Annotated in this window: 108 protein-coding genes and 4 pseudogenes; 81 read left to right on the top strand and 31 right to left on the bottom strand. The window is 69.3% G+C overall.

What is annotated here, in order from left to right; all coding sequences use genetic code 11:
* A partial coding sequence (locus tag AC1U89_RS18150) for an EF-Tu C-terminal domain-related protein (RefSeq protein WP_479901054.1) occupies nucleotides 1-142 on the top strand: 142 nt, incomplete at its 5' end.
* A 156-nt stretch (nucleotides 143-298) separates the two neighbouring features.
* Here AC1U89_RS18150 and AC1U89_RS18145 read toward each other — a convergent pair.
* Together AC1U89_RS18145 and AC1U89_RS18140 are read right to left on the bottom strand one after the other, a co-directional pair.
* Entirely contained in the window at nucleotides 299-3,181 is a 2,883-nt protein-coding gene (locus AC1U89_RS18145; protein ID WP_479901046.1) for a TonB-dependent receptor domain-containing protein, read from the bottom strand.
* Between the two features lie 324 nt (nucleotides 3,182-3,505).
* The gene (locus tag AC1U89_RS18140; RefSeq protein WP_479901045.1) at nucleotides 3,506-5,170 is read right to left on the bottom strand and encodes an FAD-dependent oxidoreductase; all 1,665 of its coding nucleotides are present in this window, start codon (nucleotides 5,168-5,170) and stop codon (nucleotides 3,506-3,508) included.
* 116 nt (nucleotides 5,171-5,286) lie between these two features.
* On the opposite strand from AC1U89_RS18140, the gene fdhD reads away from it, so the two are divergent.
* The 4 genes from fdhD (at nucleotide 5,287) to AC1U89_RS18120 (ending at nucleotide 10,504) form a co-directional block, all read left to right on the top strand.
* Complete coding sequence (gene fdhD / locus AC1U89_RS18135) at nucleotides 5,287-6,102, top strand: formate dehydrogenase accessory sulfurtransferase FdhD (RefSeq protein WP_479901044.1); 816 nt, start codon at nucleotides 5,287-5,289, stop codon at nucleotides 6,100-6,102.
* Entirely contained in the window at nucleotides 6,102-8,396 is a 2,295-nt protein-coding gene (locus AC1U89_RS18130; RefSeq protein ID WP_479901043.1) for an FdhF/YdeP family oxidoreductase, read from the top strand. Before fdhD ends, AC1U89_RS18130 begins: the two co-directional genes overlap by 1 nt.
* A gap of 103 nt (nucleotides 8,397-8,499) precedes the next feature.
* Nucleotides 8,500-9,351, top strand: coding sequence for a GIN domain-containing protein (locus tag AC1U89_RS18125; RefSeq protein WP_479901042.1), 852 nt, complete (start codon nucleotides 8,500-8,502; stop codon nucleotides 9,349-9,351).
* A 142-nt stretch (nucleotides 9,352-9,493) separates the two neighbouring features.
* Complete coding sequence (locus AC1U89_RS18120) at nucleotides 9,494-10,504, top strand: glycoside hydrolase family 43 (RefSeq protein WP_479901041.1); 1,011 nt, start codon at nucleotides 9,494-9,496, stop codon at nucleotides 10,502-10,504.
* A 108-nt stretch (nucleotides 10,505-10,612) separates the two neighbouring features.
* On the opposite strand, the gene AC1U89_RS18115 is transcribed toward AC1U89_RS18120, so the two are convergent.
* The gene (locus tag AC1U89_RS18115; protein ID WP_479901040.1) at nucleotides 10,613-11,377 is read right to left on the bottom strand and encodes a hypothetical protein; all 765 of its coding nucleotides are present in this window, start codon (nucleotides 11,375-11,377) and stop codon (nucleotides 10,613-10,615) included.
* A 667-nt stretch (nucleotides 11,378-12,044) separates the two neighbouring features.
* On the opposite strand from AC1U89_RS18115, the gene rpsJ reads away from it, so the two are divergent.
* The 29 genes and pseudogenes from rpsJ to AC1U89_RS17970 all read left to right on the top strand — a co-directional run.
* A complete protein-coding gene (gene rpsJ, locus AC1U89_RS18110; RefSeq protein WP_004616952.1) occupies nucleotides 12,045-12,353 on the top strand; it encodes a 30S ribosomal protein S10 in 309 nt (102 codons plus the stop codon).
* Between the two features lie 14 nt (nucleotides 12,354-12,367).
* Nucleotides 12,368-13,135: a 50S ribosomal protein L3 gene (gene rplC / locus AC1U89_RS18105; protein ID WP_479901039.1), complete on the top strand. Its 768-nt coding sequence runs from the start codon at nucleotides 12,368-12,370 to the stop codon at nucleotides 13,133-13,135.
* Complete coding sequence (rplD, locus tag AC1U89_RS18100; protein WP_479901038.1) at nucleotides 13,135-13,773, top strand: 50S ribosomal protein L4; 639 nt, start codon at nucleotides 13,135-13,137, stop codon at nucleotides 13,771-13,773. Before rplC ends, rplD begins: the two co-directional genes overlap by 1 nt.
* Nucleotides 13,773-14,069 (top strand): 50S ribosomal protein L23, encoded by a 297-nt coding sequence (locus tag AC1U89_RS18095; protein ID WP_029912290.1) that lies wholly within the window; start codon nucleotides 13,773-13,775, stop codon nucleotides 14,067-14,069. Before rplD ends, AC1U89_RS18095 begins: the two co-directional genes overlap by 1 nt.
* 3 nt (nucleotides 14,070-14,072) lie before the next feature.
* The gene (gene rplB, locus AC1U89_RS18090) at nucleotides 14,073-14,909 is read left to right on the top strand and encodes a 50S ribosomal protein L2 (RefSeq protein WP_029912291.1); all 837 of its coding nucleotides are present in this window, start codon (nucleotides 14,073-14,075) and stop codon (nucleotides 14,907-14,909) included.
* A gap of 3 nt (nucleotides 14,910-14,912) precedes the next feature.
* Nucleotides 14,913-15,191: a 30S ribosomal protein S19 gene (rpsS, locus tag AC1U89_RS18085; protein WP_479901037.1), complete on the top strand. Its 279-nt coding sequence runs from the start codon at nucleotides 14,913-14,915 to the stop codon at nucleotides 15,189-15,191.
* Between the two features lie 3 nt (nucleotides 15,192-15,194).
* Nucleotides 15,195-15,575 carry a 50S ribosomal protein L22 gene (rplV, locus tag AC1U89_RS18080; protein ID WP_012285670.1) on the top strand — a complete coding sequence of 127 codons (381 nt, stop codon included), beginning with the start codon at nucleotides 15,195-15,197 and terminating at the stop codon, nucleotides 15,573-15,575.
* Nucleotides 15,575-16,324: a 30S ribosomal protein S3 gene (gene rpsC, locus AC1U89_RS18075; RefSeq protein WP_028041108.1), complete on the top strand. Its 750-nt coding sequence runs from the start codon at nucleotides 15,575-15,577 to the stop codon at nucleotides 16,322-16,324. The genes rplV and rpsC overlap by 1 nt, the downstream gene beginning before the upstream one ends.
* 12 nt (nucleotides 16,325-16,336) lie before the next feature.
* Nucleotides 16,337-16,777, top strand: a complete 441-nt coding sequence (gene rplP, locus AC1U89_RS18070; protein WP_479901036.1) for a 50S ribosomal protein L16 — start codon at nucleotides 16,337-16,339, stop codon at nucleotides 16,775-16,777.
* Complete coding sequence (gene rpmC / locus AC1U89_RS18065) at nucleotides 16,774-16,968, top strand: 50S ribosomal protein L29 (RefSeq protein WP_029912302.1); 195 nt, start codon at nucleotides 16,774-16,776, stop codon at nucleotides 16,966-16,968. The genes rplP and rpmC overlap by 4 nt, the downstream gene beginning before the upstream one ends.
* A gap of 10 nt (nucleotides 16,969-16,978) precedes the next feature.
* Entirely contained in the window at nucleotides 16,979-17,218 is a 240-nt protein-coding gene (gene rpsQ, locus AC1U89_RS18060; protein WP_018112915.1) for a 30S ribosomal protein S17, read from the top strand.
* A gap of 17 nt (nucleotides 17,219-17,235) precedes the next feature.
* Entirely contained in the window at nucleotides 17,236-17,604 is a 369-nt protein-coding gene (gene rplN, locus AC1U89_RS18055) for a 50S ribosomal protein L14 (RefSeq protein WP_007662742.1), read from the top strand.
* Nucleotides 17,604-17,918, top strand: a complete 315-nt coding sequence (gene rplX / locus AC1U89_RS18050) for a 50S ribosomal protein L24 (RefSeq protein ID WP_029912315.1) — start codon at nucleotides 17,604-17,606, stop codon at nucleotides 17,916-17,918. Before rplN ends, rplX begins: the two co-directional genes overlap by 1 nt.
* On the top strand, nucleotides 17,911-18,468 hold the full coding sequence (gene rplE, locus AC1U89_RS18045) for a 50S ribosomal protein L5 (RefSeq protein ID WP_029912318.1): 558 nt from the start codon (nucleotides 17,911-17,913) through the stop codon (nucleotides 18,466-18,468). The genes rplX and rplE overlap by 8 nt, the downstream gene beginning before the upstream one ends.
* 21 nt (nucleotides 18,469-18,489) lie before the next feature.
* Nucleotides 18,490-18,795, top strand: a complete 306-nt coding sequence (gene rpsN, locus AC1U89_RS18040; protein WP_132096010.1) for a 30S ribosomal protein S14 — start codon at nucleotides 18,490-18,492, stop codon at nucleotides 18,793-18,795.
* A 10-nt stretch (nucleotides 18,796-18,805) separates the two neighbouring features.
* Nucleotides 18,806-19,204 (top strand): 30S ribosomal protein S8, encoded by a 399-nt coding sequence (gene rpsH, locus AC1U89_RS18035; protein ID WP_007662733.1) that lies wholly within the window; start codon nucleotides 18,806-18,808, stop codon nucleotides 19,202-19,204.
* Between the two features lie 18 nt (nucleotides 19,205-19,222).
* Nucleotides 19,223-19,756, top strand: coding sequence for a 50S ribosomal protein L6 (gene rplF / locus AC1U89_RS18030; protein WP_029912324.1), 534 nt, complete (start codon nucleotides 19,223-19,225; stop codon nucleotides 19,754-19,756).
* Between the two features lie 3 nt (nucleotides 19,757-19,759).
* Nucleotides 19,760-20,116, top strand: a complete 357-nt coding sequence (gene rplR / locus AC1U89_RS18025; RefSeq protein ID WP_479901035.1) for a 50S ribosomal protein L18 — start codon at nucleotides 19,760-19,762, stop codon at nucleotides 20,114-20,116.
* A gap of 10 nt (nucleotides 20,117-20,126) precedes the next feature.
* Complete coding sequence (gene rpsE / locus AC1U89_RS18020; protein WP_018113050.1) at nucleotides 20,127-20,732, top strand: 30S ribosomal protein S5; 606 nt, start codon at nucleotides 20,127-20,129, stop codon at nucleotides 20,730-20,732.
* A 3-nt stretch (nucleotides 20,733-20,735) separates the two neighbouring features.
* Nucleotides 20,736-20,921, top strand: coding sequence for a 50S ribosomal protein L30 (gene rpmD / locus AC1U89_RS18015; protein ID WP_029912327.1), 186 nt, complete (start codon nucleotides 20,736-20,738; stop codon nucleotides 20,919-20,921).
* Nucleotides 20,922-21,047: 126 nt separating this feature from the next.
* A complete protein-coding gene (gene rplO, locus AC1U89_RS18010; RefSeq protein ID WP_479901034.1) occupies nucleotides 21,048-21,533 on the top strand; it encodes a 50S ribosomal protein L15 in 486 nt (161 codons plus the stop codon).
* A gap of 273 nt (nucleotides 21,534-21,806) precedes the next feature.
* Nucleotides 21,807-23,165 (top strand): preprotein translocase subunit SecY, encoded by a 1,359-nt coding sequence (gene secY / locus AC1U89_RS18005; RefSeq protein WP_479901033.1) that lies wholly within the window; start codon nucleotides 21,807-21,809, stop codon nucleotides 23,163-23,165.
* Nucleotides 23,166-23,299: 134 nt separating this feature from the next.
* The gene (locus AC1U89_RS18000) at nucleotides 23,300-23,869 is read left to right on the top strand and encodes an adenylate kinase (RefSeq protein WP_479901032.1); all 570 of its coding nucleotides are present in this window, start codon (nucleotides 23,300-23,302) and stop codon (nucleotides 23,867-23,869) included.
* Nucleotides 23,870-24,043: 174 nt separating this feature from the next.
* Nucleotides 24,044-24,412, top strand: coding sequence for a 30S ribosomal protein S13 (rpsM, locus tag AC1U89_RS17995; protein ID WP_479901031.1), 369 nt, complete (start codon nucleotides 24,044-24,046; stop codon nucleotides 24,410-24,412).
* Between the two features lie 13 nt (nucleotides 24,413-24,425).
* Nucleotides 24,426-24,815: a 30S ribosomal protein S11 gene (gene rpsK, locus AC1U89_RS17990; RefSeq protein ID WP_010919150.1), complete on the top strand. Its 390-nt coding sequence runs from the start codon at nucleotides 24,426-24,428 to the stop codon at nucleotides 24,813-24,815.
* A gap of 75 nt (nucleotides 24,816-24,890) precedes the next feature.
* Complete coding sequence (locus tag AC1U89_RS17985; RefSeq protein ID WP_479901030.1) at nucleotides 24,891-25,907, top strand: DNA-directed RNA polymerase subunit alpha; 1,017 nt, start codon at nucleotides 24,891-24,893, stop codon at nucleotides 25,905-25,907.
* A 189-nt stretch (nucleotides 25,908-26,096) separates the two neighbouring features.
* Nucleotides 26,097-26,510 (top strand): 50S ribosomal protein L17, encoded by a 414-nt coding sequence (gene rplQ / locus AC1U89_RS17980; protein WP_026176397.1) that lies wholly within the window; start codon nucleotides 26,097-26,099, stop codon nucleotides 26,508-26,510.
* A gap of 160 nt (nucleotides 26,511-26,670) precedes the next feature.
* A pseudogene (locus AC1U89_RS17975) lies at nucleotides 26,671-27,432 on the top strand (HAMP domain-containing protein); the annotation flags it as partial.
* A 300-nt stretch (nucleotides 27,433-27,732) separates the two neighbouring features.
* Nucleotides 27,733-28,479: pseudogene (locus AC1U89_RS17970) on the top strand (methyl-accepting chemotaxis protein); the annotation flags it as partial.
* Between the two features lie 16 nt (nucleotides 28,480-28,495).
* On the opposite strand, the gene AC1U89_RS17965 reads toward AC1U89_RS17970, so the two are convergent.
* Together AC1U89_RS17965 and AC1U89_RS17960 are read right to left on the bottom strand one after the other, a co-directional pair.
* Entirely contained in the window at nucleotides 28,496-29,311 is an 816-nt protein-coding gene (locus AC1U89_RS17965; protein WP_479901029.1) for an ABC transporter permease, read from the bottom strand.
* Nucleotides 29,301-30,206 (bottom strand): ABC transporter ATP-binding protein, encoded by a 906-nt coding sequence (locus AC1U89_RS17960; RefSeq protein WP_479901028.1) that lies wholly within the window; start codon nucleotides 30,204-30,206, stop codon nucleotides 29,301-29,303. Before AC1U89_RS17960 ends, AC1U89_RS17965 begins: the two co-directional genes overlap by 11 nt.
* Nucleotides 30,207-30,379: 173 nt before the next feature.
* Here AC1U89_RS17960 and AC1U89_RS17955 point away from each other — a divergent pair, with 173 nt between their 5' ends.
* Complete coding sequence (locus AC1U89_RS17955) at nucleotides 30,380-31,630, top strand: alkaline phosphatase family protein (RefSeq protein ID WP_479901027.1); 1,251 nt, start codon at nucleotides 30,380-30,382, stop codon at nucleotides 31,628-31,630.
* Between the two features lie 4 nt (nucleotides 31,631-31,634).
* Here AC1U89_RS17955 and AC1U89_RS17950 read toward each other — a convergent pair whose 3' ends face one another.
* On the bottom strand, nucleotides 31,635-32,057 hold the full coding sequence (locus AC1U89_RS17950) for a hypothetical protein (protein WP_479901026.1): 423 nt from the start codon (nucleotides 32,055-32,057) through the stop codon (nucleotides 31,635-31,637).
* Nucleotides 32,058-32,176: 119 nt separating this feature from the next.
* Here AC1U89_RS17950 and AC1U89_RS17945 point away from each other — a divergent pair, with 119 nt between their 5' ends.
* From AC1U89_RS17945 to AC1U89_RS17920, 6 genes are all read left to right on the top strand, one after another.
* Nucleotides 32,177-32,629, top strand: coding sequence for a VOC family protein (locus AC1U89_RS17945; RefSeq protein ID WP_479901025.1), 453 nt, complete (start codon nucleotides 32,177-32,179; stop codon nucleotides 32,627-32,629).
* Nucleotides 32,626-32,985 (top strand): MmcQ/YjbR family DNA-binding protein, encoded by a 360-nt coding sequence (locus AC1U89_RS17940; protein ID WP_479901024.1) that lies wholly within the window; start codon nucleotides 32,626-32,628, stop codon nucleotides 32,983-32,985. Before AC1U89_RS17945 ends, AC1U89_RS17940 begins: the two co-directional genes overlap by 4 nt.
* Entirely contained in the window at nucleotides 32,982-33,311 is a 330-nt protein-coding gene (locus AC1U89_RS17935; RefSeq protein WP_479901023.1) for an ArsR/SmtB family transcription factor, read from the top strand. The genes AC1U89_RS17940 and AC1U89_RS17935 overlap by 4 nt, the downstream gene beginning before the upstream one ends.
* On the top strand, nucleotides 33,308-33,814 hold the full coding sequence (locus AC1U89_RS17930; RefSeq protein ID WP_479901022.1) for an SRPBCC domain-containing protein: 507 nt from the start codon (nucleotides 33,308-33,310) through the stop codon (nucleotides 33,812-33,814). The genes AC1U89_RS17935 and AC1U89_RS17930 overlap by 4 nt, the downstream gene beginning before the upstream one ends.
* A complete protein-coding gene (locus tag AC1U89_RS17925) occupies nucleotides 33,811-35,058 on the top strand; it encodes a TCR/Tet family MFS transporter (protein WP_479901021.1) in 1,248 nt (415 codons plus the stop codon). The genes AC1U89_RS17930 and AC1U89_RS17925 overlap by 4 nt, the downstream gene beginning before the upstream one ends.
* Nucleotides 35,059-35,162: 104 nt before the next feature.
* Nucleotides 35,163-36,584, top strand: coding sequence for a DegQ family serine endoprotease (locus AC1U89_RS17920; protein ID WP_479901020.1), 1,422 nt, complete (start codon nucleotides 35,163-35,165; stop codon nucleotides 36,582-36,584).
* A gap of 15 nt (nucleotides 36,585-36,599) precedes the next feature.
* Here AC1U89_RS17920 and AC1U89_RS17915 read toward each other — a convergent pair whose 3' ends face one another.
* The 3 genes from AC1U89_RS17915 to AC1U89_RS17905 all read right to left on the bottom strand — a co-directional run bounded on the left by AC1U89_RS17915 (nucleotide 36,600) and on the right by AC1U89_RS17905 (nucleotide 40,029).
* The gene (locus AC1U89_RS17915) at nucleotides 36,600-38,837 is read right to left on the bottom strand and encodes a hypothetical protein (RefSeq protein WP_479901019.1); all 2,238 of its coding nucleotides are present in this window, start codon (nucleotides 38,835-38,837) and stop codon (nucleotides 36,600-36,602) included.
* Nucleotides 38,834-39,463 carry a hypothetical protein gene (locus AC1U89_RS17910; RefSeq protein ID WP_479901018.1) on the bottom strand — a complete coding sequence of 210 codons (630 nt, stop codon included), beginning with the start codon at nucleotides 39,461-39,463 and terminating at the stop codon, nucleotides 38,834-38,836. The genes AC1U89_RS17915 and AC1U89_RS17910 overlap by 4 nt, the downstream gene beginning before the upstream one ends.
* Nucleotides 39,464-39,612: 149 nt before the next feature.
* The gene (locus tag AC1U89_RS17905; protein ID WP_479901017.1) at nucleotides 39,613-40,029 is read right to left on the bottom strand and encodes a VOC family protein; all 417 of its coding nucleotides are present in this window, start codon (nucleotides 40,027-40,029) and stop codon (nucleotides 39,613-39,615) included.
* Between the two features lie 34 nt (nucleotides 40,030-40,063).
* Between AC1U89_RS17905 and AC1U89_RS17900 the strand changes: the two genes are divergently transcribed.
* The 4 genes from AC1U89_RS17900 to AC1U89_RS17885 are packed head-to-tail and all read left to right on the top strand — an operon-like array spanning nucleotide 40,064 to nucleotide 43,501.
* Complete coding sequence (locus tag AC1U89_RS17900) at nucleotides 40,064-41,365, top strand: replication-associated recombination protein A (protein WP_479901016.1); 1,302 nt, start codon at nucleotides 40,064-40,066, stop codon at nucleotides 41,363-41,365.
* On the top strand, nucleotides 41,362-42,138 hold the full coding sequence (locus tag AC1U89_RS17895; RefSeq protein ID WP_479901015.1) for a hypothetical protein: 777 nt from the start codon (nucleotides 41,362-41,364) through the stop codon (nucleotides 42,136-42,138). The genes AC1U89_RS17900 and AC1U89_RS17895 overlap by 4 nt, the downstream gene beginning before the upstream one ends.
* Nucleotides 42,135-42,968 (top strand): RluA family pseudouridine synthase, encoded by an 834-nt coding sequence (locus tag AC1U89_RS17890; RefSeq protein ID WP_479901014.1) that lies wholly within the window; start codon nucleotides 42,135-42,137, stop codon nucleotides 42,966-42,968. Before AC1U89_RS17895 ends, AC1U89_RS17890 begins: the two co-directional genes overlap by 4 nt.
* Nucleotides 42,969-42,988: 20 nt before the next feature.
* On the top strand, nucleotides 42,989-43,501 hold the full coding sequence (locus tag AC1U89_RS17885) for a CC0125/CC1285 family lipoprotein (RefSeq protein WP_479901013.1): 513 nt from the start codon (nucleotides 42,989-42,991) through the stop codon (nucleotides 43,499-43,501).
* Here AC1U89_RS17885 and AC1U89_RS17880 read toward each other — a convergent pair.
* Nucleotides 43,498-44,739, bottom strand: a complete 1,242-nt coding sequence (locus tag AC1U89_RS17880; protein ID WP_479901012.1) for a hypothetical protein — start codon at nucleotides 44,737-44,739, stop codon at nucleotides 43,498-43,500. The two genes, AC1U89_RS17885 and AC1U89_RS17880, sit on opposite strands and share 4 nt — an antisense overlap.
* Nucleotides 44,740-45,125: 386 nt before the next feature.
* Here AC1U89_RS17880 and crcB point away from each other — a divergent pair.
* The 3 genes and pseudogenes from crcB to AC1U89_RS17865 all read left to right on the top strand — a co-directional run.
* Nucleotides 45,126-45,506, top strand: a pseudogene (gene crcB, locus AC1U89_RS17875) (fluoride efflux transporter CrcB); the annotation flags it as partial.
* 2 nt (nucleotides 45,507-45,508) lie between these two features.
* On the top strand, nucleotides 45,509-46,498 hold the full coding sequence (locus tag AC1U89_RS17870; protein ID WP_479901053.1) for an RluA family pseudouridine synthase: 990 nt from the start codon (nucleotides 45,509-45,511) through the stop codon (nucleotides 46,496-46,498).
* Between the two features lie 63 nt (nucleotides 46,499-46,561).
* Nucleotides 46,562-46,768: a hypothetical protein gene (locus AC1U89_RS17865; protein WP_479901011.1), complete on the top strand. Its 207-nt coding sequence runs from the start codon at nucleotides 46,562-46,564 to the stop codon at nucleotides 46,766-46,768.
* A 3-nt stretch (nucleotides 46,769-46,771) separates the two neighbouring features.
* On the opposite strand, the gene AC1U89_RS17860 is transcribed toward AC1U89_RS17865, so the two are convergent.
* Both AC1U89_RS17860 and AC1U89_RS17855 read right to left on the bottom strand, forming a co-directional pair.
* On the bottom strand, nucleotides 46,772-48,094 hold the full coding sequence (locus AC1U89_RS17860; protein WP_479901010.1) for a DUF1501 domain-containing protein: 1,323 nt from the start codon (nucleotides 48,092-48,094) through the stop codon (nucleotides 46,772-46,774).
* On the bottom strand, nucleotides 48,091-49,449 hold the full coding sequence (locus AC1U89_RS17855; RefSeq protein WP_479901052.1) for a DUF1800 domain-containing protein: 1,359 nt from the start codon (nucleotides 49,447-49,449) through the stop codon (nucleotides 48,091-48,093). The genes AC1U89_RS17860 and AC1U89_RS17855 overlap by 4 nt, the downstream gene beginning before the upstream one ends.
* A 132-nt stretch (nucleotides 49,450-49,581) precedes the next feature.
* On the opposite strand from AC1U89_RS17855, the gene AC1U89_RS17850 reads away from it, so the two are divergent.
* Both AC1U89_RS17850 and AC1U89_RS17845 read left to right on the top strand, forming a co-directional pair.
* Nucleotides 49,582-50,316 (top strand): ATP12 family chaperone protein, encoded by a 735-nt coding sequence (locus tag AC1U89_RS17850; protein ID WP_479901009.1) that lies wholly within the window; start codon nucleotides 49,582-49,584, stop codon nucleotides 50,314-50,316.
* 148 nt (nucleotides 50,317-50,464) lie between these two features.
* On the top strand, nucleotides 50,465-51,997 hold the full coding sequence (locus AC1U89_RS17845) for an acyl-CoA carboxylase subunit beta (RefSeq protein ID WP_479901008.1): 1,533 nt from the start codon (nucleotides 50,465-50,467) through the stop codon (nucleotides 51,995-51,997).
* 13 nt (nucleotides 51,998-52,010) lie between these two features.
* Here the strand turns inward: AC1U89_RS17845 and AC1U89_RS17840 are convergent, their stop codons facing one another.
* Nucleotides 52,011-52,877, bottom strand: a complete 867-nt coding sequence (locus AC1U89_RS17840; protein ID WP_479901007.1) for an RsiV family protein — start codon at nucleotides 52,875-52,877, stop codon at nucleotides 52,011-52,013.
* A 154-nt stretch (nucleotides 52,878-53,031) separates the two neighbouring features.
* Here AC1U89_RS17840 and AC1U89_RS17835 point away from each other — a divergent pair, with 154 nt between their 5' ends.
* From AC1U89_RS17835 to AC1U89_RS17810, 6 genes are all read left to right on the top strand, one after another.
* Nucleotides 53,032-53,535: a hypothetical protein gene (locus AC1U89_RS17835; RefSeq protein ID WP_479901006.1), complete on the top strand. Its 504-nt coding sequence runs from the start codon at nucleotides 53,032-53,034 to the stop codon at nucleotides 53,533-53,535.
* A gap of 120 nt (nucleotides 53,536-53,655) precedes the next feature.
* Nucleotides 53,656-54,549, top strand: coding sequence for a polyprenyl synthetase family protein (locus tag AC1U89_RS17830; RefSeq protein WP_479901005.1), 894 nt, complete (start codon nucleotides 53,656-53,658; stop codon nucleotides 54,547-54,549).
* Nucleotides 54,546-55,517, top strand: coding sequence for an ABC transporter ATP-binding protein (locus AC1U89_RS17825; RefSeq protein WP_479901004.1), 972 nt, complete (start codon nucleotides 54,546-54,548; stop codon nucleotides 55,515-55,517). Before AC1U89_RS17830 ends, AC1U89_RS17825 begins: the two co-directional genes overlap by 4 nt.
* Complete coding sequence (locus tag AC1U89_RS17820; protein WP_479901051.1) at nucleotides 55,517-56,716, top strand: ABC transporter permease; 1,200 nt, start codon at nucleotides 55,517-55,519, stop codon at nucleotides 56,714-56,716. Before AC1U89_RS17825 ends, AC1U89_RS17820 begins: the two co-directional genes overlap by 1 nt.
* 11 nt (nucleotides 56,717-56,727) lie before the next feature.
* Nucleotides 56,728-57,201, top strand: coding sequence for a sterol desaturase family protein (locus AC1U89_RS17815; RefSeq protein ID WP_479901003.1), 474 nt, complete (start codon nucleotides 56,728-56,730; stop codon nucleotides 57,199-57,201).
* 22 nt (nucleotides 57,202-57,223) lie between these two features.
* Nucleotides 57,224-57,679, top strand: a complete 456-nt coding sequence (locus AC1U89_RS17810) for a hypothetical protein (protein WP_479901002.1) — start codon at nucleotides 57,224-57,226, stop codon at nucleotides 57,677-57,679.
* A 163-nt stretch (nucleotides 57,680-57,842) separates the two neighbouring features.
* Here the strand turns inward: AC1U89_RS17810 and AC1U89_RS17805 are convergent, their stop codons facing one another.
* From AC1U89_RS17805 to crtY, 3 genes are read right to left on the bottom strand one after another with little or no spacing between them, the layout of a single operon-like run.
* A complete protein-coding gene (locus tag AC1U89_RS17805) occupies nucleotides 57,843-58,772 on the bottom strand; it encodes a phytoene/squalene synthase family protein (RefSeq protein WP_479901001.1) in 930 nt (309 codons plus the stop codon).
* A complete protein-coding gene (locus tag AC1U89_RS17800) occupies nucleotides 58,769-60,274 on the bottom strand; it encodes a phytoene desaturase (protein WP_479901000.1) in 1,506 nt (501 codons plus the stop codon). The genes AC1U89_RS17805 and AC1U89_RS17800 overlap by 4 nt, the downstream gene beginning before the upstream one ends.
* Nucleotides 60,271-61,458: a lycopene beta-cyclase CrtY gene (gene crtY, locus AC1U89_RS17795; RefSeq protein WP_479900999.1), complete on the bottom strand. Its 1,188-nt coding sequence runs from the start codon at nucleotides 61,456-61,458 to the stop codon at nucleotides 60,271-60,273. Before crtY ends, AC1U89_RS17800 begins: the two co-directional genes overlap by 4 nt.
* Nucleotides 61,459-61,567: 109 nt before the next feature.
* Here crtY and folD point away from each other — a divergent pair, with 109 nt between their 5' ends.
* The 3 genes from folD to AC1U89_RS17780 are packed head-to-tail and all read left to right on the top strand — an operon-like array spanning nucleotide 61,568 to nucleotide 64,232.
* Nucleotides 61,568-62,464, top strand: coding sequence for a bifunctional methylenetetrahydrofolate dehydrogenase/methenyltetrahydrofolate cyclohydrolase FolD (folD, locus tag AC1U89_RS17790; RefSeq protein ID WP_479900998.1), 897 nt, complete (start codon nucleotides 61,568-61,570; stop codon nucleotides 62,462-62,464).
* A complete protein-coding gene (locus tag AC1U89_RS17785; RefSeq protein ID WP_479901050.1) occupies nucleotides 62,461-62,820 on the top strand; it encodes a c-type cytochrome in 360 nt (119 codons plus the stop codon). Before folD ends, AC1U89_RS17785 begins: the two co-directional genes overlap by 4 nt.
* Before the next feature lie 17 nt (nucleotides 62,821-62,837).
* Nucleotides 62,838-64,232 carry a D-arabinono-1,4-lactone oxidase gene (locus tag AC1U89_RS17780; RefSeq protein WP_479900997.1) on the top strand — a complete coding sequence of 465 codons (1,395 nt, stop codon included), beginning with the start codon at nucleotides 62,838-62,840 and terminating at the stop codon, nucleotides 64,230-64,232.
* A gap of 4 nt (nucleotides 64,233-64,236) precedes the next feature.
* On the opposite strand, the gene AC1U89_RS17775 is transcribed toward AC1U89_RS17780, so the two are convergent.
* The 5 genes from AC1U89_RS17775 to AC1U89_RS17755 all read right to left on the bottom strand — a co-directional run bounded on the left by AC1U89_RS17775 (nucleotide 64,237) and on the right by AC1U89_RS17755 (nucleotide 67,976).
* Nucleotides 64,237-65,079 carry a class I SAM-dependent methyltransferase gene (locus AC1U89_RS17775; protein WP_479900996.1) on the bottom strand — a complete coding sequence of 281 codons (843 nt, stop codon included), beginning with the start codon at nucleotides 65,077-65,079 and terminating at the stop codon, nucleotides 64,237-64,239.
* 106 nt (nucleotides 65,080-65,185) lie between these two features.
* Entirely contained in the window at nucleotides 65,186-65,668 is a 483-nt protein-coding gene (locus AC1U89_RS17770) for an Hpt domain-containing protein (RefSeq protein ID WP_479900995.1), read from the bottom strand.
* Nucleotides 65,669-65,788: 120 nt separating this feature from the next.
* The gene (locus AC1U89_RS17765) at nucleotides 65,789-66,571 is read right to left on the bottom strand and encodes an NAD kinase (RefSeq protein ID WP_479900994.1); all 783 of its coding nucleotides are present in this window, start codon (nucleotides 66,569-66,571) and stop codon (nucleotides 65,789-65,791) included.
* A 50-nt stretch (nucleotides 66,572-66,621) separates the two neighbouring features.
* Complete coding sequence (locus tag AC1U89_RS17760; protein ID WP_479900993.1) at nucleotides 66,622-66,876, bottom strand: hypothetical protein; 255 nt, start codon at nucleotides 66,874-66,876, stop codon at nucleotides 66,622-66,624.
* Between the two features lie 14 nt (nucleotides 66,877-66,890).
* Nucleotides 66,891-67,976, bottom strand: a complete 1,086-nt coding sequence (locus AC1U89_RS17755) for a DUF2336 domain-containing protein (protein WP_479901049.1) — start codon at nucleotides 67,974-67,976, stop codon at nucleotides 66,891-66,893.
* Nucleotides 67,977-68,169: 193 nt separating this feature from the next.
* Here AC1U89_RS17755 and glpK point away from each other — a divergent pair, with 193 nt between their 5' ends.
* Both glpK and AC1U89_RS17745 read left to right on the top strand, forming a co-directional pair.
* Nucleotides 68,170-69,660 carry a glycerol kinase GlpK gene (gene glpK / locus AC1U89_RS17750; RefSeq protein ID WP_479900992.1) on the top strand — a complete coding sequence of 497 codons (1,491 nt, stop codon included), beginning with the start codon at nucleotides 68,170-68,172 and terminating at the stop codon, nucleotides 69,658-69,660.
* A 14-nt stretch (nucleotides 69,661-69,674) separates the two neighbouring features.
* A complete protein-coding gene (locus tag AC1U89_RS17745; protein WP_479900991.1) occupies nucleotides 69,675-70,625 on the top strand; it encodes an SMP-30/gluconolactonase/LRE family protein in 951 nt (316 codons plus the stop codon).
* Between the two features lie 90 nt (nucleotides 70,626-70,715).
* On the opposite strand, the gene AC1U89_RS17740 is transcribed toward AC1U89_RS17745, so the two are convergent.
* Complete coding sequence (locus tag AC1U89_RS17740) at nucleotides 70,716-71,393, bottom strand: uracil-DNA glycosylase (protein ID WP_479900990.1); 678 nt, start codon at nucleotides 71,391-71,393, stop codon at nucleotides 70,716-70,718.
* A gap of 2 nt (nucleotides 71,394-71,395) precedes the next feature.
* Nucleotides 71,396-72,004 carry a LabA-like NYN domain-containing protein gene (locus tag AC1U89_RS17735; protein ID WP_479900989.1) on the bottom strand — a complete coding sequence of 203 codons (609 nt, stop codon included), beginning with the start codon at nucleotides 72,002-72,004 and terminating at the stop codon, nucleotides 71,396-71,398.
* A 14-nt stretch (nucleotides 72,005-72,018) separates the two neighbouring features.
* Here AC1U89_RS17735 and folK point away from each other — a divergent pair, with 14 nt between their 5' ends.
* The 5 genes from folK to AC1U89_RS17710 all read left to right on the top strand — a co-directional run bounded on the left by folK (nucleotide 72,019) and on the right by AC1U89_RS17710 (nucleotide 78,201).
* The gene (folK, locus tag AC1U89_RS17730) at nucleotides 72,019-72,552 is read left to right on the top strand and encodes a 2-amino-4-hydroxy-6-hydroxymethyldihydropteridine diphosphokinase (protein ID WP_479900988.1); all 534 of its coding nucleotides are present in this window, start codon (nucleotides 72,019-72,021) and stop codon (nucleotides 72,550-72,552) included.
* 86 nt (nucleotides 72,553-72,638) lie between these two features.
* Complete coding sequence (locus tag AC1U89_RS17725) at nucleotides 72,639-74,687, top strand: M13 family metallopeptidase (RefSeq protein ID WP_479900987.1); 2,049 nt, start codon at nucleotides 72,639-72,641, stop codon at nucleotides 74,685-74,687.
* Between the two features lie 58 nt (nucleotides 74,688-74,745).
* The gene (locus AC1U89_RS17720; RefSeq protein ID WP_479900986.1) at nucleotides 74,746-75,345 is read left to right on the top strand and encodes a YdeI/OmpD-associated family protein; all 600 of its coding nucleotides are present in this window, start codon (nucleotides 74,746-74,748) and stop codon (nucleotides 75,343-75,345) included.
* Between the two features lie 154 nt (nucleotides 75,346-75,499).
* On the top strand, nucleotides 75,500-75,859 hold the full coding sequence (gene rpoZ, locus AC1U89_RS17715) for a DNA-directed RNA polymerase subunit omega (protein ID WP_007671240.1): 360 nt from the start codon (nucleotides 75,500-75,502) through the stop codon (nucleotides 75,857-75,859).
* Nucleotides 75,860-75,954: 95 nt separating this feature from the next.
* Nucleotides 75,955-78,201, top strand: coding sequence for a RelA/SpoT family protein (locus AC1U89_RS17710; RefSeq protein WP_479900985.1), 2,247 nt, complete (start codon nucleotides 75,955-75,957; stop codon nucleotides 78,199-78,201).
* Here AC1U89_RS17710 and AC1U89_RS17705 read toward each other — a convergent pair.
* From AC1U89_RS17705 to AC1U89_RS17680, 6 genes and pseudogenes are all read right to left on the bottom strand, one after another.
* Nucleotides 78,198-80,141 carry a hypothetical protein gene (locus AC1U89_RS17705; RefSeq protein ID WP_479900984.1) on the bottom strand — a complete coding sequence of 648 codons (1,944 nt, stop codon included), beginning with the start codon at nucleotides 80,139-80,141 and terminating at the stop codon, nucleotides 78,198-78,200. The genes AC1U89_RS17710 and AC1U89_RS17705 overlap by 4 nt on opposite strands.
* An 82-nt stretch (nucleotides 80,142-80,223) precedes the next feature.
* A complete protein-coding gene (locus AC1U89_RS17700; protein ID WP_479901048.1) occupies nucleotides 80,224-82,251 on the bottom strand; it encodes a PAS domain-containing protein in 2,028 nt (675 codons plus the stop codon).
* A pseudogene (locus AC1U89_RS17695) lies at nucleotides 82,252-82,710 on the bottom strand (GAF domain-containing protein); the annotation flags it as partial.
* A 106-nt stretch (nucleotides 82,711-82,816) separates the two neighbouring features.
* Nucleotides 82,817-85,267 (bottom strand): hybrid sensor histidine kinase/response regulator, encoded by a 2,451-nt coding sequence (locus tag AC1U89_RS17690; RefSeq protein WP_479900983.1) that lies wholly within the window; start codon nucleotides 85,265-85,267, stop codon nucleotides 82,817-82,819.
* A gap of 72 nt (nucleotides 85,268-85,339) precedes the next feature.
* Nucleotides 85,340-86,191, bottom strand: a complete 852-nt coding sequence (gene kdsA / locus AC1U89_RS17685; RefSeq protein ID WP_479900982.1) for a 3-deoxy-8-phosphooctulonate synthase — start codon at nucleotides 86,189-86,191, stop codon at nucleotides 85,340-85,342.
* 55 nt (nucleotides 86,192-86,246) lie between these two features.
* Entirely contained in the window at nucleotides 86,247-86,660 is a 414-nt protein-coding gene (locus AC1U89_RS17680; RefSeq protein WP_479900981.1) for an NUDIX domain-containing protein, read from the bottom strand.
* 75 nt (nucleotides 86,661-86,735) lie between these two features.
* Between AC1U89_RS17680 and AC1U89_RS17675 the strand changes: the two genes are divergently transcribed.
* From AC1U89_RS17675 to AC1U89_RS17630, 10 genes are all read left to right on the top strand, one after another.
* Nucleotides 86,736-86,984 carry a type II toxin-antitoxin system ParD family antitoxin gene (locus AC1U89_RS17675; RefSeq protein WP_479900980.1) on the top strand — a complete coding sequence of 83 codons (249 nt, stop codon included), beginning with the start codon at nucleotides 86,736-86,738 and terminating at the stop codon, nucleotides 86,982-86,984.
* Nucleotides 86,981-87,286, top strand: a complete 306-nt coding sequence (locus AC1U89_RS17670; RefSeq protein ID WP_479900979.1) for a type II toxin-antitoxin system RelE/ParE family toxin — start codon at nucleotides 86,981-86,983, stop codon at nucleotides 87,284-87,286. The genes AC1U89_RS17675 and AC1U89_RS17670 overlap by 4 nt, the downstream gene beginning before the upstream one ends.
* A 31-nt stretch (nucleotides 87,287-87,317) precedes the next feature.
* Nucleotides 87,318-87,902: an orotate phosphoribosyltransferase gene (gene pyrE / locus AC1U89_RS17665; RefSeq protein WP_029912509.1), complete on the top strand. Its 585-nt coding sequence runs from the start codon at nucleotides 87,318-87,320 to the stop codon at nucleotides 87,900-87,902.
* A gap of 5 nt (nucleotides 87,903-87,907) precedes the next feature.
* The gene (locus tag AC1U89_RS17660; protein WP_479900978.1) at nucleotides 87,908-88,663 is read left to right on the top strand and encodes a pyridoxine 5'-phosphate synthase; all 756 of its coding nucleotides are present in this window, start codon (nucleotides 87,908-87,910) and stop codon (nucleotides 88,661-88,663) included.
* The gene (gene acpS / locus AC1U89_RS17655; protein ID WP_479900977.1) at nucleotides 88,660-89,061 is read left to right on the top strand and encodes a holo-ACP synthase; all 402 of its coding nucleotides are present in this window, start codon (nucleotides 88,660-88,662) and stop codon (nucleotides 89,059-89,061) included. The genes AC1U89_RS17660 and acpS overlap by 4 nt, the downstream gene beginning before the upstream one ends.
* Before the next feature lie 66 nt (nucleotides 89,062-89,127).
* Complete coding sequence (locus AC1U89_RS17650) at nucleotides 89,128-89,280, top strand: hypothetical protein (RefSeq protein WP_479900976.1); 153 nt, start codon at nucleotides 89,128-89,130, stop codon at nucleotides 89,278-89,280.
* A 158-nt stretch (nucleotides 89,281-89,438) separates the two neighbouring features.
* On the top strand, nucleotides 89,439-90,287 hold the full coding sequence (gene lepB / locus AC1U89_RS17645; protein WP_479900975.1) for a signal peptidase I: 849 nt from the start codon (nucleotides 89,439-89,441) through the stop codon (nucleotides 90,285-90,287).
* A gap of 10 nt (nucleotides 90,288-90,297) precedes the next feature.
* A complete protein-coding gene (gene rnc / locus AC1U89_RS17640) occupies nucleotides 90,298-91,002 on the top strand; it encodes a ribonuclease III (protein WP_479900974.1) in 705 nt (234 codons plus the stop codon).
* 171 nt (nucleotides 91,003-91,173) lie between these two features.
* Nucleotides 91,174-92,127 carry a GTPase Era gene (gene era / locus AC1U89_RS17635; protein WP_479900973.1) on the top strand — a complete coding sequence of 318 codons (954 nt, stop codon included), beginning with the start codon at nucleotides 91,174-91,176 and terminating at the stop codon, nucleotides 92,125-92,127.
* Nucleotides 92,128-92,260: 133 nt separating this feature from the next.
* Nucleotides 92,261-93,136, top strand: coding sequence for an arylamine N-acetyltransferase family protein (locus AC1U89_RS17630; protein ID WP_479900972.1), 876 nt, complete (start codon nucleotides 92,261-92,263; stop codon nucleotides 93,134-93,136).
* Here AC1U89_RS17630 and AC1U89_RS17625 read toward each other — a convergent pair.
* Both AC1U89_RS17625 and AC1U89_RS17620 read right to left on the bottom strand, forming a co-directional pair.
* On the bottom strand, nucleotides 93,133-94,374 hold the full coding sequence (locus tag AC1U89_RS17625; RefSeq protein WP_479900971.1) for an MFS transporter: 1,242 nt from the start codon (nucleotides 94,372-94,374) through the stop codon (nucleotides 93,133-93,135). The genes AC1U89_RS17630 and AC1U89_RS17625 overlap by 4 nt on opposite strands.
* 211 nt (nucleotides 94,375-94,585) lie before the next feature.
* Nucleotides 94,586-95,578 (bottom strand): hypothetical protein, encoded by a 993-nt coding sequence (locus AC1U89_RS17620; RefSeq protein ID WP_479900970.1) that lies wholly within the window; start codon nucleotides 95,576-95,578, stop codon nucleotides 94,586-94,588.
* A gap of 161 nt (nucleotides 95,579-95,739) precedes the next feature.
* Here AC1U89_RS17620 and recO point away from each other — a divergent pair, with 161 nt between their 5' ends.
* The 5 genes from recO (at nucleotide 95,740) to AC1U89_RS17595 (ending at nucleotide 102,550) form a co-directional block, all read left to right on the top strand.
* Entirely contained in the window at nucleotides 95,740-96,471 is a 732-nt protein-coding gene (recO, locus tag AC1U89_RS17615; RefSeq protein ID WP_479901047.1) for a DNA repair protein RecO, read from the top strand.
* A gap of 191 nt (nucleotides 96,472-96,662) precedes the next feature.
* Complete coding sequence (locus AC1U89_RS17610) at nucleotides 96,663-98,252, top strand: alkaline phosphatase D family protein (protein ID WP_479900969.1); 1,590 nt, start codon at nucleotides 96,663-96,665, stop codon at nucleotides 98,250-98,252.
* 89 nt (nucleotides 98,253-98,341) lie between these two features.
* Nucleotides 98,342-100,621, top strand: coding sequence for a DNA topoisomerase IV subunit A (gene parC / locus AC1U89_RS17605; RefSeq protein ID WP_479900968.1), 2,280 nt, complete (start codon nucleotides 98,342-98,344; stop codon nucleotides 100,619-100,621).
* An 80-nt stretch (nucleotides 100,622-100,701) separates the two neighbouring features.
* Nucleotides 100,702-102,072: a serine hydrolase domain-containing protein gene (locus AC1U89_RS17600; protein ID WP_479900967.1), complete on the top strand. Its 1,371-nt coding sequence runs from the start codon at nucleotides 100,702-100,704 to the stop codon at nucleotides 102,070-102,072.
* Nucleotides 102,073-102,214: 142 nt separating this feature from the next.
* Nucleotides 102,215-102,550 (top strand): UrcA family protein, encoded by a 336-nt coding sequence (locus AC1U89_RS17595; protein ID WP_479900966.1) that lies wholly within the window; start codon nucleotides 102,215-102,217, stop codon nucleotides 102,548-102,550.
* Nucleotides 102,551-102,949: the final 399 nt, after the last annotated feature.

The following is a 102,949-nucleotide window of genomic DNA, read 5'->3' as shown; positions in this document are numbered from 1 at the left end:
GGAAATGATCATGCCGGGCGACAACGCCGAGCTGGACGTCGAGCTGATCACCCCGATCGCCATGGAAGAGAAGCTGCGCTTCGCCATCCGTGAAGGCGGCCGCACCGTCGGCGCCGGCGTCGTGGCCAAGATCGTCGAGTAATCCTCGAACGATCTAGCTTCGGCTAAGACAAGCGAAGGCCCCGGAGAGCGATCTCCGGGGCCTTTTGCTATTGGGGCTCCCATTTTGCCCCGCCTGATCACATGAAAAAGGGCCGGAGGTTTCCCTCCGGCCCTTCGTTCCGTCGGTGGCAGCCGCCTAGAACCGAGCCTTCACCCCCACATAGAACCGCCGCCCCAGAACGTCGTAGGTCGACGGGTCGGTGTTGGCCTGGACGTACGAGCTGAAGTACGGCGGGGCCTTGTCGGTGACGTTGGTCACCCCGCCGCGGATCTCGTAGGCGCTGTTCACCCGCCAGGTCCCGTTGAGGTCGAAATAGTCGATGTTCGGCGTGGCGCTGTCCTCGTCGGCATAGTCCTGCATGCCGTCGATGTGCCGCCAGGCCACGCCCAGGTCGACCGGGCCCAGGCTGTAGGTCAGCGAGGTGTTGAGCTTCCATTCAGGGTGGGCGACGGCCGTGTTGCTGACCTGGTCGTTGCCGATGGTGCCCTTCAGCTCGACGAAGTCCTCGCCCGGCAGGCTCTGGATCTGGAAGCTGTCGAGCCAGCTGCCGATCAGGTTGACGCGCAGCGAGCCGTACTTGTCGTCCAGCCCCACCGCGCCCAGGCCGAAGGCCMAGTCGACCTGGAAGTCGACGCCCCGGGTCTTGTACTCAGAGAGGTTCAGGTTGATCAGGCTCATCGACGACACCTCGCCGGTGGCGGCGCTGCGCGTGAACAGGCTGCAGTAGTAGTTGCTGGTGCTGGCCGTCGGGTTGGCCGTGGCCGAGTAGCAGTTCTGCAGGGCGTCCTCGGCCGAGATGGTGCCGATCGCGTCCTTGATGTCGATCGAGTAGTAGTCGGCCGACAGCGACAGGCGCCGGAACAGCGGGTTTTCGATCACCGGCGTCCAGACGAAGCCCACGCTGTAGGTGTCCGCGGTCTCCTCGTGCAGGTCGCTGTTGCCCCCGACCGTCGCGTCGACCTGGGTGTTGGCGTAGGTGTAGCTGTCGATGATCGCCGCCGGCACGCCCTGGGCCAGGCAGATGGCGCGGGCCGCGGCGGCGTTGGAGCCGGTGCGGACCGAGCTGTCGATCGCGCAGGGGTCCTCGGTGATCGTCTCGTAGCTCTGGTTCTGCGGCGAATAGAGCTCGCCCAGGCTCGGGGCCCGGACGGCGCGCTGGTAGCCGCCGCGCAGGCGGAAGCCCTCGACGATCTCCCAGTCGCCGTCGACCTTGTAGGCCGAGACGCCGCCGATCGTCTGGTAGTCGGAATAGCGGTAACCGAGGTCGAGGTTCAGGGCCTTGATGAAGGGCAGGTCCTTCAGGACCGGGACCAGCAGCTCGCCGTAGAGCTCCTTGACGTCGGTGGAGGCGTCGATGGCGTCGGCGGCGTTGAAGCCGACCACGTCGCCGGTCGAGAGCAGGCTGTCGGGCACGTACTTGAAGCTGTCGTACTTGTAGTCGGCCCCGAAGGCGCCGCGGACCTCGCCGGCCGGCAGGTCGAACAGCCCGCCCTGCAGGTTGGCCTCGACCACGCGCTGCTCGGCCGCCGTCCAGTTCTTGGTCGTGCGCGAGATGTAGCTGCGGCAGGCCGAGGACAGCTCGTTCAGGCCGAACGGGTCATAGCCGCCGCTGCAGATGCTGGCGCCGCCGTCGGCGGCGTTCAGCAGGGTCTGGACAGCCGAGTGGCTGATGTTGCCCGACTGGATTTCGTTCTGCTCGGAGCGGCCGAACGAGCCGTAGACGTCGTAGGTCCAGTCCTTGAAGCCGGTCTCGCCACGCACGCCGGTGGCCAGCTGGAAGACGTTGAAGGTGGTGTCCGACACCCGTGGGCCGACGTCGGTGAAGCGCTTGCGCAACAGGAAGTCGGCCGTGGGATCGGCGCGACTGGCCAGCAGGGTGGCCAGGTCGTCCGGGATGAACGGGTTAGTCACCGGCACGGTGAAGCCCGTGGTGCTGGCGGCCGGGGCGGGGGCCAGCACCGTGCGGGAGTCGTAGTGGGTGAAGTTGAACGAGCCGTAGGCCTCGGCGTGCGGATTGATCTCGTACTGGGCCTCGCCATAGGCCGAGTAGCGGGTCAGGGGCAGTTGCAGCAGGTTCAGGGCGCCGGTGTTGTAAGTGCCGTTCACCGGGATGGTGGCGTAGTCGATCGCCGTCGAGCCGCCGTAGTTGACGCCGTTGTAGAACAGCGTGCCATCGTCGTTGAAGCCGAGGTTGGCGCCGGCCTTCACCGTGCCGGCCGCGATCCCGTACTTGGCGAAGACGGCGTCCATGGCCGCCTGGGTCGGCAGGTTGGTGCCCGTGGCGTCATAGCGACCGTAGGGCGTGGTGGACGAGGCGCCGGAGACGGCGGCGAAGTCGCGGGCCGAGTTGAACACCTCGCCGCGCTGGGAATAGGCCAGCGCAACGGCGGCGTGGCCGCGGTCGTCGGCGAACTTGCCGCCGGCGGTGACGCTGACGGCGGTCTCCTTGCCGTCGCCGTGCTGGCTGATGCCGTATTGGGCGTCGACCTCCAGGCCGGTGAAGTTGTGGTCCAGCTTGAAGTTGACGACCCCGGCGACGGCGTCGGACCCGTAGGTGGCCGAGGCGCCGCCGCTGATGACCTCGATGTTCTGGATCAGGGCGGTGGGCAGGATGTTGATGTCGACGCTGCCGTCGGAATTGGAGGCGACCACGCGGTGGCCGTCCAGCAACACCAGGGTGCGGGCGGTCCCCAGGCCGCGCAGCTCGATATTGGCCTGGCCCCCGTTTGACGGGTTGTTCGAAGTCGACGACACCGACGGCACGAACTGCGGCATCTGGTTCAGCAGCGTGTCGACCGTGACCGAGCCGGTCTTCTGGATGGCGTCCTGGCCCACCGTGACGATCGGGCTGTTGGAGACGTAGTCGCGGCGGGCGATGCGCGAACCGGTGACGACGATCTCCTCGACGGCGCTGGCCGAGGTGTCCGTCGGGGCGGTCTGGGCGTGGGCCGCCAGGGGCGCGCCAGCGACCAGGCAGGCGAGCGCCGACGCGCCCGCGAGGTAGTGCGTTCTCGACATGAAGTATCCCCAAATGGGCCATCGTGAGAGCGACGATGGCCGGTACCGGCGAAAGGAAATTCGCTTGGGACCTTGGGTATGGGGCGGCTTTTTCTCGAATGTGTGCGGGCGTACGCCCTGGAGTCCCGATGTTTCAGACTCGCAGGGGCGATTGTGCCCCGTCTGTGGATTGTCGCCGAACCGTCATAGAGGCGCGCGGCGGCGCGAACCGGATCACGGGGGAAGACATAGGGGCGGGCAGGGCGCGGTTTGTTGCGGAACCGACGCGAAGACGGCCGTGGCCGGCCGGCCACAGTGCGTCATGGATCTGTCTTGGGGGCGGCGTCAGGCCGTGGTGACGGGCTCGGCCAGGTAGGCGTGGATCGCCGCCACCACCTGCGCGCCTTCGCCGACCGCCGCCGCCACGCGCTTGACCGAGCCCGCCCGCACGTCGCCGATCGCGAACACGCCGTGGCGGCTGGTCTGGAGCGATGGGTGGCCGGGGGCCAGGTCCTGGCCGGTGCGCACGAAGCCATGGTTGTCCAGCTCGACCCGGCACTCGGTCAGCCAGGCGGTGTTTGGCGCGGCGCCGATGAACAGGAACAGGTGGCTGATCTCGCAGCGGTCCTCCTCGCCGGTGTCGAGGTTGCGATGACGGATGGCGCGCAGCTGGCCGTCCTCGCCCTCGAGTTCGACGATCTCGTTGCGGGTGACGACCTCGATGTTGGGCAGGCTCTCGATGCGCTCGATCAGGTAGCGCGACATGCTGGCCGCCAGGCTCTTGCCCCGGATCACCAGCCAGACCTTCTTGACGTGGGCGGCCAGATAGACCGCCGCCTGGCCCGCCGAATTGCCGGCCCCGACCAGGGCCACTTCCTGGCCCGCGCACAGCTTGGCCTCCAGCGGCGAGGCCCAGTAGTGGACGCTGCTGCCCTCGAAGGCGTCCAGGTTGGAGACGTCCAGCCGCCGATAGCGCGCGCCGCTGGCGATCACGATGGTCTTGGCCTGGGTGGTCTCGCCGCTGACCAGCTTCAGGTGATAGCCGTCCAGGGCGCTGTCGCCGGTGGCGTCGGCGGTGCATTCCAGGCTGGCGACCTCGTCGGGGATGGCCAGGTTGGCGCCGAACTTCTGGGCCTGGTTGTAGGCGCGGGCCATCAGGGCCATGCCCGAGACGCCGGTGGGGAAGCCGAGATAGTTCTCGATCCGGGCCGAAGCGCCGGCCTGGCCGCCGAACGCCCGGGTGTCCAGCACCAGCACCGACAGGCCCTCGGAGGCGGCGTAGACGGCGGTGGCCAGGCCCGCGGGGCCGGCCCCGACCACGGCGACGTCATAGATGTGGTTGGGGTCCAGGTCGCCGACCATGCCCAGGCATCGGGCCAGCTCGGCGTTGGACGGATGGCGCAGGATCTGGCCGCCGGGGCAGAGCACGATCGGCAGCTCGGCTTCGTCGATCGAGAACCGCTGGATCAGCACCTTGGCGCAGTCGACCGTGTCGGGGTCCAGCTGCTGGTAGGGATGGCCGTTGCGCGACAGGAAGCCCGACAGCCGGATCACCTCGCCGTCGCCCGTCCGGCCGAGAATCACGGGCCCCGCGCCCGCCTCGAGCAGGCCGACACGGCGCAGGATCAGGGCTCGCATGATCCGCTCGCCCAGCTCGGCCTCGGCGATCAGCACTGCGCGCAGGCGGTCGGGCTTGATGCGCAGGACCTCGACGTCGGTGACGGCCTCCACGTCGACCAGCGAAGGGCGGTTCGACAGCTGGGCGATTTCGCCGATGAAGTGGCCGGGCTCGTGCTCGACGATCACGTGGCTGTCGTTGTGGGCGTCGCGCCGGCTGACCCGGGCGCGCCCTTCGAGGATCACCATGAGCCCGGGCGAGACCTCGCCGGCCTGGGCCAGCATGGCGCCGGCCTTGGCGTGGGCGATGTCGCCGAAGCGGCGGATGCGGTCGATCTCCTCCGGCTGCAGGCGGGGGAACATCTGATCGCGGCGGGTATCGATGACGGCCATGACCCTAGAGTGCGTCAGGATCGCCGTTCGGTCATCTACATCCGCATCGGATTTGAACGTTCGCGCCGTGAAGAGCGCCCTTGGACGCGGGGGCGGCCAGGCGGTAGAGTCCGTCCATGTCGAAAGCCGCCGCTCAACGCCGTTCCGCCACCCAGTGGCGGGTCGGGGCCGGGTCCGAGACCATCGCCCGTGACACCCCCCAGGAAGTCGCCGTGGGCCTGTCGTTCGACGGCCGGCCGCACACGGTGCTGATGGCCACCCCAGACGATGTCGAGGACCTGGTCCTGGGCTTCACCGTCACCGAGGCCGTGGCCAAGGCGGCGGACGTTCTGGCCATCGAGGTCACCCGGAACGACCTGGGCGTTCTGGCCGACATCAAGCTCCAGCCCGGCGCGATCCAGCGCAAGGCCCGGCCGCGCACGTTGGAGGGACGCTCCAGCTGTGGGCTGTGCGGGGTGCAGCGCCTGGCCGACGCCGTGCGGCCTCTGCCGCGCCTGGAGGGCGGGGCCAAGGTCTCGCACCAGGCCGTGCAGCGGGCCGTCGACGCCCTGGGCGACGCCCAGGCCCTGGGCCGCMTGACCCGGGCCACCCACGCGGCGGCGTTCGCGGACGGGAAGGGGGCGCTGGTCGTGGTCCGCGAGGACGTCGGCCGTCACAACGCCCTGGACAAGCTGGCTGGCGCGATGGCGCGCGAGGGGCGCGATGCTTCCGAAGGCTTCGTGCTGGTCACCAGTCGCTGCTCGTTCGAGATGGTCGAGAAGACCGTGCGGATGGGCTGTTCGATCCTGGTGGCCGTCTCGGCCCCGACCGACCTGGCGATCCGCCGGGCCGAGGAGTCCGGCCTGACCCTGGTCGCCCTGGCCCGCGCCGACGGCCACACGGTGTTCACCTATCCCGAGCGCCTGCTCGACACAGTCCCGGAGTATGCGTGATGGCCCACGACAAACCCAATGCGGGCGTCCGCGGCATCCATCGCTACGACAACGCCGCCGGCGGCTGGGGCGCGCTCAAGGCGGTGGCCGGGGCGCTGACCGACCAGGCCACGGTGATCGAGGGCGGCAAGACCCTGCTGCGCGCCAACCAGCCCGAGGGCTTCGACTGCCCAGGCTGCGCCTGGCCCGATCCCAAGCACACCTCCTCGTTCGAGTTCTGCGAGAACGGGGCCAAGGCCGTGGCCTGGGAGGCGACCTCCAAGCGCGCCACGCCCGAGGTGTTCGCGACCCACACCGTGACCGAGCTCCTGACCTGGAGCGACCACGCCCTGGAGGATCTAGGCCGGCTGACCCATCCGATGGCATATGACCGGGCGACGGATCGCTATCTGCCGATCAGCTGGGAGGACGCCTTCCAGCGCACAGCCGACGCCCTGAAGGCGCTGGACCATCCCAACCAGGCCGAGTTCTACGCTTCGGGGCGGGCCTCGAACGAGGCGGCGTTCCTGTTCCAGCTGCTGGGCCGGCGGGTGGGGACCAACAATTTCCCCGACTGCTCGAACATGTGCCACGAGCCGACCAGCGTGGGCCTGCCGGACTCGATCGGCATGGGCAAGGGCTCGGTGACCCTGGAGGATTTCGACCACGCCGACCTGATCCTCAGCTTCGGCCACAATCCCGGCACCAACCATCCGCGCATGATGACCACCCTGCGCGACGCCTCGAAGCGGGGCGCGACGATCCTGGCCTTCAATCCGCTGAAGGAGCGGGCGCTGGAGAAGTTCGCCTCGCCGCAGGACCCGGTCGAGATGGCGACCCTGACCTCGACCCCGATCGCCTCGTCCTACTACCAACTGACCGTCGGCGGCGACGCCCTGGCGGTGCAGGGGATCATGAAGGCGGTGCTGCAGCTGGACGCCGAGAGCCAGGGTACGGTTCTGGACCGCGCCTTCATCGCCGAGCACACCGAGGGCTTCGAGACGGTGAAGGCCGTCGTCGAGGGGCTCAGCTGGGACGAGATCGAGGCCGGTTCGGGCCTGACCCGCGCCCAGATCGAGGAGGCGGCCCGGGCCTACGCCGCCGCCAAGGCGACGATCCTCTGCTACGGCATGGGCCTGACCCAGCACCGGTCGTCGTCCAGCACCGTGCAGCAGCTGGTCAACCTGCTGCTGCTGAAGGGCAATATCGGCCGGCCGGGGGCGGGAATCTGTCCGCTGCGGGGACATTCCAACGTCCAGGGCGACCGGACGGTGGGGATCTGGGAGAAGCCGTCGGCGGCGTTCCTGGATTCGATGGACCGGGTGTTCGCCTTCAAGTCGCCGCGCGAGCACGGCCACACCGTGGTCGAGACCATCGCGGCCCTGGAGGCGGGCGAGACCAAGGTGTTCATCGGCCTGGGCGGCAACTTCGCCGTCGCCGCGCCCGACCCGACCCGGACCCACGCGGCGATCCAAAAGGCGGAGCTGACGGTCCATGTCGCCACCAAACTGAACCGCACCCACCTGCTGCACGGCGAGGAGAGCCTGCTGCTGCCCTGCCTGGGCCGCACCGAGATCGACCTGCAGGCCGGCGGCCGCCAGGCGGTGACGGTCGAGGACTCGATGTCGATGGTCCACGCCTCGCGTGGTCTAAACCCACCGGCCTCGGACCAGCTGAAGTCCGAGCCGGCGATMATCGCCGGCATCGGCGCGGCGCTGTTCGGGCCGGACGACATCGTCGACTGGCCGGGCCTGGCCGCCGACTACGACAAGATCCGCGACCTGATCGAGGCGGTCTTCCCCGAGGCCTTCGCTAATTATAATGACCGCGTCCGCCAGCCGGGCGGCTTCCGCCTGCCGGTGCCGCCGTCCGACCGGGTGTGGAAGACCCCCAGCGGCAAGGCCCAGTTCCTGGCCCATCGCCACGACGGCCAGGACGCCCGGCGGGGCGAGGCCGACGTGCTGCTGCTGACCACCCTGCGCAGCCACGACCAGTACAACACCACCATCTACGGCCAGAACGACCGCTATCGCGGGGTGTTCGGCCGCCGCGACGTGGTCTTCGCCCATCCCGACGACATCGCCGCGCGGGGGCTGAAGGCCGGCGACCGCATCGACCTGACGGCCGCCTTCGACGACACGGGCCGGCGGGCCGTGCGCGGCTTCACCCTGGTGGAGCGTGACATCCCGCGCGGCTGCCTGGCCGCCTACTATCCTGAGACCAACCTGCTGGTGGCGCTGGAGGACCACGATCGCCGCAGCGGCACGCCGGCCTACAAGTCGGTTCCGGTGCGGCTGGCCGCCAGCGCCAATTGAGGCCCAATCATGACAAGGGGGTCATGACCTCGAATTAAGTCGTCTCCCGACAGGGGCCCGGCTAGCCTTCCCTCAACAACACATTCGTTCGAGGGAACATTCGATGCGTGCTCTTCTGCTTCTGGCCACCGCCGCGACCGCCGCCAGCGCCTTCTGGGGCTTCGCCGGGGCCGCCGCCGCCGATCCGTCCGTGAAGATCAAGGACGCCGTGGCCCGGGTCGAGGTGATCCCGGAAGCCCGCAGCGACGTGAAGGTCGAATTCCTGACCACCAACCAGAGCCTGCCGCTGAAGATCCGTCAGAACGGCTCGGACGTGACGGTCGACGGCGGCCTGCGGATGAACCGCATCAACGGCTGCAACACGGTGATGGGCAAGCGCGTGATCCATGTGCGCGGCGTCGGCGACGTGAAGTGGGAGGACATCCCGCAGATCGTGGTCCGCGTGCCGATGAAGGCCGAGGTCGCCKCCGGCGGCGCGGTGTTCGGCAATGTCGGCCGCACCGAGCATCTGGAGCTGTCCAACGCCGGCTGCGGTGATTGGACGATCGCTAACGTGCGCGGCAAGCTCGACCTGAACCAGGCCGGTTCGGGCGACGCCCGGGTCGGCAGCGTCGGTTCGGCCGAGATCAACATCGCCGGTTCGGGCGACGTGAAGCTGCAGGACGTCGGCGGCGACCTGGAGATCAGCATCGCCGGCTCGGGCGGGGTGACGGCCGCCAGCGTCAACGGCAGCCTGGAAGCCAACATCGCCGGCGCCGGCGACGTGACCGTCAGCGGCGGCCGCGCGCGCTCGCTCGAGGTCAACATCATGGGTTCGGGCGACGTCGATTTCGGCGGCGAAGCCGGCAATGTCGAGGCCTCCATCGCCGGCTCGGGCGACGTGCGCGTCGCCAAGGCCACGGGACCGGTGAGCAAGCATGTGGCCGGCTCGGGCAACGTGATCATCGGCCAGTAGTCGGCGACACTTTATATATAGACGGCTGTCATCCCGGCCCCGCGCTCCGCGGTGGCTGGGATTTCATTATGCGGGACCATGTCCCACGTTGTGATTTCCCTCGAACCGGCTAGGCTGGCGCCGGTTCATCGAGGGAAACGGCATGAAGCTGCGGACCCTGATCCTGGCCCTGTCGTCGGTCTGGGCGCTGGCTTTGCCCGGCGTCTCCCACGCGGCCGCGCCCAAGCCGCTGTATCGCGATCCGATCACCGACGGGGCGGCCGACGTGTCGATCGTGTTCGACAAGGCCCATCGCCAGTGGGTGATGTTCTATACGAACCGCCGCGCCACCCTGAAGGACCCCGACCCCAAGGACGTCGCCTGGGTCCACGCCACGCCGATCGGCATGGCGACCTCAAGGGACGGCATGGCCTGGACGTACAAGGGCGTGGCCGCCATTCCGGCCCAATGCACCGGCCCGACCCTGTGGGCGCCCGAGCTCTATGCCGAGGGCGGCGTCTATCACATGTGGCTGACGGTGGTGCCGGGGGTCTTCCACCGCTGGGGCGACAAGGCGGCGACGGCGCGGATCGTCCACCTGACCAGCAAGGACCTGGCCACCTGGACCTGCGGCGACACGCTGCACCTGGGTTCCGACCGGGTGATCGACGCCAGCGTGGCCAAGATCGGCGACCATTATCGCCTCTGGTACAAGGACGAGCGCAGGGGTAGCCGGATCCTGGCGGTCGAGAGCGCCGACCTGGTCCATTGGGCGCCGACGGGCGACAAGCCGGCGGTCGACATGGCCGCCGAGGGCCCCAAGGTGTTCCGGTTCAAGGGCGCCTGGTGGATGATCGCCGACGCCTGGAAGGGCCTGATCGTCCTGCGGTCGGACGACGCCCGGACCTGGACCCTGCAGTCGACACGTCTMCTGGAGCAGCCGGGTCTCCAACCCACCGACACYGCCAAGGGCCAGCACCCGGACGTGGTGGTTAGCGGGGGCAGGGCGTTCCTCTACTACTTCGTCCACCAGTCCAACGAACCGCAGGCCAAGGCCGACCCCTATTACGGACAGCGGACGGTGGTGCAGGTGGCCGAGCTGAAGGAAGAGGGCGGGGCGCTGGCGGTCGACCGGGAGGCGCCGGTGGAGGGCGGGATGGTCGCGCCGAGGTGAGGGCGGTTCGGGGAACCGCGCTCTGGCGACATATATATAAAGTGAAACGCCCCGGAGCCTGAGCTCCGGGGCGTTCCTTCAGTCCGCTGATCGCGAACGGGTCCGTGTTTAGCGGACGCCGAAGCCGAACAGGGTGTCGGCATCGATCAGGTCGGCGCCCGAACGGTCGCGGGTCTTCAGGCTGCCGCCGAAGGTGTAGCGGAAGCCGACCTTCACTGCTTCAGCGTTCAGGTCCGCCAGGTCCTTGGACTCGGTGTGGGTGTACTTGCCGAAGGTCGACCAGCCGGTGTTGGCGAACTTGTATTCGCCGCCCAGGTTGACGTCCCAGATGTCGGCGCTCGAGAAGCCCTTCGGGTCCAGGTTCGAGTAGCCGGCGCCGGCGTCCAGACGGAAGTCGTCCGAGACGAAGTAGCGGGCTTCGCCACGGACGGCCCACAGGTCGGCGTCCAGGTCGTTCGACTGGCCGTAGGCGGCCAGGCCGGTCACGGTGACCTTGTCGAAGTATTTGGAGGCTTCGGCGCCGACGGCCCACAGGGTGTCGTTCGACGGACGCGACAGGGCGGCGAAGCCGCCGACGCGCACGGTGTCGCCGGCGACCAGGGTCGTGGCGTGGGCGGCGGTCGAGGCGACGGTCTCGTCGCTCAGGTCGTTGTCGCTGACCGAGACGTTGCCGTTCACGGTGACGGTCCAGGCGCCGGTCGGGATGGCGACGTTGCCGTCGACCTTGAACGAGGTGCCGTCGGCGTCGATGCCGGTGGCCTTGACGTCGGTGTAGTTCACGGCGGCGCCGACCGAACCGACGTTCTGGGCGAAGGCGGGAGCCGAGACGGCCAGCGCCAGGACGGCGGCGGCGGCAAAGAGTTGGGTCTTCATAGTGGGTAATCCCCTTACTGTGTGGCCTCGATCGGCGGGCGGTCGTTTGGGGAGGGCCGCCCGTCCGTCGAGGAGCGGCGGATTTATGGAGCTTCGCCCTGGGCGGCAAGGCCGGTGGAGGCGGTCGGCGGCGAATTGATGCAGTTTTATGACACTTGCGGAGGCGGGTTAACGTCCCCATCGCGTGCACCCGCACGTTCATGCTTCTCTGCGCCTAGATTTGAGCAGTTTCATGCGACAGGGTTCTTTATCGAAGGACGCCTTGGTCGTTTGAGCCTTCGGCCTAGCGTCGGGACCAGGATTTGGAAGAACCCCGATACGCTCAAGCTCCACTTCAAGAGCTTGGCCGGACCCGAGGATCGGGGAGGGGCGGCGCGTCCTGTCCGTCCCGCAAAACGGTCCCGAGAAGCGCTTGACGAAACCGATTCACACACGTAAAAGCCCCCCTCTGTTGGACCGGCTGTGAGCTTTCGAGCTCAGACGCGGTTCGCGAACGACTGCCGATCGCGCCTTTTGGGGCGCAGTTTTCAGTCACAGGCCCTCTCGGGAGACCGGGCGGGCCAATTTGTTTTGCGGACGCTGCGTTCGGATGTCTCGAAAGAGGGATCCGGGTTGGTCTTTGAAATGGTTCGAGACGCGGGCGCAGCCCACTAGGAAACCGAGCGATATGGATCGTCAGAACATCCGCATCCGGCTCAAGGCCTTCGATCACCGCGTGTTGGATCATTCCACGCGCGAGATCGTGAATACGGCCAAGCGCACGGGTGCGACGGTACGGGGCCCGATCCCCCTGCCCACGCTTATCGAGAAATTCACCGTCAACCGCTCGCCGCACGTCGACAAGAAGTCGCGCGAGCAGTTCGAGATCCGTACGCACAAGCGCGTCCTCGACATCGTTGATCCGACTCCGCAGACCGTGGACGCGCTGATGAAGCTCGACCTGTCGGCCGGCGTCGACGTCGAAATCAAGCTGTAAGGAGGGCCGAACAGATGACTCTCCCCGCTAATCGTACTGGCGTGATCGCCAAGAAGCTGGGCATGACCCGCTTCTTCGATGAAACCGGACAGCACGTCCCGGTCACCGTCCTGTCGCTGGACGGTTGCCAGGTCACGGGCCAGCGCACGGTCGAGAAGGACGGTTACACCGCCCTGCAGCTCGGCGCCGGCGCCAAGAAGCCCAAGAACACCTCCAAGGCCCTGCGCGGTCACTTCGCCAAGAACTCGGTCGAGCCCAAGCGGGTCGTCGCCGAATTCCGCGTCGATGAAGCCGCCCTGATCGAAGTTGGCGCCGAGTTCACGGCCGACCACTACGTCGCCGGCCAGAAGGTGGACATCCAAGGCCTCACCGTCGGTAAGGGTTTCGCCGGCGCCATGAAGCGCTGGAACTTCGGCGGTCTGCGCGCCACCCACGGCGTCTCGGTCTCGCACCGTTCGCACGGCTCGACCGGTAACCGCCAGGATCCGGGCCGTACGTTCCCGGGCAAGAAGATGGCCGGTCACCTGGGTCAGGAAACCGTCACCACCCTGAACGTCACCGTCTGGAAGGTCGATGTCGAACGCGGCCTGATCCTGGTCAAGGGCGCCGTCCCCGGCCACGAAGGTTCGTACGTCAAGGTTCGCGACGCCATCAAGAAGGCCGCTCCGGCCGACGTGAAGCGTCCGGGCGCCTTCCGCAAGGCTGGCGAGGCTCCGGCCGCCGCCGCTGAAACCCCCGCTGAGGAAGCCCCCGCGGCGACGACCGAAGAGGGCGAAGGCTAATGAAACTCGACGTCATCAAACTGGACGGCGGCAAGGCCGGCTCCGTTGATCTCGACGACGCCATCTTTGGCATCGCCGACATCMGCGGCGACATCCTGCAGCGCGTCGTGACCTGGCAGCTGGCCAAGCGCCGCTCGGGCAACCACAAGATTCAAGTCCGCAACGAGGTCTCTCGTACGGGCAAGAAGATGTACAAGCAAAAGGGCACCGGCTCGGCCCGTCACGGTTCGCGCCGTGCGGCTCAGTTCGTCGGCGGCGCCAAGGCCCACGGCCCTGTCGTCCGCAGCCACGCTTTCGACCTGCCGAAGAAGATCCGGGCCATGGCTCTGCGCCATGCCCTGTCGTCGAAGGCCAAGGCCGGCGCGCTGGTCGTGCTGGACAGCGCCGTTCTGACCGACCCGAAGACGGCCGCCCTGCGCGCTAACTTCGACAAGATCGGCCTGAAGAACGCCCTGGTCATCGCCGGTCCGGAAGTGGACGCGAACTTCAAGCTCGCCGCCCGCAACATTCCGAACGTGGACGTGCTGCCGAACGCCGGCCTGAACGTCTACGACGTGCTGCGTCGCCAAACGCTCGTCCTGACCAAGGACGCGATTGAGGCGATCTCGGCGCGTTTCGCTGAGAAGGAAGCCGCGTAATGGCCGCTACCGCCCGCCACTACGACACGATCCTGTCGCCGGTGATCACCGAGAAGGCCACCCTGCTCAGCGAGCAGAACAAGGTCGTCTTCCGCGTGGCCGCCGATGCGTCGAAGGACGAAATCGCCGCCGCAGTCGAAGAGCTGTTCAAGGTCAAGGTCACCAAGGTCAACACCCTGGTCACCAAGGGCAAGACCAAGCGCTTCCGTGGCATCGTCGGACGCCGTTCCGACGTCAAAAAAGCCATCGTGACCCTGGCCGACGGCCAGTCGATCGACATCACGACGGGGCTCTAAGACATGGCCTTGAAGCACTTTAACCCGACCAGCCCCGGCCAGCGCGGCCTGGTGCTGATCGACCGCAGCGAGCTCCACAAGGGCCGCCCGGAAAAGAAGCTGGTCGAAGGTCTGACCAAGTCGGGCGGTCGCGGCGGCAACGGCCGTATCGCGGTCCGTTTCCGCGGCGGCGGCGCCAAGCGCCTGTACCGTCTGGTCGACTTCAAGCGTCGTAAGCAAGGCACGGCCACGGTCGTCCGCCTCGAGTACGATCCGAACCGCACCGCCTTCATCGCCCTGATCAAGTATCAGGACGGCGAACTGGCCTACATCCTGGCMCCGCAACGCCTGAAGGCCGGCGACGAAGTCGTCACCGCCGACAAGGTCGACGTGAAGCCGGGCAACGCCTCGCCGCTGCGCACCCTGCCGATCGGCACGATCATCCACAACGTCGAGCTGAAGCCCGCCAAGGGCGGCCAGATCGCGCGTTCGGCTGGCGCCTACGCCCAGCTGGTGGGTCGTGACGCCGGCTACGCCCAGATCCGCCTGAACTCGGGCGAACTGCGCATGGTGCTGGACACCTGCATGGCCACCGTCGGCGCCGTGTCGAACCCGGACCACATGAACGAAAACCTCGGCAAGGCCGGGCGCGTTCGTCACATGGGCCGTCGTCCGCACGTCCGCGGCGTCGCCATGAACCCGGTCGACCACCCCCACGGTGGTGGTGAAGGCCGGACCTCGGGCGGTCGTCACCCGGTGACCCCGGCTGGTAAGCCGACCAAGGGCGCCAAGACCCGTGTCAACAAGGCCACGGACAAGTTCATCATCCGTTCGCGCCACAAAGCGAAGAAGGGCCGCTAAGCCATGACCCGCTCCGTCTGGAAAGGCCCGTTCGTCGACGGGTACCTCCTGAAGAAGGCCGACGTCGCTCTGTCGTCGGGCCGCAAGGACGTCATCAAGACCTGGTCGCGCCGTTCGACCATCATGCCGCAATTCGTCGGCCTGACCTTCGGCGTGCACAACGGCCAGAAGCACGTTCCCGTCTCCGTGTCGGAAGACATGGTCGGCATGAAGTTCGGTGAGTTCGCTCCCACCCGCAACTTCCCCGGCCACGCCGCCGACAAGAAGGCGAAGAGGAAGTAGGCCATGAGCCAAGCTAAACAACCTCGCCGCCTGCCGGCCAATGAAGCGATGTGCAAGGTTCGCACCCTGCGCACCAGCGCCCGCAAGCTGAACCTGGTCGCTCAGTCCATCCGTGGCCTGAACGTCCAGCGCGCTCTGAACGAGCTCGAATTCAGCCACAAGCGTATCGCTCAGGACGTCCGCAAGGCGCTGTATTCGGCGATCTCCAACGCCGAAAACAACCACAACCTCGACATCGACTCGCTGGTCGTCGCCGAGGCCTATGTGGGCAAGAACCTGGTGATGAAGCGCTTCTCGCCGCGTGCTCGCGGTCGGGCCACGCGCGTTGAAAAGCCGTTCTCCGAGATCACCATCGTGGTCCGCGAACTGGGTGAGGCCGCCTGATGGGTCAGAAAGTCAATCCGGTCGGGCTGCGGCTCGGCGTCAACCGTACCTGGGACAGCCGTTGGTTCGCCGACGGCGAGCAGTACGGCAAGCTCCTGCACCAAGACCTCGCGGTCCGTGCGATGCTCAAGAAGCGCCTGTATCAAGCCGGCGTCTCGCGCATCATCATCGAGCGTCCCCACAAGAAGTGCCGCGTCACGATCTATGCCGCCCGTCCGGGCGTCATCATCGGCAAGAAGGGCGCTGACATCGACAAGCTCCGCAAGGACCTGTCGGTGATGACGGAAGGCGAAGTTCACCTGAACATCGTCGAAATCCGTAAGCCCGAAACCGATGCGCAGCTGGTGGCCGAGTCCATCGCCCAGCAGCTCGAGCGTCGTATCGCCTTCCGTCGCGCCATGAAGCGGTCGATCCAATCGGCCGTCCGTCTCGGCGCCAAGGGCATCCGCATCAACGTGTCGGGCCGCCTCGGCGGCGCGGAAATCGCTCGTATGGAATGGTACCGCGAAGGTCGCGTGCCGCTCCACACGCTGCGCGCCGACATCGACTACGGCTTCGCGGAAGCCAAGACCACCTACGGCATCATCGGCGTGAAGACCTGGATCTTCAAAGGCGAAGTGCTGGAGCATGACCCGATGGCGCTCGACAAGCGTCTCGCCACTGAATCCGGCCCGGCCGGCGAAGGTGGTGGACGCGAGCGCGGCGATCGTCCCGACCGGGGCGACCGCGGCCGTCGCGATCGGGGCTAAGGATAGAGCGCTATGCTGTCACCGAAAAAAACCAAGTATCGCAAGCAGTTCAAGGGCCGCATCCACGGCACCTCGAAGGGCGGCACCCTGCTGAACTTCGGTTCGTACGGCCTGAAGGCCGTCKAGCCGGAGCGCATCACGGCTCGCCAGATCGAAGCTGCTCGTCGCGCCATCACCCGCCAGATGAAGCGTCAAGGCCGCGTCTGGATCCGTATCTTCCCGGACGTGCCGGTCACCGGCAAGCCGGCCGAAGTCCGGATGGGTAAGGGCAAGGGCGCCGTGGACCACTGGGCCGCTCGCGTGGCTCCGGGCCGCATCATGTTCGAAATCGACGGCGTGCCGGACGATATCGCGCGCGAAGCCCTGCGCCTCGGCGCGGCCAAGCTGCCGATCCGCACCCGCGTCGTCACCCGCATCGACGCCGGTGCGGCTCTGGAGGCCGAAGCGGCATGACCAAGATTGCTGACATCCGGGGCATGACTCCCGACCAGCTCGCCGAGCAGCTGCTCAACCTGAAGAAGGAGCAGTTCAACCTGCGCTTCCAGGCGGCGACCGGTCAGGTGGAAAAGACCCACCGCGTTGGCGAGATCCGCAAGGAAATCGCCCGCATCAAGACCGTGCTGCGCGCCAAGGCCGCGGCTTAAGGAGAACGATATGCCCAAGCGTATCCTCGAAGGGGTTGTCGTCTCCGATAAGGGCGACAAGACCGTAGTGGTTAAGGTTGAACGCACCATCGTTCACCCGCTGCTGAAGAAGATTGTGCGTCAGTCTAAGAAGTACCACGCGCACGATGAGAGCAATGCGTACAAGGCGGGCGAAGTTGCCCGTATCATCGAGTGCGCTCCGAAGTCCAAGCTGAAGACCTGGGAAGTCCTTCCCAAGGCTTCTGCTTAATCTGGAAGGTTTGAACCATGATCCAGATGCAAACTAACCTGGAAGTCGCCGATAACTCCGGCGCCCGCCGGGTCATGTGCATCAAGGTGCTGGGTGGCGCGGGTCGTCGCTACGCCAGCGTCGGTGACGTGATCGTCGTGTCCGTGAAGGAAGCCATTCCGCGCGGCCGCGTGAAGAAGGGCGACGTGCTCCGCGCCGTCGTCGTTCGCGTGAACCAAGGCATGAAGCGTAAGGACGGGTCGCTGATCCGTTTCGACAAGAACGCCGCGGTCATCGTCAACAAGCAGAGCGAGCCGGTCGGCACGCGGATCTTTGGCCCGGTTCCCCGCGAACTGCGCGCCAAGAACCACATGAAGATCATCTCCCTCGCCCCCGAGGTGCTGTAATGGCTGCCAAGATTAAGAAGGGCGACCGCGTCGTCGTCCTGGCCGGCAAGGACAAGGGCAAGCAAGGCGCTGTGACCCAGGTTCTCCCCAAGGAAAACCGTGTCCTGGTGCAAGGCGTGAACCTGGTTCAACGCCACACCAAGCCGACCCAAGCCGAACCGCAAGGCGGCATCAAGACCAAGGAAGCCGCGCTGCACGTCTCGAACGTCGCGCTGGTCGACTCCAAGGGCAAGCCCACCCGCGTCGGCTTCAAGATCGAAGGCGACAAGAAGGTGCGCGTGGCCAAGACCACGGGCGAGGTGATCAATGGCTGATCAAGCTTATGAACCCCGGCTGAAGACCGTTTATCGCGAGCGCATCCGCGCCGCGATGAAGGAGCAATTCAGCTACACGAACGAAATGCAGATCCCCAAGCTGGACAAGATCGTCCTGAACATGGGTATCGGCGAGGCCGTGGCCGACTCCAAGAAGGCCCAGACCGCGCTGAAGGATCTGATGGCTATCGCCGGCCAGAAGCCGGTCGCCACGAAGGCCCGCAAGTCCATCGCCGGCTTCAAGCTGCGCGAAGGCATGGTGGTCGGCGCCAAGGTGACCCTGCGCAAGGACCGGATGTACGAATTCCTGGACCGCCTGGTCACGATCGCGCTGCCGCGCGTGAAGGACTTCCGCGGCCTGAACGGCAAGAGCTTCGACGGCCGTGGCAACTACGCCATGGGCCTGAAGGAGCACCTGGTGTTCCCGGAAATCAACTATGACCAGATCGAACAGATCTGGGGCATGGACATCATCGTCTGCACCACTGCGAAGACCGATCAGGAAGCCAAGGCTCTCCTGAAGGAATTCCAGTTCCCGTTCACCAATTAAGAGCGGGCAGGGAAACACACCATGGCCAAGAAAAGCGCCGTTAACCGTAATCTCGCGGTCAAGGCCCTCGTCAAGCAATACGCCGACAAGCGCGCCGCGCTGAAGGCGATCGCCAACGACGAAAGCCTGCCGCTGGAAGAACGCTTCGAAGCCCGCCTGAAGCTCGCGAAGCTTCCGCGCAGCTCGTCGGCTGTTCGCATTCGCAATCGCTGCGAAGTGACCGGCCGCCCGCGCGCCTACTATCGCAAGCTGAAGATGAGCCGGGTTGCTCTCCGCGAACTGGGTTCGCAGGGGCAGATCCCCGGCCTCGTCAAGTCGAGCTGGTGAGGACGATCAGATGTCGATGAACGATCCCCTGAGCGATATGATCGCTCGCATCAAGAACGCCGCCACGCGCAAGCGCGCCAAGGTTGCGACGCCGGCTTCCAAGCTGCGCGCCCGCGTCCTGGACGTGCTGGCCGACGAAGGCTACATCCGCGGCTACTCGCTGGTCGAGAAGCCCGGTGCGTTCCCCGAATTCGAGATCGAGCTCAAGTATTTTGACGGTGAGCCCGTGATCGCCGAGATCAGCCGCGTGTCCAAGCCTGGCCGTCGCGTCTATTCGTCGATCAAGGACCTGAAGCCGATCAAGAACGGCCTGGGCATCTCGATCCTTTCGACGCCGAAGGGCGTCATGTCGGACTCTGCCGCGCGCGACGCTAACGTCGGCGGCGAAGTCCTCTGCCGCGTCTACTAGGCGCGGGAGGGAAAGAGCATGTCACGTATCGGTAAGAAGGCCGTCTCGATCCCCAAGGGCGTCACCACGACGCTCGAAGGCCAGACGGTGTCGGTGAAGGGGCCCAAGGGCCAACTCTCCTGGACGGTTCCCGAAGAGATCGAAGTCAAGCAGGAAGGCGAAGAGCTGACCCTGACTCCGCGTTCGGAAACCACGCGCGCCAAGGCGATGTGGGGCCTGTCCCGCACGCTGGTGGCCAACATGGTGCACGGCGTCAGCACGGGCTTCGAGGAAACCCTCGAGCTGGTGGGCGTCGGTTACCGGGCCGCGATGAAGGGCACCGCCCTGTCGCTGCAGCTCGGTTTCTCCCACGAAGTCGACGTCGCGGCTCCGGCCGGCGTCACCTTCGCGGTGCCCAAGCAGACCGAAATCAAGATCGCCGGCGCTGATAAGCAGGCGGTCGGCGAGATTGCCGCGAAAATCCGCCGCATTCGTCCGCCGGAGCCCTACAAGGGCAAGGGCGTGCGCTATGCTGGCGAGAAGGTTCGCCGCAAGGAAGGCAAGAAGAAGTAAGCCATGGCGCTCTCTCCTCGTGAATCCGCCGCTCGTCGCGCCCAGCGCACGCGCACCCGTCTCAAGTCGCTGGCCAACGGCCGTCCGCGTCTGTCGGTCTTCCGTTCGTCCAAGAACATCTACGCCCAGGTCATCGATGATGAGCGCGGCGTGACCCTGGCCTCGGCCTCCACCCTCGAGGGTGAAGGCAAGGCCACGGGGGCGAACAAGGACGCGGCCGCCCTGGTCGGCAAGCTCGTCGCCGAGCGCGCCATCGAAAAGGGCGTCAAGGACGTCGTCTTCGATCGTGGCGGCTACATCTTTCACGGCCGGGTGAAAGCCCTGGCCGACGCCGCGCGCGAAGCCGGCCTGAACTTCTAAGGGAAACATCATGGCTCGTGGTGACCAACAGCGCGGTGAAGGCGGCCAACGCCGGGACCGTCGCGACCGCAACGCCCCCGAGGAGCGGGTCGACAGCGACATCGTCGAAAAGCTCGTCCACATCAACCGCGTCGCCGCCACCGTTAAGGGCGGCCGTCGCTTCAGCTTCGCTGCTCTGATGGTCGTCGGCGACCAAAAGGGCCGCGTCGGCTACGGTCATGGCAAGGCGCGTGAAGTGCCGGAAGCCATCCGCAAGGCGACCGAAGAAGCCAAGAAGACCATGGTCCGCGTCCCGCTCCGCGAGTCGCGCACCCTGCACCACGACGGCTACGGCCGTTGGGGCGCCGGCAAGGTCATGATGCGCGCTGCCCCTCCCGGCACGGGCGTCATCGCTGGTGGTCCGATGCGCGCGGTTCTCGAAACCCTGGGCGTCCAGGACGTCGTGGCCAAGTCGACGGGTTCCTCGAACCCGTACAACATGGTGCGCGCCACGTTCGAGGCCCTGAAGGTTCAATCGTCGCCCCGCCAGATCGCCGCCAAGCGCGGCAAGAAGGTCGGCGACATTCTCGGCCGCCGCGCCGACGGAGCCTCGGCTCCGGACGCCATCGAGGGCTAAGACATGGCTACTGCAAAGACCGTCAAGGTTCGCCAAACCGGCAGCCCKATCCGTCGCGAAAAGGACCAGCGCGCCACGCTCGCCGGTCTGGGTCTCAACAAGCTGGGCCGCGTGTCCGAGCTGGAAGACACCCCTTCGGTTCGCGGCATGATCCGCAAGGTCCAGCACCTGCTGGAAATCGTCGAGTAGTTCTGCTACGAGACGTCGAAATCGCCACCCCGGTGAAAGCCGGGGTGGTTTTCGTTTTAAGTTTCTTTGTTTCCAAAAGCCGAGTCCGGCCATTGGCCGGGCGCAGATCTCCAAGGAGAGGCACATATGACCAAGCTTAACGAACTGGCTCCGGCTCCCGGCTCCACCAAGGGCCGCATGCGCATCGGCCGCGGCCCGGGCTCGGGCAAGGGCAAGACCGGTGGTCGCGGCGTGAAGGGCCAGAAGGCGCGCTCGGGCGTCGCCATCGCCGGCTTCGAAGGCGGCCAGATGCCGCTGCACATGCGCATGCCCAAGCGCGGCTTCAACAACCCGTTCCGCCTGCAGTTCGCTGAAGTGAACCTGTGGCGCCTGGAGCAGGCCGTGGCCGCCGGCAAGTTCAAGAAGGGCGCCGAGCTGGGCGCCGCTGAACTGGTCGCCGCCGGCGTGATCCGTCGCGAACTGGACGGCGTGAAGCTGCTGGGCAAGGGCGAGATCAAGACCGCCCTGAAGCTGACCGTCTACTCGGCCACGGAAGCCGCCATCAAGGCCGTCGAGGCCGCCGGTGGTTCGGTCACCGTGACCAAGAAGGCCAAGGCGCAAGCCGAAGCCTAAGACCATAATGTCATCCCGGAGGCGCTCTCGGAGCGCCGTCGCCGGGATCGCGGAGAGGCCAGGGGACACCCCGCCGGACCCGCCGTTTCCCACCGGGATGACAGAATAACGAGGCTCGCCGTGACATCGCGGCGGGCCTCACCTATGTACGGCTCCGTACTCGGGCTTTGTCCGGCCCCCGGCGATTCATCGCCGACCGGACCTGGCCCTGCATAATGCTAGGAGCGCGACTTGGCCGCGGAAGCGGCGCGCGCTCTCGACGTGGGGATTTGAATGGCCTCGGCCGCCGAACAACTCGCAGCCAACATGAACTTCGGGTCCTTCCAGAAGGCCACCGAACTTCACAAGCGCATCTGGTTCACGCTCATCGCCCTGATCGTCTACCGGCTCGGCACCTATGTGCCGATCCCGGGGATCAATCCGGAAGCCTTCGCCGCCGCGTTCTCGCAGCAGTCGAAGGGCATCCTGGGCATGTTCAACATGTTCTCGGGCGGCGCCGTGCAGCGCATGGCCGTCTTCTCGCTGAACGTGATGCCCTACATCAGCGCCTCGATCATCGTGCAGCTGATGGGCTCGGTGTATCCGCCGTGGGAAAAGCTGAAGAAGGAAGGCGGCGAAGCCGGCCGCAAGACCCTGAACCAGTACACCCGCTACCTGGCGGTCGTGCTGGCCGTGGTCCAATCGGCCTCGATCGCCTTCGGCCTGCAGAGCCAGGCCAACATGGTGGTGGGCGGCATCGCCCCGCTGTTCTTCGTCGCGTCCACGGTCGTGGCCCTGACGGGCGGCACCCTGTTCCTGATGTGGCTGGGCGAGCAGATCACCAGCCGCGGCGTCGGCAACGGCGTCTCGCTGATCATCTTCACCGGCATCGTCTCGGCTCTGCCGCTGGGCGTGGTGCGGATGTTCACCCAGGTCCAGACCGGCGCCATGTCGGGCTTCGCCCTGTTCGCCGTCGGCGTGCTGGCGATCGCCGTGATCTTCGCCATCGTCTTCGTCGAGCGCTCGCAGCGCCGCCTGCTGGTCCACTATCCCAAGCGCCAGCAAGGCAACCGGATGATCGGCGGCGACACCTCGTTCATCCCGCTGAAGCTGAACACCGCCGGCGTCATCCCGCCGATCTTCGCCTCCAGCCTGCTGCTGCTGCCGACGACCGCCATGGGCTTCCTGGCCACGGCCAACCTGCCCAGCTGGCTGCAATGGCTGCCGACCGTGGTCGGCGCCCTGCAGCACGGCCAGCCGCTGTTCATGGTGCTGTACGCGGCCCTGATCATCTTCTTCTCGTTCTTCTACACCTCGGTCGTGTTCAATCCCGACGAGACGGCGGAGAACCTGCGCAAGTACGGCGGCTTCATGCCGGGCATCCGTCCGGGCAAGCGGACGGCGGAGTACCTGGACTACGTCCTGACCCGCCTGACCGTGATCGGCGCGGCCTACATCACCGCGGTCTGCATCCTGCCGGAACTGCTGATGAACAGCATGGGTCCGACCAAGTTCACCCTGGGCGGCACCTCGATCCTGATCGTCGTGACCGTGACCATGGACACGGTCGCCCAGATCCAGTCCCACCTGCTGGCCCACCAGTACGAAGGGCTGATCAAGAAGTCGAAGCTGCGGGGCGGCAAGGGGCGCTAGGCGCTTCTGGACCCTACGGAAGGCCAAAACGCGGAAGCCGGTTTGTGACAAACCGGCTTCCGTTTTTATCGAACCCACTCTAGGTCTGGGCGGGACGTGGGCGGCAGACCCGCGAAAACGCAGGAAGCGCATTGATGAACTTGATCCTGTTCGGGCCGCCGGCGGCGGGCAAGGGCACCCAGGCCAAGCGCCTGGTCGAGCAGCGGGGCATGGTCCAGCTGTCGACCGGTGACATGCTGCGCGCCGCGATCGCCTCGGGCTCCGAGCTGGGCCAGAAGGTCAAGGGCGTGCTGGACCGCGGCGAGCTGGTCACCGACGAGATCGTCATCGCCCTGATCGAGGAGCGCCTGCCCGAGGCCGAAGCCGCAGGCGGGGCCATCTTCGACGGCTTCCCGCGCACCGTGCCCCAGGCGCAGGCGCTGGACGCCATGCTGGCCAAGCGGGGTCAGAAGATCGACTCGGTTCTCCGACTCAAGGTAGACGAGCCCGCGCTCATCGAGCGGATCAGCAAGCGATTCGCCGAGCAGGGCCGCCCCGACGACAACCCGGAAGTGTTCGTGACGCGCCTGGCGGCCTACAACGCCCAGACCGCGCCGCTGCTTCCGTACTACCGCGAGCAAGGCAAGCTCACGGAACTGGACGGCATGGCCTCGGTGGAAACCGTGGCCGCCTCCATCGACGCCGCGCTTTCGGTCGTGGCTTAAGACTTCGTTGGAATCCTCTCGATTGAGCGGATTCCGCCATTGACGGACGCGCAACTATCCCTATAACGGGGCGCTTCCGCGAAAGGGCGCGATCTGTGCGCGCCGGACTGGGTCGCAAGACCGGGCCGGGCGCGCCGTTCGCGTCTTTAGTGCGTGACTAGGAGAACATTAGACGTGGCCCGTATTGCAGGCGTCAACATCCCGACGAACAAGCGCGTTTTGATCGCGCTTCAGTACATTCATGGCATTGGCCAGAAGTCCGCTCGTGACATCATCACGAAGGTGGGCATCGACGACGCTCGCCGGGTCAACCAGCTGACCGACGCCGAAGTCCTCGCGATCCGCGAAGCGATCGACAAGGACTTCACCGTCGAGGGCGACCTGCGCCGCGAAAACTCGATGAACATCAAGCGTCTGATGGACCTGGCCTGCTATCGCGGCCTGCGTCACCGCAAGGGCCTGCCGGTCCGCGGTCAGCGCACCCACACCAACGCTCGTACCCGCAAGGGTCCGGCTAAGCCGATCGCCGGCAAGAAGAAGTAAGGCAGCCTGACCGATGGCCAAGGAACCGGCTCGCGTTAAACGTCGCGAACGCAAGAACATCACCTCGGGCGTGGCGCACGTGAACGCCTCGTTCAACAACACCATGATCACCATCACCGACGCTCAGGGGAACACCATCTCCTGGTCGAGCGCCGGCATGATGGGCTTCAAGGGCTCGCGCAAGTCGACCCCGTACGCCGCTCAGATGGCTGCGGAAGACGCGGGCAAGAAGGCCGCCGAGCACGGTGTGAAGACCCTCGAGGTCAACGTGTCGGGTCCGGGTTCGGGCCGTGAGTCGGCCCTGCGCGCCCTCCAGGCCGCCGGCATGACCATCACGACCATCCGCGACGTGACGCCGATCCCGCACAACGGTTGCCGTCCGCCCAAGCGTCGTCGCGTCTAGTACTTTTAAGACCCAATTCTCCTTCGCCGGCTGCGCAAAACGCGGCCGGCGAGTCGCGTTCAAGGGATCGACCACGTGATCGAAAGAAACTGGAACGAGCTGATCCGTCCTGAGAAGCCGCAAATCGAGACTGGCGCCGACGCGACCMGCAAGGCTCGCATCGTGGCTGAACCGCTCGAGCGCGGCTTTGGTGTGACGCTCGGCAACGCTCTCCGCCGCGTCCTGCTCTCCTCGCTGCAAGGCGCCGCCGTCACCGCCATCCAGATCGATGGCGTGGTGCACGAATTCTCTTCGCTCGAAGGCGTCCGCGAAGACGTCGTCGACATCGTTCTGAACATCAAGCAACTGGCCGTGCGCATGCACGCCGAAGGCCCCAAGCGCATGACCCTGCGCGCCACGGGCCCCGGCCCGGTGACCGCGGGTCAGATCGAAACCCCGGCCGACATCGAGATCCTGAACCCCGACCACGTGCTCTGCACGCTGGACGACGGCGCTTCGGTGCGCATGGAGTTCACGGTCAACACCGGCAAGGGCTACGTTCCGGCCGACCGCAACCGTCCGGAAGACGCGCCGATCGGCCTGATCGCCGTCGACGCCCTGTACTCGCCGGTCAAGCGCGTCGCCTATCGCGTCGAGCCGACCCGTCAGGGCCAGTCGCTGGACTATGACAAGCTGATCCTGGAAGTGGAAACCAACGGCGCTGTCACGCCGGTGGACGCGGTGGCCTACGCCGCCCGCATCCTGCAAGACCAACTGCAGATCTTCATCACCTTCGAAGAGCCCAAGGCCAAGACGGCCKACGAGGCCAAGCCGGAACTGCCGTTCAACCCGGCCCTGCTGAAGAAGGTGGACGAACTGGAACTGTCGGTCCGCTCGGCCAACTGTCTGAAGAACGACAACATCGTCTACATCGGCGACCTGATCCAGAAGACCGAAGCCGAAATGCTCCGCACGCCGAACTTCGGCCGCAAGTCCTTGAACGAAATCAAGGAAGTGCTGGCCGGCATGGGCCTGCACCTGGGCATGGACGTGCCGAACTGGCCGCCGGAAAACATCGAAGACCTGGCCAAGAAGTTCGAAGACCAGATCTAAGAGTCGTATATCGCGTATCGCGCTTAATCCGGGCCGCTCTTTCGAGAGCGGCCTGGGCCTTTTGAAGCCGCAACAGCGGTGGAGGGCCCCGGCGCTTCGTTCTGAACCCGGCCGGGACGCAGCTGGGATTGGTGACAATCAGCGCTTCTCCATCGCGCTACAGCGGGCCAAGGCCCAGGAGAGACCACAATGCGTCACGGTAAAGCTCACCGTAAACTGGGCCGTACGTCCGCTCACCGCACCGCCATGTTCGCCAACATGTCGGCCTCGCTGATCAAGCATGAGCAGATCGTCACCACCCTGCCGAAGGCCAAGGAACTGCGTCCGTTCGTCGAAAAGCTGGTCACCCTGGCCAAGCGCGGCGACCTGCACGCCCGTCGTCAGGCCATCTCGACCGTCCGCGACGTCGAGCAAGTCGGCAAGCTGTTCGCCACCATCGGTCCCCGCTACAAGGACCGCCAGGGCGGCTACATCCGCGTCCTGAAGGCCGGCTTCCGCTACGGCGACAACGCCCCGCTGGCCGTCATCGAGTTCGTCGACCGCGACGTCTCGGCCAAGGGCAAGGACTCCGGCCCGGTGTTCACCGCGGACTCGGAAGACTAAGATTTTAAGCCTCGGCTGACGGAAGAGGCCCCGGAGCGATCCGGGGCCTTTTTTGCGTCCAGGGGGCGTGCGACAGGTTGCATCAGCCCCTGTCGTGGCTCCGGTAGAGTTTTGTTCACCTCGTCGCCCCATCCTTCGCCGCTAAGTACTCGGGGGAGGGATGGAGATGAAGATCTCCGGTGTCATGCGCGGCTTCGGCGGCGCGCTCGCGGTCGGGGTGATCCTGGCCGGCGGGCTGGCATTGTTCGCGATCGAGGGCCTGCGGGTCGGCGGTCCGCTGTTCCGCCAGATCGTCGACAACAAGGACATCGTCGCCGACATCCTGCCGCCGCCACTCTACGTGGTCGAGGCCGACCTGGTGGCGACCAAGCTGGTGGCCCATCCCGAGACCGTGGACGCCGCCGCCGACAAGCTGGCGGCGCTGCGCAAGGACTACGACACCCGCAACGCCTACTGGAAGACCGCGCCGATCGACCCGGCCATGCGCGCGATGCTGGTCGACGAGTCGTCCGCGCCGGCCATGGTGTTCTGGCGCGAGATCGACCAGGAGATCCTGCCCGCCGTCCGCTCGGGCGACATGGACCGCGCCCGCCAGGGTTTGGCCCGGGCCGACGTGGCCTACGAGGCCCACCGCGCCGTGATCGACAAGGTGGTGGTCATGGCCAACCACGACGCCGCCGCGGTCGAGGCGCGGGCCGTCGAGCAGACGCGCCTGACCTTCATCCTGCTGGCGGGGGCCGGGGCCCTGATGCTGCTGGTCGTCGGCGGCGGGATCGCCCTGATGAGCCGACGGATCGTCAAGCCGATCCAGGCCATGACCGGCTTCATGGGCCGGCTGGCGGCCGGCGACTACGACCGGGCCGTGCCCTTCGCCGGGCGTGGCGACGAGATCGGCGAGATGGCCAATTCCGTGGCTGTGTTCCGCGAGGCGATCGTCGCGCGCCAGGCGGCCGAGGACCGCATCGCCGCCGAGCGTGACGAGACCGAGTCCGCCAAGGCCCGCCACGACGCCGAGCGGCGCAGCGAGGAGGCCGGCCGTCTGCAGGTGGTCGAGGCCCTGGTCGCGGCCGTGGCCCGGCTGAAGGCCGGCGATCTGACGGCGCGGCTGGAGACGGCCTTCCCCGGGGCCTACGAAGGCCTGCGGGGCGACTTCAACCGGGCGATCGCCGGGCTGGCGGCGGCCATGAGCGAGGTGGTCGAGGGCGCGGGCGGCCTGCGGGTCGGGGCCGGCGAGATCAGCGGCGCGATCGAGGACCTGTCGGCCCGCACCGAACGGCAGGCCGCCAGCCTGGCCGAGACGGCCTCGGCCCTGGGCGAGGTCAGCGCCAGCGTCAAGCGCACCGCCGAGGGCGCGAACGAGGCCAACGCCGCGGTGATCGACAGCCGGGCGGTCGCCGACCGCTCCAGCCAGGTGGTCGGCCGCGCGGCCGAGGCCATGAGCCAGATCGAGAGCTCCTCGGCCAAGGTCTCACAGATCCTGGGCGTGATCGACGAGATCGCCTTCCAGACCAACCTGCTGGCTCTGAACGCGGGCGTGGAAGCCGCCCGGGCCGGCGACGCCGGTCGCGGCTTCGCGGTCGTGGCGCAGGAAGTGCGGGCCCTGGCCCAGCGCTCGGCCGAGGCCGCCAAGGAGATCAAGGGGCTGATCGCGGAGTCGTCGGACCATGTCCGTTCGGGCGTGACCCTGGTCGGCGAGGCCGGGGCGGCTCTTGGCGACATCGTCGAGCGGGTGGGGGTGATCGGCGGGCTGATGGAGGAGATCGCCCAGTCCAGCCGCGAGCAGGCCGCGGGCCTGGCCGAGGTCGACCTAGCGGTCGGCCAGATGGACCAGGTCATCCAGCAGAACGCCGCCATGGCCGAGCAGGCCACGGCCGCCAGCCGAGGCCTGGCCGACGACGCGGTGCGCCTGGAGGCCCAGGTCGAGCACTTCCAGGTCGGGGCCGACCAGAGGACCTGGGCGGCCGCCTAGGTCCCGCTGGAGGCGGCTACTCCTTGGTCAGGTCCTGTCGCCGGAATAGCGCCACCGCGCCGCCGGCCAGCACCACCAGCCAGGCCAGCAGGAACACCAGGGCCAGCCCGGCCTGCCCCGCGTCGGTCCGGGCTTCCGGCGGCGAGATGACGAAGGTCTTGAGCACCCGTCCGGCGAAGGCGGGGATCAGCAGGCTCTTCCAGGTCGCGGCCTGCATGGTGGCGGCCAGGGTCGACTGCACGAAGACGACCACCAGGCCGGCGATCACCGCGCCCATGGTCGAACGGGTCACGACGCCGATCAGGGCCCCCAGGGCGCCGACCAGCAGCACCTCCAGCCAGGTCACCAGCACCACGCCGGCGTACTGGCTGACGAAGGCCGGGCCGGCCGGCGGTCCGACCAGGCGGGCGTGGTTGGCCACCGCGCCGAACAGACCCGCCAGCACGGCGGTGATCGCGGTCAGCAGCAGGCTCCAGGCCGCGACCTCGGCGAAGACGATCAGCTTGGCCGCCAGCAGGTTGATCCGGCTGTTGCGCGGCGTGATCAGCCGCCAGGTCTCCCAGCGATAGTCGCCGGCGAAGATCGCCGCCKCGCCGATCAGCAGGAACAGGGCGGTGAACGGGCCCGAGGCCCCGGCCACCGCGCCCATGGCCCGGTTGGCCAGGTCGGCCGTCTCGCCGGGGATGGTACGGTGCAGGACCGCCCGGGCGAACATGTCCATCGCGATGCTGAACAGCATGGTGATCAAGGGCGCGAAGGCGAAGCCCCAGAACAGCGAGACGCGGTCGCGGGACAGGCGGAAGCGCTCGGCGGCGATGGCGTCAGCGAGCATCGACCAGATCCTTCGGTTCGAGAGCGCCCAGATAGGCGCTTTCCAGGTCGGCCTCGCGCCAGCGGGCCTCGGTGATCTCGACCCCGGCCTCGACCAGGGCGCGGATCAGGGCGGGGGTTTCGGCGCGCAGCACGTCGGCCAGCACGGCGTTCGGGCCGTCCGCCTGCCCCTTGTCGCCCAGCACGGCCAGGGCCTTGTCGACCGGCGAGACGGTCAGGCGCAGGCGCGGCTTGCCGCCGGTCAGGGCTTCGACGTCGCCCTCGGCGGCCAGCTTGCCCTTGGACAGGATCGCCACGCGGTCGCAGACCCGCCGGACCTCGTCCAGCTGGTGACTGGCCAGGATGATGGTCACGCCTTCCTTGTCGGCCAGGTCGCGGATCAGGGCGCGGATCTCCTGGATGCCGGCCGGGTCCATGCCGCTGGTCGGTTCGTCCAGGATCACCAGCTCGGGGCGGGTGAAAAAGGCGGCGGCCAGGCCCAGGCGCTGCTTCATGCCCACCGAGAAGGTGCCCGCCTTGCGGTCGGCCGCGCCGCCCAGGCCCACCCGTTCCAGCCAGTAGTCGATGTCGGCCGATCCGCCGGCGCCGCTCTCCAGCGCCAGCATCCGCAGCACTTCGCGGGCGGTCAGATAGGGCGGATAGCGCGGGGTCTCGATCATCGCCCCCGCCCGACGCAGGGACGAGGACTGGCCGGCCGGGGCGCCGAACAGCCGGGCCGTGCCGCTGGTGGGACGCACCAGGCCCAGGGCGATACGGAACAGGGTGCTCTTGCCCGCGCCGTTGGGACCCAGCACGCCGAACACGCCGCCGGCGGGAATGCTCAGCGACAGCCCGTCCAGGGCGCGCACCGCGCCGTAGGTCTTGACCAGGCCGTCGGCCTCCAGGGCGAAGCTCATGTCGAGCGATTTCCGGTGGCGATCATGCGGGGCGACTCCCTGAAAGGCCAAGTGACCTAGGCGTGGCGACTATGGCCGGGCGGCCGAGTCCCGCCAAGTTAAGTCGCGGTCATGCGTGGCGGGGCGTCATATGACTGGGCTATAGCCAGGACTCCTTAAGTTCGAGGTGCGTGATGGTCGTCGTCTTCCGCTGGATGGTTTTGGTTCTGGCCCTCGCCCTGGGAGCCGGCGTGGGCGCCGGCGCCGAGGCGGCGGCCAAGGCGGCTCCGAGGCCGGCCCTGACCATCCTGATCTCGCTGGACGGCTTCCGGCCCGACTATCTGGATCGGGGCAACACGCCGGCCCTGAACGCCCTGGCCGCCKACGGCGCGCGCGGCGCCATGCGCCCCTCGTTCCCGTCCCTGACCTATCCGAACCACTACACCCTGGTCACCGGCAAGCGGCCCGACCACCACGGCATGGTCAACAACACGCTGGAGGCCGAGGAGGTCCCGGGCGTCAGCTTCAGCATGTCCAACCACGAGGCCGTGGGCGACGCCCGCTGGTGGGACCAGGCCAAGCCGATCTGGGTCAGCGCGGAAGAGCAGGGCGTCCACGCGGGGGTCTTGTTCTGGCCGGGCTCCGAGGCGGCGATCGACGGCGTGCGGCCCACCTACTGGAAGGTCTATGACGAGAAGCTGGCCTATGACGACCGGGTCGACACCGTGCTGGCGTGGATCGACGCCAAGGCCCCGCCGCTGGGCCTGGCCACCCTCTATTTCGACGCCACCGACACCGATGGGCACCACTACGGCCCGGACTCGCCGGAGGTGAACGCCGCCGCCCGCCGGGTCGACGCCGCGATCGCCCGGCTGGTCGCGGGGCTGAAGGCGAGGAGGCTCTACGAGACCACCAACATCGTCGTCGTCGCCGACCACGGCATGGCGCCCCAGCCGCTGAGCGGTCTGGTCGACGTGGCGACCCTGGTCGATCCGGCCAAGGTCAAGTTCGTCAGCACCGGCTCGATCGTCGGCGTGCGCGCCTTGCCCGGCTTCGCGGCCGAGGTGAAGGCGGCGATGCTGAAGCCGCATGATCACCTGACCTGCTGGGAGAAGGACAAGATCCCGGCCCGATACGCCTACGGCACCAATCCCCGTGTGCCGCCGATCGTCTGCCTGGCCGAACGCGGCTGGTACTTCGCCACCGCCAGCACGATCGCCAAGCGCTGGAAGGAGCATCCGCGCGACGGCGGGGCCCACGGCTACGACCCCTATGACCCCGTCATGCGGGCGGTGTTCGTCGCCCACGGCCCGGCGTTCCGGTCGGGCGTGACGCTGCCGGTGTTCGACAATGTCGACGTCTATCCGCTGCTGGCCCGGCTGATCGGCGTCAAGGGCGACAAGGGTGACGGGTCGTTGGGGCCGGTGAAGGCGGCGCTGCGCTAGGGCCTCACCAGTCGGGGCCGAGGTAAGGGGTTTTGAGCAGAGGCGCGGTGATCGCCGCGTCCAGAGCGGCGCAGTCGGGCCTCTCGAAAACGACGTGCCTCGCCAAGGGGCCGGCATAGGCGTCGTAGGCGAAGTCGGCGTTGTAGGTCAGCAGGTCGACGTGATAGCCGCGCCCGCCGTGCTCGTAGGCCACGACGTAGCGGTCMTTGTAGTGCACGGCGGCGATGAAGCGCGTGCGCGGCCCGGAGCCGACGTCACTGGCGCTGAAGGGGCCACCGGCGGGCGACAGCTCTGGAGCATGGGTCTTCAGGTCGATGCGAAGAGCTATGGGAAGTTGGTCGAACGGGACCGCCTCGACCTCATCCAGATGAACGCACGCCCCAGCTTGGGCGGGCTCGGGAGCGGGCGTCATGGGCAGCAGGAACATCGGATTCTCCGTCGGCCTTCAACCTTCGGCTGAACGGCGGCGGATTTGTGACGACGGCGCTTGCCTAGATAGTTTCGATATGCGTTAAATATTGCTGATATCGGAAACGGAGCTTCGCCATGCAACGCGCCGCCCTGACCTCGGCCCTCTGCTATCGCGACCCCAAGGCCGCGCTGAAATTCCTGGAAGCGGCCTTCGGCTTCGAGCTGACCATGCTGATCGAGGACAACGAAGGGAACCTGGCTCATTCCGAGATGGGCTTCGGCGACAGCCTGATCATGATCGGCAACGAGTGGACCGACCGCCACAAGAGCCCGGCCTCGATCGAGGGCTTCAACACCCAAAGCGTCCACATCCATCTGGAAGGCGACATCGACGCCCATTGCGCGCGGGCGCGGGCGGCCGGGGCCGAGATTCTGATGGAACCGGAAGACCAGTTCTACGGCGACCGCACCTATCGCTGCCGCGATCCGGAGGGGCACTTCTGGACCGTGGGCGCGCCGATCCGCGCCGTCGGCGTCGAAGAGGCCGAGGCGGCCTCGGGCCTGAAGGTCGTGAAGGGCTGGGCGTGACTCCCGACGATTTCCGCCGCCTGGCCCTGGCGCTGCCGGACGCCGTCGAGAGCTCGCACATGGGCACGGTCGACTTCCGGGTGGGGCGGATCTTCGCCACCCTGGGCTATCCCAACGCCAATTTCGGCATGGTGCAGCTGACCCGCGAGCATCAGGACGTCATGGTGGGCGTCGAGCCCAAGGTGTTCCGGCCGGTGCCGGGGAACTGGGGACTGAAGGGCGCGACCCTGGTCGTGCTGGCAGAGGCCGACGAACCCACCTTGCGCGGGGCGCTGGAGGCGGCCTGGCGACTGAAGGCCAACAAGCGCCAGCTGGCCCTGCTGGACGCGGCGCGGGCCCCCGCGGGCTCGTCGTGAGCGCCTCGCTCGACGCCACCCTGGCGGCCCTGGCCGACCCGCACCGTCGGGCGACCGTCGACCTGCTGCGCCAGGGACCGCGTCGGGCGGGCGAGCTTGCCCAGGCCGCCGGCCTGTCGCCCCCGGCCATGAGCCGCCACCTGCGCGCCCTGCGCCAGGCGGGCCTGGTCGAGGAGACCCATCCGCCGTTCGACGCCCGGGTCCGGGTCTACGCCCTGCGTTCCGCGCCGATGGCCGAGCTGAAGGCCTGGGCCGAGGCGGCCGAAGGGCTGTGGAGCGACCAGCTGCTGGCTCTGAAGGCGCATATCGAGGGGGAGACGGCGTGAGCTCCAAGGTCCTCGTCGCCTTGCGCATCAAGGCCGCGCCCCTGCGGGTGTTCGAGGTGTTCACCGCCGACATCGGGGCCTGGTGGCGGCCCAACGCCCTGTTCTCGTTCACGCCGCGCTCGCCCGGCGTGCTGGCCTTTGAAGGCGCGGGGGAGGGGGCGCGCCTGGTCGAGCGCCTGCCGACGGGCAAGGTGTTCGAAATTGGTCCCGTCCACATCTGGGACCCCGGCAGGCTCCTGGTGTTCGGCTGGCGCCAAGCCAGTTTMGCGCCGGGCATGGACACCCAGGTGGAGGTCCGCTTCGAACCCGTCGGGGAGGAAACCCGCGTCACCGTCGAGCATCGCGGTTGGGACAGCGTGCCGATCGAGCACGTGGCCCGTCACCGGTTCCCAGACGCGGTGTTCCTGCAGCGCCATGCCGAGTGGTGGCGCGCGCTGCTGACGAGTCTCGCCAGCCGGACGGCTATGGACGTAGAAGGAAGCACCAGGGAGGGCGACGCATGACCAAGGCCATCAGCCGAAACCATCGACAGGCCGCGCTCGGCTTCATCTTCGTCACCGCCTGCCTGGACGTGCTGTCGCTGGGCGTGATGATCCCTGTCCTGCCCGAGCTGATGAAGCGCTTCAACGGCGGGGACACCGCCTCGACGGCCCTGTGGGTGATATTGTTCGCCACCACCTGGGGCGTGATGCAGTTCTTCTGCGCGCCGATCCTGGGCCTGATGTCGGACCGCTGGGGCCGCCGGCCGGTGATCCTGACCTCGATCTTCGGCCTGGGCGTCGACTTCCTGTTCATGGCCTTCGCCCCGACCATCTGGTGGCTGTTCGTCGGCCGGGTGTTCAACGGCATGACGGCGGCCAGCTTCTCGACCGCCGGCGCCTATGTGGCCGACGTCACCAAGCCCGAGGACCGGGCCAAGGGCTTCGGCCTGATGGGGGCGGCGTTCGGCGTCGGCTTCACCTTCGGGCCAGCCCTGGGCGGTTGGCTCTGGCAGTTCGACCACCGGCTGCCGTTCCTGGTCTGCGCGGGCCTGGCCCTGTGCAACTGGCTGTACGGCTTCTTCGTGCTGCCGGAATCCCTGTCGCCGGAGAAGCGGGTCCATCGCTTCGACTGGAGCAAGGCCAATCCGATCGGCTCGCTGAACCTGCTGCGCAGCAAGCCCGACCTGGTGGGGCTGGCCGGGGTGGGGTTCCTGTTCCAGCTGGCCCACAACGTGCTGCCCAGCGTCTTCGTGCTGTACATGGGCTTCCGCTATCACTGGTCGACCGAGGTGATCGGCCTGACCCTGATGGGCAGCGGCGTGGCCGGCATCCTGCTGCAGAGCTTCCTGGTGGGGCCCATCGTCAAGAAGGTCGGCGAGCGCGGGGCGCTGCTGATCGGCCTGTTCTCGGGCTGCGTCGGCTTCATGATCTACGGCCTGGCGCCGACCGGCTGGCTGTACCTGTGCGGCCTGCCGATCTTCGCCTTCTCGGGCCTGATCCAGCCCGGCCTGCAGGGCCTGATGACCCGCCGGGTCCAGCCCTGGGAGCAGGGCCAGTTGCAGGGCGCGAACTCGGCCATGATGGGCATCACGGCCATCGTCGGACCGGCGCTGTACCTGCTGCCGTTCTCGTGGGCCGTGCGCCACGACGCCACCCTGCACATGCCGGGCCTGCCGGCCCTGATCGCCGCGGTCCTGCTGCTGGCGGCGACGGCCCTGGCGATCCGCGTGGCGCATCCGGCGGCGGTGGAACCGAGCGTCGCCTGACCGGCTTTGATTAGCGGGCTCATTCCCGAACCTTGGCCGCCATCAATGCGCCCGAAAGCTCGGCTGAGTTCGCGGATTGAAATCCACGGAGTCGCCTAACACCCATGCGATCCTATCGCGCCGTGCTTCCCGTCCTGGCCGTGCTGGCGGCCTGTTCGCCTCAAGGGCCGTCGAAGGCCCAGTCGATCCCGGACCTGGCCCAGCCGACCCGCCGCGCGCCCTCCGACCCGATGTCGATGAAGGCCTCGTTCGCCCCGGTGGTGAAGAAGGCCGCCCCGGCCATCGTCAACGTGGCCAGCAAGCGCGTGGTGCGCCAGCGCGTCGATCCCTTCTGGGACTTCTTCATGGGCGGGGGCGGCGGGGCCACCCGCGACCAGGTGCAGGGCTCGCTGGGTTCGGGCGCCATCGTCCGCGCCGACGGGGTGATCATCACCAATCACCACAACATCGAGAACATGAGCGACATCACGGTCCAGCTGGCCGACCGTCGGGAGTTCCCGGCCATGGTGCTGCTGGACGACCCGCGCTCGGACCTGGCGGTGCTGAAGATCGACGTCAAGGGCGAGCGCCTGCCGGTGATCGCCATCGACGACCAGGAACAGCTGGAGGTCGGCGACCTGGTCCTGGCCCTGGGCAACCCGTTCGGCGTGGGCCAGACCGTGACCAACGGCATCGTCTCGGCCCTGGCCCGCACCGACGTCGGGGCCGCCGAGTTCGGCAGCTACATCCAGACCGACGCCTCGATCAATCCGGGTAATTCCGGCGGCCCGCTGGTCGACATGGACGGCGACCTGATCGGCATCAACACCTTCATCATCTCGCGCTCGGGCTCCTCGGCCGGCGTCGGCTTCGCGATCCCGGCCTCGGTGGTGCGCCAGGTGGTCAACGCCGCCCTGGGCGGCGGCCACAGCGTGGTGCGGCCCTGGCTGGGCGTGAAGGGCCAGCCGGTGACCGGCGACATCGCCAAGAGCCTGGGCCTTTCGGCCCCGCGCGGCGTGGTGATCTCCGACGTCTATCCGGGCGGCTCGGCCGAGCGGGCCGGCATCCGCGACGGCGACGTGATCCTGTCGATCGACGGCCAGGCGGTGAACGACGAGGGCGGGGGCGCCTTCGCCATCGGCACCCACAAGGTCGGCGACCGGGTCTCGGTGCTGATCAACCGCAACGGCAAGGAGCAGACCCTGACGCTGCGGGCCGAGGCGGCCCCGGAAAGCCCGCCCCGCGACGAGCGGGTGCTGAAGGGCCGAAATCCGTTCGACGGCGCCACCGTGGTCAACCTGTCGCCGGCCGTGGCCCAGGACCTGGGCGTCGACGCCTTCGCCGGTCGCGGCGTGCTGGTCACCAAGATCGGCCAGGGTTTCGCCCTGAACGCCGGCCTGCGCCCCGGCGACTTCGTCCGCGAGGTCAACGGCAAGACCATCAACACCACCGCCGAGCTGGCGTCGGTGTCGAACACCGCGGCCTCGGTCTGGGACGTGACGATCGAGCGCAACGGCCAGCGGATCCGGGCGCGGCTTCGGGCCTAGGGGCCGCCTCGAACCTCAGTCGTAATAGTAGGGCGACCGCTTGGCCCAGCTCGACTTGGGATACCGCGCGTGCAGCAGGCTGAACGCGCGGTGACCCAGGTGATCACGGCTGGGGCCCCAGCGGGTGACGTGGATCAGCCAGTACAGGGTCTCCGGCGACCGCGCGTCCTGGGGATGGTCGCGGGCGTAGGCGTACAGCTCCTCCCAGACGCCCAGCGATCCCTTGGGCAGCTTGCGGGCGTCGCCGTTGGCGGGATCGGGGCGCTCGTCGACGAAGGTCGCGCGCTCGGCGGCGGCGCGCGGCTGGACCGCGGCGACGAAGTCGGGAAGGCGTAGCGGGAACCGGCCCGGACCGCATTCGCCCATGCAGGTCAGATCGCCGACTTGATCGTCGCCCATCCACGAGTGCTCGTAGCTGGCGAGAACCGGCGGCGCCGGCGAGCCCAGCGTCCTGCCGCGCGGAACGATGACCCAGTCGGTCCAATAGCCCTGGAAGTCGGGGATCTTGCCTTCCGGCCGCGTGTAGCCGTTCAGGTCGGCGCGCAGGCCCGGGATCTTGGCCATCGCGAAGAACTCGGCGTAGCGCTTGGCCGGACCGGGCGGCGTTGACGCGATCGTCGCCCAGTCGGCCTTCATCTGCGGCAGGAGCCTGGTCAGGTCGCGCGCCAGCCCGTCGATGGCGGCGTCGTCCTGCAKGTGGACCGCCCGCGCGTAGCTGGTGAGGGCGACGTCCAGGCGCAGGTCGGCCGGCAGCCTGGCGCTGCGCGACACCGCGATCCGCTGCGACAGGGGCATCCGGTCGATCACCGCGCGGGCGTCCTCGCCAAACCCGATCTTGGGGGGATCGTTCAAGGCGTCGCGGGACGTCAGCTCCTCGCAGACGCCGCTGCAGTCGGCGACGCGGGTCGAACGGCCGACGAAGTCCGCAAGGCCCGTGGCCACCTGCAGCCGGGCGGAGACGAACAGATACCGATCGCTGGCCGAGAGGGTCTTGCGGGTCAGGATGCGATCGAGCCGGGCGCGGGTCACGGCCGGATCGCTGGCGGCGATGGTCAGGCGGGTCAGGTGGTACTGGGCGGTCAGCCAGCCCGGATGATCGGCCGGCACGCGGGCGGCGTCGGTGGCCAGGGCCTTGGCCTCGGGCTGATCGGGCGAGACCAGGCTCAAGGCGGCGATCAGCCAGGCGACGTCGTGGGTCTGGGCCCAGCGCTCGCGCGCGTGGTCCACCAGGTCCTGGGCCGTTCCGCTGTTCTCATCCGGTTGCAGCGTGTTGAGCCAATCGGCGATCTCGGGCCGGGTCTCGGCCTTCCGGCTCAGGGTGAGATAGTCGCGGAAAGCCACCGCGACGTCGGGCGTCGGCTCGGGCTGGGCCAGCTCGCTCGACAACTGGGCCAGCAGGCGGTCGGGCTGGTCGCGATAGGCCAGGGCGCGCAGCATGCCTCGGGCCTGGCCCTTGCCGAAGGTCCCGTCCGGCGCCGCGGCGAGCTCGCCGATGGCGGTCCGCGACCGGGTGAAGACGGCCGGAGAGGGCTTGGCCAAGGCTTCGCGCTGGATCGCCCTGGCCTTCAGATAGAKACCCATGGGGCGCCAAGGCGAGTTGGGATCGCGGGCGATGTCGCCGAAGCGCTCGGCGGCGGCGTCGTTATAGCCGTTGTAGAGCGCCAGGGCCGCCGACTGGTAGGCGCGGTCGGCCCGCAGCCAGCCGGGCTGGTTCGGCATAATCGGCGGCATCTCCACGCCCTCGTCGTGGCAGGCCCTGAACACCGCGTCCTGACCGGCCAGCCAGGCCTGGACGGCCGGAGAGTCCGCGCCATAGCGCTTGACCCGGTCCTTCACCGTCGCGGTCGCCGTGTCGAAAGCCTCGCGGAAGCAATTGGGGTAGGTCGCGTAGTCGCCGCTCGGCCGGTCGGTCGAAAGGAAGGGCGGTCCCTCGGGGGCGCCAGTCACCAACTTGCGCGCCTCAAGCCAGCCGTCCACCCCGCCGCCGTCCCCGTAGGAATAGGCCGGGGGCGGTGTACAGCAGTCGGCCGACAGCGCTTCGCCCGCGGACTGTCCGACCTTCTGCCCGTGCAGCAGGCGCCATTCCAGGTACAGCATCGACCGCGGCGAACCGGCCATGACCACACCCAGATGGCCGCCATAGAGGCGCTGCAGCTCGCGCGTGGTTCCCCCGCCGGCGGTGATGTACCAGGGGCCCTCTTCGTAGCCCCCCGAGGCGTTGGCCTGGCCCACGCCGAGGCTCGCGGCGATCAACGCCGCCAGAAACGTCCGAACCCGCCGCGCCACCGCCATGCCCCCACCTCGCGCCGCATCTGTTCGTAGTCGTGCGAAGTCCAGCTGTGCGGATTGAACAGGTAGATTCGGCGCCCCGGCGGCGCTTGAACTATAGGCGTGTCGGTGGAGAGCGCCAGAGCCGTGCGACACTTTGGGTTGCGAAAATCCCCGCCCTTCTCGAGCCTGCGAACCAGTGCCTGACCGCCCTGCATGCGGAACAGCATCGGCACGATCTCGTCCACCGGCGCCTGGTCCAGCCAGGCCTCGGTGTCGCACCAGGAGGCGAGGGCGGTCATCGACAGCCGCGTGTCCGCCGGCAGGCCGCGACGGACGTCGTCCAGCACCTCCAGGAGGATCTTCCGCTCCGAGGCGCGGACCTCGAAATCGACCTGCACGCGCCCGGCCGGCGCCGCGCTGGCGTAGTGGAGGATCGCCGCGCTGGCCTGGGCCCGCAGGCGCGGCGACCAGACCAGGGGACGCGTACGGTCGATCTGCACATGGACCAGGGTGGTGGTCGGCGGCCGCGCGACGTGCAGCGGGAAACGACGGCCCCGGGTCCGCATCTCGTCGCCCGACAGTTCGACGAAGCCGGTCTGGACCGCCACCTCGGCCTGGTCGTCGAGGAAGCGCAGGTCCTCGGGCCGCTCCCAGGCCCAGACGATCAGCGTCGGCGGCGCGCGGCCGACGGGTCCGCAACCCGCCAGCGCGAAAAGGCCGGCGAGGGCGAGAAGGGCGGCGGTCCTGCGAATGGCGGCTAGGCCTTGATCTTCGCGGCGATGGACCAGGTGTGGCCGAACGGGTCGCGGACCTGGCCGTAGCGATCGCCCCAGAACTGATCGGCCAGGGGGAAGACCACGGTCGCGCCGGCCTCGACGGCCCGGTTCCACCAGGCGTCGGCGTCGTCGACCTGCAGGTGCAGGGTCACGGCGGCCGGCGGGGTGTAGTCGCCGTGGGCCATTTCGCTGAAATGGTCCGACAGCATCACCCAGTCGCCGTTGATGATCATCCGCGAGTGCAGCAGCCGCTCGCCGTCGTCGGCGATGTTGCGGAACGTCTCCTCGGCGCCGAAGGCCCGCTTGTAGAAGTCCACGGCCGCCTTGCCGCCGACCACGGAAATATAGGGGATGACGCCGGACTCCGGGGCCCGTGTGGGATCGCCTTCGTTGGTCATGGTGGTTCCCTCCGCGATTAAGTAAACCTAGCCCATGTCCGATCTTTTCCAAGCCGCCGGCCTGACGCCCCATGCGCCGTCGCCGCTGGCCGACCGCCTGCGACCCCAGAGCCTCGACGAGGTGGTGGGGCAGGAGCATCTGCTGGGCCCTGATGGTMCCATCGGCCGCATGGCCGCGGCCAAGCGCCTGGCCTCGATGATCCTGTGGGGGCCGCCCGGCACGGGCAAGACCACCATCGCCCGCCTGCTGGCCAAGGCCGGCGGCTACGAGTTCATGCAGATCTCGGCCGTGTTCTCGGGCGTCGCCGACCTGAAGAAGGCCTTTGAGCAAGCGCGCATGCGCCGCCAGGCCGGCCAGTCGACCCTGCTGTTCGTCGACGAGATCCACCGCTTCAACCGCGCCCAGCAGGACGGCTTCCTGCCGTTCGTGGAGGAGGGGATCGTCACCCTGGTCGGCGCCACAACCGAGAACCCGTCGTTCGAGCTGAACGGCGCTCTCTTGTCCCGCTGCCAGGTCTTCGTGCTCAAGCGGCTGGACGAGGAGGCGCTGGAGGCCCTGCTGGTTAAGGCCGAGACGGCCGAGAACCGCAAGCTGCCGTTGGACGACGAGGCGCGTTCGACCCTGGTCGCCATGGCCGACGGCGACGGCCGGTACCTGCTGACCCTGACCGAGACCCTGCTGGCCATCGGCACCGACACGCCGCTGAACCCCACCCAGCTGACCCAGTTCCTGCAGAAGCGCCGCCCGGCCTACGACAAGAACCGGGAGKAGCACTACAACCTGATCTCGGCCCTGCATAAGTCGGTGCGCGGCAGCGATCCGGACGCGGCCCTCTACTGGCTGGCGCGGATGCTGGAGGGCGGGGAGGACCCGCTGTTCATCGCCCGCCGCCTGGTGCGCATGGCGGCCGAGGACATCGGCGCGGCCGACCCCCTGAGCCTGCTGCTGACCACGGCCGCCAAGGACGCCTACGACTTCCTGGGATCGCCCGAGGGCGAGCTGGCCCTGGCCCAGGCCGTGGTCCACATGGCCAGCGCGCCCAAGTCCAACGCCGTCTACAACGCCTACAAGGCCGCCCGCCGCCTGGCCAAGGAGACCGGCAGCCTGATGCCGCCGGCCCACGTCCTCAACGCCCCGACCAAGCTGATGAAGACCCTTGGCTACGGCGACGGCTACGCCTACGACCACGACGTCGAGGGCGGGGTCTCGGGCCAGAACTACTTCCCGGACGGGATGGAACGGCCGACCCTGTACGAGCCCAAGCCGATCGGGGCCGAGGCCAAGGTCAAGGAACGGCTCGACGCCTGGAACCGCCTGCGGAGAGACGGCAAGTGAAGCTTACCCCCGCGGTCCGCGTGATCGCCGCGATCGCCCTGGTCCTGCTGCTGGCGGGCGGCGTCCTGCTGTGGCTGGCGGCGGCGACGCCCTGGCATACGGATTCCAACGCCTATTTCGCCGAGCTGCAGCGGCTGCGCGCCACGCTCTATTTCGGCCAGCCCGACGCCGAGACGTTCAAGGTGGCCACCACCCGGTTCGCGACCCTGCAGACCCAGTACGCCACGCGCAAGTGGCTGTACGCCGACCTGGCCTACGCCTGCTTCAGCCTGGCGCTCTGCGCGGCGGTCGTCACCGGCCTGGCGATGCGCTTCGGGACGCGGCTGCTGCGCACCCAGAAGAGCGCCCTGGTCGTGATCGGCGTGACCGTGCTGGCCCTGGTCGCGACCTTGGCCGGGCTGGCGGCCGATCCACTGCACCGGTTCTATCGCGAGCAGTTGCCGGAATGGTCGGACGCCCTGGAGATCCCGCTGGCCGGGGCGCTGGTGGCCATGATCCCGATCGCGACGGTGACCCTGCTGCTGGTGTTGCCGCCGCTCGTCTTCCGTCGCCGGGCCAGCGGGCCGCTGCTGGTCTTCACCCGCCCGCCGCACTGGCCCTCGATCCTGGCCAACGCCGTCTACGCCCTGCCGCTGGCCTTCGCGGTGTTCCTGATCACCAGCTTCGCCTCGCGCGGGGGCTGGGCCCTGGCGCCCGCCGGGCTGCTGCTGCTGTGGCTGTTCCTGAACGGCCGGGCGCTGTGGATCGCGCCGAAGGGGGAGGGCGCCGCATGAGCCGCCCGCCGCCCCATAAGCCGCCGCGCCGCCCGCCCGGCGTCGCCAAGCCCAAGGCGTCCGACACGCCGATCGCCCTGACGCCGGAGGAGATCGCCTTCACCCGGTCGCTGGTGCTCCACGAGGACGACAGCGTCTTCGTGCTCAACAAGCCCGCCGGCCTGTCCAGCCAGGGCGGGCGCATCCAGGCCCACACGCTGGACGACCTGCTGTGGGCCCTGGCCCGGCGGGACCGGCCCCGGCCGCGCCTGATCCATCGACTGGACCGCGACACTTCGGGCGTGATCCTGACCGCCCGCACCAAGCCGGCCGCGACCTTCCTGGGCAAGGCCCTGATGGGCAAGCGCTTCCGCAAGACCTACCTGGCCATCGTCACCCCCGGCGCGCCCGAGCCGCGCGGCGGTCAGATCGACGCGCCGCTGCGCCGCGAGTCCATCGGACGCGAGGCCTATATGCGGGTCTGCGCGGCCGACCATCCGGACGCCGAGACCGCCCGCAGCCGTTACCGCACCCTGGCCGCCGTGGACGGCGCGGCCCTGGTCGAACTGAGCCCCGACACCGGCCGGATGCACCAGCTGCGGGTCCACATGGCCTCGATCGGCCGGTCGATCGCCGGCGACAGCCGCTATGGCGGGACGCTGATGCTGGGCGGGGCGCCGGTGCCGCGCCTGATGCTGCACGCCACCAGCCTGGTCTTCCCCCATCCCGAGGGCGGCGAGCGCCGGATCAGCGCGCCGATTCCGGACGACATGCGCGCGGTTCTGGATAAGCTTGGCCTCGCGGTCCCCAAGGGGGCTGTTCCGGAACAGGGACGCCCGGAGACTCGTTAAGCCTGGCAGGAGAGTCCGCCATGAAACGTCTGATCGCCCTCGCTTTTTCAGCCGCCCTGCTGACCGCCTGCGCCACGACGCCGACGGTGTACGCGCCGCAGTCCGCGCCGCACGGCGCCGGCTATTCGGAATATCGCCTGGAGAACGGCCGCTACCGGGTCACCTTCCAGGGCAATCCCGGGGCCTCGATCAACCAGGTTTCCGACTACGTGCTGCTGCGATCGGCCGAACTGGCCCTGCGCGACGGCTATGACTGGTTCCGGGTGGCCGATCGCATGACCCAGCAGAACGGGTCGAACAGCGGCTCGACCCTGTCGGTCGGCGGCGGCACCAGCAGCTACGACTATGGCCATCACGGCGGCGGCAGCTCGGTGGGCCTGGGTGTCGGGACGACCTTCAACCTCGGCCCCAAGCCGTCGATCACGAGCTCGATGGAGGTGGTGTTCGGCCGGGGCCAACCGCCCCGCGACGCCGACGTCTACGACGCCCGCGCCATCGTCCGCACGGTGGGCGAAGGGCGCGCGGCGGTCTAGCCGACCGCCTTCTTGCCGGTCGCGGCGATGGGGTGCGACGCGCGCAGGGCCGCGTGGGTCAGGCCCGCGGTCTCGGCGGCGGCGAAATAGCCCTCGGCCGGAAGGCCCTGCAAGGTCACCATCGGGGTCAGGCCCTTGGCGTCGCGGCCGAAGGCCATGATGTCGGCGGCGATTTTCTCGGCCGGACCGGCCAGGTCGCTGGCGTCCAGGGTCAGGCCGGCCAGGCGGGCGTCGCGCAGTACGCGCAGCGCTTCCTTCTCGGGCGGCACGCGGGCGATCACGCCGCGCGTCAGGGCCTTGAGCAGGCCCACCACTTCCAGCAGGCGACCGGCGGGCGTGCCGCGGGTGACGTCGACCAGCTCCATCATCACCCCGCCGCGCAGCAGCGCCAGCGACAGGCCCGAGGTGCCGGTCAGCATGTCGCGGCCGCGCTGGGTGCCCAGGGTGCGGAACGAGGCCGGCACGATCAGGTCGGGCCGGTCGTGGCCCTGCGAGGCGCGGGCGAAGACGGCGGCGTACTTCAGGGCCGCTTCGTCGATGAAGGCGGCGTCGCGGTCGGGCAGGCGCGAGACGGCGCGGGCGCTGATCTGCTTGCCCGAGCCCAGGTGGGTGACGACCGGCTCGATGCGCACCGCCGTGGCGACGTTGCGCTTGAGGTTGATCACGTGCTCCAGCGTGAAGTCGACGCGCAGGGCCGCGCCGCCGGCGGTGGTGAAGGCCACGGGCGTGCGCCGGGTCTCCTCCAGCGGATCGATGTCGAAGCGGATGGGCGAGCGGGTCGAGTCGCGGCGGGCGCGGGCCGCCAGGATCACCGAGGCGTCGACGGGGCGGCAGACGACGCCGCCGGCCTCGACGCCGATCACGGCGCGCACGCCCAGGTCGGTCGGCTCGGCCGCGCCCAGCAGGTGGGTCAGCACGTCTTCCAGGATGCGCACGCTGGTGGCCTGGGCCGCCAGGCCCTGGTCGTTGTTCATGGCGATCAGGAAGTCTTCCTCGCCGATCCGGGCGCGCAGGTCGCTGCGGTCCAGGTGTTCGGCCAGCTTGCGCTCGACATAGGTCCAGACGTCGACGCGCTTCTTGTCCCACCAGTCGCCCGCCCAGCGGCGGATCGCCTTGACGCTGATGATGTTGACCGAGCCGCGCGCGATCAGCTCGGACCCCGCCAGCCTTTGGAGCACGGGCCCGCTGAGAGCCAGATGCTCGTTCCGGTCGTCGCTATGGCTCGAATCGAAGGGCATGTTGGCCTTGGCGCGGGAGGAGACCATAGGATGCCTTTACAGCCTTAACGGTCGGTGCAGGAACACGGTTTTCAAACGAGGTTACCGTAGGGGGCTCAAACGTTAAATTGCACGTTCCACGGGCTTTTTACCGCCATTCGAGCGTCGTTTCGAGTTGCCGGTCGCGGAAGGGCTTGCGTCCTATCGACGCGACGATCGCTCCGCCGACCGGGCGCGTCGGCGGGACATCGAAGGGTTAAGACGATCGTGCGACGGGGCATGGGCCGTCTCCCTGATGATGAACGATACTACCCTGAGCTGCATATCGTGGCAATCGCCGCCGCTCTCCAGGCGCGCGATCGGCGGCCCGGMTTGGCGTTCGCGGCCGCCCGGCGCATAAGGGCGCGATGACCAAACTCCTCCTCGTCGCCGTCGGGGGCGCCTTCGGCTCCGTGGCCCGCTACCTGGTGGGTGTGCAGGCCTTGCGCCTGTTCGGATCGAACTGGCCCTACGGCACCTTCATCGTCAACCTGACGGGCGGGCTGCTGATGGGGCTCCTGGCCGCCTGGCTGGCCCTCAAGGGCGGCGAGCAACAGGAACACTGGCGCGTCCTGCTCGGCGTCGGCGTCATGGGCGGCTTCACCACCTTTTCGGCCTTTTCGCTGGAGACCGCGCTGATGATCGAGAAGCGCGCCTACGCCCAGGCCTTCACCTATACGACCGCCAGCGTGATCCTGTCCGTGGCGGCCCTTTTCGCGGGCCTCTTGATCGCCCGCAGGATTTTTTCCGCATKAAAGAAGTTCGTACGCTCTATGTGGACGCCGGCGAAGACGGCGTCCGCCTGGACCGCTGGTTCAAGCGCCGCTGGCCGCACCTGAACCACATCCAGCTCAACAAGCTGTTCCGCTCCGGCCAGGTGCGGGTCGACGGCTCGCGCGCCAAGGCCGACACCAAGCTGGCGGCCGGCAGCCAGATCCGCGTGCCGCCGCTGCCCGACGCGCCTGATCCGTCCGAGAAGGGCAAGCTGTCGCCGCGCGACATCGCCTTCGCCCGCTCGCTGGTGCTGTACGAGGACGAGGAGGTGCTGGCCCTGAACAAGCCGGCCGGCTTGGCCGTGCAGGGCGGCACCAAGACCACCCACCACATCGACAAGCTGCTCAGCGCCTGGGGCGAGGGCGTCGACCGGCCCAAGCTGGTCCACCGCCTGGACCGCGACACCTCGGGCGTCCTGCTGCTGGGCAAGACCCCGTCCGCCGCCGCCCGCCTGTCGGGGGCCTTCGCCAAGCGCCGTGCCCAGAAGACCTACTGGGCCATCGTCGCCGGCAATCCGCACCCCACCGAGGGCGTGATCGAGCTGCACCTGGCCAAGCGCGGCGTGGGCGATCGTGAACTGGTGGTGCCGGCCGAGCCCAAGGACCCGGACGCCCAGCCGGCCGAGACGGAATTCGTCTCKATCAGCCGCGCCGGGCCGCGCGTCACCTGGATGGCCCTGCGCCCGCACACGGGCCGCACCCACCAGCTGCRCGCCCACATGAAGGCCATCGGCCACCCGATCCTGGGCGACCCCAAGTACAGCGACGACAAGTCCGCGCCGCTGTCGGAAGGGCTGAAGCTGCAGTTGCACGCCCGCTCGATCGTGCTGCCGCACCCGACCGTMGGGACCCTGGCCATCGAGGCGCCGCTCAGCCCCGAGATGAAGGCCGGCTTCGCCAAGTTCGGCTTCTCGGAAGACGAGGCCGAGTACGACCCGTTCGCGCGCCGGCAGACCAAGCGCCGCTAGAGCGCTTGAGTGCTCCTTTCGGCTGTGGAAAGCTGATCCCTCAACCTTGAGGGATCGCCCGCCATGGCCTTCGTGAGCTTCACCCGCCCGGACGACTCGCCGGTCTCGATCAACACCGGCGAGGTGCTCAGCTTCGCGCCCGTGCCGACGGAGGGACCCCTGATGGGGCCACTGAAGGTCGGCACGCGCATCGCGTTCAAGAACGGCAAGCACCAGGACGTCAAGGAACTGGTCGAGGCGGTCGAGAAGAAGCTGAACGCGGCGGGGTAGGGGCTAGACCAGGCCCGTCACCGCCTTGGCGTCGGCGCTGTCGGGGAACACCTTGGTCTCCAGGGCCGCGCGATCGACGCCCATGTGCTCGGCCAGCACGCCCTTGAACAGGCCGCGCATGTCGAGGGTGGGGCGCACGTCGCGGTTCTCGAACAGGGCCTCCTGCTTGAGGGTGGGCCAGTCGCCGATGATCCCGCCCGTCTTCAGGCCGCCGCCCAGCACCAGGGCGGTCGAGCCGGTGCCGTGGTCGGTGCCGCCGGTGCCGTTGACCCGGGCGGTGCGGCCGAACTCGGTGGCGGCCACCACGACGGTGTTGCTCCATTCCGCCCCCAGCCCGGTGTTCAGGCCGTCGAGCACGGCGTCCAGATAGGCCAGGCGCGTGTTCAGCTGGCCGACCTGGCCGGCGTGGGTGTCCCAGCCGTCCAGCGAGATGGCGGCGATGCGCGGGCCGCCGGCCTGGGTCATGAAGCCGGCCAGGGTCGAGCCCAGCTGGCGCGCGGCCTCGCGACCCTGGCGCTGGGCGACGATGGCCTGGGCGCCGGGAGCCATGGCCGGCGGGGCCATCCCCTGCGGCGTCGCCGTCGAGGTGTTCACCGCGTTCCGCCACATGGCTTTGGGCGCCATCGAGGCCGCGTCGGCCGAGACCGGCGTCGGCGCGGGGTTGAGCGCCGTCATCGCCTGCTGGGCCATGGCCTCGGTCTCCAGGCCGCGCGCGAAGGCCCGGCCCATCATCGGGTCGGCCTTGTAGAGGTCCTGCAGCAGGGTGGGCAGGCGCGCGGTCTCGTCCACGCCCTTGCCCGGCGACCAGCTGGCGGCCTGAACCTTGCCGCGCAGGATCAGCGGCGCGGTGGCCCCCACCGACAGGGCCTCCACCTTGGACGGTCCCATGACTTCCAGGGTGCGGTTCAGCCAGCCGGTGTTGACGCCGTAGACCTGGGCCGCGCCCGTTTCCAGCACGTCCTGGGCCTCGAAGTGCGAGCGGGCGCGGTCGGGGCTGGCGATGGCCGGGGCGATGCGGGCCTGGCCCTTCAGCGCCAGGGCGTGCACCGACTCCAGGGCCGGATGCAGGCCGAAGGTCCCGTCCAGCTTCAGCGCCTTGTCGGGCGCCACGGCCACGTCGCCGCGCAGGGTCGCGTAGTCGGGATCGCCGACCGGCGGGCTGACGGTCAGGCCGTCCATGCCGCCCCGGCAGATGACCACCACCATCTTGCGCCTGGCCATCGGCCCGTCGGCGGCGGCGAAGGCCGAGCCGCCCAGGAAGCTGACGGTGACGCCCAGGCCGGCGGCCTGCTGGAGCAGCGAACGACGAGAAAGGGGCGCGGTCATCGGCGTTGGAACTCCGGACTCATCAACAACAGGGCCATGGCCTCGCGGCGGGTCTCGGCCCGGGCCACGGCCTTGGCCACCGGCGGGGTCAGACGCGCTCCGAGGGCGGACTGGGCGAAGGCGTTCGGGTCGAGGCGGTCGGCGGCGACGGCCGCGAAGCCCTCGCTGAACCGCAGGCGCTTGATCAGGGCGTCGGGCGCGCACCAGGTCTGGGCCTGGTCGTCCCAGCCCTTGGGCGAGGGCGGCGAGAACGGTTTCTGGCCCAGGCCCGTCAGCACCGGCGCCAGCTTGCCGATCCCCGACGGCTCGGCGCCCACAGCCCGCCAGGTCGAGATCGCGAACTCGTAGGGCGTCTTGAACTTGGCGGGGGCGGGGTCCCAGGCCTCCGGCGCGGCCACCAGGGCGCGGGCCATCTCGTCCAGGCGGCCGCCGGTGTCCAGGTAGGTCTTCTCCAGCCGGGCCACCAAGGCGGGCGGCGGCGTGTCGCCGACGAAGTGGGTCGCCAGCTTGGTCGAGACGTGGCGGGCCGTGTGGGGGCTGGCCGCCAGGTCGCGCATCACCGCCAGGGCCTGGGCCTGGCCCTCCTGCGGATAACGCTTGCCCATCACCGTCCGCGCGCCCGGCTCATGGGCGTTGTCGCGGAACAGGAACCGGTGCGGGTTGGCGTCCTGGGCGCGGCCGACGCTGAAGCCGGTCATGGCCCGGGCGAACTCGGTGACGTCGGCCTGGCTGTAGCCCGCCCCGACCCCGACCGTGTGCAGCTCCATGATCTCGCGGGCCAGGTTTTCGTTCAGCCCGCCGGCCTTGTTGGCGGTCTTGCGCCGGTACAGGGCCGCCTTGCTGTCGGGACCCACCGACTGGGCCTGGTCCAGGTACATCAGCATGGCCGGATGGGTGGACGAGGCCACCAGCAGGTCCTCGAACCGGCCGAACACGTGGGGGCGGATGGCCTCCTGCTCGAACGGGCCCGTGACCGAGGCGACGCCCAGGCTGGTGGACGAGACCGTGAAATGGTTGGCCCAGAACAGCGCCCAGCGTTCGCGGAAGCCGGCGTCGGTATTGGCGCCCAGCCGCGCCCGGGCCAGGAAGTCGTCGCCGATCTGGTCGCGCAGGGCCTTGTCGGCGTCCTTGACCACGGGGGTCTTGGGATCGCCCGCCATCTTGGCGTCGCGCTTCTGCATCTGGTAGTCGCTGACCTCGGCCAGCCGCTGGGCCGAGCTTTCGCCGTCCAGCGGCTGGTCGGCGCCCTCGGGGCGGATCTGGGCGGTCAGGAAACCGCGCGGGTCGCCCTTGGCGGCGTCGATCTCGCCGGGGCGGGCGCCCAGGCCGAAGCGTGTCGCGGCCAGCGCCGCCATCAGGTCGTTGGAAGGCAGGCTCACGCCGTTTTCTCTCCCTGTCTCCACCCAGACTTGCCTTGGGCGCGTTGTTTGATCATTCAACGCGGTGAAACCGATGTTTTGATGTCCGGATTGAAAAGAAGTTCCGCCTTGGCCGACAAGCCCGACCTGCAGCAACGTCCCCGCCGCTTCTACAAGGCCGCCGCGGCCGGGCCCGCCAAGGACGGCGAGGGCGGTTTCGCCGTGCTGCTGGACGGCCGCACGCCCAGGTCGCCGGCCAAGTCGCCGCTGGTCCTGCCGACCCTGGCCCTGGCCCAGCTGGTCGCCGCCGAGTGGGACGCCCAGGTCGAGGTCATCGACAGCACGGCCATGCCCGCCACGCGCCTGGCCTTCACCGCCATCGACCGCATCCGCGAGACCCGGGCGGAGGTGGCGCGGGAGGTCGCGGCCTACGCCGGCTCGGACCTGCTCTGCTACTGGGCCGAACATCCCACGCCGCTGGTCGAGCGCCAGAAGCGCGACTGGGGCGCGATGCTGGACTGGGCCAAGGCCGAACTGGACCTGCACCTGAAGCCCGCCGCCGGCGTGATCCACGCGCCGCAGTCGCCGGCCGCCCTGGCCAGCGTCGAGGCCCTGGCCCTGACCATGGACGACTACACCCTGGCGGGCGTGGCCTACGCCGCGGGCCTGTTCGGCTCGACCGTCCTGGCCCTGGCGCTGCGGGCCGGCAAGGTCACGGGCCGCAAGGCCCTGGACCTGTCGCGCCTGGAGGAGATCTTCCAGGCCGAGACCTGGGGGCAGGACGCCGARGCGGTCGCCCGCGCCGAGGCCCTGGCGGTCGAGGCCCTGGTGCTGGAGCGCTGGTTCGCGGCCCTGCGCCGCTAGGCGGCTCCAAGGCGTTCAAGCACTTAGCCGCTCCACAAGCGTTGCTGCGGCGCCGTAACGGACGGCTTGCCATGGAGGGCTCGCGCCATTACGGCTCGGCCCATAAGGTGGCCGTGAAGGTCCAGTGAGAGAGCAGGGGAGCGTCCGCGTGCAGCACATTCTCGAGGAACTCGATCGTCGTCGCGAGCAGGCCCGGGCCGGCGGCGGCGAGAAGCGCGTGGCCGCCCAGCACGCCAAGGGCAAGCTGACCGCGCGCGAGCGCATCGACCTGCTGCTGGACGAAGGTTCGTTCGAGGAGTTCGACATGTTCGTCGAGCACCGCGCCACCGAGTTCGGCATGGCCGAACAGAAGGTGCCCGGCGACGGCGTCGTCACCGGCTGGGGCACGATCAACGGCAAGGTCGTCTACCTTTTTTCCAAAGATTTCACGGTGTTCGGCGGTTCGCTTTCKAACACCCACGCCCAGAAGATCGTCAAGGTCCAGCGCCAGGCCATGAAGGTGGGCGCGCCGATCATCGGCCTGTTCGACGCCGGCGGCGCGCGCATCCAGGAGGGCGTCGACAGCCTGGCCGGCTATGCCGACATCTTCCTCGAGAACGTGATGGCCTCGGGCGTGGTGCCGCAGATCAGCGTGATCATGGGCCCCTGCGCCGGCGGCGACGTCTATTCGCCGGCCATGACCGACTTCATCTTCATGGTGAAGGACACCAGCTACATGTTCGTCACCGGCCCTGACGTCGTGAAGACCGTGACCAACGAGGTCGTCACCGCCGAGGAGTTGGGCGGGGCGCGGGTGCACGCGGCCAAGTCCGGCGTCGCCGAGGGTGCGTTCGAGAACGACCTGGAGGCCCTGACCCAGGTGCGCCGCCTGGTCGACTTCCTGCCGTCGTCCAACCGCGAGCCGGCCCCCGAGCGCGAGAGCTTCGACGAGGCCTACCGCGCCGAGCCCAGCCTGGACACCCTGATCCCCAGCGATCCGGGCAAGCCCTACGACATGAAGGAACTGATCCTGAAGATCGTCGACGAGGCCGACTTCTTCGAGATCAGCAGCGAGTGGGCCAAGAACATCGTCTGCGGCTTCGCCCGCATGGACGGCGAGAGCGTCGGCATCGTCGCCAACCAGCCCCAGGTGCTGGCGGGCGTGCTGGACATCGACAGCAGCCGCAAGGCCGCCCGCTTCGTGCGGTTCTGCGACGCCTTCAACATCCCGATCATCACCCTGGTCGACGTCCCGGGCTTCATGCCGGGCACCAAGCAGGAGTACGGCGGCCTGATCAAGCACGGCGCCAAGCTGCTGTTCGCCTACGCCGAGGCCACCGTGCCGAAGATCACCCTGATCACCCGCAAGGCCTATGGCGGGGCTTATGACGTGATGAGCTCCAAGCATCTGCGCGGCGACTTCAACTATGCCTGGCCCACCGCCGAGATCGCGGTCATGGGCGCCAAGGGCGCGGTCGAGATCATCTTCCGCCAGGAGGCCAAGGACCCCGAGGCCCTGGCCGCCCGCGAGGCCGAGTACAAGGACCGCTTCGCCAACCCGTTCGTCGCCGCCAGCCGCGGCTATATCGACGACGTGATCATGCCCCACGGCACCCGCAAGCGGATCGTCCGGGCGCTGAAGAGCCTGAAGGGGAAGGAACTGTCCAACCCCTGGAAGAAGCACGACAACATCCCGCTGTAGGGCCTCCTCGCCCCTACTTCATCACGTCCATCGTCACGCTGAGCGTGCCGTCGGCGTTGCCCGGCGACTTCGGCCCTCCGCCGAACGCGCCGGCGTAGGCGGGCGCCAGCAGGCCCTGGAAGGCCGAGACCGGCACGGTGACCTCGTAGTCGCCCTCGGAATAGGGGCCGACCACGTAGGGATCGATCAGGGCCGTCAACCCGCCGATCTTGCCGGGCTCGGTCGACGGGGCGAGGACTAGCACGGTCTGGCTCCACTTGGGGCAGCTGAACATGTCGTTCAGCGGCACGGCCCCTTCGCGATGGGTCTTGGCCGTGGCCACCGCGTCGCAGATGGCCTTGTCGAGGACGTTCATGTCGGCGCCGGGGCGGAACAGGGCCTTGGCCTGGATCTCCCGGTTCGCCGCCGTGTCCCAGATCAGGGTCGAGGCGCCGTGGTTGGGGTGGGCCCCGCCGGTGTCCTCGAACCACAGGGCGCGCAGGCCCACCAGGGGCGCGGCGTCGGCGGCCAGGAACCACTGGGCCTGGCGGTTGTAGGGCCGCCAGGGGAACTTGCCATCCGAGGCCTTCTGGTCGGTCTGGGCCTTGGCGGCGAAGGTGCGCAGGCCGGCCACCTCGCGGTCGTAGAGCAGGGTGTGCAGGGCGGGATAGTTGGCGATCTCGGCGGGCAGGCGCAGGACGACCTTGGCGGCCGGGTCCGTCTGGTCGAAGGCCAGGGGGCGMGCCGCCGGGGCGGGAGCGGCGGCGACGGGGGCGGACGATCCGGCGGGCGCCCCAGGCGCCTCGGAGGCGGCCGGGGCGGGCTTGCGGTCGCAGGCGGCCAGGGCGGTGGTCAGGGCGGCGACGAGGGCGAGGCCGGCGGGGAGGGCTTTGAAGGACATCGCGAACATCACTCCTGAACGCCGCGGCGCGCCGGCTGGCTCCACCCTGCCTTGCAGGGCCGGACCCGTCCATGGGGCGGTTCCCGGGGCGGGGCGGATCGCCATCCGACGCGAAACGGGTTAGATCGGCGACGGGCCGATGTGGGGACAGGGCATGAGACGTCAGGGGTTGTGGCTGCTGCTGGCGGTCGGGGCGGTGGTGCTGGGCGCCTGCTCGACGACCGCGCCGCCCTTGGCGATGAAGCCCGCCGCCGCCCCCGACGGCATGAAGTGGAACGCCTTCACCACGCCCGAGAACGAGAAGCGCCTGGCCTACGGCCTGCCCGACAGCGACGTGGTCGGGGTAATCTTCTCGTGCCGCGGGAAGGCCTCGGCCGTGGGCTTCCACACCACCGTGTCCAAGGGCAAGCCGGGACCCGGCACGGTGCGCTTCCTGTCCGGCAAGGCCCAGGGCCGCTACGCCGCCCGGCTGACCCCGTCCGAGATCGCCGACGGCCTGGATGCGGTGGGCCAGATCCCGCTGGCCGACGCGGTGCTGGCGGCCTTCGAGAAGACCGGCCTGATCAGCCAGGTCGAGGACAAGGCCTATCCGCAGGACGCGCGCACGGCGGCCGAGCGGGCGGACATCAAGCGCTTCTTCGGCTTCTGCCGGGGCTGACCGGCGATCCGTTCACCCCCTCGCTTTTCGCGTCGAGACCTTTGGGTTGACGCCTCCCGCGGGCGCCCCTCAAATGCCCTCCGCCCGCGTCGGGGTGAACAATCGGTCGCGACCCACGAGATGGACGACCACGCCGCCTTTTTCCAGAGAGTCGAAGCCCTGCGCGCCGGGGTCGACCGGCGGCTGGCCGAGCTGGCGCCGCCCTTGGGCTCCGCGCCCGACCGGCTGGTCGAGGCGGTCCGCTACAGCCTCCTGGCTCCCGGCAAACGCTTCCGCCCGATCGTGACCCTGCTGGCCGCCGCCGAGTTCGGCGCACCGGAGGGCGCGGCCCTGGACCTGGGTTGCGCGTTCGAGATGATCCACGCCGCCTCGCTGATCCTGGACGACCTGCCGTCGATGGACGACGCTGGCCTGCGGCGCGGCCTGCCGACCATCCACCGGGCCTTCGACGAGGCCACGGCGATCCTGGCCGGCGTGGGCCTGCTGAACCAGGCCTATGCGGTGATCGCCGCCGACCAGGGGCTGCCGGCCCCGCTGCGCGCCGAGCTGGCCGGCCGCGCGGCCCAGGCCGTGGGCTTCTCGGGCCTGATCGCCGGCCAGGCCCGCGACCTGTTCGACCGCGACCGGCTGCGCGATCCGGCCGTCCTGGAGCGCCTCAACCACGAGAAGACCGGGGTGCTGATCGTCGCCGCCGCCCAGGGCGGGGCGATCGTCGCCGGTGCGCCGGACGAGGCGGTCGAGGCGATGGGCGTCTTCGCCCGCCACATCGGCCTGGCCTTCCAGATCCGCGACGACCTGATCGACGCCCAGGCCTCGACCGAGGCGGCCGGCAAGGACGTCGGCAAGGACGCGGGCATGGCCACGGTGGTCTCCACCCTGGGTCCGATCGGGGCCCGCGAGGTCATGGAGGACCATCTGGCCAAGGCCTCCGGCGCCCTGGCCCGGGTCGGCTGCGGCGACCTGCTGGGCCGCTACGTCGGCGACCTGTTCGCCCGGCGCAAGGCGGCGGCGTGAACGCCCCATCCGTTTCGCCGGACCCGCCCGTCGCCACKCCTGTCCTGACGGTGAACGGCGCGGTCCACGCCTATGGCGGCAAGCCCGTCCTGCGCGGCGTCGACCTGGTGCTGCGTCCCGGCGAAATCTACGCGCTGCTGGGTCCCAACGGCGCGGGCAAGACCACCCTGATCCGCGCGATCTGCGGACGCATCCGGCCTGACGAAGGCGTGGTCCTGGTCAAGGGGCTGGATCCCACCCGCGCGGCGGGCGCCCGGTCCGGCCTGGGGCTGGTTCCCCAGGAGATCGCCCTCTATCCGAACCTGACGGTGGCCGAGAACGTCCAGACCTTCGCCGCCCTGGCCGACGTGCCGCGCGCCGGACTGGCGGTCGCGGTGTCTCGCGCCCTGGAACTGACCCGCACGGCCGACCGCGCCCACGTGCCGATCAAGCACCTGTCGGGCGGCTACAAGCGCCGGGCCAACATCGCCGCCGCCATCGTCCACGAGCCCGGCCTGCTGATCCTGGACGAACCGACGGTCGGGGTGGACCTGGACGCCCGCGAGGCCGTGGACGCGGTGATCCGCGGACTGCGCGACCTGGGCGTGGCGGTGCTGATGACCACCCACGACCTCGACCAGGCCGGCGCCTTGGCCGATCGTGTCGGTTTCCTGCGCGAGGGGCGGCTGGTGCTGGAAGGCGAGCCCCATGCCCTGATCGCCGATGCGTTCGGCGCGCGGATGGAGGTCCAGGTCCACCTGGCCCACGAGGTCGACGCGGTCGGCGAGGGCCGCCTGGCCGCCGAGGGGCTGGAACGCACCAGCCGGTCGACGGTCTGGACGCGGCTGGACGCCGACGGCTATGCGGCGGCGGCGAAGCTGGACAAAGGGCTGCGCGAGGCGGGGCTGACGCCGCACGAAATCCGGGTGCGCGAACCGTCCCTGGCCAACCTGTTCTCGCTGGTGGCCGACCGGAAGCTGGCGGCGTGATGCAGCCGCTCTGGAAGATCGTCGCCATGATGCGGGTGATGGCGCTGGACCTCTGGCGCGACCGCGGCGCCCTGCTGATGACCTTCCTGCTGCCGCCGCTGGTGTTCCTGATCTTCTCGTCGGTGTTCGCCGGGACGACGGGCGACGACATCCAGTTGAAGCTGGCGGTGGCCGACACGGCCCATACGCCGGACTCCGGCCGGCTGGCGGCGGCGCTGGCGGCCTCGCCCGAGGTCCGCGCCGAGACCGCGCCGTCGGCCGGCGAGGTGCGGCGGCGGGTCAAGGCCGGCCTGGCCGACGCCGGCCTGGTGATCCGGGCCGACCCGGCCTCGGCCGACAAGCCGTTCCTGATCGTCGCCGATCCCGCCCGCGCCGTCGCCGCGCCCCTGGCCCAGGCCCGCGTGCAGCAGGTGCTGGCGAACGCCCTGCCGGACGTCACCCTGCGCCGCACGATCACCCAGCTGGAGCCCGCCCTGGGCGGCTTCACCGACGAGCAGATCGAGAACGCCGACAGCGCCGCGGCCCTGATGCGCCAGACGCCCACCCACGACGACGGCGGCTTCTTCGAGCGCGAGGCGATCAAGGACGCCAGGACCGGCGGCGGGGTGATCGCCTACTACGCCGGGGCGGTGATGATGCTGTTCGCCCTGTTCTCGGCCATGCAGGGCGCGCTGGGCCTGATGGACGAGCAGAGCACGGGCGTGGCCGACCGGCTGCTGGCCGGCACGGCGGGCATGGGACCGGTGGTCAGCGGCAAGTTCCTGTTCCTGGTGGGCCAGGGTGCGGTCCAGGCGCTGCTGATCTTCGCCACCGCCCAGGTCGTCTACGGCGTGGCGGTGGTCCAGCACCTGGCGCTGTGGCTGCCGACCACCCTGGCGGCCAGCGCCTGCGCGGCGGGGGTGGCCCTGGGGCTGGTCTCGCTGTGCCGCACGCGCGAGCAGGCCCAGATGCTGTCGACCTTCGTGATCCTGGTCCTGGCGGCGATCGGGGGCAGCATGGTGCCGCGCTTCCTGATGCCACCCTGGCTGCAGGCGGCGGGCTGGCTCACGCCGCACGCCTGGACCATCGAGGCCTATCAGGCGATCCTCTGGCGCGACGCCGGGATCGGCGGGGTGTATAAGGCCTGGTGCGTGCTGACCGTCGTCGGGCTCTTCGGCCTGGTGGTCGCACACACCTTGGCGCGCCGGCTTCGGCGGTAGACGGAACGACGATGGCGACCCTCGGTCTGGACCTGGCCCTGTTCCTGGCGGCCCTGGCCTTCATGGAAGGCTTCGCCTGGGTCACGCACCGCTACGTGATGCACGGCTGGGGATGGGCCTGGCACCGCTCGCACCACGAGCCGCGCACCGGCCGGTTCGAGCTGAACGACCTGTTCGCGGTCGTCTTCGCGACGCCGGCGATCGTGGCGATCTGGTTCGGCGTGCACGGCGTGCCCTGGCTGCTGCCGGTGGGGCTGGGGATCACGGCCTATGGCGCGATCTATTTCGTGTTCCACGACGGCATGGTGCATCAGCGGTTCAAGGTGCCGCTGGGCCGGTCACGCTACTGGAAGCAGCTGATCCAGGCCCACCGGATCCATCACGCGGTGCACACCAAGGACGGGGCGGTGTCGTTCGGTTTCCTGCTGGCGCGCCCAGTGCGGGAGCTGAAGGCGAAGCTGCGCGAAAGAGGTGTCGACGCCTAGGACGACAACCGGGGAGGGGACGATGACGCAAACAACGACGACCGGGACAACGGTCAGGACGCCTTGGCACCTGTGGCTGGTGGGCGTGGTGGCGGTGCTGTTCAACAGCATCGGCGTGTTCGACTTCGTGATGACCATGGCCCAGGGCGCGGCCTACCTGAAGAGCGCGGGCATGACCCAGGCCCAGATCGACCATTACCAGCACATGCCGGCCTGGATGACGATCGACTGGGCCGTCGGGGTGTTCGGGGCCTTCGCGGGCTCGGTGCTGATCCTGCTGCGCAACAAGCTGGCCTGGCCGGTGCTGGCCGTGTCGCTGGCGGCGTTCCTGCTGAGCGTGGTCTACACCTACCACCTGAGTGACGGCGGCAAGGTCATGGGCCATCAGATGGCGGTGATGAGCGGCGTGATCGCGGTGCTGCTGGCGTTGTTCACGGCGTATGCGTGGTGGATGACGCGGCGCGGGGTGCTGCGGTAGGGGCCTGAGCGGCGAACACTTGCCCCCTACGGGTCGCTTCGCGACCGTCTTCCCCCAAAGGGGGAAGAGGACCGCGGCCGGCGCGCCGCGCAACCTCCGCCCCCTAAGGGGGCGGACAGACCGCGAAGCGGTCAGGTGGGGGCAAGTGGGTGCGCCTCGACGCCTAGATCCGTGACCACATCGCCGGCCGTTCGGGCGCCTTGCCCCAGCGATCCAGCGTCGCCGACCTCAACGCCAGAACGCCGCCCTCCAGCGCGCGCCAGGCCTTCATCCGTCCACTGACCACGACCCGCTCGTCCCAGGCCGCGTCGCCGGCCTTCACCACGTCCAGGCCGATCTGGCGATAGACCMCGCGCGCCGCCCCGATCGCCCAGGCGCAACGCAGCGGCAGATCGCGCAGGCCCCAGCGGGCCGAAGCGTAATAGGGCTCGGCGGCGTCGACCAGCCTCTTCGCCAGCACCGCCACCGCGCTCCGATGCACGGGATCGGCCACGACGTCTTCCGGCACGCCCGCCTCGGCCAGCCAGTCGCCGGGCACGTAGACCCGGCCGTTCCGGGCGTCCTCGACGATGTCGCGGGCGATGTTGGTCAGCTGGAAGGCCAGGCCCAGGTCCTGGGCGCGGCGCAGGGTGGGCAGGGCGTCCGGCTTCACCCCCATGACCAGGGCCATCATCGTGCCGACCACGCCGGCCACGCCCCAGCAGTATTCCAAGAGCTCGTCGAGCGTCCCGTAGCGGCGACCGGCCACGTCCATGGCGAAGCCGTCGATCATGTCCAGCGCGTAGCGCTCGGGGATGCCCCGCCGTAGGGCCACGGTCTGGAAGGCGGCGAACACCGGGTCGGTCGGGGTCTGGCCGGCCATGGCCGCGCGGGTCTGGGCGTAGAGCGCCTCCAGCCGGGCCGGGGCGTCGGCCACCGGGCTCATGCCGTGACCCAGGGTCTGGCCGTCGATCACGTCGTCGCAATGACGACACCAGGCGTACAGCATCTCGGCGTCGGCCCGGGTCTGGGCGTCGAACAGGGCGGCGGCGGCGGCGAAGCTCTTGCTGCCCTTCTGGATCGCCTCGCGGCTCTGCTGCTCGAGATCGCTCACGCGGGCTCCGGCAGGTAGTCGTCGATCATCAGCCCGGCCGTCGCCTTGGCCGAGCCCACGACGCCCGGGATGCCCGCGCCCGGATGGGTGCCGGCCCCGACGAAATAGAGGTTGGGGATCACGTCGTCGCGGTTGTGGGTGCGGAAGAAGGCGCTCTGGGTCAGGATCGGCTCCAGCGAGAAGGCCGCGCCCTTCCAGGCGTTCAGGTCCGTCACGAAGTCGTCGGGCGTGATGAAGCGGCTGGTGACGAGATCGGCCGAAAGCCCCGGAATGTAATGCTTTTCCAGGTAGGCCAGGATCTTGTCGCGGTACCTGGGCCCCTCGACCGACCAGTCGATGTTCGCCGTCTTCAGGTTGGGCACCGGCGACAGGGCGTAGAAGGCCGAGCAGCCCTCGGGGGCCATCATTGGGTCGCTGGCGGTGGGGTGATGCAGGTACAGCGAGAAGTCGTCGGCCAGGCCGTCCTTGCCGTAGATTTCGCCGATCAGCTCGCGATAGCGGTTGCCGAAGCAGATGGTGTGGTGGCGGATCTCGGGGTGCGTGGTCTTCAGCCCGAAATAGACCACGAACAGCGAGGGGCTCCAGCGCTTGGCCTCCAGGGCCTTGCCGACCTTGGCGCCCCGAGGATCGTCCGCCAGCAGCGCGCGATAGGTGTGCATGACGTCGGCGTTGGAGGCGACGGTGTCGAAGGCCTCGAACTGGCCGTCGGCGCGGATCACGCCCGTGACGCGTCCGGCCTGGGTCGTGATCTTCTGGATCGGCGAGCCCAGATGGATCGTCCCTCCCAGGTCTTCAAGCAGCTTCACCAGGGCCCGGATCAGGGCGTGGGTGCCGCCGCGCGGGAACCAGACGCCGCCGCGCCGCTCCAGGGCGTGGATCAGGGCGTAGATCGACGAGGTGGCGAATGGGCTGCCGCCGACCAGCAGGCTGTGGAACGACAGCGCCTGGCGCACATGCTCGTCCTTCACGAAACCAGCGACCTTGTCATAGACGCTGCGCCAGGCCTGCAGCTTCATCAGGGCGGGGGCCGAGGCGATCATGCTGCCGAAGTCGAGGAACGGCACCGCGCCCAGCTCGACATAGCCCTTCTGGTACAGCTCCTCGGAATAGGCGTGGAAGCGGCGATAGCCCTCGACGTCGGCCGGATTGCGCTTGGCGATCTGGGCGTCGAGCTGGGCCTGGTCGTTGACGTAGTCGAAAACGTCGCCGTCCTCCCAGACCAGGCGGTAGAACGGATCGACCGGCAGCAGCTCGACATAGTCCTCGATCCTACGGCCGCTGAGCGCGAACAGTTCCTTCAGGCAGTCGGGATCGGTGACCACGGTGGGGCCGGCGTCGAAGGTGAAGCCCTCGTCGTGCCAGACATAGGCCCGGCCGCCAGGCTTCTCACGCCCCTCGAAGACGGTGACGTCGAAGCCCGAGGACTGCAGGCGGACGGCCAGGGCCAGGCCCCCGAATCCCGCGCCGATCACGGCGGCCTTCGGCTTCGGCGTCGTCGTCATGCGTCTTGTCCCCCGAACACCGAGCTCTCGCCGATGCATTTGATGGCCGCCGAGATCGGGACCGGCGGCTTGCCGATCAGGATGCGGGCCTTGTCGAACCGGCTCAAGCGCGCGGCGTAGAAGCGTTGGATCAGGCCCGGCGACAGACGATAGAAGCGCTCGAGCACCTTGTAACGATCCCCCGGCGCGCAGGCGCGGAACAGCATGCGGTTCAGCAGCCGCAGGAAGCGCCGCCGACGCCAGACGGTCTTGGACTGGGTCTCGACGCAGGCACGGACGGTGGCGCTGGTGATGCGGGGCAGGGCGGCGATGGTTTCGGCCAGACGCGCGGCGTCGGGCAGGGAATAGCCGGTGGTCGGCTGGAACAGGGCCGCGCGCAGGCCGACCTCGGCGATGTGCGGCCGCGCCTCGCGCCAGTAGGCGTCGATGTCGCCGCCCAGGGCGATGGGCAGGACCCCGTCCTCCTCGCGCTCGACCTTGGCGATGGTCCAGCCCTGGGCCTTGGCGTAGGCGGCGATCGTCTTGCGCAGAGCGGGGCGGTTCAGCTCGGGGCCGTCGCTGTAGCGGGTGTCCTCGATCAGCAGCCGCGTGGCGTCCAGCGGCAGGACGTAGACGAAGCGGTAGCCGTCCTCCTGCGAGACCGTGGCGTCCATGATGATCGGCCGGGTCAGGCCGTGCGGGGCGGACAGGCGCACGCCCTGGCCGACGAACTTCTGGTAGCCCAGGGCCAGGCTGCGGCTCTTGCGCGGCCCCCGCCCGTCGATCACCGCCCCCGCCGCGATCGTCCGGCCGTCGGCCAGGGTCACCTGGTGCGGATTGACGTCCGACACCGTGGCCGACAGCCAGGCGTCGGCGCCCAGGGCGGCGGTCACCGCCTGGTGCAGGCGCTGGGAGGTGATGGCCAGGTAGTCGGTGGGCAGCTGCCGGCTGTGGCCGGGGAAGCGGACCTCGTAGCCCGACCAGCGATGGACGATCAGCGGCCGCAGCCAGCCGGCCTCCACCGCGTCGACGTCGGTGGCGAAGTGGCACCAGGTGTGTTCGCCGCCCACGGTCGGGCCCTGTTCCAGCAGGATCACGCGCAAGGCGGGCCGCAGGCTCTTCAGCCGCAGGGCGATCAGGCCGTTGGCCAGTCCGCCGCCCACCAGGACGACGTCGGCGCGTTGGGAAGACGACGCGGAGACCATGCTTCGGCTCTAGCATGATTGGGCGAAGCTCAAGCGACTTCTGACGCGCGTCCGCACATATTGCTTGTGACCGACCGAGAGGCTAGGCACGCGCAAACAGGAGACGCCGATGTCGGAAGCCAGAATCATCGACGGCAAGGCCTTCGCGGCCAAGCTTCGCGAAGACGTCGCCGCCGAGGTGGCGCGGCTGAAGGCCGAGCACGGTCTGACGCCGGGCCTGGCCGTGGTGCTGGTCGGCGAGGACCCCGCCAGCCAGGTCTATGTGCGCAGCAAGGGCGAGCAGACCACCGCCGCCGGCATGCATTCCGAGACCCACCGCCTGCCGGCCGAGACCAGCCAGGCCGAGCTGCTGTCGCTGGTCGAGCGGCTGAACGACGACCCGGCCATCCATGGCGTGCTGGTGCAGTTCCCCGTCCCCGACCACATGAGCCAGGCCGTCATCGTCGCGGCGATCTCGCCCGACAAGGACGTCGATGGCCTGACCGTGACCAACGCCGGCCGCCTGGCCAGCGGCCTGCCGGCCCTGACCTCGTGCACCCCGGCCGGCTGCATGGTGCTGCTGAAGGACGTGGTCGGCGACCTATCGGGCAAGCGGGCGGTGGTGATCGGCCGCTCGAACCTGATGGGCAAGCCGATGGCCCAGCTGCTGCTGGCCGCCGACTGCACCGTCACCATCGCCCATTCGCGTTCCAAGGACCTGCCGGGCATCTGCCGCGAGGCCKACATCCTGGTGGCCGCCGTCGGCCGGCCCGAGATGGTCAAGGGCGACTGGATCAAGCCGGGCGCGGTGGTGATCGACGTCGGCATCACCCGCTTCCCGTCGCGCGATCCGGTCGCGGCGGCCGCCGGCAAGACCCGCCTGGTCGGCGACGTGGCCTTCGACGAGGCCAAGGCCGTCGCCGGGGCCATCACCCCGGTGCCGGGCGGGGTGGGGCCGATGACCATCGCCATGCTGCTGGCCAACACCGTCAGCGCCGCMAAGCGCCTGAACGGGATCGCCGAATAGTGCGTCACCTGGCCGCCCTGGTCCTGCTGACGGGTCTGGCGGCCTGTTCCCCGCCTGTCCCGCCCGCGCCGACGGCGGCCCAGGCCTGGGCGCTGGCGCCGGCCGATCCGAACCTGGCGGCGCTGTACGGCGAGTCCTGCAAGGCCTGCCACGCGATCCCCGGCACGGGCGCGCCGCTGGTCCACGACCGCAAGGCCTGGGATCCGCGCTGGAAGCAGGGCGAGGCCGTGCTGCTGGACCACGCCGTCCAGGGCTTCCAGGCCATGCCGGCCGGCGGCCAATGCGCCGCTTGCACCCCGAACGATTTCAACGCTCTGATACGCTTCATGGCGGGGCGCGAAGACTCCGCGACTTAAGGCCGGGGGCGGAACGGATGACGGTATCGAGACGCGGCGCGCTCCTTGTGGGCGGTCTGGGCGCGGCGGCGGTCGGCGGCGGCTATGCGGTCGCCACCCACGACAAGCCCGAGCCGCCGGCCCCGCCGACCACCGACGCCCAGGGCCACCTCCTGTGGCGCAACTGGTCGGGCGTGCAGCACGCCTATCCCGCCGCCCGCGCCGCGCCCAAGACCGAGGCCGAGGTCGCCCAGGTCCTGAAGGCCGCCCTGGTCCCGATCCGCCCCGTGGGGGCCGGCCACTCGTTCACCGCCCTGGCGCCCACCGACGGCACGCTGGTGTCGCTGGACGGGCTGTCGGGGATCATCGCCTGGGAGGGCGACGAGGCCGTCGTCGCCGCCGGCACGCGGCTGGGCGCGTTGGGCCCGGCCCTGGCCGCCAAGGGCCGGGCCATGGCCAATCTGCCCGACATCAACAAGCAGGCCCTGGCCGGGGCCCTGGCCACCGGCACCCACGGCACGGGCGCGACGCTAAAGGCCCTGCACGGCGACGTCACGGCCCTGCGCCTGGTCACGCCCAAGGGCCAGGTCATCGACTGCGGCGAGCACCGCGACGCCGACGTCTTCCAGGCGGCCAAGGTCTCGCTGGGCGCGCTGGGGGTGATCACCCAGGTCCGGCTGAAGACCACGGCCAACCGCCGGCTGGAGCGCAACGTCTGGCTGGAGCCGTTCGAGGACGCCCTGGCCCAGGCCGAGGCGCGCTGGGCCAGGCACCGCAACTACGAGTTCTACGCCGTGCCGTTCACGGGCCTCGCCGCCTGCATCAGCCACGACGAGACCGATGCGCCGGCGATCCCGCGCGGTCCGGACCAGGACACCGTCTTCCTCGACGCCCTGAAGGGCCTGCGCAACCTGCTGGGCTTCTCGGCCCCGCTGCGCAAGGCCGCCGCCCGGGCCCTGCTGGGCGGGACCAAGCCCGAGAAGGCGATCGACGAGGGCTGGAAGCTGCTGTCCACCGAGCGGCCGGTGCGCTTCAACGAGATGGAGTTCCACCTGCCGGCCGGCGTGCAGTTGAAGGCCCTGGCCGAGATCGTGGCGACCATCGAGAAGGAGCGGCCCGATGTCTTCTTCCCGATCGAATGCCGCCGCATCGCCCCCGACGACGCCTGGCTGTCACCTTTTCAGGGCGAGCCTAGGGGCTCCATCGCCGTCCACGCCCATTACAAGGACGAGTTCGCCTTCCTCTACACCCTGATCGAGCCKATCTTCCGCCGCTACGGCGGCCGGCCGCACTGGGGCAAGCTGCACAGCGTGTCGGGCGACCAGCTGGCCGGGCTGTATCCGCGCTGGAACGACTTCCTGAAGGTCCGCGCCAAGCTGGATCCCGACGGGCGGATGCTCAATCCGTACCTGAAGGGGCTGTTCGGGGTCTGAGCGGTCAGGCCGTCCGCGCCAGCACCACGTGGCCGCCGCGTTCGGGMGTCGCCCGGCCCGCGCCGGGCCAGTAGCGTTCGGCGAGGTCGCGTGGGCCCAGGTCCTCGATCTCGGCGAAGCCCAGTTCGCTCAGCGTCCCGCGCAGGGCCGGTGGTTCGAAGTAGCTGAGCCAGGGCTCGCCGAGCGCCGCGACGCGTTCGGCGCGGGCCTGATGCGCCGCGCGGGCCTCGTCCGACAGGGCGGCGGGCGGATCGGCGTAGTCGAAGGCGACCTCGGCCCCGCCGGGCAGGCCGGCGATGGCCGCCAGGGTGGCGCGCACCGTCTCGGCGGTCAGGTAGGGGACCACGCCCAGCCACATGAAGAAGGTCCGCCGGGTCGGGTCCAGGCCCGCCGCCGCCAGGCCGTCCAGCAGGGCCTCGCGCTCGAAGTCGACGGGGGCGTGGACGACGTCGTCGGGGACGGCGATCCCGGCCTCGTCCAGGCGACGGCGCTTCCAGGCCTGGGTGGCGGGATGGTCCACCTCGAACACCTTCAGGCGGTCGGCGAGGGGATTGCGATAGGCGAAGGTGTCCAAGCCCGCGCCCAGCACCACCAACTGGCGGATGCCCCGCTCGTCAACGCCCGCCGCCAGGGCGCTTTCGGCCAGGTGGGCGCGGGCGGCGATGAACACCCGCATGCCCCGTCGCTCGGGATGGGCCAGGGCGTCCTTCGCCACGCTTTCGGCGTCCTGGCCCAGGATGCGCAGGGCCAGCGGGTCGCTGAAGATGAGGCCGCGCTCCAGCACCTGGTGGGCGGCGCGGTGCGTGGCCGCCATCCAGGCCGTGCGGCTGGGTTCCTGTTCGAGCATGCGTTCCCCTGCGTCGTCGAGGTCGGGAGATAGGGCGGCGACCGCCCATGCAAAAGGCCCCGGCGCGGACCGGGGCCTTTGAAAGGTCTCTAGATTGGAAGGCCGATCAGCCGGCCAGGTATTCGGCGACCTTGGCTTCCAGTTCGGCGGCCAGCACCTTGCCCACCGGGTGGGTGTCGACGCGGATGTCGTCGCGCACGCAGGCCTTGATGGCGTCGATATGGGCGTCGACCAGGAACATCGGCGCGCTCAGGCGGGTTTCCGGGTCGTCGATCAGCCGGCACAGCGAGGCGGCCAGGCGGGTGATCAGCGGGAATTCGTAGGTGGCGCCCAGGCCCTTCAGGTCGTGGGCGCGCAGGTACAGGGTCTCGACCGTCTCGGCGGTCAGGCCCTGGGAGCGGACTTCCTGGCGCGCGGCCTCCAGTTTGACGATCTCGTCATTGAGCCACTGGGCGAAGTTGCCCGACAGGCTTTTCAGCGCGGCTTCGGCCTTGGCGATGGCCGCCATATCGATCCCGCCACGACCGCCAACCTTGAGCTTGAGCATGTTCGGCACCTGAATCACTTCCGCGGCGGACTTGTTGGTCACGGACGCTTCCCCCTGGGCATTGGTCTGAAATGTAGGATCAAGGCGTTAATATTAGATGAGACGCCCATTTCTACCCTGACCACTGGGCGGGGAGCGCCCTGACCAATAGTTCCAACGTTGTCAGGCCGAGAACTGCTCTGTCAGGACCCGCTCCTCGAGGCTTCGACCGGCGTCGAAGAGCATGGAGAGGCTGGCGCTGCTGTCCTCGGCGATGTGGACCTCGACAACGTCGCGGACCTCGAAGTTATCGGCCACGGCGCTGACCGGTCTCTTATCGCATTCCAGGATCTMGAACGTCACCCTGGCGGACTGCGGCAAAAGCGCGCCGCGCCAGCGCCGTGGGCGGAAGGCGCTGATCGGGGTGAGGGCCAGCACCTGAGCGCCGATCGGGATGATCGGCCCGTGGGCCGACAGGTTGTAGGCGGTCGAACCGGCCGGGGTGGCCAGCAGGGCGCCGTCGCAGACCAGCTCGCCCATCCGCACCTTGCCGTCGATGCTGATGCGCAGCTTGGCGGTCTGGCGGGTCTGGCGCAGCAACGACACCTCGTTGATGGCCAGGGCCCGGTGCTGCTTGCGGTTGGAGTCGATGGCGACCATGGCCAGAGGGTGGATCACGGCCCGCTCGGCGGCGTTGATCCGGGCCAGCAGGTCGTCCTCGCTGTACTCATTCATCAGGAAACCGACCGAGCCGCGGTTCATGCCGTAGATCGGGGTCTGGCGCTGCAGGGTCTCGTGCAGGGTCTCCAGCATGAAGCCGTCGCCGCCGAGCGCCACGATCACCTGGGCGTTCTCGTCGCCGACGTCGCCGTAGCGGGCGATCAGCCGCTCGCGCGCCTCCTGCGCCTCGGGGCGGTCACTGGCCTTGAAGGTCAGGCGAGTCACGAAGGGCAGGGGCTGGAACATTGCGCCAAGTGGCTGGATCGTCGGCGGGTTGTCAAACCCGGCGCGGGGCCTCAATCGCGCATGGGGTCCTGCTCATCGGTGAACGATCCGGAGAACCACGCCGCGAGCGCCCATCGCGTGGCGACGCAGGCGATCGAAGAGACGATCAGGGTCCCGACCAGAGCGAGGCGGACGGTCGGGTCGAAACGCCCTCCGCTGGCCAAGTCGAAGCCCAGGAGCGCGGCGGCGATCAGGGCCAGGGCCAAGGCCAGCCGCAGGCAGCGGACGGCGTGGACCCGTCCCCGATTGGAGGAGAAGCCGCTCATGGAGCCCTGGGGTCTCAGGCCGCGCTGACGGCCTGGCGGAAGGCCATGGCCGCGATGTCGGGCGCGAACGGGCCGAAGGCGCCGCTGGCCTTGCGGGCCGCTTCGGGACCACCGCCGGGGCGACCGCCGTTCAGTTCGCGCACGTGGGCCAGGATGGTCGGGAAGACGCTGCGGTCGATGCCGACGGCCGAGCAGGCCAGGGCCAGCAGTTCGGGGCGGTTGCTGTCGATCGCGCGGCGCACCTGGCGCACGTCGAAGCGGCCCAGGCGGGCCAGGGCGAACAGGAACAGCGGCAGGCGGCGCTCGCGCAGCACCCTCAGCAGGTAGCCGGGGCGCAGCTGGCCGGCGGCGTCCAGCTTCTCGACCAGGGCGGCCTCCATCTCCTCGCGGTCCTCGGCCTGTTMGACCGTGGGCTTGTCGACCAGGGCCGCGCCGGCGTGGGCGTTGCGCAGGGCGGCCTCGACGGCCAGGGCCATCTTGTCCGGGTCCAGCTGGAAACGCCCGATCAGGCTGTCGCGCAGGGCGCGGCCGACCCACAGGTACAGCTGCTCGGCCAGGTCGCTGGACAGGTTCGGATGCCGGGCCAGGGGCGAGCGCAGGGCCACCACGTCGCGGGCCTTGTCGACCAGGCGGCGTAGGCCCTCGGGCGAGATCTGGGCGGTCGGGTTGCTGGCCAGGGCGGTCAGCACGGCCGACTCGTCCTTGGCCAGGATCGCCTCGACCACGGCCGGCGACAGCTGCGGCCGGCGGGCGATCTCGATMTGGTGCTCCAGGGTGGCCTGGACCAGCAGGCGGATCAGGTCGTGGTCCTGCAGGATCGGGCTGCGGGCGATGATCGGGCGGGCGATCTCGATCTCGTCGAGGGCCAGGATGTTGATCAGGGCGGGCGGCGCCCAGGTGGCGTCGGCCAGGCTCTGGGCCAGGCGGGCGCGGATGTCGCGTTCGGCCTCGACCACCAGGGTCATGAAGATCGAGTCGAGCAGGATCTGGACCTCGGGCGCGGTCGGCTGGCCGCGCGCCTGGCCCGCGTCGCACATCTCCACGATGCCGGCGAGCAGGCGCTCGCGATCGGCCGGCTCGCGGCTGCGGGCCAGGGACAGGAGCTGCGCGGTCTGGGCGGCCTGGTTCAACCAGCCTCCTCGAAATCCAAGCTTAACCAAGACGGACCTTGGCGGCGTCAGATGAAAACATGCTTAAACAGGTGAATCCACGCAGGGCGACGACAAGCGTCGCGATGCCGCAGGACAAGACGCCGTAAACGGCCACCGAGATCGCCAGGGAGACGAAAGACGCATGGGCCAACCTCTGATCCTCGCGCTCGATCAGGGCACCACCAGCACCCGGGCCATCCTGTTCCAGGCCGACGGCAAGCCGGTGCGCGACGCCAGCCGGCCGCTGCGCCAGAGCTATCCCCGCGACGGCTGGGTCGAGCACGACGCCGAGGAGATCTACGCCGCCTGCGTGGGCGTGCTGCGCGACACCGTCGAGAAGTGCGACCGCGACGCCGCCGACATCGCCGCTCTGGGGATCACCAACCAACGTGAGACGGTGGTGGTCTGGGACAAGGCCACGGGCCGCCCGATCCATCCGGCGATCGTCTGGCAGGACCGGCGCACGGCCGATGTCTGCGACCGCCTGCGCGAGGCGGGCCACGAGCCCGCCGTCACCGCCGCCACCGGCCTGCTGCTGGACCCCTATTTCTCGGGCACCAAGATCGCCTGGATCCTGGACAAGGTCCCCGGCGCGCGGGCCCGGGCCGAGGCCGGCGAGCTCTTGTGCGGCACCATCGACACCTGGGTGATCTGGCGGCTGGCGGGCAATCGGGTCCACGCCACCGACGCCACCAACGCTTCCCGCACCCTGCTGTTCGACATCCAGGCCCAGGCCTGGTCGGACGAGATGCTGGCCCTGTTCAACGTGCCGCGCGCCCTGTTGCCCACCGTGCTGGACTGCGCGGCCGACTATGGCGAGGTCACGGCCGACATCCTGGGTCGCGCGCTGCCGATCCGCGGCGTGGCCGGCGACCAACAGGCGGCGCTGATGGGGCAGGGCTGCATCCATCCGGGCGAGATGAAGGTCACCTACGGCACCGGCGGCTTCATGCTGGTCAACACCGGCGAGGACCGGCCGCATTCGGCCTCGCGCCTGCTGACCACGGTGGCGGCGCGGGTGGGCGGCCGCACGACCTACGCCCTGGAAGGCTCGATCTTCGTGGCCGGGGCGGCGATCCAATGGCTGAACGAGGGACTGGGCGTCCGCAATGGGCCGCGCGGCGCCGAGGCCCTGGCCCGGACCGCGCGCGAGGACCACGGGGTGGTCGTGGTGCCGGCCTTCACCGGCCTGGGCGCGCCCTGGTGGGACGCCGAGGCGCGCGGCGCGATCTTCGGCCTGACCCGCGACGCCGGCGCGGCCGAGATCGCCCAGGCCACGTTCGACAGCTGCGTCTTCCAGGGGCGCGACCTGATCGAGGCCATGCGGGMCGACGCGCCCTCGGCCTTCGAGGACGCGGCCCTGCGCATCGACGGCGGCATGGCCAAGAGCGTCTGGTTCAGCCAGCGCCTGGCCGACCTGACCGGCATCCCCGTGCACCGCGCCAGCTACCAGGAGACCACGGCCCTGGGCGCGGCCCTGTTCGCCGGGGTCGGGGCAGGGGTCTACGCCTCGGTCGAGGAGGCGGTGCGGGCGCGACCGGAGGCGGAGGTCCTGACGCCGACCGTCAGCGTCAACGTCCGCGAGCAGGCCTATGCGCGGTGGTTGGACGCGTTGCCCAGGGTGCGCTCGTGAGCGTGGGTTCCACCATGACCTATCCCGTCGTCGGCCGGATCCACCGCCTTTCCCCGAAGCTCGACGCCGTGATCGCGCCGGACGCCCAGATCCAGCAATTGGCCGACGGCTTCATCTGGTCGGAGGGGCCGGTCTGGGTTCGCGACGGCGGCTACCTGGTGTTCTCGGACGTACCGGGCAACGTCATGTACCGCTGGAGCCAGGCGGACGGCCTGTCCGAGTTCCTCAACCCGTCCGGCTATGACGGCCCGCCCACCGACGCCTTCGCCGAGCCGGGCCAGAACGGCATGGCGCTGGACGCCGCCGGTTTCCTGCTGGCCTGCGATCACGGCAACCGGGCCCTGGCCCGGATCGACCTGAAGACCAAGAAGAAGACGTTCGTGATCGACCGCTGGGAGGGCAAGCGGTTCAACAGCCCCAACGACCTGGCGGTCGCCAAGTCGGGCGCGATCTACTTCACCGATCCGACCTACGGCCTGAAAGGCCGCAACGCCTCGCCGCTGCGCGAGCTGGACTTCAACGGCGTCTACCGCCTGCGGCCGGGCGGCGGCCTGGACCTGCTGGACGCCGAGCTGACCTTCCCGAACGGGATCGCCCTGTCGCCGGACGAGCGGCGGCTGTACGTCTCGGTCTCCGATCCGCACGGCCCCCAGCTGGTGGTCTACCACCTGGGGCCGGACGGCCTGCCGACGAGCAAGGCCCTGTTCTTCGACGCCATGCCGTTGCGCGAGGCGGGCGGGGCGGGCCTGCCGGACGGCATGTGCCTGGACACCGAAGGGCGGCTCTACGCCACGGGGCCGGGCGGGGTGCTGGTGTTGACGCCGGACGCCGAGTTGATCGGGGTGATCGAGACCGGCACGGCCATCGCCAACTGCGCGTTCGGCGAGGACGGCTCGACCCTGTTCCTGGCCTCGAACCACACCCTGGCGCGTGTGCGGCTGAAGACTGTTGGGTTGGTTTGGTGACGACTTAGGGGACAGACACTCACTCGATGCGCGTCGCCATTCCGGCAAGGCCTTACCGTGAGTGTCTGTCCCCACCTTGAGGCGCGGCGCCTAGGGATTGCCGTCCAGATACGCCTTCACCCGCGCGAACAGCTCCTCGAACATCGGCGTGGTCAGCCGCCCCGTGTTCGTATTCAGCCGCGAGCAGTGGTAGCTGTTGAACACCCGATAGGGCCCGGCCTGGAACTCGGTGCCGTGGCCGGGCAGGCCCGCCGAGGCCTTCAGGCCCAGGGCCTTCAGCAAGTTGCGGCGCGAGACGTCGCCCAGGGTGACGATGGCCTTCAGCTTGGGGAACATCTCCAGCCGCGCCGTCAGGAACGGCCGGCAGTTGTTCTCCTCGGACGTCTCGGGCTTGTTGCCGGGCGGGGCGCAGCGGACGGCGTTGGTCACGGCCGCGCCGATCAGCTTCAGGGAGTCGTCCGGCCGGGCCTCGAACCTGCCGGTGGCGAAGCCGTACTTGATCAGGGTGTCGTAGAGCAGGGTCCCGGCATAGTCGCCGGTGAACGGTCGGCCGGTGCGGTTGGCGCCCTTGCGGCCGGGGGCCAGGCCCACGACCAGCAGGCGGGCGTCATGATCGCCGAACGACGGGGCCGGGCCGTTGAACCAGTCGGGATACAGGTCCTTATTCTCGCGGCGATAGGCCACCAGGCGCGGGCACAGCGGGCAGTCGCGCGGCGGTTCGGCGGGCGAGGGGACGACCTCGCCGGGGATGTTGGAGTGTTGGGCCATGGTCAGTCCTCGTCGCCGTCGTCGTCGTGGGCGGCGGGACCACGCGCCGGCTCGGTGACGAAGCGGGGGAGGCCGCCCGACCGCTGCGGGCGGCCGATGATGTTGCCCAGGTCCGCCAGGTCCACGAAGTTGTCGGCCTGGCGGCGCAGGTCGTCGCTGGTCATCGGCGGCTGGCTCTTCATGGTGGACACCACCGTGACCCGGCGGCCCTTGCGCTGCACGGCCTCGACCAGGGCGCGGAAGTCGCCGTCGCCCGAGAACAGCACCAGGTGGTCGACCGTGGCGGCCATCTCCATCATGTCGACGGCGATCTCGATGTCCATGTCGCCGCGCCAGCGCTTGCGGCCCTGGCTGTCGGTGAACTCGCGGGCCGGTTTGGTCACCAGGGTGAAGCCGTTGTAGTCCAGCCAGTCGACCAGCGGCCGGATCGGGGAATACTCCTCGTTCTCGGCGATGGCGGTGTAGTAATAGGCGCGCACCAGCACACCGCGCTTGCGGAACTCGTCCAGCAGCTTGCGGTAGTCGATGTCGAAGCCCAGGGCCTTGGCGGCGGAAAAGAAATTGGCCCCGTCGATGAACAGCGCCAGGCGCTCGGTCGGGTAGAAGGTCACGTGATCGGAATTCCTTGAAAAATCAGTTCGATCAAAATCAGTCGGACCAGGCGGTGGTGGTCGCCCTGGGCTGCAGCCTGCCTGGATCATACCCGAGTCGCGAGGCCCTGCTGGAGGCGGCCGTCGCGGCCCTGGCGGCCGAGGGGCTGGCGGTGACCGCGCGCTCGTCCTGGTGGACCTCGGCCGCCTGGCCCGACCCGACCGCGCCGGCCTATCTGAACGGGGTGGCGCTGGTCGAGACGACCTTGCCGGCCGAGGCGGTCCTGGCGGTCCTGCACCGCATCGAAGCCCGCTTCGGCCGGGTCCGCGCCGAGCCCAACGCCCCGCGCACCCTGGACCTGGACCTGATCGCCCACGGCCGGATGGTCCTGGAGGGCGCGGTGGTCGTCCCGCATCCCCGGGCGCACGAGCGGCTGTTCGTGATGGGCCCGCTGGCGGAGATCGCGCCGGACTGGCGGCATCCGGTCAGCGGGCGCACGGCGACCGAGCTGGCGGCGGCGGCGACGGTGGGGACGGACGCCGTTCCCGCCGACATTGCCAAACTTTAATTCGCCCCCCGACGAAGCCGGTTCGATAGTCCGCGCCAAATCGTGCTGAGCGCCTTCGCGCCCGCGCCCCCTGGGGACCATCCTTCATGACCTTCACCCGTACGCTGCTCGCCTGCGCCGCCGTCGGCGCGTTGCTGTCCTCCGCTCCGGCCTTCGCGGCCGACCTCCAGAGCGGTGTCGACAAGTCGGCCTTCGACACCTCGGTCAAGCCGGGCGACGAGTTCTGGACCTACGCCAACGGGACGGCGATCAAGGCCAACCCGATCCCGCCCGATCGCAGCAGCTACGGCGTCGGCGCCATCCTGGTCGAGAAGACCGCCAAGCGCACGGTCGACCTGATCCAGGACGCGGCCAAGGCGGGCGGTTCAGCGGACGCCAAGAAGGTGGGCGACTACTACGCCAGCTACATGGACGAGGCGGCCATCGAGAAGGCGGGCCTGGCGCCGATGCAGGCGGGCCTGGCGCGGATCGCGGCGATCAAGACCCGCACGGACCTGGCCAAGGTGCTGGGCGGCAACGTCCGCGCCGACGTCGACGCCCTGAACGCCACCGACTTCTACACAGACAACGTCCTGGGCCTGTGGGCCTCGCCGGCCTTCGACGACACCAGCAAGTACGCGCCGTTCCTGCTGCAGGGCGGCCTGGGCATGCCCGACCGCGAATACTACCTGTCCGACAAGGACGCGATGAAGACCGTCCGGGCCAAGTATCAGGCCCACATCGCCAAGGTCCTGGCCCTGGGCGGCGTCGCCGACGCCGAGGCCAAGGCCGCCCGGATCATGGCGCTGGAGACCAAGCTGGCCCAGGCCTCGGGCAGCCGCGCCGACAGCGCCGACGTCCAGAAGGCCAACAACAGCTGGACCCAGGCCGACTTCGCGACCAAGGCCCCTGGGCTGGACTGGAAGACCTTCTTCACCGCCGCCGGCCTGGGCGGCCAGCCGCGCTTCATCGTCTGGCATCCGACCATGGTCGTCGGCCTGGGCAAGGCCGCCGCCGACGAGAGCGTCGATACCTGGAAGGACTACCTGGCCTTCCACTACCTCGATCACTATTCGAACCTGCTGCCCAAGGCGTTCGTCGACGAGCGCTTCGCCTTCTACGGCAACGCCCTGTCGGGCACGCCGCAGCTGGCGGCCCGCTGGAAGCGCGGGGTCAATTCGACCAACGCCGTGCTGGGCGAGGTGGTCGGCAAGCTCTATGTCGAGAAGTACTTCCCGGCCCAGTCCAAGGCCGAGGTCGCGACCATGGTCGACAACATCAAGGCCTCGTTCGTGCGCCGCATCGACGGCCTGGACTGGATGGACCCGGCCACCAAGGCCGAGGCCCGCCGCAAGGTCGAGGTGCTGAAGGTCGGCGTCGGCTATCCCGACACGTGGCGCGACTATACGGCCCTGGAGATCGTACGCGGCGACCCGGTCGGCAACGTGCAGCGCTCGGAGAAGTTCGAGACCGCCTACTGGATCAGCCAGCTGGGCAAGCCGGTCGACCGGGGTCAGTGGGTGATGACGCCCCAGACCGTCAACGCCGTGAACCTGCCGATGCTGAACGGCCTGAACTTCCCGGCCGCCATCCTGCAGTCGCCCTATTTCGACGCCGCGTTCGACGCGGCGGCCAACTATGGCGGCACCGGCGCCACGATCGGCCACGAGGTCAGCCACAGCTTCGACGACCAGGGGGCCCAGTTCGACAGCCAGGGCCGCCTGCGCAACTGGTGGACGCCCAGCGACTACGACCACTTCCAGAAGGCCGGCGTGGCCCTGGCCGACCAGTTCGACGGCTACAAGCCGTTCCCCGACCTGGCCGTGAACGGCAAGCAGACGCTGAGCGAGAACATCGCCGACGTCGCCGGCCTGGCCGCCGCCCTGGACGCCTACCACGCCTCGCTGGGCGGCAAGCCGGCCCCGGTGATCGACGGCCTGACCGGCGACCAGCGGTTCTTCCTGGCCTTCGCCCAGAGCTGGCGCGGCTATGACCGGCCCGAGGCTCTGCGCCAGCAACTGGTCACCGACGGCCACGCCCCCGACCAGTACCGCGCCGACACCGTGCGCAACCTCGACGCCTGGTACGCCGCCTTCGACATCAAGCCGGGCGACGCGCTGTACCTGCCGCCAGAAAAGCGTGTGAAGGTCTGGTAGGGCAGGTTCCTCAGGTCCCGGGCCTCGCGCCCGGGACGCTCTTGCCCGAGAACCGCCCATGGCCCCGATCAAGGTCAACCCCGACCACGTCCGCGAATTCGTCGACGCCGACGCCTTCTATGACTGGCTCTCGCGTCACCACGACAAGCAGGACGAGGTCTGGATAAAGATCCACAAGGTCGACTCCGGCCTGCCCTCGATCAACGCCAAGCAGGCGATCGACGTGGTGCTGTGCTGGGGCTGGATCGACGCGGTCCGCAAGGCCTTCGACGACAAGAGCTTCCTCCAGCGCTACACGCCGCGCGGCCGGAAGAGCATCTGGAGCCAGATCAACGTCGACAACGTTGCCCGCCTGGTCGACGAGGGACGGATGACCCCGCACGGCCTGCGCGAGGTCGAGGCGGCCAAGGCCGACGGGCGCTGGGACCGGGCCTACGCCGCCGGCAAGGCCATGAAGATCCCCGACGACCTGCAGGCCGCGATCGACGCCAGCCCGGCCGCCAAGGCGATGCTGGCCAAGCTGTCGGCGCAGAACCGCTTCGCCCTGGCCTTCCGCACGCACAACATGAAGACCGAGGCCGGACGGAAAAAGAAGATCGAGACCTTCGTCGCCATGCTGGAGCGCGGCGAGACGATCCATCCGCAGAAGAACCGCTAGGGCGGGGCGCCTGCGCGCCGTTCCGCTGGACTTCTCCGGACGAACACGGCATAAGCGCCCCCTCGCGAAAGCCGGGACTCTACCGATGCGGCGTTGTGTAACGCCGCCTGAGACCCTATTTTGCGATAACCAAGGCTCACAGCCCGAGGAATTCATGGCCCGCGTCACCGTCGAAGATTGCGTCGAGAAGGTCCCGAACCGCTTCGCTCTGGTCCTGCTGTCCGCCCATCGGGCGCGCGGCATCTCGGCCGGCGCCTCGCTGCTCGTCGATCGCGACAACGACAAGAACCCCGTCGTCGCCCTGCGCGAGATCGCCGACGACGTGGTCGATCACGAGGGCCTCAAGGAACAGCTGATCACCACGCTGCAACGCGTCGATGAGCACACCGAAGCCGAGGAAGAGGCCGAAACCCTCGCCCTGCTGGCCGATCCCACCCACATGCAGATGAGCGAACTCGAACTCGTTCGCGCCCTGCAGAGCGACCGCGACGGCGGTCAGGAGGAGCGGTACTGAGCCCCGACGGCGCAGACCCTCTCACTCTCGAAGCGGCGCCCGCCGCCGCTCCTTCCGAACGCGCGCCCGATTCCGAATCGGGCGCGTCTTCGTCTGTGGCTCCGGCCGCTCCCCCCGCCAATGATGGCCCCGCGCCCGCTCCGGCCGCGGCTCCTCCCAAGCCCCGCCAGAAGTTCCTCCGCCAGTACGAGCTGATCGAGCGCGTCCACGCCTACGATCCGACGGCCGACGAAGCCCTGCTGAACCGCGCCTATGTCTACGCCATGCGCATGCACGGCTCGCAGACCCGGGCCAGCGGCGACCCCTACTACGCCCACCCGATCGAGGTGGCCGGCATCCTCACCGAATACCGGCTGGACACCGCGACCATCGTCACGGCCCTGCTGCACGACGTGATCGAAGACACCCCGGTCACCAAGGAGGAGATCGCCAAGCTGTTCGGCGAGGAGATCGCCGAGCTGGTCGAGGGCGTCACCAAGCTTTCGAAGCTGGAACTGCAGGCCGAGCACGCGCGCCAGGCCGAGAACCTGCGCAAGTTCATCCTGGCCATCTCCAAGGACGTCCGCGTCCTGCTGGTCAAGCTGGCCGACCGTCTGCACAACATGCGGACGCTGCACTACATCAAGAGCCAGGCCAAGCGCGAGCGCATCGCCCGCGAGACGCGCGACATCTACGCGCCCCTGGCCCGCAACATCGGTTGCCACCGCATCTGCACCGAGCTGGAGGAGCTGTCGTTCGAGCACACCAATCCGGTGGCCCGCAACGCGATCATCCGGCGCCTGGACACCCTGCGCGCCGAACAGGGCGGGGCGGTGGCCCTGGTCAGCCAGGAAATCTCAGCACGCCTGGAATCGGCCGGCCTGCCCGCCCGGGTCTTCGGCCGCGAGAAGTCGCCGTATTCGATCTGGCGCAAGCTGCAGCGCAAATCGATCGGCTTCTCGCAGATGTCCGACATCTACGCCTTCCGCGTGATCGTCGACTCCGAGGAGGACTGCTACCGCGCCCTGGGCGTGGTGCATCGCGCCTGGTCCAGTGTGCCCGACCGCTTCAAGGACTTCATCTCGACCCCCAAGCGCAACAACTACCGCTCGCTGCACACCACGGTGGTGGGGCCGCGCGGCATGCGCATCGAGATGCAGATCCGCACCGAGGCCATGGACCGGGTCAACGAGGACGGCGTGGCCGCCCACTTCCGCTACAAGGACGCCTCGTACGGCCTGGACCTGGAAGGCATGGAGGCCGCCGGCGGCCGCGATCCCCTGGCCAACCTGCGCCAGCTGGTCCAAGTGCTGGAGCACGGCGGCGACGCCGAGGAGCTGGTCGAACACGCCAAGCTCGAGATGTTCCTGGACCAGGTGTTCGTCTTCACCCCCAAGGGCAAGCTGGTCAGCCTGCCGCGCGGGGCCATGCCGCTGGACTTCGCCTATGCGGTCCACACCAGCGTCGGCGACACCTGCATCGGGGTGAAGATCAACGGCGAGCTCAAGCCGCTGCGCACCCTGCTCAACAACGGCGACGTGGTCGAGGTGGTGCGGGGCTCCAAGCCCGTCGTGCCGCCGGACTGGCGCTCGCTGACTGTGACCGGCCGCGCCCGCTCGGCCATCCGCCGTCACATCCGCCAGACCGAGAAGGAAGAGTTCCTGCGCCTGGGCCGGGCCTCGGTGGAGCAGGTGTTCGAGCGGGCCGGCAAGAAGCTGAAGGACGTGTCGCTGCGGCCGATCCTGGAGCGCTTCGCCCTGGAGACCGAGGACGGACTGTTCGACGCCGTCGGGCGCGGCAGGGTCCTGCCGGGCCAGGTGCTGGAGACGGCCTTCCCGGGCATGAAGGACGCGGTGATGGCCGAGGCCACGGCGCGCCGCAAGATCGAGGGCGCCACGGCCGCCCGGCTCTATGTGCGCGGCGGCGGCCTGACCCCCGGCGTCTCGCTGCACTTCGCCCACTGCTGCAGCCCCGTGCCGGGCGACCGCATCGTCGGCATCGTGCGCGAGGACGGTGAGGGCCTGGACGTCCACACGATCGACTGCCCCAAGCTGGCCGAATACGAGGACCGCGAGGACCTCTGGCGCGACCTGAACTGGACGCCCGAGGCCGAGCGCGAGACCGTGTCCCTGGCCCGCCTGCACGCCACCATCGGCAACGCGCCGGGCGTGCTGGGCCAGGTCTGCACGATCATCGGCGAGGCCGGCGGCAACATCGTCAACCTGCGCATGCACCACCGGCAGAGCGACTTCTTCGACGTCGACATCGACGTCGAGGTGCGGGACGCCAAGCACCTGACCAACATCTCGGCGGCGCTGCGCACCTGCCCGACCGTGGAGACGGTGGACCGGACGCGGGGCTAGGCGCCGGCCAGGGCGCGATCGACGCGCGCCCGATCCGCCGTCGACAGGTCCAGTCCACGCGCCAGCTCGAACTGCCGCCTGGCTTGCCCGGCCTTGCCCAGCCTGGCCAGGGCTTCTCCCCACAGCAGATGATTGCGACCCCACTGCGGGGCCATCCGGTCGGCGGTCTTGAAGGCGTCGACGGCGCGCCGGGCGTCGCCCTTGGCCAGCAGGGCCTCGCCGCGATAGTGAGGCGGATCGGCCCAGCGCGGACCCTTGGCCTGGGCGGTCTGGAACAGGGCGATGGCCCCATCGGCGTCCCCGCGCGCCAGCTTGGCCCGACCCCAAGCGTTGAAGGCGTGAGGCAGGGAAGGGCCTTGCCGCGCCGCCTCGGCGAAAAGGCGGTCGGCCGCGGCCGCGTCGCCGGCCAGGGTCGCCGCCCGGCCCCGGGCGACCAGGCAGGGATAGCAGTCGGACGCCAGGGTCGCGCCCACGGCCTTGGCCTCGGCGTGGCGACCCAACTGGGCCAGGATGATCGTCCGATCGACATCGACGGAGCGCCGTACGCCCGGCATCCGGAGGCGGATGGGGCCAAAGGCCTGCTCCACCTGTTCCAGGTCGCTCAGGGCGGCCGGCCAATCGTCCAGTTGGCTGTGGATCGCCAGGTCCGCCTGGGCGCGCCGCAGCACGCCGTCGCTGGTGGCGGCCTGGCTCAAGACGCCGGCGCCGCTGGCGACGCCGCCGTTCAACCGTCGTGCTTCACCCAGGTCGTGGGCCAGCGCCAGGAAACGAGCCTGCCGGCGTCGTGCGACGACCGCGGTATTGTACACCGTGTCGTGGCTGTCCTCCGCCAGCGCCGCCGCGACGGCCCTGTAGTCGCCCTTCGCCTCTCCGATCATCCAACGCGCCTGGTGTTTCCAGACCGCCATGCCCTCGGGCAAGACGGCCTCGCGCCGACCGCCAAAGCGAACAAGATCGAGAAAGCGTTGGTTGGCGGCGAGCGCCTCTTCCCATCGGCCCCTGGGAAAGAGCACCGCGGCCTGGAGCCTCCAGACCGTCGCCACGCGGTCATCGAGCAGGAGAGCGTTTTGGATCAGCGCCAAACCGCGCGCCTCGTCGCCGCTCTGGGAAACCATCACCCCCCAATTGGCGAAGGCGCGGGGGCGTTCGTCCAAGGGGCCCGTAAGGGCGTGGCTCTCGATGACCTTCAGCGCTTCAGGCAGGCGGTCGTGGTCGTAGAGGTACCAGGCGAAGCGCAAGGGTTGGGTCTGGCCGTAGACGGCGTCGGCGGCCTGGTCGGCGAGGCGATCGAGGTCGCCGTCGGCGCCGGTGAAGGTGGCCGCGCCCTTGGCGGTGCGGACGGTCAGGGTCAGTTGTCCGGGCGCCGGCCGCCAGACGTCGCCGGCGACCACGGTCTCGTGGCCCAACCGGCGTCGCAGCCAGTGCTCGGCGTCGTCGAAGGATATGCCGGCCCCTGGGATCTCGATCCGCAGGTCGTCGCCCCAGTTCCCCTGGGTGGCGTTGGCGGGGACGGGGATCGGGGTCTGTCGTTGCTTGGTCTGCAGATGGTCCAGCACCTGGCCGGCGATCATCGTGCCGTCGATCCCCTGGGCGGCCAGGTCCGTCGGCGCGCGGAACGGCTGGATGACCAGGGCGGTCGAGCGGCTGGCCGACCACATGGTCCAGGCCAGGAGGGCCAGCAGCAGCACCGCGCCCGCCGTCAGGGCGCAGTCGCGCAGGACCAGGATCCGGGCGCGGAAACGCTCGTTGGCGGCCAGCGAGGTCTGGGCGCGGATCAGCCGGTTCTGATCGATCAGCAGTTGGCGGGCGGGATTGTCCGGCGCGGGGTCTTCGCCCACGGCCTCCATCGCGATCTCGACCGGATCGGCGGTGGTCGGCGTTTTCGGCGCGCGCCTGGTCTTGCGCGGTCGGGCCGCCTGTCGTTCGCGGCCCTCCGCCATGCTCGCCCCTCGATGACGGCGAAGTCTAGCACACACCCTTGGCGTGTGAAGTCGGGCGGGGAGGCGTGAGGTTGCGTCGCCTCTAGTCGCCCGTCGAGCGCGTCCGCAGCATCCGATCCACCCGTCCGGCCAGGTCGGCGACGGCGAAGGGCTTGGTCAGCACCTCCATGCCGGGCTGGATGTGGCCGTGGTTGAGGACCGCGTTCTCGGCGTAGCCGGTGATGAACAGCACCTTGAGGTCGGGGCGCAGCACCCGCGCCGCGTCGGCCACCTGGCGTCCGTTCAGGCCGCCGGGCAGGCCCACGTCGGTGATCAGCAGGTCGATCCGGGCGTCCGACTGCAGGACCTTCAGGCCCGCCGGGCCGTCCGCCGCCTCGGCGCAGGCGTAGCCCAGCTCGGCGAGGGTGTCGGTGATCAGCATGCGGATGGTCGGTTCGTCGTCCACCACCAGGACGGTCTCGCCGGCGCTGGCCTGGGGGAACGGGGCGAGGGGAAGGACCTCCTCGATCTCCTCCTCGCCGAAATGGCGCGGCAGGTAGATGCAGACCATCGTCCCGTGGCCCAGCTCGGAATAGATGCGGACGTGGCCGTGCGACTGCTTGGCGAAGCCGTAGACCATCGACAGGCCCAGTCCCGTGCCTTCGCCCATGGGCTTGGTCGTGAAGAAGGGGTCGAACACCCGCTCCTGGATCGCCTTTTCCATGCCCACGCCGGTGTCGCTGACGCAGACGGTGACGTACTGGCCCGGCTCGATGCCGCGCTCGGCGGCGGCGCGGCGGTCCAGCCAGGTGTTGCCGGTCTCGATGGTGATGCGCCCGCCGTCCGGCATCGCGTCGCGGGCGTTGATGCACAGGTTCAGCAGGGCGTTTTCCAGCTGGTTGGCGTCCACCAGGGTCGGCCACAGGCCGGCGGCGGCGACGGTCTCCACGGCGATCGACGGCCCCACCGTACGCCGCACCAGGTCGACCAGCTCGGTCATCAGCCGGTTGATCACGACGGGCTTGGGCGACAGCGTCTGGCGGCGCGAGAAGGCCAGCAGGCGGTGGGTCAGGGCGGCCGCCCGCCGCGCGGCCCCCTGGCCGGCCGCCAGGTAGCGCTCGACGTCGCGCGTGCGGCCCTGCGACAGCCGCGTGCCGATCATCTCGAACGAGCCGGCTATGCCCGACAGCAGGTTGTTGAAGTCATGGGCCAGGCCGCCGGTCAGCTGGCCGACAGCCTCCATCTTCTGGGCCTGGCGCAGGGCGTCCTCGGCCTCCTTCAGCCGCTCCTGCTCCAGCAGGCGCTCGGTGACGTCGTAGACGAACTGGTAGGCGCCGGTCTGGACGCCGTGCTCGTCGCGCAGGACGCCGAACCGCATTTCGTAGAAGCGGCGTTCGCGATCGGCCGAGCCGAACTCGGCGACCTCGACGAACTCCTCGCCGGCCAGGGCGCGGGTCCAGACCTCGCGCACCTGGGCCTGGTTCTCGGGCTGGTCGGCCAGCAGGTCGAGCATGCTGTCGCCGACCTTGGGCCGCAGGCCGAAGATCCTCTCGAACTCGCGCGCGGCCGCCCCGTTGATGGCCAGCCAGCGGAAATCGAGATCGACCACCTGGACGAAGGCGTTGGTGCCCTCGACGATGTCGGCCAGGATCCTGCGTTCGGCCAGGGCCGAAGCGACCCGAGCCTCCAGCGTCTCGTTCAGCTGGCGCAGGGCCAGTTCCGCCTTGCGGCGTTCGGTGACGTCTTGGAACAGCACCGCCACCTGCCGGCGGTCAGGCGGTTCGATCCGGAAGGACGACAGCGACAGGTGGCGGCCGGTGGCGATCAGCTCCTGCTCGAAGCGGATCGGCTGGCCGGTCCGCAGCACGTCGCCGTAGCGCGCGGCCCAGCTGTCCGCCTCTTCGCCGACCATCTCGCGCAGCTTCTGACCGACCACGTMGGGGATGCCGGCATGGCGGGCGTAGGCGGCGTTGGCGTCCACGTGGACATAGTCGCTGAGCGGCCCGTGCGGGCCGTCGAAGAACTCGATGATGCAGAAGCCCTCGTCCATCGAGTCGAACAGGGTGCGGTACTGCCGTGCATCCTCGTCGCGCTTGCGGAGCGACAGTCGCAGGTCCAGCTGGCTCATCACCTGGCGGGCCAGGACCTGCAGGGTGCGCTGCTGCAGGGCGGTCAGAGTCTTGGTTTCCGTGTCGAGCACGCACAGCGTGCCGATCGGCAGCCCCTCGGGCGTCTTGAGCAGGGCGCCGGCGTAGAAGCGCAGGCCCGGCTCGCCCGTCACCAGCGGATTGCCCTGGAACCGCGCGTCGGTCGTGGCGTCGGGCACCAGCAGGAAGTCGTCCTCGAGGATGGCCTTGACGCAGAACGAGGTCTCCAGCGGCGTCTCGCGCACGCCCAGCCCGACCTCGGCCTTGAAGAACTGCCGGTCCTCGTCGATCAGGTTGACCACGGCGATGGGCGCGCCGCAGATCTCGGCCGCCAGCTGGGCGATCTCGTCGAAGGCGGGTTCGCGCGGCGTGTCGAGGATTTCGTAGCGGCGCAGCGCCTGGAGGCGTCGCGCCTCCCGCGTTTCCCGCTCGGCCTCATCCATGATGGTCACGACACCCGCCCCAGGCCTCAACGGCTTTACCGACGCCATAAACCCTGCGCCGCCCGTCGGCTATGACGCTTAGCTTGGCGATGGGTTCCCGAAAATCCTATCCGGCCGCGACGGGCTCGTCGGTCGCCGCCAGGCGCAAGGTGTGCGACAGCTCCTCGACCGAATAGGGCTTGTGCAGCAGCGGGAAGCCGTGATGGGCGTCGGTGGCCAGCACGTGGCTGTAGCCGCTGGTCAGCACCACCTGGGTCGAGGGCCAGCGCGCCTTGACGATCCGCGCCAGCTCGACGCCGCCGATCCCGGGCATGACCACGTCGCTGAATACGATGTCGAACGTCGCGCCGCCCTCCAGCCGCGCGAGGGCCTCCACCGCGTTGGACGCCAGTTCGGTGCGGTAGCCCAGGTCCTGCAGCAACTGGGTCGCGAACTCGCCGATCGCCGCGTTGTCCTCGACCACCAGGACGCGCCCGTCATGGCGGCTGCGGAGGGGGCCGCGCGCGGCGTCGGCCGTGCGCTCCACGCGCCGCGCGCGGGGCAGATAGAGGGTGAAGGTCGAGCCGCGCCCCACGCGGCTTTCCACCGCCACGTCGCCGCCCGACTGCTTGGCGAAGCCGTAGACCTGGCTCAGGCCCAGGCCGGTGCCCCGGCCCACCTCCTTGGTGGTGAAGAAGGGCTCGAAGATCCGCGCCAGGTCGTCCTCGGCGATGCCGTAGCCGCCGTCGGCCACGGCGACCGTGACGAAGTCGCCGCGACTGGCCGCGTGGCCGCGGATGGCGGGGATCGCGTCGGCCGCGTCGATGCGGATCGCCAGCACGCCTTCGCCGTCCATGGCGTCGCGGGCGTTGATCGCCAGATTGATCAGGGCCGTCTCGAACTGGTTGATGTCGGACTCGACGAAGCAGTCGTCGCACAGGGCCGTGACGTCCAGCCGGATGGGCGCGCCCAGGATCGACCGCAGCATGTCGCCCAGGGTCTCGACCTTGGTGGCGACGTTGAAGTGCTCGGGCTTCAGGGCCTGGCGGCGCGAGAAGGCCAGGAGCTGGCTGGTCAGCTTGGCGGCGCGGTCGGCCGTGTCCGAGATGGCGTCGATGTAGCGGCGCCGGCGGTCGGGCGGCAGGTCGCGGCTGCGCAGCAGGTCGGCCGACGAGCGGATCACCGTCAGCAGGTTGTTGAAGTCGTGGGCGACGCCGCCGGTCAGCTGGCCGATGGCCTCCATCTTCTGGGCCTGGCGCAGGGCCTCCTCGGCCTGTTTCAGCGCCTGCGCCTGCAGCTTCTCGTCGGTGATGTCGCGGCCGTAGCCGTAGATCAGGCCGTCCTCGAAGGCGGTGTTCCACGAGATCCAGCGCACGCCGCCGTCCAAAGTGCGGTAGCGGTTCTCGAAGCCGGTGACCTGGGGACCGTGCAGGATATTGTCGAGGGTGCGGTAGGTGGCGGCCGCGTCCTCGGAGACGACGAAGTCCTCCATCCGTTTGCCGACCACGTCCTCGACGCGATGGCCCAGGATGCGGGTCCAGGCCGGGCTGACCGACTGGTACACGCCGTCGCCGTCGACCACCACCATCAGGTCGCGGGCGTTGGTCCAGATGCGGTCCGACCGCCGCCGCTCGTCCTCGACGTTGCGGGCCTGGGCGAAGGCCCCGGCCGCGCGGTCGGCGACCAGGGTCGCCAGGTCCCGCAGGCCCTGGTCGTCGCGGCGGTGCGGGTTGAGGCCCAGCACCAGGATCGCCGCCGGCTCGCCTTGCGCGCCCGGGATCGGGACGACCAGGCTCTCGGTCGGCGGGATCGACCACGCGCCGGTCGGATAGGCGGCGCGGGGCAGGGCGTATCTCAACGAAGCGCCGCGGGCCGCCTCCAGCGGCCACGAGCGCTGCAGCAGGTCGCGTCCCTCCTCGGTGGCCGAGCAGCCGACCAGCCCGCCCAGTGGGTCGCTCACATAGGCCAGGGCGAACGGGAAGTCCTCGGTGTTGGACGCCAGGGCGTCGCAGATCCCCTGCAGCACGGCGTCGCGGGTCACCGCGCCGATCAGGCATTCGCCCAGGCGGCGCACCGTCCCGAGCCGCCGCTCGCTGATCACCCGCTCGGTCTCCTCGGTGACCACGCACATCAGGCCCCGGATGTCGGCCCCCTCGCGCAGCGGGCTATAGGAGAAGGTGTGGTAGGTCTCCTCGGGGTAGCCGCTGCGCTCGAGCAGGAGCAGCAGCGCCTTGTTCCAGGTGGGGACGCCCTGGCGCACCGAATGGACCTGGGGCTCGACGTCGGCGTAGACCTCGCGCCAGACCTCTTGGAACGGCCGGCCCAGGGCCGTCGGATGCTTGATCCCCAGGGTGGGGATGTAGGCGTCGTTGTAGAAGAACCGCAGGTCGTCGCCCCAGCCCAGCCACATCTCGAAGCGCGAGGTCAGCATCATGGCCAGCGGCGTCTTCAGGCCGGTTGGCCAGGTCTCGGGCGGACCCAGCGGGAAGTCGGACCAGTCCGCCTCGCGCATGCGGCGCGCCATCTCGCTGTCGCCCGGGAAGACCTGGGCGAGCGTGAGGCTCCTATCGAGCGGCATAAGGTCCACGAGGTTTCCAGCGAAGCGGCGAACAGCTTCGCTATAACGCCGCTTGGCGGAAAAGGCTCCGGCCTAGGCCCGKACGGCCGCGTGCAGGGTCTTCAACGTCTTCAGCAAGCCCGCCGCGTCCGTGAGGGGCAGGCAGCTGGGGCCGTCGCACAGGGCCTTGTCGGGGTCGGTGTGGAACTCCAGGAACACGCCGTCGGCGCCGGCCGCCACGGCGGCCTTGGCGATGATCGGCACGCCTTCGCGGCGGCCGCCGGTCGAGCCGCCGGCGGTGCGTGGGTCGGCGCCCGGCAGCTGGACGGCGTGGGTGGCGTCGATGGTCACCGGCACGCCCAGGTTCTGCATCTGCTGGATGCCCAGCATGTCGACCACCAGGTTGTTGTAGCCGAACGAGGCGCCGCGCTCGCACAGCACGATCTGCAGGTCCGGCGCGGCTTCGCGGGCCTTGTGGATGATGTTCTTGCAGTCCCAGGGGGCGATGAACTGGGCCTTCTTGACGTGCAGCCAGCCGCCCTGGGCGGCGGTGGCGCGCGAGGCGGCGACGATCAGGTCGGTCTGGCGGCACAGGAAGGCGGGGATCTGCACCAGGTCGGCCACGGCGGCGACCGGCTCGGCCTGGTCGACCTCGTGGATGTCGGTGGCGATCGGCACGTCCAGCTTGGCCTTCACCTCGGCCAGCATGGCCAGGCCGTCCTTCAGGCCCGGACCGCGATAGCTGGTGATCGACGAGCGGTTGGCCTTGTCGAAACTGGCCTTGAACACATAGGGCAGGCCCAGCTCGGCGGTGACCGCCTTCAGCTCGCGCCCGACCTCCAGGGCCAGGTCCAGGTTCTCCAGCACGTTCAGGCCGGCGATCACGGCCAGCGGCCGGCCGGCGCCCATCGAGATGTTCCAGCGCTTGAGGGTGACGACGGACATGGCGGTGTTCCTGGTTCGCCGGCGACGGGGGCCGGTCGCAAATCAAGCGGCCAGCTTATGCCCTAAGCGCAGCGACCGCGTCGAGGGTGGCGGCGGTCAGGGGCGAGGGCAGGGCGTCCAGCGGGAACCAGCCCCAGTCGGCCAGGGCCTGCGGCTCCTGGATCGCCGGCTCGCCCACGCAGCCGTCGGCGCGGTAGGTGACGGCCACCCAGTGGCTGTCCGGCCCGATCATGTCGGTGACGCAGAGCACCGGGCCGGCGACGATGGTGATCCCCAGCTCCTCCAGGATCTCGCGCTCTGCGCAGGCGCGGCCGTTCTCACCCCAGTCCAGCTTGCCGCCGGGCTGGCCCCAATGGCCGGCTTCGGGCTGGCGACGCCGCTGGACCAGCAGGATACGGCCCTGGCCGTCGAGGATAGCCGCGCCGCAGCCGACGCGGGGGCGGGGGCGGGGGGAAGAGATGTCGTTCACGCGAACTGTCCGGTCACTTGAAGCTTCGCGCAGCAAGGCGCACTTTACGGCGACATCTGACACAAGGCGCGACCGATGGCGACCAGCGTCCAGCTCACCGACGACCTAGAGCGCTTCGCGAACGATTGCGTGGATGCGGGTCGCTACGACACGGTGACGGATGTGGTGCGGTCGGCCCTCAACCTGATGCGCGATGTTGAACGCCAGCGTGCGGAATTCAACGCGATGCTGGCGGCGGCGACGGCCGAAGCCGATCGCGACGGCGTGTTCACGGCGGAAGAGATTTTCGCGGAGATCGATGCAAAGCGCGCCGGCGAACGGTGAGCCGCGCGGAATTCTCGCCGCTCGCCCGGCGCGATCTGATCGACGCCGAGGCTTGGATACGCGCCGACCGTCCAGCGGCGGCGGTCGCCTTCCGATCGGCCGTCTTGCGCGGGGCGGCGCTCATCGCCGAGCGACCTGGGAGCGGCGTCGAGCGCCTGGAAATTGCGGATGCACCCCACCGCTTTCTGGTCGTTCAGGGCTTTCCCTACTTGCTGATCTACAACGCTGAGCGGCGGCCTCCGCTGATCGTCAGAGTCTTGCATGGCGCGCGGGATCTGCCGTCGCTACTCGGCGGTTTGTAGACTCGCCCCCACCGGCCTATATCCCCCACTCATGACCAACGACGACGTCCTCGACGAATTCCGCGCCGCCGGCGCCCTGCGCGAAGGCCACTTCGTGCTGTCCTCCGGCCTGCACAGCCCCGTCTTCCTGCAGAAGAACCTGGTGTTCATGCGGCCCGAGCGCTGCGCGCGCCTCTGCAAGGCCCTGGCCGAGAAGATCGTCGCCACGGTCGGCAAGCCCGACGTGGCGGTGTCGCCGGCCGTCGGCGGCATCATCCCCGGCTACGAGACCGCCCGCTGGCTGGACGTCGCCTCGATCTATGTCGAGCGCGAGGGCGGCGGCTTCAAGTTCCGCCGCGGCTTCCACCTGGAGCCCGGCCAGAAGGTCGTGATGGTCGAGGACATCGTCACCACCGGCCTGTCGTCGCGCGAGTGCATCGCCGCGATCCAGGAGGCCGGCGGCGAGGTGATCGCCGCGGCCTGCATCGTCGACCGCTCGGGCGGCAAGGCCGATGTCGGCGTGCCGCTGGTGGCCCTGGCCAGCCTGGAGGTCCCGGCCTATCCCGCCGACGCCCTGCCGCCGGAACTGGCCGCGATCCCGATCGAAGACCCGGGCAGCCGGCGTCTGAAGGGCTGACCGGCATGTTGCGGCTCGGCGTCAACATCGACCACGTGGCCACGATCCGCAACGCGCGCGGGGCCAGCTATCCGGAACCGGTGCGGGCCGCCGAGCTGGCCCTGGCGGCCGGCGCCGACGGCATCACCGCCCACCTGCGGGAGGACCGCCGCCACATCAGCGACGCCGACATCGCCCTGCTGACCGACCTCTGCCTCAAGCGCGGCAAGCCGCTGAACTTCGAGATGGCGGTCACCGACGAGATGGTCGGCATCGCCCTGCAGGCCCGGCCGCACGCCGCCTGCCTGGTGCCCGAGCGCCGTGAGGAGGTCACCACCGAGGGCGGCCTCGACGTCGTGAAGGGCGCGAACCGCATCGCCGAGGCCACGACCCGCTTGCGCACGGTCGGGGCGCGGGTCTCGCTGTTCATCGAGGCCGATCCGGCCCAGATCGAGGCCTCGGTGAAGGCCGGCGCCCAGGTGGTGGAGCTGCACACCGGCGCCTATTGCGACGCCGCCCGCGAGGGCCATGCCGACAAGGCCGCCGCCATCCTGCAGCGCCTGAAGGCCGGCGCCGCCCTGGCCGCTGACCTGGGCCTGGAGGTCCATGCTGGCCACGGCATCGACTACGCCACCGTCAAGCCGATCGCCGCCATCCCGCAGATCGCCGAGCTGAACATCGGCCACTTCCTGATCGGCGAGGCGATCTTCGTGGGCTTGCCCCAGGCCATGCAGCGCATGCGGGCCCTGATGGATGCTGCAAGGCTCGAGGTGGCCGCGTGATCATCGGGATCGGCTCGGACCTGTGCGACATCCGCCGGATCGAGAAGTCCCTCGAACGCTTCGGCGACCGGTTCACCAACAAGGTCTTCACCGAGATCGAGCGCAAGCGGTCCGAGCGCAAGCCCGACCGCGCCTCCAGCTACGCCAAGCGCTTCGCCGCCAAGGAGGCCTGCTCCAAGGCCCTGGGCACGGGCCTGAAGGGCGGGGTGCACCTGGCGGGCATGGGCGTGGTCAACCTGCCGTCCGGCAAGCCGACCATGGCCCTGACCGGCGGGGCGGCCGAGCGCCTGGCCAGGATGGTCCCCGAGGGCATGACCCCGGTGATCCACCTGTCCCTGACTGACGACCATCCCTACGCCCAGGCCTTCGTGATCATCGAGGCGATTCCCGCGGTTTAGGCCCCCGCCTTGCACCCCGACCTCCGAAGCGCCTGAAACGGCGCCGTTCTGGGACGGGGGACCCACATGGCGATCTGGAGCGATATCGAAGGCAAGGGGGCGCGGACCACGCGTCGCAGGCGTCAGCTGATGCCCTGGCAAGAGCGGCCGTTCGCCTGGCTGCTGGTCGGCTGGGGCTTCTTCGCCCTGGTTCTGGCGGCGGTCTTCGCCACAATTTAGGCCCGTATTGCACGGTCAAGCTGAGAGGGGGCGCGGCGCGCCACGCCTTCGCCATGAAGGCGAGTTAACGGGCGCCACGCTTGCTCCCGTCGTAAACCCCGTCTAGCTAGGCGCGTCGGGTCCGCCCGAAGCCCATTCCGTCGAGAGCCCCTGAGCGCATGACCGACACCACCGACATCGAGAACCCCGACGACAAGACCGGGGCGGTCAAGGAGTTCATCGAGATCGTCAAGACGGTCGCCTACGCCCTGGGCATCGCCCTGGTGCTGCGGGTGCTGCTGTTCCAGCCGTTCACGATCCCCTCGGCCTCGATGGAGCCCAATCTCTACCAGGGCGACTACATCATCGTCAGCAAGTACAGCTACGGCTGGTCCAAGCACTCGATCCCGTTCAGCCCGGGGCTGTTCAACGGCCGCATCCTGGGCCACCAGCCTCGCCGCGGCGACATCATCGTCTTCAAGCTGCCGCGCGACCCGCACGTCGACTACATCAAGCGCCTGATCGGCCTGCCCGGCGACAAGGTCCAGGTGCGCGGCGGCGTGGTCTACATCAACGGCAAGGCCCTGGAGCGCAAGGAGCTGCCCTCGGCCCTGGTCGACACTGGCTATGGCACCATCCGCGCCGGCCGCTTCGAGGAGACCAATCCCGAAGGCCGCAAGTACGCCACCCAGGACTACGGCCCCGACAGCGAGGCCGACAACACCGGCGTCTATACGGTGCCCGAGAACTGCTACTTCTTCATGGGCGACAACCGCGACAACTCGCTGGACAGCCGCTTCGACCCGGGCATCTCGGCCTTCAAGACCGGTTCGGGCACCTGCAAGTGGGACTTCGCCAACGACCAGTACATCGGCATGCAGGAAGGCGTGGGCTTCGTCCCGGCCGAGAACCTGGTGGGCCGCGCCCAGCTGATCCTGCTGTCGTGGAACGCCGACGCCCACCTGTTCAAGCCGTGGACCTGGTTCCTGGACGCCCGTCCGAGCCGCTTCTTCCGCGTCCTCAAGTGACCGCCAAGAAATGACAGATAGACGCGCCGTCGCCGTCGGCGACCTGGAGCGCCGGATCGGTCACACGTTCCAGGATCGGCAGCTGCTGGAGCTGGCCCTGACCCACGCCAGCGTGGGCGACGGGGCCAAGAAGGCCGGCGACAACGAGGTGCTGGAGTTCATCGGCGACCGCGTGCTGGGCCTGTTGGCCGCCGAGGCCCTGGCCGAGCGCTTCCCCAAGGCCAAGGAAGGCGAGCTGGCCCCGCGCCTGAACGCCCTGGTCAGTCGAGAGACCTGCGCCCGGGTGGCCCGCGCCGCCCAGATGGGTCCGGCGCTCCGCCTGTCGGCCTCGTCCAGCAAGATCGGCGGCCGCGAGACCGACTCGATCCTGGCCGGCGCCGCCGAGGCGCTCATGGCGGCGCTGTACCGCGACGGCGGGCTGGAAGCGGCCCGCCGCGTGTTCCTGGACCTGTGGACTGACGAGTTCGAACGCGCCAACCAGGGCAAGCCGCGCGACCCCAAGACCGCTTTGCAGGAATGGGCCCAGGGCAAGGGCAAGCCGCTGCCGAGCTATCGCGTCCTGGACCGCACGGGTCCGGACCACGCGCCGGTGTTCACCGTCGAGGCTTCGGTCAAGGGCGTCGACCCTGCCATCGCCAAGGGCAAGTCCCGGCAGGAGGCCGAGAAGGCCGCCGCCAAGGCGCTGCTGGAGCGGGAAGGGGCCTCGGGGGCTTAGGCTCACCCACTTGCCCCCTACGGACCGCTTCGCGGTCGTCTTCCCCCATAGGGGGAAGAGGCGCGCCACGCTTAAAGCTTCCGCCCCCTATGGGGCGGACAGACGGCGAAGCCGTCAGGTGGGGGCAAGTAAGGTCGCCCCCGAGCCCCATCGGTGCTACACGCACGCGCAATGACTGAAACCACCCCCCAAACCACCCGAGCCGGCTTCGCCGCCATCATCGGCGCCCCGAACGCCGGCAAGTCCACCCTGGTCAACCGCATGGTCGGCGCCAAGGTCTCGATCGTCACCCAGAAGGTCCAGACGACGCGCTTCCCCGTGCGCGGCGTGGCCATGACCGGCGACACCCAGATCGTCCTGGTCGACACCCCCGGCATCTTCACCCCGCGCCGTCGCCTGGACCGCGCCATGGTCCGGTCCGCCTGGGCCGGCGCCGAGGATTCCGAGGTCGTCGTCCACCTGGTCGACGTGCAGGCCGAGCTGGCCGTGCGCGAGCGCCGCGCCACGCCGGGCGAGCACCGCTCCAGCCAGGACGTCCAGACCATCATCGAGGGCATCAAGGCCGCCGGTCGCCAGGTGATCCTGGCCCTGAACAAGATCGACGGCGTCAAGCGCGACACCCTGCTGGCCGTCACCCAGGAGCTGTTCGACACCGGCGCCTATTCGGAAGTCTTCATGATCAGCGCCTCCACCGGCGCGGGCGTCGACGACCTGATGGCCAAGCTGGCCTCGCTGATGCCGGAAGGCCCGTGGCTGTATCCGGAAGACCAGACCGCCGACCTGCCGGCCCGCCTGCTGGCCGCCGAGATCACCCGCGAGAAGATCTACCTGCGCGTCCACGAGGAGCTGCCCTACGCCGCTTCGGTCGAGACCACGGCCTTCGAGGAACGCCCCGACGGCAGCGCCCGGATCGAGCAGACCATCTATGTCGAACGCGACGGCCAGCGCGCCATCGTGCTGGGCAAGGGCGGCGAAGTGATCAAGTGGATCGGCAAGTCCTCCCGCGAGGAGCTGGAGGACATCCTCGACCGCAAGGTCCACCTGTTCCTGCACGTGAAGGTCAAGGAGAACTGGGCCGAGGAACGCGGCCTGTTCAACGACATGGGCCTGGATTTCGACGTCTGAGGACGACCAGGGCTTTTCCAAACCTCGTCATCCCGGGCCTTGTGCCCGGGATGACGGGTGAAGGGGAGGAGCGGGCTGGAAATCCCCCGCCCGAACTCTACCTGTAAGGCTAGAACACACAGGAAGCGCCGCCGTGACCAAGCTCGACACCGCCATCACGCCGGCTTCCCCCTCGGTCGATCTCGACGCCTATTTCGCCCGCATCGGCTATGACGGCCCGCGCGAGCCGACGCTCGACGTGCTGCGCGCCCTCCACCGGAAGCATCCCGACGCCATCGCCTTCGAGAACGTCGACGTCCTGCTGGGCAAGGCGATCAGCCTGGATCCGGCCGCCATCGACGCCAAGCTGATCACGGCCGGGCGCGGGGGCTACTGCTACGAGCAGAACGGCCTGTTCAAGCGCGTGCTGACGGCCCTGGGCTTCGAGGTCAGCGGCCTGATGGCGCGGGTGCTGTGGATGGTGCCCGACCACCTGCCGCCGCGACCGCGCTCGCACATGGTGCTGGCCGTGCGGGTTCCGGGCGACGACACGGTCTGGCTGGCCGACGTGGGCTTCGGCGGCTGCGTGCTGACCGCGCCGCTGCGGCTGTTCTCCGACGAGGTCCAGGCCACGCCCAACGGCGACTTCCGCATCCTGCCGGTCGACGAGCTGGGCGGCGAGCGGCGGGTGCAGGCCGACCTGTCGGGCAAGTGGGCGGCGACCTACCAGGTGGCCCCCAGCGGCCTGTGGGCCGACCAGGACTACGAGCAGGCCAATTTCTACACCTACGCCCACCCCAGCTCGCATTTCACCTGGAGCCTGACGGTGGGCCGGGTGACGCCGGACGCGCGCTACGCCCTGAAGAACAACCGCCTGACGCACCGCGACGCCACCGGCACCCTGGTCGAGCAGCGCGACCTGTCGGCCGACGAGCTGGAGGCCACGCTGCGCGACGTGATCGGCCTGCCGGTCCAGCCCGACTGGCGGCCAGTGATCGAGAAGATCGTGGCCTGGGGCGCGCCGGCCTAGGAGCAGGCCTCGCACGGCGCGGCGATCGGGACCTTGCGCTCGCGCCGCGCGGCGACGACCAGGCCCACGCCCAGGAGGGCGGTCAGGCCGGCATAGGCCGAGGCGCTGACCGGTCCCAGGCCGTCCACCAGCACCCCGCCGAAGACCGCGCCCATGGCGATCGCCACCTGGAAGGTCGAGGTCAGCAGGCCGCCCGCCAGCTCGGCCTGGTCGGCCGCTTCCGACGTGGCCCACGACTGGAAGCCCACGGGCAGCATGGCGAAGGCGAAGCCCCAGACGGTCAGGGCGGCGGCCGCGACCAGCGGCCAGGCGCCCAGGGTGACGACGGCGAGGGCGGCGACGGCGACCAGGCTCGCCCCGCCCAGCACGGCCAGGCGCGGGTCGCGCTCGGCCAGGAAGGCGCCGGCGAAGTTGCCGAAGAACCCGGCGACGCCGAAGGCCAGCAACACCAGCGAGATCGCKCCCACGCTCAGGTGGGTGACCTGCTCCAGCACCGGCCGCACATAGGTGAAGCCCGCGAAGTGGCCCGAGATCACCAGCAGCACGCCGACCAGGGCCACCGCGACGCTGGGCCGACGCGCCACCTCCAGGAGGCCGCGCAGGCGGGGCGGGGCCGTCGGCGCCAGGCGCGGCAGGGTCAGGGCCTGGACCGCGAAAGCCAACGCGCCGACCACGCCGGCGATCACGAAGGCCGCCCGCCAGCCCAGGGTGTCGCTGACATAGGCGCCGACCGGTGCGGCCGAGACCGTGGCCACCGACACGCCCGTGAAGACGATCGACATGGCGCGCGGCAGCGCCTTGGCCGGGACCAGTCGCATCGCGAGAGCCGCGGCCATCGACCAGAAGCCTCCCAGGCTGGCGCCCAGCAGGATCCGGGCGACCAGGAGGGTCGGCAGGTTGGCGGCGAAGACCGTCAGCAGGTTCGAGGCGCAGAGCAGCGCCATCAGGCCCAGCATCACCAGCCGCCGGTCCAGGCGTCCGGTCAGCACCGGCGTCAGCGGCGCGGCGATCGCCCCGACGACGGCCGTGGCGGTGACCGCTTGCCCCGCCGCCCCGACGCTGACGCCGAGATCGGCCGCCAGGGGCGTCAGCACGCTGGCCGGCAGGAATTCCGAGGTCACCAGGGCGAAGACGCCCAGGGCCAGGGCGCCGATCGCGGTCCAGAGCGCCGGCGTTTCAGGCTCGCCGATCGGGCTCGAGGCGTCCTGCGCGGGTCGGGCGATTGTCGAACCATCCATGGCGATCTCCGGCGGCCGCCCGTCCGGGCGGTTGAAGCAACTTTGGGCCGCTGAGATAGGGGCGCGGCCGGCCGCCCGCCCGGGCGCCGCGACTCCAAATTTCCCCGGGACACGCCCAGCATTTCTGGATGGCCAGGCGCACGGCTTCGCTCGCAGCAGCGAGGCTCAAGTCAGGGTTCAGGGATTCGAATAGGCGGAATACGGCCGCGTCCTAGACCCCGGGCGGCGGTCGCGACCAGCTCTGGTGGGGTAGGGGCTCGGGCGGGAAGTCGAACAGCCGCCGCCGCAGGCGCTCGGCGTTGTTCAGGTGCTCCTCGATGGCGTCGACGTCGGATTGGCGGGCGAACATCAGGTTGTCGCCGTCCGAGCGCCACAGGCCGTCGGCCTTGGCGAAGACCTCCAGAGCGGCCAGGGTTTCGGCATAGGTCCGGTCGCGCAGGTCGGCCTCGGCGCCGTGGCGGGCGACGGCGATCTTGGTGTCCTTGTCCAGTTGGGCCAGCACATAGTCGCGGACGATCGGCGGCGGATTGGCGCGCCGCAGGGCGTCGTCGATMGCCGCGCGGGTCTCCTTCCAGCGCTGGGTGTCCTCGATCTCGGCCTGGGCGACGGCGTCCAGGGCGCCGCGCAGGCGGGCGGTCAGGGCGCGGACGTCGGCGGGCGAGCCGATGGTGACCGGCGAGATCACCAGCCGCTGGTCGGTGGCCTTCAGTCGCGGGTTCAGGGCCGCCAGCATCGCCGTGTCGCCGGCCCGGTCCTTGGCCGCGATCGCCGCCAGCTCGGTCTTCAGGCCCGGCAGGGCGGTCCAGGCCTCGCGCGCCTTGTACAGGTAGACCTGATGCTCGGCGTAGCGCACGCCGTGCAGGACCACGGGCGACAGCAGCGAGGCGGCGAAGACGCAGGGCGCCAGGATGTTGAAATAGATCGGCCCCCGGGTGGCGTCGCGCGAGCGGACATAGCCGAAATAGAGCAGGGCCCACAGCGCCAGGCTGATCAGGGCGCACGGCACGATGCTGAACAGGAAGCGGGTGTTGATCAGGTCCGACAGGTTGAACCGCTCGCTGTCCAGGCCCTGCAGGCGCAGGCTGTAGGCGATCGCCAGGCCCATGCCGACCAGCACGGTCACCACCAGGGCCGGCCAGGTGGCCGGCGGCTTGTCCAGCTTGCGGCTATAGACGCGCGACGCGACCAGCGACTCTTCGCTCACGATTTGCACTCCCCGATTGTGCGAGTCCCTGGCTAGCGGATCAACCTTAGGAGAGGCAATAGGCTTCGCGCATCCGGAGATGAAGGCGACTTTCGGCTCGGCGCCGAGATCGCGACGTCGTATGGAGAGTCCATGTTTTGTTCCGCGACCAAGACCGCCTGATGGAGTGGGAGGACGAGGCCTTCGTGCTGTCGGCGCGCGCCCATGGCGAGACCGGGGCGATCGTCGAACTGCTGACCCAGGAGCGGGGCAAGTTCGCGGCCCACGTCTCGGGCGCGGCCTCGCGGCGGATGAAGCCGTTCCTGCAGGCCGGGGCCAAGGTCATCGCCCGCTACCGGGCCCGGGTTAGCGACCAGCTGGGCGCGGCCAATCTCGAGCCGATCGGCGAGGGGCCGGCCTCGCTGTTCGACGAGCCGCTGGCGCTGTCGGGCCTGTCGGCCGCCGCCGCCGTCGCCGCCGGGGCCCTGCCGGAGCGCGAGGCCCATCCCGGCGCCTTCCACGCCCTGGAGGCCCTGATCGCCGCCCTGGCCATCCCCGAGATTTGGCCCGCGGTCTATGTGCGGTTCGAGGCGGGGCTGCTGCAGGACCTGGGCTTCGGCCTGGACCTGTCGAAATGCGCCGCCACCGGCGCGCTGGACGACCTGGTCTATGTCAGCCCGCGCACCGGCCGGGCGGTCAGCCGCGAGGCGGGGCGGCCCTATCACGACAAGCTCCTGCCCCTGCCGCCGTTCATGCTGTCGGCCCAGGGCGGCCTGGCCGACGGCGACGTCAGGGCGGGCCTGGACATCACCGGCCACTTCCTCGAGCAGTTCGTCTTCCACCCGCTAAACCGCCCTCTGCCGCCGGCTCGCGTCTGGCTGCTGGACCGGCTGGGCGAGGCGGGGCGTCTTTAAAAACTCCGCTCATCCCGGCGAATGCCGGGACCCAGATGGAATGGCTCTGGGGCTGACGCCAGCAGCGTGGAGTTCGTCCAGTCATCCACACCGCCTTTGGATCTGGGTCCCGGCATTCGCCGGGATGAGCGGAAAGGAATGAAACGTCACAAAGCGTGGCTATCGGGACTCACGTTTCGGAGTCCCGCCCCATGTCGCTCGTCCTCGATCGCTACGCCCTGAACCGCCGCCGGCTGCTCAAGACCTTCGGCGCCTCGGCCGTCACCGCCCTGTCGATCCCCTTGATCGGCAACCAGGCCTTCGCCCAGGCGGTGTTCGCCCAGTACCCGTTCCAGCTGGGCGTGGCCTCGGGCGATCCCTGGCCGGACGGCTTCGTGATCTGGACCCGCCTGGCCCCCGAGCCGTTCGAGATCGGCTACGGCATGCCCACAGCCCCCGTGGCCGTCGACTGGGAAGTGGCCGCCGACCGCGGCTTCAAGACCGTGGTCGCCAAGGGGACCGCCGTGGCGACGCCCGAGCTGGGCCACAGCGTCCACGTCGAGGTCTCGGGCCTCGAGGCCGGACGCGACTACTGGTACCGCTTCATGGCCGGCAAGGAGCGCAGCCTGACCGGCCGGGCCCGCACCGCGCCGGCGGCCGGCGCCGCCCTGGACCGCGCCCGCTTCGCCGTCGTCGGTTGCCAGAACTACGAGCAGGGCTACTACACCGCCTTCCGCAAGATGGCGCAGGATGCCCCGGACTTCGTGTTCCACTATGGCGACTACATCTACGAGGGCCGCGGCAATCGGATGTGGAACAGCGCCGACGGCCCGCGCGAGAACGTCCGCCAGCACTTCGGCGGCGAGATCTACGCCCTGGACGACTACCGCCGCCGCTACGCCCAGTACAAGATGGACGCCGACCTGCAGGCCGCCCACGCCGCCGCGCCGTGGTTCGTGGTCTGGGACGACCACGAGACCGACAACAACTGGGTCTCCGACATCGACCAGGACGGCACCGATCCCAAGATCTTCAACCTGCGCCGCGAGGCCGCCGCCCAGGCCTATTACGAGAACATGCCGCTGCGGGCCTCGTCGTTCCCCGCCGGGACCGCGATCCAGATCTACCGCCGCGCCGCCTGGGGCAAGCTGCTGGAGCTGAACCTGCTGGACACCCGCCAGTTCCGCACCGACCAGCCGTGCGGCGACAAGCAGGTGGCCTGCGCCACCCTCGACCGCCCCGAGGCCGAGGTCGTGGGCCTCAAGCAGGAGAAGTGGCTGGTCGACGGCCTGACCGCCTCGAAGGCCACCTGGAACGTCCTGGCCCAGCAGGTGATGATGATGGACCTGGACCGCGATCCGGGCCCGGACGTGGTGGTCAATCCCGACAGCTGGGCCGGCTACCGCACGCCGCGCAACCGGCTGCTCAAGCAGATCCGCGACCGCAAGATCGCCAACACCGTGGTCCTGACCGGCGACGAGCACCAGAACTTCGCCGGCGAGCTGTTCCTGGACGGCGCCCATCCCGAAGGCCGGCCGATCGCCACCGAGTTCGTCACCACCTCGATCACCTCGGGCGGCGACGGCGTGGACCAGACCGAGGCCTTCGCCAAGATCCAGGCCGCCAACCCGCAGCTGAAGTTCAACAACAGCCAGCGCGGCTACGCGATCTGCGACGTCACCGACAAGCGCTGGGTCACCGAGTTCAAGGTGCTGGACGCCATCACCCGCCGCGACGGCGCCCTGACGACGCGCAAGAAGATGGCGATCGAGGCGGGCGATCCGCGCCTGGTCGAAGCTTAAGGGCGGGGAGGGGAACAAAAGGCGTTCGGAGGGAGGATTTGCCGCGCGGTATTGGCTAGGATGGCCGCCACGCGTAACGAATCTCCCAGATGAACAAACCAGTCCTACCTCCCCCCGGCGGCCCGGAAGACGGCCGCATCCTCGACGAGCCGCTGAGCGAGGCGCTTTCCAAGCGCTACCTGGCCTATGCGCTGTCGACGATCGGCTCGCGGGCGCTGCCCGACGTGCGCGACGGCTTGAAGCCCGTGCACCGTCGCGTGCTGCACGCGATGAACAACATGCGCCTCAACCCCGAAGGCGCCGCGCGCAAGTGCGCCAAGGTGGTCGGCGAGGTGATGGGTAACTTCCACCCGCACGGCGACCAGTCGATCTACGACGCCCTGGTCCGCCTGGCCCAGGACTTCGCCCAGCGGGTGCCGCTGGTCGACGGCCAGGGCAACTTCGGCAACATCGACGGCGATAACCCCGCCGCCATGCGCTACACCGAGTGCAAGATGACCGCCGCGGCCATGCTGCTGCTGGACGGCATCGACGAGGACGCGGTCGACTTCAAGCCGTCCTACGACGGCCAGGACGAGGAGCCGGTGGTCCTGCCGTCGGGCTTCCCCAACCTGCTGGCCAACGGCAGTTCGGGCATCGCGGTGGGCATGGCCACCTCGATCCCGCCGCACAACCCGGCCGAACTGATCGACGCCTGCCTGCTGCTGCTGAGCAATCCCGAGGCCACCACGGCCGAGATCCTGGAGCGCGTGCCGGGTCCGGACTTCCCGACCGGCGGCGTGATCGTCGAGTCCCGCGAGAGCCTGCTGGAGACCTACGAGACCGGTCGTGGCGGCGTGCGCACCCGCGCCAAATGGGAGAAGGAAGACACCGGCCGCGGCACCTACCAGATCGTCGTCACCGAGATCCCGTACCAGGTGAAGAAGTCCGATCTGGTCGAGCAACTGGCCGACCTGATCGACAGCAAGAAGGCCGCCCTGCTGGGTGACGTGCGCGACGAGAGCGCCGAGGACATCCGCCTGGTCCTCGAGCCCAAGTCCAAGAACGTCGAGCCCGAAGTGCTGATGGAGAGCCTGTTCAAGCTCTCGGCGCTGGAAAGCCGCTTCCCGGTCAACATCAACGTGCTGGACGCCAAGGGCACGCCGGGCGTGATGGGCATCAAGCAGTGCCTGATGGCCTTCCTGGCCCACCGCCGCGAGGTGCTGACCCGCCGGGCCCGCCACCGCCTGGCCAAGATCGAAAGCCGCCTGCACATCCTGGACGGCCTGCTGATCGCCTACCTCAATCTGGACGAGGTGATCCGCATCGTCCGCTACGAGGACGAGCCCAAGCAGAAGCTGATCGCCGCCTTCGCCCTCTCGGACGTCCAGGCCGACGCCATCCTCAACACCCGCCTGCGCCAACTGGCCAAGCTGGAGGAGATGGAGATCCGCCGCGAGCACGCCGAGCTGGTGGAGGAGCGCGACGGCATCCTGGCCATGCTGGCCAGCGACAAGAAGCAGTGGGACCTGGTCGGCACGGGCCTGCGCCAGGTGCGCGCCGTGCTGGTCAAGATCAGCCACCCGCACGACAAGCCGCGCCCGACCGGCGTGATCGGCCGCTCGATCTTCGAAGAGGCCCCGGTGGTCGACGCCGAGGCCGCCATGGAGGCGATGATCGTCCGCGAGGCGATCACCGTCATCCTGTCGGACCGCGGCTGGATCCGCGCCGCCAAGGGCAAGGTCGACGACCCGTCCGAGCTGAAGTTCAAGGAAGGCGACAAGCTGGGCTTCATCGCGGCGGCCGAGACGACCGACAAGCTCTTGCTGTTCACCAGCGACGGCCGGTTCTTCACGATCAGCTGCGCCAACCTGCCGTCGGCGCGCGGTCACGGCGAACCGGTACGGATGATGATCGACCTCGACGACAAGGTGAAGATCATCGACATGTTCCCGTTCAAGGCCGGGCGGAAGCGCTTCCTGGCCTCGAAGCAGGGCTACGGCTTCCTGATGCCGGAAGAGGAGGCGATCGCCAACCGCAAGGCCGGCAAGCAGGTGCTGACGGTCGACGCGGCCGGCGCGGCCTTCTGCCTTGAGGCCGCGGGCGACCAGGTGGCGGTGATCGGCGACAACGGCAAGATCCTGATCTTCCCGATCGAGGAGCTGCCGGAAATGCCGCGCGGCAAGGGCGTGAAGCTGCAGGCCTACCGCGAGGGCGGCCTGCGCGACGCGATCTCGTTCAACGCCGAGACGGGCGCCTTCTGGATCGACACCGCCGGCCGTCGTCGCGACTGGCTGGAGTGGAAGGACTGGATCGGCCGTCGGGCCGGGGCGGGCAAGCTGTCGCCCAAGGGCTTCCCGACCTCCAAGCGGTTCCGGCCGAAGGGATGACCGGGACCGCCAAGAGCGCCGCGCTTTGGGCGGTCCCGGATATCCGCTAGGCTTCATCCGGGATGACAGGATCTGATCGCATGAACGCGGTGCTCAAGCGCACCGCCGGCGCCGTGGCCGCCTTGCTCGGCCTGGCCGTCGCCGGAGCCGCGGGCGCCGCGCCGCCCTTGCCCCTGGCCGCCAAGCCGGAGACGGCGGGCTTCTCGGCCGAGAAGCTGCGCCGACTGGACGAGACGATGCAGGCCCTGGTCGACCAGGGCCAGATCGCCGGCGGCGTCACCGTGCTGGGCCGCCACGGCCGGGTGGTGTCGCTGAAGACCTTCGGCAAGCGCAGCCTGGAGACCGGCGAGGCCATGCCCGCCGACGCCCTGTTCCGCATCCGCTCGGAGACCAAGGCGGTCACCGGCGTGGCGATGCTGATCCTCTACCAGGAGGGCCGGTGGCGGCTGGACGATCCGGTCACCGAATATCTGCCCGAGCTGTCCGAGCTGCGCGTGGCCTCGGGCGTCGACGCCGAGGGACGGCCGATCCTGACTCCGGTCAGCCGCCCGCCCACCATGCGCGAGCTGATGACCCATACGGCCGGCTTCGCCTACGGCCTGGCCGACGACCCGGCCAGCCTGGCCGACCAGGCCTATTTCCGGGCCGGGGTGCTGCAGTCCGACACCCTGGACCACCTGGCGCGCAAGGTGGGCATGCTGCCGATGTACGCCCAGCCCGGCGTGATGTGGCGCTACAGCGTCGCCGCCGACCTGCAGGGGCTGATCGTCGAGCGCCTGTCGGGCCAGACCCTGCCGGTGTTCATGGAAGAGCGGATCTTCCGTCCCCTGAAGATGAAGGACACCGCCTTCTGGGCCCCGCCCGAGAAGCTGCCGCGCCTGGCGGCCCTGTATGACGGCGACCCGGCGACCGGCAAGCTGATCCCGGCCGTCGAGGGGCCCTGGCGCGACGTCACCAAGCCGCCGGCCGCGCCGTCGGGCGGGGGAGGGTTGTTGTCCACCGCCGGCGACTTCGCGCGCTTCGCCCAGATGATCCTGAACGGCGGGACGCTGGACGGGGTGCGAATCCTGACGCCCGAGAGCGTGGCGTTGATGCGGCTGAACCACCTGCCGCCCAGCTTCCAGGTCACCACCAACGGCACCACGGGCGTGCTGCGCCCCGACCAGAAGCCGTTCCCGTTCAGCGCCGGCATGGGCTACGGCCTGGACGTGGCCGTGGCGGTCGACCCGCGCCTGTCCGGCGCCCCGGTGGGGCCCGGCACGATCAGCTGGGGCGGCAGCGCCGGCACCTGGTTCTGGATCGACCCCAGCAACGACCTGTTCTTCATCGGCATGATCCAGCGCCTGGGCGGCGTGGGTTCGGGCCTGGACGCCACCACCCGCACGGTGGTCTACCAGGCGCTGGAGAAGCCGCCGATCAAGGAAGCGCGGCTCAATTCTTCCTCGCGCTGATTTGAACCCTGAAAGATTACAAGCCGTTCACTCTGTGAATACGACGTCATGAAGCAGACGTAACGAGTATTCGTAGAACAGTGCCGGCATCCTACCTCTCGAAAGCGACGCGGACGGCGTCGCCAAGACAGGGGAGTCCGGGATGGGCCAGTTCATCGTCAAGCTTTCGACGGTCGCCCTGCTGGGCCTGGCGGTTCTGCCGGCCCTGGGCCTGACCCAGCCCGCCCAGGCGGCGTCTCCTTACCCGGCGGTCCTGGTCCGCATCCCGGTCGGCGACCTGGACCTTTCCCGTCCGCAGGACGCCCGCCTGCTGAAGGCCCGCATCGACGCCGCCAGCGAGACGGTCTGCGTCGCGCGCGCCCAGGACCAGCGGCTGGACCGCTGGTCGGCCAAGGCCTGCCGCATCGATGTCCGCGACGAGGTGCAATCCAAGCTGTCGGCTCCGCAGCTGCGCGCCCTGCGCGCGGTCGGCGGCTAGCCCGAGATCCTCCCCCCTCCCGGGGAGGTGGCGGGAGCGCCGGGCATGCCCTTGCCCGGCCGTTTTTCCCTCAGAGCGCTCAACGGCGTCGCATGTCCCCAGCCCCAAATGGGAGACGCCCCGAGGCTCCCGCCAATTTTCCCCCTCTCTCTTAGAGAGAGGGAGGGGCCCGCCGCGAAGCGGTGGGAGGGTGAGTGGTTACAGTCTTTCAGGGTGGAGGGATGACGAAGACAGTTCTGCATTAGCGGCCGTATAGACGGCGGCGGTCTGGGTTCGTGCGAAAAGGCTCGACGGCTCTGGGTTTACCGGCCAACGGTGAAACCACTCACCCTCCCACCGCCTGCGGCGGCGGGCCCCTCCCTCTCTCAAAGAGAGAGGGGTTTGGGGTGCGTATCCCCG

The sequence above is a fragment of the Caulobacter sp. 05T431 genome (assembly GCF_056665975.1).
The sequence above is the reverse complement of the archived record's forward strand: the minus strand, read 5'-3'. Positions and strand labels throughout refer to the sequence as shown.

Bases quoted from the DNA above. Each gene is read 5' to 3' on its own strand.
- AC1U89_RS18140 (WP_479901045.1), bottom strand. From the start codon at position 5,170: ATGGCCGTCATCGATACCCGCCGCGATCAGATGTTCCCCCGCCTGCAG.
- AC1U89_RS18115 (WP_479901040.1), bottom strand. From the start codon at position 11,377: ATGAAGACCCAACTCTTTGCCGCCGCCGCCGTCCTGGCGCTGGCCGTC.
- rpsJ (WP_004616952.1), top strand. From the start codon at position 12,045: ATGGATCGTCAGAACATCCGCATCCGGCTCAAGGCCTTCGATCACCGC.
- rplC (WP_479901039.1), top strand. From the start codon at position 12,368: ATGACTCTCCCCGCTAATCGTACTGGCGTGATCGCCAAGAAGCTGGGC.
- AC1U89_RS18095 (WP_029912290.1), top strand. From the start codon at position 13,773: ATGGCCGCTACCGCCCGCCACTACGACACGATCCTGTCGCCGGTGATC.
- rpsS (WP_479901037.1), top strand. From the start codon at position 14,913: ATGACCCGCTCCGTCTGGAAAGGCCCGTTCGTCGACGGGTACCTCCTG.
- rplV (WP_012285670.1), top strand. From the start codon at position 15,195: ATGAGCCAAGCTAAACAACCTCGCCGCCTGCCGGCCAATGAAGCGATG.
- rpsC (WP_028041108.1), top strand. From the start codon at position 15,575: ATGGGTCAGAAAGTCAATCCGGTCGGGCTGCGGCTCGGCGTCAACCGT.
- rpmC (WP_029912302.1), top strand. From the start codon at position 16,774: ATGACCAAGATTGCTGACATCCGGGGCATGACTCCCGACCAGCTCGCC.
- rpsQ (WP_018112915.1), top strand. From the start codon at position 16,979: ATGCCCAAGCGTATCCTCGAAGGGGTTGTCGTCTCCGATAAGGGCGAC.
- rplN (WP_007662742.1), top strand. From the start codon at position 17,236: ATGATCCAGATGCAAACTAACCTGGAAGTCGCCGATAACTCCGGCGCC.
- rplX (WP_029912315.1), top strand. From the start codon at position 17,604: ATGGCTGCCAAGATTAAGAAGGGCGACCGCGTCGTCGTCCTGGCCGGC.
- rplE (WP_029912318.1), top strand. From the start codon at position 17,911: ATGGCTGATCAAGCTTATGAACCCCGGCTGAAGACCGTTTATCGCGAG.
- rpsN (WP_132096010.1), top strand. From the start codon at position 18,490: ATGGCCAAGAAAAGCGCCGTTAACCGTAATCTCGCGGTCAAGGCCCTC.
- rpsH (WP_007662733.1), top strand. From the start codon at position 18,806: ATGTCGATGAACGATCCCCTGAGCGATATGATCGCTCGCATCAAGAAC.
- rplF (WP_029912324.1), top strand. From the start codon at position 19,223: ATGTCACGTATCGGTAAGAAGGCCGTCTCGATCCCCAAGGGCGTCACC.
- rplR (WP_479901035.1), top strand. From the start codon at position 19,760: ATGGCGCTCTCTCCTCGTGAATCCGCCGCTCGTCGCGCCCAGCGCACG.
- rpsE (WP_018113050.1), top strand. From the start codon at position 20,127: ATGGCTCGTGGTGACCAACAGCGCGGTGAAGGCGGCCAACGCCGGGAC.
- rplO (WP_479901034.1), top strand. From the start codon at position 21,048: ATGACCAAGCTTAACGAACTGGCTCCGGCTCCCGGCTCCACCAAGGGC.
- secY (WP_479901033.1), top strand. From the start codon at position 21,807: ATGGCCTCGGCCGCCGAACAACTCGCAGCCAACATGAACTTCGGGTCC.
- AC1U89_RS18000 (WP_479901032.1), top strand. From the start codon at position 23,300: ATGAACTTGATCCTGTTCGGGCCGCCGGCGGCGGGCAAGGGCACCCAG.
- rpsK (WP_010919150.1), top strand. From the start codon at position 24,426: ATGGCCAAGGAACCGGCTCGCGTTAAACGTCGCGAACGCAAGAACATC.
- rplQ (WP_026176397.1), top strand. From the start codon at position 26,097: ATGCGTCACGGTAAAGCTCACCGTAAACTGGGCCGTACGTCCGCTCAC.
- AC1U89_RS17960 (WP_479901028.1), bottom strand. From the start codon at position 30,206: ATGAGCTTCGCCCTGGAGGCCGACGGCCTGGTCAAGACCTACGGCGCG.
- AC1U89_RS17945 (WP_479901025.1), top strand. From the start codon at position 32,177: ATGCAACGCGCCGCCCTGACCTCGGCCCTCTGCTATCGCGACCCCAAG.
- AC1U89_RS17925 (WP_479901021.1), top strand. From the start codon at position 33,811: ATGACCAAGGCCATCAGCCGAAACCATCGACAGGCCGCGCTCGGCTTC.
- AC1U89_RS17920 (WP_479901020.1), top strand. From the start codon at position 35,163: ATGCGATCCTATCGCGCCGTGCTTCCCGTCCTGGCCGTGCTGGCGGCC.
- AC1U89_RS17905 (WP_479901017.1), bottom strand. From the start codon at position 40,029: ATGACCAACGAAGGCGATCCCACACGGGCCCCGGAGTCCGGCGTCATC.
- AC1U89_RS17890 (WP_479901014.1), top strand. From the start codon at position 42,135: ATGAGCCGCCCGCCGCCCCATAAGCCGCCGCGCCGCCCGCCCGGCGTC.
- AC1U89_RS17885 (WP_479901013.1), top strand. From the start codon at position 42,989: ATGAAACGTCTGATCGCCCTCGCTTTTTCAGCCGCCCTGCTGACCGCC.
- AC1U89_RS17880 (WP_479901012.1), bottom strand. From the start codon at position 44,739: ATGCCCTTCGATTCGAGCCATAGCGACGACCGGAACGAGCATCTGGCT.
- AC1U89_RS17865 (WP_479901011.1), top strand. From the start codon at position 46,562: ATGGCCTTCGTGAGCTTCACCCGCCCGGACGACTCGCCGGTCTCGATC.
- AC1U89_RS17860 (WP_479901010.1), bottom strand. From the start codon at position 48,094: ATGACCGCGCCCCTTTCTCGTCGTTCGCTGCTCCAGCAGGCCGCCGGC.
- AC1U89_RS17855 (WP_479901052.1), bottom strand. From the start codon at position 49,449: ATGGCGGCGCTGGCCGCGACACGCTTCGGCCTGGGCGCCCGCCCCGGC.
- AC1U89_RS17835 (WP_479901006.1), top strand. From the start codon at position 53,032: ATGAGACGTCAGGGGTTGTGGCTGCTGCTGGCGGTCGGGGCGGTGGTG.
- AC1U89_RS17830 (WP_479901005.1), top strand. From the start codon at position 53,656: ATGGACGACCACGCCGCCTTTTTCCAGAGAGTCGAAGCCCTGCGCGCC.
- AC1U89_RS17820 (WP_479901051.1), top strand. From the start codon at position 55,517: ATGCAGCCGCTCTGGAAGATCGTCGCCATGATGCGGGTGATGGCGCTG.
- AC1U89_RS17815 (WP_479901003.1), top strand. From the start codon at position 56,728: ATGGCGACCCTCGGTCTGGACCTGGCCCTGTTCCTGGCGGCCCTGGCC.
- AC1U89_RS17810 (WP_479901002.1), top strand. From the start codon at position 57,224: ATGACGCAAACAACGACGACCGGGACAACGGTCAGGACGCCTTGGCAC.
- AC1U89_RS17800 (WP_479901000.1), bottom strand. From the start codon at position 60,274: ATGACGACGACGCCGAAGCCGAAGGCCGCCGTGATCGGCGCGGGATTC.
- crtY (WP_479900999.1), bottom strand. From the start codon at position 61,458: ATGGTCTCCGCGTCGTCTTCCCAACGCGCCGACGTCGTCCTGGTGGGC.
- AC1U89_RS17760 (WP_479900993.1), bottom strand. From the start codon at position 66,876: ATGAGCGGCTTCTCCTCCAATCGGGGACGGGTCCACGCCGTCCGCTGC.
- AC1U89_RS17745 (WP_479900991.1), top strand. From the start codon at position 69,675: ATGACCTATCCCGTCGTCGGCCGGATCCACCGCCTTTCCCCGAAGCTC.
- AC1U89_RS17740 (WP_479900990.1), bottom strand. From the start codon at position 71,393: ATGGCCCAACACTCCAACATCCCCGGCGAGGTCGTCCCCTCGCCCGCC.
- AC1U89_RS17725 (WP_479900987.1), top strand. From the start codon at position 72,639: ATGACCTTCACCCGTACGCTGCTCGCCTGCGCCGCCGTCGGCGCGTTG.
- AC1U89_RS17720 (WP_479900986.1), top strand. From the start codon at position 74,746: ATGGCCCCGATCAAGGTCAACCCCGACCACGTCCGCGAATTCGTCGAC.
- rpoZ (WP_007671240.1), top strand. From the start codon at position 75,500: ATGGCCCGCGTCACCGTCGAAGATTGCGTCGAGAAGGTCCCGAACCGC.
- AC1U89_RS17705 (WP_479900984.1), bottom strand. From the start codon at position 80,141: ATGGCGGAGGGCCGCGAACGACAGGCGGCCCGACCGCGCAAGACCAGG.
- AC1U89_RS17690 (WP_479900983.1), bottom strand. From the start codon at position 85,267: ATGCCGCTCGATAGGAGCCTCACGCTCGCCCAGGTCTTCCCGGGCGAC.
- AC1U89_RS17675 (WP_479900980.1), top strand. From the start codon at position 86,736: ATGGCGACCAGCGTCCAGCTCACCGACGACCTAGAGCGCTTCGCGAAC.
- pyrE (WP_029912509.1), top strand. From the start codon at position 87,318: ATGACCAACGACGACGTCCTCGACGAATTCCGCGCCGCCGGCGCCCTG.
- AC1U89_RS17660 (WP_479900978.1), top strand. From the start codon at position 87,908: ATGTTGCGGCTCGGCGTCAACATCGACCACGTGGCCACGATCCGCAAC.
- AC1U89_RS17650 (WP_479900976.1), top strand. From the start codon at position 89,128: ATGGCGATCTGGAGCGATATCGAAGGCAAGGGGGCGCGGACCACGCGT.
- lepB (WP_479900975.1), top strand. From the start codon at position 89,439: ATGACCGACACCACCGACATCGAGAACCCCGACGACAAGACCGGGGCG.
- rnc (WP_479900974.1), top strand. From the start codon at position 90,298: ATGACAGATAGACGCGCCGTCGCCGTCGGCGACCTGGAGCGCCGGATC.
- era (WP_479900973.1), top strand. From the start codon at position 91,174: ATGACTGAAACCACCCCCCAAACCACCCGAGCCGGCTTCGCCGCCATC.
- recO (WP_479901047.1), top strand. From the start codon at position 95,740: ATGGAGTGGGAGGACGAGGCCTTCGTGCTGTCGGCGCGCGCCCATGGC.
- AC1U89_RS17610 (WP_479900969.1), top strand. From the start codon at position 96,663: ATGTCGCTCGTCCTCGATCGCTACGCCCTGAACCGCCGCCGGCTGCTC.
- parC (WP_479900968.1), top strand. From the start codon at position 98,342: ATGAACAAACCAGTCCTACCTCCCCCCGGCGGCCCGGAAGACGGCCGC.
- AC1U89_RS17600 (WP_479900967.1), top strand. From the start codon at position 100,702: ATGAACGCGGTGCTCAAGCGCACCGCCGGCGCCGTGGCCGCCTTGCTC.
- AC1U89_RS17595 (WP_479900966.1), top strand. From the start codon at position 102,215: ATGGGCCAGTTCATCGTCAAGCTTTCGACGGTCGCCCTGCTGGGCCTG.